Consider the following 115,343-nt stretch of genomic DNA (forward strand, 5'->3'; position numbering starts at 1 on the left):
TTTGATATCTGCCGGGGCCAGGTGCTATACCTATGAAAACGGGTTTCTCCATTCCAAGGGGGTCATGACCGACGGAAAGGTCAGCTCTTATGGCACTGCCAATATGGATATCCGAAGCTTTGAGTTAAATTTTGAAGTAAATGCGGTAATCTATGACGAGGAGACGACCCGCAGGCTGGAAGCTCTGTTCCTGGAGGACCTAAAGGTGTGCAAAGAGATCACAAGAGAGGTGTATGGAGAGAGGAGTCTTTTCATCCGGATCAAGGAACAGGGGAGCAGATTGTTGTCTCCTCTATTATAGAATTCTTTAACATAAGAACATAATATCCCATTAACCGGCGCATAATGAAGGGTATGAAAACACTATCACAATTAAACTTAAAACAACTGCCACTTAATTTTTGCAAATGCGGGGTGACAGGTTGGTGCCTGGAGGTTATCTTTACCTCCACGGAATCCATTTTGCGCCAAGACTGGCGGCTTATGGGGCAGACGTCCCTATTAATGTTTCCTATTTATGGCTGCGGAGCACTTTTAGGTCCCATTGGAGATCTTATTGACCGGTGGGTGAATCCCGGTTCAGGATTTACGGCAAAGAAAGCGGATCTTGCTATCCGCCATGGATTTCTTTACATGGTTCTCATTTTTGTGGCGGAATATTTTGCCGGCTCCCTTTTGCGGGGCAGAGGGATGTGCCCGTGGGATTATACGGGGCGAAACTCCAACATAGACGGGCTGATCCGTCTGGACTTTGCACCGTTGTGGTTTGCCACAGGACTGTTGTTTGAACAAATTACAAAAAAGAAAGGCGGGTAGTATTGTAATTAAAGTCACCATTTTATATAATAGATGAAATGGAGGGCTAGACCAATGATACGTTTTATTCTTGTAGCAGCAACAGTCATCATATTTTTGATTTTAAGCATTCCGGTCATTATTTTCGAATGGCTGACCGGTAAAAAGGACCGCCGCCAGCGGGATATCCAGAGCCTGGCGGTGGTCCAATGGATTTTCCGGATCATTCTTCATATGGCAGGCGTGAGCATCACGGTTAAGGGTAAGGAGAATATACCTTCAGACCGGGCCGTTTTGTACGTTGGAAATCACAGGAGCTATTTTGATATTCTTGTAGGTTATGTCACGGTTCCCGACCTTATGGGATTTGTGGCAAAAAAAGAAATGGAGAAGATTCCTCTGCTTTCCACCTGGATGAAGTATGTAAACTGTCTGTTTCTAGACAGGAAGAATTTAAAAGAAGGCTTAAAGACCATACTCACAGGAATCGATCAGGTAAAACGAGGTGTTTCTGTCTGGATCTTCCCGGAAGGTACCAGGAACCGGGAGGAGAGTCCCTTAGATCTCATTCCTTTTAAGGAAGGAAGCCTTAAAATTGCGGAAAAAAGCGGCTGTCCGGTAGTACCGGTTGCAATTACCGGAACTGCGGAGGTGTTTGAGCGGCAATTTCCCCGCATGCTTCCCTCTCAAGTGACGATTGAATTTGGCAAGCCCTTTTATACAAAGGAATTGGAACCGGAATTTCGGAAATTCCCAGGCGCTTATGTAGAGAATCAGATAAAGGCCATGCTGGAAGCAGAACTGAAAAGCCAGGGAAAGATTTCTGACAGGGCTTAAGCACATATCAGATAAGAAAAAGGAATGATAAGACCCATGAAGACATTGGATTTACAGGAAATCAGAAAACAGCTTGACGGGATTGACCGTGAGATTGTATCGTTATTTGAAAAGCGGATGGCGCTTAGCGGCCAGGTGGCTGAATATAAGATTGAAACAGGTAAGCAGGTTTATGACAAGGAAAGGGAGCAGCAGAAGATCGAGGCTGTGACCGGTATGGTGGAAGATGAATTCCATAAACAGGCGGTAAGGGAGCTGTTCACTCAGATGATGACCATTAGCCGCCATTTCCAGTACAAGCTTATGGCGGAACACGGACTTAAGGCGGAATATGATTTCCGGCCGGTAAAGAGTATTTCAGTCAATCATGCACGGGTGGTGTATCAGGGAGTGGAAGGCGCCTACACCCACGAGGCGGCACTAAAATATTTTGGAGCCGATGCAGATATTTACCATGTGGACTCCTGGGAAGATGCCATGAAAGAGGTGGAGGCAGGAGCAGCTGATTATGCGGTTCTGCCCATTGAGAATTCCTCTGCAGGGGCGGTTACCCATAATTATGACTTACTTATAAAATATCACAATTACATTGTGGCGGAAACCTTCCTTTCCGTAGACCATGCGCTGCTTGGGCTTTCGGAGGCAAAGGAGGGGGACATCCAAACGGTGTTTTCCCACCCACAGGCCCTTATGCAGTGCTCTGAATTTTTAAATGCCAACAGGGACTGGAGGCAGATCAGCGTGGAGAATACTGCCATAGCTGCCAAAAAGGTCTTTGAGGATGGTGATCCGTCCCAGGCGGCGGTGGCCAGTGAGATCGCAGGGGAAATTTACGGGCTGAAGGTTTTAAAATCTTCCATCAACCATAATAAAAACAATACGACCCGGTTCATCATCCTGTCAAAGGAGCCGGTATACCGGGAAGATGCGGGAAAAATAAGCATAAGCTTTGAACTGCCCCATAAGAGCGGTTCTCTTTATAATATGCTGAGCAATTTTATCTATAACGGGGTCAACATGATGATGATCGAGTCCAGGCCCATTCTTGGAAGGAACTGGGAATACCGGTTTTTTATAGATATTGAGGGGAATTTAAGTGATGCCTCCATTCAGAATGCCTTAAAGGGAATCTCTGAAGAGGGAAGCAATATGAGGGTTTTGGGAAATTATTAGAGGCTGTGTGACTTATTATTCTACAGAAGGAAAAAGGTTGAAAGAACAGCATCTTTCAACCTTAAATTTGTGAATCAGCTGGATGTGTCCGCATATCTGCCTGATTCATTTAGGAGGCAAATTATGAAATCCCAGGAATTGATTTTGTACCGTAATTTGAATCATCGTGAACTTTTTGACAAGATCGCCGGGCTCCTGAGCCTGGAATCGGGGTCGGAAAGAGAAACAATGCCGGATTCCTATGCCTGCGCCGGTCAGCTCATTGAGCTGGCGGCTTCCTATGGCTTTGAGGGGAATCTCTGGCATTGTTTTTTAGCATTCTGCCTTGCAAACAATGAAAATGCCTATAGTACCTCCTGTGAGATCGTAGGCCCCATCGAAGGGACTTTAAATGAACTGGCTGCTCATGATTTCCGGGTCATAAAGGATTTGTTTGATCATGACATCCGAAAACTGGACCGTTTAAACCGGGGAGAGGGGATATGGACCGCCCTTTCCGATTACCAGACGGCAGATGGCAGCAGTAAGATCTATAATAAGAGGATCAGGGACCAGATCGTTGCCCTGGCCGTTGCCTTGGAAGAAGCTGAGGATGAGGCTGTTTTTGCTTCTGAGATAACAGAGTTTTACCGCAGGTTCGGAGTAGGGAAGTTCGGCCTTAATAAAGCCTTCCGCATCGAGGAGGCAATCGGCGAGCCTCAGATCCTTCCTATCACCAGCATTGAACATGTCCATTTAGATGACATCATCGGCTACCAGCTCCAAAAGCAGAAGCTGATCGAAAATACGGAGGCTTTCTTAAACGGGCGGGCTGCCAATAACGTCCTGCTGTTCGGTGACAGCGGAACCGGAAAATCCTCCAGCATTAAGGCCATGCTCAATGAATATTATGACAGAGGGCTTCGGATCATCGAGGTCTATAAGCATCAATTCAAATCCCTTTCAAAGGTCCAGGAACAGGTGAAGGATCGGAATTACAAATTTATTATTTACATGGATGACCTATCCTTTGAGGATTCTGAATTGGAGTATAAGTATTTAAAGGCGATCATTGAAGGCGGCCTTGGGAAAAAGCCGGGTAATGTGCTGATTTATGCCACTTCCAACCGCAGGCATCTCATACGGGAAAAATTCAGTGACAAAAGGGAGCTGGATGATGACTTACATAATAATGACACCGTCCAGGAAAAGCTTTCCCTGGTGGCCCGCTTTGGTGTGACCATCTATTACGGCTCGCCGGACAGAAGAGAGTTCCAGGAGATCGTAGGGGCGCTGGCCGCCCGCAGCGATATAAACATGTCTCTGGAAGAATTGTATGCAAAAGCAAATATATGGGAACTAAACCACGGAGGCTTATCAGGCAGAACGGCAAGCCAGTTTATTACACACCTTTTGGGAACAACTGAAAAGAAAGATGATATTTAAAAAGCTGATGACGAATGGGCAGTAAGGAGGAAAGGTATGGCAATACGATTATTTGCCGCCATTGATGTTGGATCGTTTGAACTGGAGCTTGGTATCTATGAGATTTCTGCTAAGACAGGAATCCGTAAGGTGGACCATGTCCGTCATGTCATTGCTCTTGGAAGGGACACCTATAATGATGGAAAGATCAGCTATGAGCTGGTGGAGGAGATGTGTCAGGTCATAAAGGATTTTGCGGATATCATGCAGTCTTATAAGGTGATCGGGTACCGGGCCTACGCAACCAGTGCTCTGCGGGAAGCGAAAAACAGCCGGATCGTGCTGGATCAGATCCGGGTGAGGACCGGTATCGAAGTGCGGGTCATCAGCAACTCCGAGCAGCGATTTATCAGTTATAAGGCCATCGCCTCAAAGGATGCGGAATTCCATAAGATCATACAAAAAGGTACAGCCATTGTGGATGTGGGCTTTGGAAGCATGCAGGTTTCCCTTTTCGACAGGGATGCCCTGGTTTCCACCCATAACCTGATGTTAGGTGTCTTAAGGATCCGTGAAATGATGGGGACCGTACAAGTCGATAACCAGATGCAGAATACCCTGATCGAGGAAATGGTGGATAATGAACTATATACATTCCGCAAGGTTTACTTAAAGGACAGGGAGATCAAAAATCTGATCGGGATAGGAGAAAGCATCCTATATCTGTCCCGGGGCAGCCGCGGCGGAAAGCCAGTGGAGCGGGTCACTGCAGAGGAATTCGCGTTTTTTTATGAAAAAATTGTAGAAATGTCCTTAGACCAGATTCAGGAACGGTTTGGAGTTAATTCGGAATACGCATCCCTCCTGGTTCCGGCGGCTATCATCTTTAAACGAGTTTTGGAACTGACCAAGGCAGAGCTTTTCTGGATTCCGGGAATCCGCTTATGCGACAGCATTGCCGCCGAATTTGCAGAGGAGACAAAGGCAGTGAAATTCAACCATGATTTTTCCGAGGACATTCTTGCGGCCTCCCGCAATATGGCAAAGCGCTATAAATGCCATGGTCCTCATACGGTGAATATGGAAAAATTCGTGGTAGATATCTTTGACAGCATGAAGAAATATCACGGAATGGGAAAGAGAGAGAGGCTTCTTTTGCAGATTGCCGCCATCCTTCACGCCTGCGGCAAATTTATCAGCATGAGAAACCCCAGCGAATCTGCCTACCATATCATCATGTCAACAGAGATCATCGGTCTGTCCCATATGGAGCGGGAGATCATCGCCAATGCGGTCCGCTACAATGGGGTGGAATTTGATTATAACAGGATCCATTTAAGCGAAGAGGTGTTCCGGAATACAAAAGGAGAATTTTCTCATGAGGACAGCATCATACTTGTGGGAAAGCTGACAGCCATTTTAAGGCTTGCCAATTCCCTGGACCGCAGCCACAAGCAGAAGCTGTCAGACACCCATATGAGCGTAAAGAACGGACAGTTGGTGGTGACCGTCTCTTATGAGGGCGATATTACCCTGGAATCCATGGCATTCCGGCAAAAAGCAGATTTTTTTGAAGAAATATTCGGTATAAGGCCCATATTAAAACAGAAGAGGAGGTTATCCTGATGACAGGCACCGATGAAATATACAACAATCCTGAGAATTATGTAAACCGGGAACTGAGCTGGATCGAATTCAATTACCGCGTGCTCAGTGAAGCGAGAGATAAAAACCTTCCTCTTTTTGAACGGCTGAAGTTTTTAAGCATCACAGCCTCAAACTTGGATGAATTCTATATGGTCCGGGTGGCTTCCTTAAAGGATATGGTCCATGCTAAATATACAAAGCCGGATATTGCAGGCCTAAAACCGTCGGAACAGCTTGAAAAGATCAGCGTGCGGACTCATGAGCTGGTTGCTTTGCAGTATTCTACTTATAACCGTTCTCTTCTGCCTGCATTAAAACAGAATGGACTCCGGGTGGTTCAGGTCCATGAGGACCTAAGCGAAAAAGAGGGAAGCTATGCGGACAGCTATTTTGAAAGAAATGTATATCCGGTGCTCACTCCCATGGCTGTGGATTCATCCAGGCCATTTCCGCTGGTCCGAAACAAATCCTTAAACATCGCGGCTCTCCTTCAGAAAAAAAGCGGGGAAGATGAACTGGAATTTGCCATGGTCCAGGTACCTAGCGTTCTTCCGAGGATCGTTGAGCTTCCCACCGGAAAAAAGGATGAACGGGCGGTCATTTTATTGGAACAGATCATTGAACGGAATATCGGCAGCCTGTTTTTAAATTACAACGTCATTACCGCCCATCCCTTCCGCATCATGAGAAATGCAGATCTTACCATAGATGAGGAAGAAGCGGAGGACCTTCTGGAGGAGATCCAGAAACAGCTTAAGAAACGGCAGTGGGGCGAGGCTATCCGTCTGGAAGTGGAAGAAAAGATGGATAAACGACTGTTAAAAATACTGAAACGGGAATTAAGCATCAGCTCCGCCGATATCTTTGAGATCGCAGGTCCTCTGGATCTGACCTTTCTCATGAAGATGTACGGAATGAAAGGCTTTAACCATCTAAAGGCAGTTCCCTATATTCCCCAGCAGGTTCCAAGGCTTATGAACGAGGACGACATATTTACCAACATCCGCGGAGGCGACATTTTGCTTCATCATCCTTATGAGACCTTTGACCCTGTGGTAAATTTTGTAAAAACCGCAGCCAGTGACCCTGAAGTCCTGGCGATCAAGCAGACCCTTTACAGGGTCAGCGGAAATTCCTCCATCATTGCCGCTTTGGCAGAGGCCGCCGACAATGGCAAGCAGGTATCGGTGCTGGTGGAACTAAAGGCCCGCTTTGATGAGGAAAATAATATCAACTGGGCAAAAAAGCTGGAGAAGTCCGGCTGTCATGTCATCTATGGACTGGTAGGTTTAAAGACTCACAGCAAGATCACTCTGGTGGTACGCAGAGAAGAGGATGGCATCCGCCGTTATGTTCATTTAGGCACCGGAAACTATAACGATTCCACAGCAAAGCTTTATACGGATCTTGGCCTTATGACCTGCAACCCTCAGATCGGGGAAGATGCCACCGCCGTATTCAACATGCTGTCAGGCTATTCCGAGCCGCTTCACTGGAATAAGCTGGTGATGGCTCCTATCTGGCTGCGGGCCAGATTCTTAAGGCTGATCCGCAGGGAGACGAAAAATGCAGAAAACGGGAAAACGGCTCATATCATGGCCAAGATGAACTCCCTTTGCGATAAGGAAATCATAGCGGCCCTTTATGAGGCCTCCTGCGCAGGAGTGAAGATCGAATTGATCGTCCGCGGGATATGCAGCTTAAAGGCGGGAGTTCCGGGCTTAAGTGAAACAATTAAGGTCCATTCCATTGTTGGTAATTTCCTGGAGCATTCCCGGATCTTCTATTTTGAAAATGACAACAGTCCGGAGCTGTATATGGGAAGCGCCGACTGGATGCCAAGAAACTTAGACCGAAGGGTGGAGATCATGTTCCCTGTAGAAGATGAAATGCTGCAGGAGCAGATCATCCATCTCCTTAAGGTGCAGTTTCAGGATAATGTGAAGGCTCATATCTTAAAAGCCGACGGAACCTATGAGAAACCTGATAAAAGGGGCAAGGTCCTGGTCAACAGCCAGGAGATGTTCTGTGAAGAGGCCATCCAGAATGTGAAAGCGGAGCTTGGCAAGTTGGATCCGGTAGGCAGCCGGGTGTTTATTCCTACGGAAAGTCAGGAGTAAGCCAATGGAAGTGTGCCCCATAGTTACCGAATTATAGCTTTTTTGTAAGAAAATAGTAAGGCAAAGATACCTTTCTTGTGGTAAAATGGATGCAGGATTTTTCTCATAAAAAGAGAAAAGCCGCTTACATAACGACAAGGGAGGTATTTTCATGTCCGAGACAATAAGCATTTTGGTTGTGGATGATGAGAAAGAGATTGCAGACCTGGTGGAGATCTATCTGGTCAGTGATGGCTATAAAGTATATAAAGCGAATAATGCGGAAGAAGGACTGGGAGTTCTGGAAAAGACCCAGATCCATCTGGTACTTTTAGACATCATGATGCCAGGAATGGATGGCCTGCAAATGTGTAAAAAAATACGGGAGACCAATAACATTCCCATCATCATGCTCAGCGCCAAGTCCACGGATCTGGACAAAATACTGGGACTTGGAACCGGGGCAGATGACTACGTGACAAAACCCTTTAACCCTCTGGAGCTGACGGCACGGGTAAAATCCCAGCTTCGCCGTTATACCCAGTTAAACCCCAACAGTGCGGTAAATGAAGCTGCTAAGAATGAAATCGCAATAAGAGGACTGACCATTAACAAGGATAACCATAAGGTGACTGTTTATGGGGAAGAGATTAAGCTCACCCCCATTGAGTTTGACATCCTTTACTTACTGGCCTCTAATCCCGGAAGAGTGTTCAGCACCGATGAGATCTTTGAAAAGGTGTGGAATGAAAAGGTTTATGAGGCAAACAACACAGTTATGGTACATATCAGACGGCTGCGGGGAAAGATGAAAGAGGATACCAGACAGAACAAGATCATCACCACTGTTTGGGGGGTAGGATACAAAATTGAAAAGTGATCTTAACCGTCGTTTTCATACCCGGGTCATTGCCAATATTTTTTACAGTGCAGTCGTCACGGTCCTGATCGAGATATTTCTGGTAACCAATGTATCTTTGGTAGCCTCCTACATGAGAAACACACAAAAGGATAATGCATTTGTTGAGATGCTCACATCCTTTGATGTAGTAGTGATCCTGATTTATGTGATTTTCGGGATCGGAATATTCACGGTCACCTTTCTCCTTCTCCAGGAAAAGTCCATGCGTTACATCAGCCGGATTTCTGATGCCATGCAGAGCATTTCTGAGGGAGATTTAAATATTACGGTTGACATTGAAGGGGATGATGAATTCTCTGTCATGGCTGCCAGTTTAAATAAGATGGTGGAAGATTTAAGAGGCCTCATGGATAAGGAACGGGAAGCGGAGCGTACCAAGAACGAGCTTATTACCAATATTGCTCATGACTTAAGGACACCCTTAACCTCCATCATCGGGTATCTGGAACTTTTGTCCGGAGAAACTAAGCTTGATCCGGAAGTCCAGAAAAAGTACATAGGGATTGCATACGTAAAGACAAAGCGGCTGGAAAAGCTGATTGAGGACTTATTCGGATTTACAAAGCTGAACTATGGGAAGATCTCCATGCACGTAGCCAAGGTGGACGTGGTGAAGCTCTTAAGTCAGCTGTTGGAAGAATTTTATCCCAGTTTTGTGGATAAGAACCTATCTTATGAGCTTCAAAGCAATGTTCCCGCCCAGATGATCTCGGCGGATGGCAACCTTCTGGCCCGTCTGTTTGACAATCTGATCAACAATGCCATCAAATACGGAGCGGATGGAAAGCGCATCCTGGTAAAGGTCCATGGCAGCGAAGAACTGGTTACCATTCAGGTGATCAATTACGGTTACGTGATCCCGGAGGAAGAGCTGCCTCTTATCTTCAATAAGTTTTACCGCGTGGAACAGTCCCGGTCTACCAATACAGGGGGAACGGGGCTGGGGCTTGCCATTGCAAAGAATATTGTGGATATGCACGGCGGAACCATTCATGTGACCAGTGATTTATCCGGAACGGTATTTACGATTAAGCTGCAGGTGGATTTTGATATTAATAAAGAGAACTTTGGAAAGATAGGGTGACAGAGAATGAAATTCAGAAAGATATCCCTGATTTGTGCCATGGTTGTCACCATAGCAGGCAGCGTTACGCTGCCTGCTTTCGGTATGGCAAATGAAACACCGGCCGGAATGGATACAGGGAATTCCTTTGCAGACGGAAATTATGCGGCTACGAATTCCGGGGTTTCCATGGATGTTTCCTATGGATATGAGGGAAATGCAAAAAGCGGACGTTACGTACCGGTAAATTTTTCATTAAAAAACCAGCTGGATTCCGAATTTCAGGGAACGGTACAGGCGATTGCCATGGAATCGGATTATGACATTTACCAATACGAGTACCCGGTTACCTTAAAGGCTTTTGAAGCCTCGGAGGAATCCTTGGATATTCCGGTGGGAAGGGCAGATGTTCTTTATGTGAAGCTTCTGGACTCCCAGGGAAAAGAGCTGATACGCAAACGCTTAAAAATGAATGTTACGGCAGATATTGCAGAACTGTTTGTGGGGGTTTTATCTGATGAGCCGGATACTCTTTCCTATATGGATGGGGTGGGGGTGAATTACAGCTCTGTCAGGATCAAGACCTTTGAGATGGATACAGAAAAGATGCCGGATAATGTCATCGGTCTGGACCTTTTAGATGTGCTGGTCATTACGGATTACGATACAAAAAGGCTGTCCACAGACCAGGTGTCTGCAATTTGGGAATGGGTGAAAGGAGGAGGGATCCTTCTTCTGGGAACCGGCAGCCGGGTGGATGATACCCTTTATGCCTTCCGATCTGATATCCTTGAAGATGATTATGCACCTCCATCGGAAAAATCCGTGGACATGGGAGTGGAATATTCCTCCAATGGTCCTGGAGATTCCTTCATGAAACTGGTTTGTGCAGACGTTTCCTTAAAAGGTGGAGCAGGAGTGCTTTCCAATGATGAATTCCCGGTCCTTACTTCTGTATCAAAGGGAAAAGGAAAGGTAGGCGTTGCTGCCTATGATTTTGTGGATATCGCTTCCTTTTGCCAGGTCCAGCGTTCCTATGTAGATAAGCTTTTTACGGCGCTTTTGGGAGAAACCAAGTTAAATGATTTGTCCTCCTACCTATACAGCGGAAATTCCGGCCAGTTCTGGTCCGTGCAGAATATGTTAAATACCGGAAACTTAGATAAGCTGCCGAACCTGGTGGTTTATGCTGCAGTGATCCTGGGATATATTGTGCTGGTGGGCCCGGGGCTGTACCTGTTTTTGAAAAAGCAGGAGCGGAGAAGGTATTACCGGACCGCGGTTGCAGCAGTTTCCCTGGCCTTTGCGGCAATCGTATACTTAATGGGAGTAGGAACCAGGTTTAAGGATACCTTTTTTACCTATGCGACCATACTGGATACTAGGTCGGACTATGTAGACGAATATACTTATATCAACATGAGGACGCCTTATAATAAGGCATATACCATTGCCCTGGATCCGTCATATGATCTGCTTCCCATCACCAGAAGCAGTTCCTATGAGATGAAGCCGGTTCCCAGATTTATGGGAAATGAGGACTATAAGGTGAATATATCCTATGGGGAAACGGACACCAGGGTTTCGGTCCAGAACGCAGCAGCATTTACCCCCAAGTATTATTCCTTAAGGAAACGGACTTCCAATACAGAGCATAAGGGCCTTATCGGTGACATCACCTTGTTCGAGGGGAACATATATGGCACTGTGACCAATGAATATCCTTTCCAGGTAGAAAAGGTTGGAATCCTGATGTACGGGAAAATGGTGGTCATTGAAGAGTTAAAGCCAGGAGAGACCATGAATTTAAACGGGCTTCCTGTCATCAATTATCCCATTAACAATTCCTTCCTGGTATCTGCCCGGGTAACGGGAAGCTATCAGTATCCCAAAGCGGACATCGAGGATCCGGCTTACATGCTGGCTTTATCAAGGACCAACATTTTAAGCTTTTATCTTGATAAATATTCCTCATTCTATAATCCGGAGGCCAGAATCGTGGCTTTCAGCAAGGACCAGTCAGACAGCCAGTTCCTTGCCGGAGGGAATTATGAAACTTTCGGCATGTCCATGTTTACATCTACCATTAATGTAAAGACAAAGAACAATGGAGAGACCTCCCGGTCCGCCCTCATGAAAACACCTACGGTGGTAAGCGGGCAGTATTATGCGGATTCCAACGCCATTTACGGCGTAGACCCGGTAGCTCTGGAGTATTTTCTTGGAAATGATCTGGAGGTGGAAACGCTGACCTTTGAAAACCTCTCTGACGAGTTTTTAAACAGCGAAAGCTTTTACTACGCCACCATCTTTAAAGGAAATATTTATTTCTACAATCACGACACTGGAAATTACGATGCCATGGACCCCAATAAATCGGTTTATAAAGCCTGGGAACTGACCCCTTATCTGTCTCCCGGCAACACGCTGACTGTAAAGTATGTATGTGACAATACATCTGAGAATAATTGGTATGTGACTCTGCCAATGCTGACAGTGGCAGGAAGGGATAAATGATGTTAGAGATTAAGGATTTGCGGAAAAAGTTTGGAAAATTCCATGCCTTAAACGGCCTGGATCTTCGTATCCCCCAGGGATCTCTTTATGGCTTCGTAGGACCTAACGGAGCAGGAAAGACCACCACCATCAAGATCATGACAGGGCTTCTTTTTGCCGACAGCGGCCAGGTGATGATCGATGGCGTGGATGTGTCCGGGGGATTAGATAAATTAAAAATGAAAATCGGCTATGTGCCGGATTTTTTCGGCGTATATGACAATTTAAAAGTCAACGAATATATGGAGTTTTTTGCTTCCTGCTATGGAATCGACGGGCTTAAGGGCAGGACCCGGTATATGACCCTTTTAGAGCAGGTAGGGCTGGAGGATAAGGTGAATTTTTACGTAGACAGCTTATCGAGAGGTATGAAGCAGCGGCTCTGCCTGGCAAGGGCTCTGATCCACGATCCCCTTTTGCTGGTCCTTGATGAACCGACCTCAGGGCTGGACCCAAGAACCAGGTTTGAATTTAAGGAGATCTTAAAGGAATTAAAGGAACAGGGGAAGACCATATTCATCAGTTCCCATGTACTTTCCGAGCTTTCCGAGCTGTGTACGGACATTGGGGTCATTGACCAGGGAAAGATGATCTTAAGCGGCAGCATGGAGGAGATTCTACGCAGGGTCAATGCTACCAACCCTCTGATCATTTCTGTTCTTGGAAATAAGGATAAGGCGCTGACCATCTTAAAAAGCCAGCCCTGTGTCCAGACCATAGCGGTGAAAGACGAGGACATCCGGGTGAATTTCATTGGAGATAACCAGGATGAGGCTCTTCTTTTGCAACAGCTGGTGGATGCCGAGGTGCTGGTACATGGTTTCTACAGGGAGCAGGGAAGCTTGGAATCCCTGTTTATGCAGATCACGGATCATGATAAAGAAAAGGCGGTGCTTGTACATGAAATTGAATCCGGTTTATAAGCGGGAGACAACGGTCAGCTCCAGAAGCTTCCGTCTTGCGCTGATCCTGGCGATTTTTAATACGATTCTGGCTTTGGTAGTTTTGCTTAATATGTACTCCGTAGTGGAGCGGGTAAAGCTGACTGCGGAGATCCAGTATTCTTCATTTACCAATTTGTACATATTCGTGGCTGCAGTGGAATTTGTAATGCTGATGTTCATCATGCCGGCGCTGACCGCAGGAAGCATCAGCGGAGAGAGGGAACGCCAGACTCTTGACCTTCTTCTTACCACGACCTTAAAGCCATGGGAGATCATATGGGGAAAGTTTACCTCATCCTTTAGCACCATGTTCCTCATGATCATGTCCAGTTTTCCTCTTCTGGCCGTATCCTTTGTATATGGGGGAGTGATGATTTATGACGTAGTACTCTTGCTTTTTTGCTACCTGGCAGTGGCCCTTCTCTGCGGAAGCATGGGAATCTGTTTTTCCACCCTGTTCAAGCGGTCGACCATCGCCACAGTAGTAAGCTATGGAGTTCTGGTCCTCATTGGCGCAGGTACCTATGCGGTCAATGTCTTTGCCCTTTCCATGGCCCGGATGAACATAAGCAGCACCTATGCCATGACTGTGGGAGGTATGGCGGATCAGACCAGTTCCGGTGCATGCTTGTATCTGCTTCTGCTAAACCCGGTAGCTACCTTCTATGCAATGATCAATGGTCAGACAGGGGATAGTCAGGTGGTAAGAAGTTTAAACAGCTGGTTCGGCCCTCATCCGGATAACTTTATCATGGAAAACTGGGTGGTCTTAAGCATTTTTATCCAGCTGGCCCTGGCTGCAATATTCATGTTCATCGCCGTAAAGGCCATTAGTCCGTCTAAAGGAAAAAAGATAAGAAAAATAAAATGACAGGAGGTTTTTATGCTTACGATCGGATGTCACCTGTCTTCCTCAAAAGGCTATTTTACCATGGGGAAGGAGGCTATAAAGATTGATGCCAACACCTTTCAGTTTTTTACAAGGAATCCCAGGGGAACCAAGGCCAAGGCCATGAACCCTGATGATGTGAATCGTTTCCTGGCCTTTGCCATGGAACATGGAATAACCCGGATCCTGGCCCATGCGCCTTACACTTTAAATGCCTGCTCCGCGGATGAAGGGCTTCGGACCCTTGCCAGGGATACCATGAAGGATGATTTAGACCGTATGGAATACACTCCCGGAAACTGCTACAATTTCCACCCGGGAAGCCACGTGGGACAGGGAACAGAGGACGGGATCCGTTATATTTCAGACATGCTGAATCAGGTTCTGACACCCAAACTTCATACCACCGTCCTTTTAGAGACCATGTCCGGCAAGGGCAGCGAGGTAGGACGGGAATTTGAAGAGTTACGGGAGATCCTGGACCGTGTGGAGCAAAAGGATCATATGGGCATCTGCCTGGATACGTGCCACGTATGGGATGCAGGCTATGATATTGCCGGTGATCTGGACGGAGTCTTAAACCGGTTTGACCGGATTATCGGCCTGGACAGATTAAAGGCGATCCATTTAAATGACAGCCAGAACCCTCTTGGGGCTCACAAGGACCGTCATGCAAAAATCGGAGAAGGCTTTATTGGTTATGAGGCTCTGAAGCGGATGACGGTTCACCCGGCTTTAAAGGGCCTTCCTTTTTATCTGGAAACGCCCAATGACCTTTCCGGGTACGCAAAAGAAATTTCCATGATGAGAGGAACAGTATAGCCAACCGATTAATGGTGTAGTATAATGAGCGAAAGAGAGTGAAGATGAGTTTACTCATCGGCACGAACGGCGAATGACGATCAGGAACCGCAGGTTCATGATATAATGAGCGAAAGAGAGTGAAGATGAGTTCACTCATCGAATAAAAACCGTTAAGGAGGAAATGACATGGGAATTGTTAAGGCACTTACTACCGCAGTAGGAGGTTCACTGGCAGACCAGTGGCTTGAAGTGATAGAAGCAGGCAATATGGGAGATCAGACCGTATTCACCAGCGGAGTGAAAATCCGGAAGGGATCCAATACAAAGAGCACAGAATATACGGTATCTGATGGTTCCGTCATTCATGTTTACCCCAATCAGTTCATGATTTTGGTCGATGGCGGAAAGGTGATTGATTACACCGGAGAACCAGGTTATTTTACCGTGAAAAATTCTTCCCTTCCATCCCTCTTTAACGGTCAGTTCGATGAGGCCATAAAGGAATCCTTTGACCGGATCCGTTTCGGCGGCCAGACACCCACTTCCCAGAGGGTGTATTTCATCAACTTACAGGAGATTAAAGGGATTAAGTTCGGTACTCCCAATCCCATCAACTATTTCGATCAGTTTTATAATGCGGAATTGTTTTTGCGGGCCCACGGTACGTATTCCATCAAGGTAACAGACCCTCTGTTGTTCTATGGGGAAGCCATACCGAAAAATGCTTCCCGGGTCGAGGTAGATGACATCAATGCCCAGTATTTATCTGAATTTTTAGAGGCTCTTCAGTCATCGATCAACCAGATGTCCGCCGATGGCATCCGGATCTCCTATGTAGCTTCAAAAGGAAGAGAGTTGGGACAGTATATGGCGGGTGTCCTTGACGACCAGTGGAAGGATCAGAGAGGAATCGAGATCCAGTCCGTGGGAATCGCCAGTATTTCCTATGATGAGGAATCAAAGAAGCTGATCCAGATGCGCAACCAGGGCGCCATGCTAAGCGATCCCGGGGTCAGGGAGGGCTATGTGCAGGGAGCAGTGGCCAGAGGCCTTGAAGCGGCAGGAAGCAATGCCAATGGTTCCATGGCAGGATTTATGGGTATGAACATGGGTATGAATACTGGCGGCGGCTTTATGGGAGCAGCCTCAAATGCCAATTATCAGCAGATGCAGATGAACCGGGCCCAGCAGGAAAATTCCATGGAACGGACCCCGGCAGGCGGAGCGGGTAAGGCCGAAAGCCCTTCGGAAAGCCAATGGACCTGCGGCTGCGGAAGTGTGAATACAGGAAAATTCTGTCCGGAATGCGGAAACCCAAAGCCGGCAGGAACATGGACCTGTGAATGTAAAACTGTAAACAATGGCAGATTTTGTTCGGAGTGTGGAAAACCAAGACCATGAGTGAGATCATAAGCTATAAATGTCCAAATTGCGGCGGGCCGCTTATCTTTGATCCGAAAAAGCAGAAGTATGCTTGTGAATACTGCTTATCAGAATTCAACCAGAAGGAAACAGAGAGCGGGGAGCCGCAGGAGCCTAAGGCAGAAAAGAAAAGCAGGGAGCCTGAGGCTCCCAAGGCAAAGAAACAGGACGGAGAGCCTGTCCTTTATACCTGCCCAAGCTGCGGTGCCGAGATCGTAACGGATGAGACCACTGCAGCCACCTTCTGCTACTATTGCCATAACCCGGTGATCTTATCGGGCAGGCTGACCGGGGAATTCCATCCGGATTATGTGGTTCCATTTGCAATGGAAAAGAAGCGGGCCGTGGAAATCTTTGAGCAATGGATGAAAAAGAAACGGTTTGTTCCAAAAGCTTTTTACAGTGAAAACCAGATCGAGAAGATTTCCGGTGTATATTTTCCTTACATGCTTTACAGCTGCCGGGCGGAGGGAAGCCTGAATGCAAAAGCAGACCGTCTGCGGGTCTGGGTAAGCGGTGACCGCCGTTATACGGAAACTCAGACCTATGATGTCCGCAGGGAGGGCTCTATGCCCGTAAAATTCGTGCCACGTAATGCCCTCAAGAAGTCCAACCGGGAGCTGGTGGAGGGCGTTCTGCCGTTTGAAACGGAGAAGATGAAGCCCTTTTCCATGGGGTATCTATCCGGCTTTGTGGCAGAACGGCGGGACATGGGAGAGCAGGAATTCTCTGAGGATGTAAAGTCAGAGGTACGCCTGTTTGCCGAGCAGTCCTTAAAAAACAGCATTACCTCCTATGATTCTGTGAGGGTTCAGAATCAATCCGTCCGCCTGGAGGACGAACGATGGGAGTATGCACTTTTGCCGGTGTGGACTCTAACCTACCACGACGGGGCAAAGGACCAGATGTATTATTTTACAGTGAATGGGCAGACCGGTAAGGTATGCGGTAAGCTTCCTGTGGACCGGAACAAACTGATGCTTCTGTTTATGGAAATATTCCTGCCCGTATTTCTTGCTATGCTGATTGTGGGGTATCTGATATGATGAAAACAAACGGACTGTTCCTTCGGATAAGCAAGGTAACCGTTTTACTGTTCATGGTTCTTCTGTTTCTGATCATTCTTTCCGGTGGCATGAAAGCTTTTGCCGAAAGCCAAAGCCCGGGAGGTGCATCAGGGGAAAAGCGGGTATATGATGAAGCCGGACTATTTTCCCAGGAAGAAATAGAGACATTTGAAACTCAGATCCAGGCGATGAGAAAAGAAATGAACATGGATGTGGTGATCACAACCACAGACCAGGCAGGTGGAAAGTCGGCCGGACAATATGCGGAGGATTTCTACATAAGAGGAGCCTACGGGGTTGGAAAGGATTACAGCGGGGTATTGTTCCTGATCGACATGGATAACAGGGAGCTTTACATCCTTCCGGTAGGAAAGATGAACCGCTTCTTAACGGATAAGCGCTGGAATTCCATTCTGGATTCCGCTTATGACGAGATAAGTAATCAGAATTACGGAGCTTGTGCCGGGAGCTTTCTGGACGGTGTGACCAAATATTACAAGGCCGGAATTCCCGGAGGACAGTATAATTATGATAAAGAGACAGGAAAAATAAGTGTTTACCGCAGCATCCGGTGGTATGAGGCAGCCCTGGCGGCCCTTATCGGGCTTATTGCAGCGGCCTCAGCCTGTAGGGGAGTAACCAGCCGGTATTCCATGAAAAAGGAGAGAGGCGGGGCTAAGAACTCGCTGATGGCCTATCGTGCAAACTGTCAGTTCCGGTATTCGGACCAGTTCGACCATTTGGTGAACAAAACCGTGACCTATATGATCATTCCACGGAATCAGGGGAATACAGGCGGGGGCGGCGGCGGTTTTTCCTCCGGCGGCAGGAGTACTACCCATACCTCCTCTGGACGTACTATGGGAGGCGGAGGGCGGAAATTTTAATTTAACCTCATCAAATAGCGAAGCGGATTGCGAATATCCGATTGACTTATCGCACTGAATATATAAATAAAAACCTGCCGGGAAAAGCAAGGACTTTTCCCGGCAGGTTTTTTATATGATGGCTGTTATTCCATTGTGCAGACGGCTGCTGCAGATTCGCTATACGATGTTTGTTCTTCCTTTTGAAAAGCTTCCTCACTTATCACGTCAGATAGACCGGTATAGGCATGTCCAGGGAGAGGGAATCCTCCGTAACGACACAATCATATGCTAAAATATGTACCCCGGCCTCCTTCGCCCTTTTTAACGCATCCGCAAATTCCGGATGCGTTTTTTTATTAGGCGTAAATGCTTCCATCTCTTTCATCTGGATGACAAACAGGATATAAGCCTCATACCCTTCCCTGTGGGCATTAATAAGCTCCTCCATGTGTTTTACTCCCCGCACCGTCGGCGCATCAGGAAACATGGCAAGGCCGTTTTCCTCCAGGGTGACTCCCTTTACTTCCATGAATGCAGGGATTTCCTCTCCATGCGTTTCCTTTTTTCCCGGCAGCACCGCCTGAAAAGCCAGATCGAACCGTGACTGGTCGTAGGTGACTTCCCGCCTGATATCCTTTATGGCCGGGCTGAAAAGGGAAGGTGTATCCTCCGTCTGATGAAAAGGCAGGGGAGAATTTTCCCGGATGGATTGCAGCCATTCGTACGCCGCCTGATTGGGGGCCTGGGAATCCATATTGATGAGGAGCGGCCCGCCATTTTCCCGTTCTTTCCATACCCCGATCAAAGAGTATTCTGTTTTTCTTCCAAGAGCCGCGGCCTCCGGATGAAACTGCACCAGCACCTTAACACCGGGGATAAGTAGCTCCCGGCAGCGCCCTGTATTTTTAACGTGACAGATCACTTCCGCTTCTCCATACCCCTCTTTTGAGATCAGGACGTGGGCAATAAAACGGTTGGGCCGGCTTACAAAGATCCCTGTCAGCATGTGTTCGTATCTCAATGAAGCTGTCTCTCCTTTCTGTATCCATGGTTGTATCTTACCATATAGAGAATAAAAATGGAACCCTAGTGTCTTTGGAGTAGATACAATCGTCCGTTGAGTGAAAACTTTTTTGCCCTTTTTTCTTGCACCGTTAAAGAAAGTGTGCTACAATGCTGGCAAGGTTTTTGATCCATCGACATTATAAGAGAGCAGGAAAGGAATAAAATACCATGGAAATATCCTATCAAAGTACCAGGGGCGGCGAAGCCGGTGTGACGGCTTCCCAGGCAATCTTAAAGGGTCTGGCAGCAGACGGCGGCCTGTTTATGCCATGTTTTATCCCAAAGCTTGACAAATCCATGAAAGAGTTGTCGGCGTTAACATACCAGGAAACAGCCTATGAGGTCATGAAGCTGTACCTTACGGATTACAGTTCCCAGGAGTTAAAGAGCTGTATTGAACAGGCTTATGACAGCAAATTCGATACAGAGGAGATCGCTCCTCTTGCCAAGGCTGATGGAGCCTATTATCTGGAATTATACCATGGAAGCACCATTGCATTTAAGGATATGGCTCTTTCCATTCTTCCTCATCTGATGACCGTTGCGGCAAAAAAGAATCAGGTAAAAAATAAAATCGTGATCCTTACCGCTACCTCCGGCGACACAGGAAAGGCTGCTATGGCCGGTTTTGCCGATGTGGAAGGAACGGAAATCATCGTATTTTATCCAAAGGATGGCGTAAGCCGCGTTCAGGAGCTTCAGATGGTAACCCAGAAAGGGGAAAATACCCATGTGGCCGCCATTCATGGAAACTTTGATGACGCTCAGACAGGGGTCAAAAAGATATTCGGAGATAAGGAATTTGCCCGCATGCTTGATGAAAAGGGCTTTCAGCTGTCTTCCGCCAACTCCATTAACATCGGCAGGCTGGTTCCCCAGGTGGTCTATTATGTTTACGCCTATGCAAAGCTCCTTGCCTGTGAAGAGATTTCTGACGGTGAAGAAATCAATGTTACCGTGCCTACGGGAAACTTTGGAAACATTCTGGCTGCCTATTTGGCAAAGCAGATGGGAGTTCCCATTAAGACCCTTATCTGTGCCTCCAATGAAAATAAGGTTCTTTATGATTTCTTTCAGACCGGGACCTATGACAGGAACCGGGACTTTATCCTCACCAGTTCTCCGTCCATGGATATTTTAATATCCAGCAATTTAGAGCGCCTGATTTATTTAAGTGCCGGATGTGATACAGGAGCCAATGCGGCTCTTATGAAGGAACTGGGCGATAAAGGCAGCTATACGGTAACCGCCGGTATGAAGCACTTTATGGTAGATTTTATGGGAGGTTTTGCAGGAGAAGAGGAAACCAAGGCAGCCATTAAGAAGGTTTTTGAGGATACCGGCTATTTAATCGATCCCCATACCGGTGTTGCAGCATGCGTATATGACCAATACAAGGCAGAGACAAAGGATCAGGCAAAGAATATCATTGCCTCCACGGCAAGCCCATATAAGTTTGCAGGAAGCGTTCTGGAAGCCATTGAAGGAGTACAGGAGGAGCCGGATGAATTCCGGATCATCGATCATCTGGCAGAGATATCTAAGGTTCCCGTTCCCCAGGCAGTAGAAGAAATCCGCACCGCACCTGTACATCATGATACAGTGTGCGATGCGGATAAGATGAAAGAAGCAGTTATAAGTTTTTTAAGCTAACGGATGTTCCGGTTGGCATACCGGCACCATTTTCCGCTTAAGACGCGGGTGGAGAAGAAGATGGCGCGAACCAGCCAGTCGATGGTCATGGCGATCCAGATTCCCATAAGTCCAAGGCCAAAATAAAGGCTTAATACGTAGGCCATGACAATACGGCAGATCCACATGGAACAGATGGAAACAGTCATGGTAAAACGGACGTCATTGGCGGCCCGCAGTCCGTTGGTCAGGCAGAAGGACAGGGGATGGATTATCATACAGCAGATGCTGTGGTAAAGCATCAGCTTATAAGCCAGGGCGCTGGTCTCGCCCGATAGATGAAACAGGCTGCATATGGGATTTAAAAACGGTATGATGGCAAGGTTTAATATCCACAGACAGATATATGCTGTTTTTAAAAGCTTTCCCATATATTTGCGGGCCTGTTTCAGTTCTCCGGCCCCTACACACTGTCCCACAACCGTTACCAGGGCTATACCTATGGCGCTTGCAGGGATAGTTTCCAGGCCGCAGATGGTGCTTGCTACCGCATTTGCAGCAATGGCCATGGTACCGAAGCTGGCGGTCAGACTGGATAGCAAAAGCTTTCCCAGCTGGAATATGCTGTTTTCCAGGCCGTTTGGTATGCCGATGTAGAGGATCTGGCGCAGCATCCTCTTGTCCGGGCGCAGACGGAACTCAATAGGGAAATTGCTCTGCTTTTTAAGAAGGGCAAACATAACCACTGCGGAAAGGATCCTGGAAAACAGGGTGGAAAGCCCGGCGCCTGCCACGCCCATTTGAAATACATAAATTAACAGGACGTTTCCTGCGATGTTGCAGAGGTTGGCACCCAGGGAGACCTGCATGGATACCTTGGAGTTTCCGGCTGTCCTGAAAAGGGCTGCACTGCTGTTATAAAATGCCAGAAATGGATAAGAGAGGGAGGATAAATAGAAATAAATTCTCCCGTTACGCATGACCTCCTGGCCGATCTCACCGTATATGAGCCTTAGAAGCTGCCCATTAAAGATCAGGGTCACTGCCATAATGGCCATGGAAAGCCCGCCCACAGCCAGGAATAGCTGGCCTGAGGCTTTGGCGACATTTTTTTCATCCTTCCGGCCGATGTACTGGGCCGTTACCACAGACCCACCAGCGGCCATTGCCCCGAATAATCCGATCAGAAGGACGTTTATGGTATCCACGATGGATATGCCGGACACGGCTTCTTCGCCGCAGGAGGCTACCATGATGATATCAGCCATTCCCATAAATACAGCCAGTATCTGTTCTATGACTAAGGGGAAAATCAACTGGCGCAGCTGTTTTCTGGAGAAGAGATCCATCCCTTCCTGGCGTTCCTGCATTTCTGTGGTTTCAGAGTCCTGTCGGCGGAAAATGCCTTGCCACATCTTTCGTTTCATAAAAAATCTCCTATTATGTATTTAGAACCTGCCCCCATTATAAGGCATAGAGGAAATAAAAGCAAAATGTAACTTTGTTATAAAAAAGACAATCTGGAAAAATTATTCTTTCCAAATAGGGTAAGATGGTATATAATAATATAGAGCAAGAGAAAAAAACAAATGGAGGTTTGTGATATGTTAGTTTCAGCAAAAGATATGCTTGAAAAAGCAAGAGACGGAAAGTACGCAGTTGGACAGTTCAACATCAACAACCTTGAGTGGACGAAAGCTGTTTTACAGACAGCCGAAGAACTGAAATCCCCGGTTATCCTGGGTGTTTCCGAAGGCGCTGGTAAATACATGACAGGCTATAAGACCGTATCAGCTATGGTGAAAGCCATGATCGAAGAATTAAACATTACAGTTCCCGTAGCACTTCATCTGGATCATGGTTCCTATGACGGCTGCTATAAGTGCATTGAAGCGGGATTTTCTTCCATTATGTTTGACGGTTCCCATTATCCTATCGCTGAGAATGTAGAAAAGACGACTGAGCTTGTGAAAGTCTGTGCAGAAAAAGGAATTTCCATTGAAGCAGAGGTTGGTTCTATCGGCGGAGAGGAAGACGGCGTAGTGGGTATGGGCGAATGTGCAGATCCTGATGAGTGCAAGCAGGTTGCAGACTTAGGCGTAACCATGCTGGCTGCAGGTATCGGCAACATTCACGGAAAATATCCGGATAACTGGGCTGGCTTAAGCTTTGAGACCCTGGCTGCCATCAAGGAGAAAGTAGGCGATATGCCTTTAGTACTTCACGGTGGGACAGGCATTCCGGAAGTCCAGATCAAGAAGGCTATCAGCCTTGGCGTTGCAAAGATCAATGTGAATACAGAGTGCCAGCTTACCTTTGCAGAAGCTACCCGTAAGTACATTGAGGCAGGCAAGGATTTAGAAGGCAAAGGCTTTGATCCACGTAAGCTTCTCGCCCCCGGTACAGAGGCTATTAAAGCAACTGTAAAAGAGAAGATGGAATTATTTGGCTCCGTTGGAAAAGCTTAAGGAAAATATTTTTCAAAAAAGTACTTGATTTTTTGGGAAAAATGGTTTAATTTAATTTAAGAACGATGGCGTTCTCCTTATACCGGGAGGACGCCTTTTCTGATTTATGCGCATATTCAGATCGCGAGGAGACTATAAAGGCAGTTTGACTTATCATAATATGGGAGGATGGAAAATTTATGAGCGAAGTTGTAAACGTAGCTGAGCTGTTTGGTAAGAATGTATTTAACGAAACCGTAATGAGAGAGCGCTTGCCAAAATCTGTTTTCAAAAAATTAAAGAAAACCATTGAGGATGGTGCAGTGCTGGATCCATCGATTGCAGACGTCGTTTCACATGCCATGAAAGACTGGGCCATTGAAAGAGGTGCAACTCACTATACCCATTGGTTTCAGCCTCTTACCGGAATTACCGCTGAAAAACATGATTCCTTCATTTCCGCCCCCACACCGGAAGGAAAGGTAATTATGGAGTTTTCCGGGAAGGAACTGGTAAAGGGAGAGCCGGATGCTTCTTCTTTCCCGTCCGGAGGCTTAAGGGCGACTTTTGAAGCAAGAGGCTATACCGCCTGGGATTGCACTTCCCCTGCATTCTTAAGAGAAGATGCCATCGGTGTTACTCTCTGCATTCCCACCGCTTTCTGTTCTTATACAGGAGAAGCTCTTGACAAAAAGACACCTCTCTTAAGATCTATGGAAGCCGTCGACGAGCAGGCTTTAAGAATCTTAAGATTATTCGGAAATACCACCTCAAAAAGGGTTACTCCTTCCGTTGGTGCCGAGCAGGAATATTTCCTGGTTGATCATGAAAAATATTTACAGAGAAAAGATTTAATCTATGCCGGACGCACTCTGTTCGGTGCGATGCCCCCGAAGGGACAGGAGCTGGAGGACCATTACTTCGGTTCCATCCGCGAGAGGATCGCGGCTTATATGAAGGAAGTGAATGAAGAGCTATGGAAGTTAGGTGTGCCTGCAAAGACCCAGCATAACGAAGTTGCTCCCGCACAGCATGAGCTGGCCCCTATCTATGAGCAGGCAAATGTGGCCGTTGATCATAACCAATTAGTTATGGAAACCTTAAAAAAGGTGGCTGGCCGTCATGGATTAAACTGTCTGCTTCATGAAAAACCGTTTGCAGGGGTCAATGGTTCCGGTAAGCATAACAACTGGTCTTTAACCACTGACGATGGAATCAACCTGTTAAATCCAGGGGAAACACCCCATGAGAACATCCAGTTCCTGCTGGTGCTTTCCTGTATCTTAAAGGCGGTTGACCGTCATGCGGATCTGCTTCGGGAATCTGCGGCTGATGTTGGAAATGATCACAGACTTGGGGCAAATGAAGCACCGCCGGCCATTATCTCCATATTCATCGGTGAACAGCTTGAGGATGTAGTGGATCAGCTTTGCAGCACCGGAGAGGCTACCCGTTCCAAGGCGGGCGGCACCTTAAAAACGGGTGTCAGAACCTTGCCTGATTTATTTAAGGATGCTACGGACAGAAACAGAACCTCCCCATTTGCATTTACCGGCAATAAGTTCGAATTCCGAATGGTTGGTTCCTCTGATTCCATTTCTTCGCCCAATGTGGTTTTAAACACCATTGCTGCTGAGGCTTTTAAAGAATCGGCAGATGTTCTTGAAAAGGCGGCTGATTTTGATACGGCAGTCCATGATATGATTAAAGAGCAGCTGGCAGCTCATAGAAGGATTATTTTTAACGGCAACGGCTATTCCCAGGCATGGGTAGATGAAGCTGAAAGAAGAGGTCTTCCAAACCTTAAGTCAATGGTTGAGGCGATTCCTGCTCTTACTACAGACGCGTCGGTAAAGATGTTTGAGGAGTTTAAAGTATTCACAAAGGCTGAGCTGGAATCCCGGGTTGAGATCGAATATGAGGCATACAGCAAAGCCATTAACATCGAGGCAAGAGCCATGATCGACATGGCCGGAAAACAGATCATCCCGGCAGCTGTGAAGTATGCATCTCTGCTTGCAGATTCCCTGGGGAAGGTAAAGGCAGCGTGTCCGGCAGCCGATACCAGTGTTCAGGAAGAGCTTCTCATAGAGGTAAGTGCTTATCTTTCCGATATGAAGGTAGCCCTGGCCGCTCTGTCAGATGCTGATGCAAAATGTACGGCAATCGAAGGGAACAAGGAACGGGCAAAAGCTTTCCGGGATGAGGTAGTACCTGTCATGGCAGCTCTCCGTGATCCTGCTGATAAGCTGGAAATGATCGTAGATAAAGAATTTTGGCCAATGCCAAGTTATGGAGACTTGATTTTCGAAGTATAATGGCAGAGGATATGAATAAAGGTGCCGTCCTGGCTGCAGGACAGCACCTTTTCTCATAGCTCCCAATATATGGGCTGCATGCGTTCAAAGGTACAGAATTGCTTGAATCCAATGTCTTTTAAGATTTTCTTTACTTCCCCAATATCAAGTCCCATAAGTATTGCCCTTTGTACGATTTCCTCCATAGGACACTGGGAATCATCACTGAAATAAGTGTGTATATGATAATCTGACAGCATATTCTGTTCCTCCAGCCTCATCTATGTATATGAATAAATTTTTTTGACCTTCTTTGCCGGTTTAAGATTTATATGATATAATGATAATGCACTGAGACCCACTTATCTAACACAATTATTTTTATTTATTATAACAATCGTATTTAGAGAAGGTGAGGAAAATTTGATGATAGATACCTATGTCATGCAGGATGCCTCAGAAATCCTCCGTTATGACCAGATGGGGATTCCGCTTTATATCAAAGGGATAAATTGTCAGATTATCCAGATTGGAAAGCCCTTTGCCACTGGCATGAAGACTTAGAATTTATCCGCATTTTAAAAGGTCAGATGAATTACCACGTAAATGGAAAACGGGTCTTATTGAAAAAGGATGACTGCCTCATGGTCAATACCAGACAGATGCACTACGGCTATTCCTACAATCGGCAGGATTGTGATTTTATCTGCGTTCTGTTCCACCCCCAGTTATTTACCGGGAATAAATTGCTTTTCCAAAGGTACATAGCTCTGATTATGGAAAATCAGGGCATGGAATATATTTATTTTGACGGTTTAAGCTGCTGGGGAAGAGAAACGGCAGCTTTACTTGATCAAATTTATTCATTATAAGAGCAGGCGGAGCTATTACTCCAAGCTGTTCTTACGAAGCTATGGATGTACTCCCAGCCAATTCAGGAATTTACATTTGCAGTAAATACCATAAAAAGAAAAGAGAAAGAAGAAGGTAGATCACCATGGAAACAATGTCATACGTCACATCAATTTTGGAAAAAATCGTAAATATCCCAAGCCCCAGCGGCTACACCAGGGAAGTCATGAATGCGATCCAGGAAGAGGCAGCAAAATTCGGTTTTACCTCTGTTTATAACAAGAAAGGCGGCCTCATCATTAAGGTTCCCGGACAGAAACAGGAGGTTTTAGGCTTATCCGCCCATGTGGATACTCTGGGAGCCATGGTCCGTTCCATTACCAAAACAGGGATGCTCACCATTGTGCCTGTGGGAGGTTTTATGATGGAGACCATCGAAGGCATGTACTGCAAGGTACATACCAGAACCGGTAAAACCTACACCGGGACCATTCTCACAAAAGAGCCGTCCGTCCACACCTATGACAATGCCAGAACTCTGGAGAGGAAGGTGAAAAATATGGAGATACGCCTGGACGAGTTGGTAGAAAACATCGATGATGTAAAGAAGCTTGAAATATCCCCTGGGGATTACATCAGCTTTGATCCCATGTTCGTCCATACGGAAAATGGATTTATCAAATCCCGCCATTTAGATGATAAAGCTTCTGTGGCAGTCCTTATGGGAGTTTTAAAGGATTTATGGGAGTCCGGGCATAAGCCGGAAAGGACCCTAAAATTAGTGATCAGCAATTACGAAGAGGTGGGATATGGCGCAAGCTGGATTCCGGAAGATATCGAGGAGTTTATTGCGGTAGACATGGGAGCTTTGGGGGATGACTTGACCGGGGATGAAAAAAAGGTATCCATCTGTGCCCAGGATTCCACCGGGCCTTATGACTATGAAATGACAAACCGCCTCATTGCCGTTGCAAAGGAGAGGGGCCTTGATTTTGCGGTTGATGTATTCCCTCACTACGGTTCTGATGTAGGAAGCGCCATCCGTGGCGGCCATGACATCTGCGGCGCTTTGATCGGCCCTGGAGTACACGCTTCCCATGGGACGGAACGGACTCATGAGAAAGGCCTGGAACAGACTCTGAAGCTGATTGAAGGGTATATTGGTCTTCCATTTTCCGGCAGGCCTTAAAAAAATATTTTCTCTTCTCTTTTTACTTTCTCTTGCAAAAAAAAGATGCTTGTGCTAGTATATAGAAAAATTTGACATAGGGGAGGAGTATACCATGGATGAGAATTATGCTGTAGCATTTCAGCTCATTATGAACGCAGGAAATTCAAAATCGCTTTCCATGATGGCGATGGAGTCTGCCAGGGAATTTAACTTTGAGGAGGCCGAAAAATACTTAAAAGAGGCGGAGCTAGAGATGAGGTCCGCTCATCAGTCCCAGATCGATTTGATCCAGCAGGAAGCCCAGGGGAATCCTGTTGATGTAAACATTATTCTGGTACATGCCCAGGATCATCTGACCATGGCAATGATGGCCAAGGATCAGGCGGCAGAGATTTTAAACCTTTATCGGATGATCAAGGATTTAAAGGATGCCATTGTAAAGTAAAAATAAATAAACATTTGCCTAATAACAGCCTTCTTGCACACTGACATAATCTCAGGAGTAAGAAGGCTTATTACAATCCAGGAAAAGGAGAGAGATTATGGAAGGAATCAAAATCGTTACCATTGGAGGCGGCTCCTCTTATACACCGGAACTGGTGGAAGGGTTTATCAAACGTTATGAAAAACTGCCTGTAAGAGAGCTTTGGCTGGTGGATATTGAAGCAGGAAGAGAAAAGCTGGAGACCGTAGGTGCCCTTGCACAGCGCATGGTTAAAAAAGCGGGACTTCCCATGAAGGTGATTCTGTCTTATGACAGGCGGGAGGCCTTAAAGGATGCAGATTATGTGACCACACAGATGAGAGTGGGGCTATTGGATGCCAGAATCAAGGATGAACGGATCCCCTTAAGCCACGGCATGATCGGCCAGGAGACAAACGGGGCGGCAGGTATGTTCAAGGCATTCCGGACCATTCCGGTAATTCTGGATATTGTAAAGGACATGAAAGAGCTTTGTCCGGAGGCATGGATGATTAACTTCACCAATCCTGCTGGAATGATCACAGAGGCAGTGTTAAGATATACGGATTATAAAAAGGTGATCGGCCTTTGCAACGTGCCGGTCAATATGGTAAATGGTTTTGCCAGACTTTTAGATGTGGAGCCGGAGCGGGTGACGATGGAGCTGTCCGGCTTAAACCACCATATTTTTGCAACCGATGTATTTGTGGATGGCCAGTCAAGGCTGGAAGAGATTCTGGAAATCTATCAGCACATCAGTTCCGAAGATGCAATTTCCATGAAGAATTTCTCTACCCTGCCATTTTCACCGGAGTTTATCCGGGGGCTTCACTGTATCCCCTGCCCCTATCACAACTATTATTACTTTACCAAAGAACAGCTGGAAGAGGAGTTAAAGGAATACAAGGAAGGCCGGGTCCGGGGCGAAGTGGTAAAAAAGGTGGAGGAGGAACTGTTTGAGCTGTACAAGGATGAGAACCTGGATGTAAAGCCAAAGCAGCTGGAGATGAGAGGTGGTGCCAGGTACAGCGATGCTGCCTGCAACTTAATCTGCTCCCTGCACAATAATACCGGTGATATCCAGTATGTAGACGTACGGAACAACGGGACGATCACAAACCTACCGGCAGACAGTGCGGTGGAAGCAGCCTGCATCATCACAAGCGGCGGTCCAAAGCCCATTGCCGTAGGCGAGTTAAAGCCCCAGATTAACGGAACCATACAAACCATAAAGACCTTTGAGCGCCTGGTCTGCGAAGCGGCTGTCACCGGAAACCGGGATCTGGCAGTGACGGCTCTCAACATGAATCCTCTTTGTGCAAGCGATCACGATGCCAATGCAGTCATTCATGAATTGTTGGAGGCCCATAAAGAATACCTCCCTCAATTCTTTAAAAACGAAAGTCAAGAATAGAAAAAAGCTGTGAAAATGACTGAAAAAGTCTATTTCACAGCTTTTTTTATAGCGTAATAACGAATAATGTTTATGTTGAAAGGGGAAATTATAAATTATTAAATAAAAAGTTTATTTTTATTTTAGAATTTGCTTGTGTTTTTGCATATGATATAGTATTATATGGGTAACGAGAAGTGGTCTAGACCACAGAAAGGGGTGCGAGGATGTATCATATTTTATTAGTTTGCTCAGCAGGAATGTCAACAAGCATGCTTGTAAAGAAAATGCAGGATGCAGCATCAGAAAAAGGCGTGGAGGCCACCATTTGGGCAGTGGGAGATTCTGAATCCGTTGAGGAAGTGAAGAAGGCAGATATAATTTTATTGGGGCCTCAGGTTCGTTATCTTGAGAAGAAGATGAACGAGAGAGTAAAAAATGAGAAACCTGTGCTTGTCATCGATATGATGGCATACGGCACGATGAATGGCGCCAAGGTACTTGATCAGGCGCTGGGGAAATTAAACGGGTAAGTATGAAAAAGTAACTCCCCGTTCCAATCGTTTAGGGGAGGAGAAAAAGGGAGAAAAAGTATGGGTGCATTTAATTCATTCATGGAAGCAAAATTTATGCCAATCGCAGCTAAAATTGGCTCCCAGAAACATCTGGTTGCCATTCGTGATGCCTTTATTGCCATCATGCCAATTACCATGGTTGGTTCCATAGCAGTTTTACTTAATGTATTTTTAAGAGATCTTCCAAACCAGGCAGGTATGACCGGCTTTGTCCAGGCAATGTCTCCAATCATCAGTGTTAACGGCAACGTATATTTTGGCTCTATTGTAATTCTTGCTCTGGCATTTGTTTTTGCCCTGGGCTACAATCTTTCTAAAACCTACGATGTAAACGCCATTGCAGGCGGAGTCATCGCATTTGCAAGCTTAGTCACCTGTATGGGACAAAGCGCTACCTTCAACTATGAACTTCCAGGTGTTGCAGCGGCGGCTGCCGACCAGCTGAAAGGTCTGGGACTTGATGTAACTGCCACAGCAGGCGGCGGTGTTGCATTAAACGGAGTCAGCGGCTGGGGATACTTAGGTTCCGGATACACCGGTTCCGGTGGTCTGTTTACCGCTCTGATTATGGGCTTTATCTGTACCATGATTTACATAAAGCTGATGCAGAAAAAGGTTACCATTAACCTTCCTGATTCTGTACCGCCAGCAGTAAGCAAAGCATTTGCGGCAATTGTACCAGGTGTAATCGCCATTTATGTTGCAGGTATCTTAACCCAGATCTGCATAACCGCAACAGGCTCCACCATTAATGATATGGTTCTCAGATATATCCAGAGACCGCTCCTCAGCTTGTCACAGGGCTTCTTCAGCGTAATCTTCATGGTATTCCTGATCCAGCTGTTATGGTTCTTTGGTCTCCATGGACACAACGTACTTGCTCCTATCATGGACGGAATCTACTTAACGGCACTGAACCAGAACATTGAGGCATTTACCTCCAGCCAGAGCGCTGCGAATCTTCCATACTTATGGACCCGCGGTTCCTTTGATGCCTATTGCCAGATGGGCGGCTCCGGAATCACCTTAGGACTTATTATAGCAATCTTCCTGTTTTCTAAAAGGGATGACCAGAAAGCCATTGCCAAGCTGTCCTGGCCCATGGGTGTATTTAATATCAATGAGCCGATCATCTTTGGTATGCCGATCGTATTGAACCCTGTATATTTGATTCCATGGCTGATCGTTCCTCCGGTATGTGCGGCCATCGCATACGGCGCAACTGCTATAGGCCTGATCCCGCCGGTATTCGTAGCTGTACCTTGGGTAATGCCTGCAGGCATCTACGCCTTCCTTGCAACAGGCGGAAGCATAATGGCAGCGATAGTATCACTGTTTAATCTGTTTATATCTTTTGCTATCTGGACACCATTTGTAATGATGGCAAATAAGATGAAAAGCGAATAGTAACTTAGTTTAAGAAGGAGCTGCCAGACCAGTTCACAGGGGTTGTCCTGACAGAACTGATTTGGCAGTTCTTAAGTTTAGCAGAGAAAGAAGGGGAGAGAGCTCCATGAAAAGTTGGACCATATTTTTAATTGCCATTGGCTGCCTGTTCATTACTGTATCACCCCAGCTTCCATCCCCTGCCATGTATATGACCGTTGGTCTGATATTTGTACTGTTGGGTGCAGTCATGCTGATAAAGAAAAGGAAATAAGGGGGTATAAGATATGAGACTTAAGTTTCCGGAAGGGTTTTACTTTGGAAGTGCAACCAGCGCCACCCAGTGTGAGGGAGGTGCAGAAGATGACGGGAGAGGCAAAAATATCTGGGATTTGTGGTATGAGGAGGAAAGCTTTAAATTTCATGGAACCATTGGCCCGGCCATTACCTCTTCCTTTTACCAGAATTACAAAGAAGATATTCAGCTGATGAAGCAGACGGGCCATAATTCTTTTCGGACATCCATCAGCTGGTCCCGCCTGTTTCCGGAAGGGTTTGGTGAGGTGAACGAAAAAGCGGTTGATTTTTACCGCAGCCTGTTTCTGGAATTAAGGGAAAACGGGATCGAACCATTTGTAAATCTTTACCACTTTGATATGCCGGTAAAGCTGCAGGAGCAGGGAGGCTGGGAAAACAGGAAGGTCGTGGATTATTATAAGGATTATGCCTGGATCTGCTTTAACTTATTCGGAGATCTGGTGAAGCACTGGTTTACCTTTAATGAGCCTATCGTTCATGTAGAATGCGGATATCTGCAATGCTATCACTATCCCTGCAAGGTGGATCCCAAAGCGGCAGTTACGGTGGCTTATCATACGGCCCTTGCCAGCGCTTTAGCGGTGAAGGAATATCACAGTATGAAGCAGGGAGGAAAGATCGGGATTGTCTTAAACCTGACCCCGGCTTATCCCAGAAGTTCCCACCCGGAGGATGAGAAGGCGGCAAAGATAGCCGAGCTGTTCCAGAATAAGAGTTTTCTGGATCCTGCCGTTAAGGGAACTTATGATCCGGAGCTGGTAGCTCTCATAGAAAAGCATGGATTACTGCCGGAGGCTTCTAAGGAGGACCTGGAGATCATCCGTCAAAATACAGTGGATTTTCTGGGAGTAAACTACTATCATCCGTTCCGTGTCTGCGCAAAGGCCAGCCTGCCTAATCCATCAGCTCCATTTACGCCGGAATATTATTTTGATATCTATGATATGCCTGGTAAACGGATGAATCCATACAGGGGTTGGGAAATCTATCCCAGAGGCCTATATGACATCGCTCTTAACATCCGTGACAACTATGGAAACATTGAATGGATGGTCACGGAAAATGGTATGGGCGTGGAACATGAAGGACGTTTTAAGACAGATGGTATGATACAGGATGACTACCGCATTGAGTTCTATGAGGAGCATTTGACCTGGCTTCATAAGGGGATAGAAGAAGGAAGCAATTGCATTGGATATCATGTGTGGACCTTTGTGGACTGCTGGTCATGGCTCAATGCTTATAAAAACCGTTACGGGCTTGTGGAGCTGGATTTGGAAACACAGAAACGAACCATAAAAAAGTCGGGTTATTGGTATCAGGAGCTGCTTAAAAACAACGGTTTTGAAACGGGCAAATAGGAGAGGCATATGGAAGTAAATCAAAAACTGAATGTAGAGGCAAAGGAATTCTTCAATGCCCTGGCAACCTCGGTTGCTTATGATATCAGCCAGGCTACAGGGAAAAAGGTAAATCCAGACCAGGTTTATTCCGGTTTTCGCTATAAAAAAAAGATGAAAAATAAGATGGGGCAGGAAAACCATGTGGATGTGATGATCAAGCAGTTTTTATCTCCCAGCTGCTATGAGGCAAGCTTCCGTACTTCCCATGGGACGAATGTAATATTTTACGAGATCGAAGATAGTAAAGACGGAAACATTATGGTACACTACAGGGAGGTATTTGAGGGGGAGAGTACTTCCTACTCCTTAAACTATAAAATTGTCTCCTGGTTCTATCAAAAAGGTTCCAGAAAGAGGGTTACCAGGATGCTGTCATCCATGGAAAGCTTCATTAAGGGACAGAGGATAAAAGAGAATTAAATGTGATAAGAGGTGATACAATGGGGGCTCCGAAATATCAGAAAATAAAACAGGACCTTATGGAAGAAATTAAGGATGCGTCTGTCAATACCCCTATTGCATCAGAACGGGAACTGGCCAGCCGGTATAATGCAAGCCGGATGACTGTGCGCAATGCTTTAAATGAACTGGTGGAAGAGGGAGTATTATACAGAGATAAAAATAAAGGCACTTTTGTTGCAGACCAGAGGCTGATGAAAAAAAATACGTCTGCAGAGACTTTAAATAAGCCCATGGATGATACTTATGATTATAATGTGATCTATTTCAGCTCCTGCTTTTCCGATGAAAAGGTCGCTGCCTGTCTGGAAATCGGATCTGAGGACCGGATGATCCGGATCGTGCGCTTAAACCGGAAGAATGGAAAGCCTGTAAGTGTTGAAGAAATCTATCTGATCCAAAGCCTGATCAATGACAATGATTACAACAACTTAAATAAGCTTTTGGATCTGAAGGGGTATATTGATGAAGGATCGGTTACACAGAAGTTTCTTCCTATTATAGTGCCTGTAAAATATATAAATCTGCTTCACGTAAAGCTGGATACTCCGATTATTATGGTTGAGAGCACCATTGTAAGCAAAAGCGGCAGCCCGGTCGTGTATATCAGAGAATTTAACAACCCGACTGAAAAAATAATTGAGATAACCACATAACAGAAATACCCTGCGGGTATACCATTATGCCCTAAAAGCTGGGCAGGAAAGTGGAAAGGTGTTTAATTATGGGAAGACTTGGTATCTCCCTGTATCCGGAGCATTCCACTCCGGAACGGGATAAGGAATATATCCGACTGGCGGGCAAATACGGGTTTCAGCGGATTTTTACCTGTTTATTGAGCGTGGGGAATAAAAATAAAGATGAGATGATCCTAGAATTTCGGGATATGATTGATACGGCCCATGAATCCGGTATGGAAGTGATACTGGATGTGGCGCCTCCTGTTTTTGAAGCACTGGGAGCTTCCTATGACAATCTGGCTCCCTTTAAAGAAATGCATGCAGACGGGATCCGGCTGGATGTAGGCTTTGACGGCATGAAAGAAGCTGCAATGAGCTATAACAGCGAGGGACTGAAGATCGAGCTGAACGCCAGCACCGATCCAAGCTATGTGGCAAATATCATGAATCATCATCCGGTGCCGGAAAGGATCATTACCTGCCACAACTTTTATCCTCAGAAATATACGGGAATCAGTCTGGAGCATTTTGATTACTGTAACCGGGAAATGAAAAAGCACGGACTTAAGGTTGCGGCCTTTGTATCCAGCAACAATGAAAATACCTTTGGACCCTGGCCAGTGAATGAGGGATTGTGTACTCTGGAGATGCACCGGGGCCTGCCTGTGGATGCACAGGTACGGCATCTGCTTGCAACCCGTATGGTAGATGATGTGATCATCGCCAATGCCTATGCTTCTGAAGAGGAGTTAAAGGCCTGTGCCTCAGTGACTCCTGGAAAGCTGATGTTTGGTCTTTGCCTGGAAAAGGAACTGACGGAAACAGAGCGGGAGATTCTTTACTTTGGACGGCAGCATGCGATCAGAGGCGATATCAGCGAATATATGATACGGTCCACTTGGCCGAGAGTAGTCTTTGCTGACAAGTCTATTCTTCCTGCCAATACCCGGGATTTAAAACGGGGGGATGTTGTGATTTTAAATGACGGATATTCCCGTTATAAGGGAGAGCTGCATGTTGTTTTAAAGGATATGCCTAATGACGGAAGAAAGAATGTAATCGGCCATATACCTGACTATGAACTGGTACTGCTTGATTACATTAAACCCTGGAAATTGTTTGGTTTTACTGAAGTATGATTTGCATGATTCATGCAGGCATATAACAACAGCCTTTTCACGGTCTCTGGAGAGAGACGTTAAACATAACTACTACATAACTATAAGGAGGTATATATGATTACCATTTCCAGTCCCATGCAGCAGGATAATATTAAAGAACTATTATCTAATTACAGGGAAGGTGATGTAACATTTACTTTCAGTAAAAAAGAGGGCATAAAACTCTTTTTTGAAGTGACCGGTAATCCGGCGGAGGCTGCAATAAAAGCAAAGGAATTAATTAAAAATACAACTTGGGGCAAGGTTCTTTATTTTCAAGCACAGGCTGTATAGTGGTTATGAAATCTGGTAAATTAAATACTTATAGATAGCAGGAGGACTTTCATGAATACAATTGTAAAATTTATAGAAAGAAAATTTTTACCTGTAGCTGTCGTAATAGGTTCTCAAAAGCATTTACTTGCTCTTAGAGATGCATTCATCAATTTGATGCCCCTGACTATGGCTGGTTCTATGGCTGTTCTTTTAAATGCGCTGTTGCGCGATATACCCAATACATATCTGGGCACCGGTAACGGTGTTACTACTTTTCCCCTTGTTTCATGGATTATTTCTTTAAACGGAATTGTCTGGGGGGGAACCCTGGCGGTTATGGGCATCATGCTTTCAATTACCCTGGGTTATACGATAGCAAAATCTTATGATGTTAATAAGGTAGCTGGTGCTATTGTTTCACTTGCTGCATATCTTATGGGATTGCCTCAAAGCGCCAGTACATCCACCACCCTTACTTTAAGTGATGTGCTGCCTGCTAATATTGCAGACATGATTCAGGCTTCAGGTGCAACAATCGCTACAGCCGATGGTGTGTCCACTATAACAGTTACAGGTAGTGCCTGGGGATTTTTTAACTTTTCAGGCTACTTTGGAGCTGCGGGAATGTTTACTGTTATATTATTCTCTTTTTTATCGGTGATAATTTTTGCGAAACTGATGAGGAAAAATATTACAATAAAACTTCCTGAATCTGTTCCGCCTGCAGTGTCTCGTGCTTTTTCTGCCATCATACCAGGTGTTATATCACTTTATGGATCGGCTATCATCTATTTCGTACTTAAACAGAGCTGGGCGTTAGGTACCCAACCTGTCAGTGACTGGATAACAGAACATATACAACAGCCATTGCTGGGCATATCACAAGGCTATGGTTCGGTATTTATAATTGTATTGCTTGTGCACTTACTGTGGTTCTTCGGATTACATGGCACAAATATAATGGGAGCTGTTTTGAACAGTACTTATGGTGTTGCCCAGCTGCAAAATTTAGCTGCTTACGAGTCTGGCGCTGAGATTCCTTATAAATGGGTTTCAGGTTCTTTCGAGGCATTTGTGTGGCCTGGCGGTGCTGGTGTTACAATTGCTCTTATTGCTTCAATTTTAATTTTGTCAAAACGAGCAGATTATAAAATGGTGGGCAAGTTAGGTCTGGGACCGGGATTATTTAATATCAACGAGCCAATCATGTTCGGTATACCTGTAGTTCTTAATCCTTTGCTGATTGTGCCGTTTATTCTGGCTCCGCTTGCAACAGCAACCATTTCATATTTTGCTACGATCTGGGGTCTGGTAAGCCCGGTTGTTATCAGTGTTCCATGGGTGATGCCTGTCTTCTTGAGCGGATTCCTCGCTACAGCAGGCGACTGGCGTTCGCTCGTACTTACTGCTGTCAATATGGTTGTTGCCTTTGCAATATGGGCGCCATTTATTATTGCTGCAAATGGAGTAGACTCTCCATCAGAAAACTAAAAACCTGTTGATTAAAAAAACGGCGTACATCTGATATGATTCAGATGTGCGCCGTTTTTAAAATTTATCATTAAAGATCAGTAAGAATGCTTATATTCTTAATAGTAAGTACTTCAGCTGTTTTCCTGAAACACAAGCTTGCGAATGGCCCAGGCAACCCCATCCTCTGTATTGGATTTGGTGTGATATTTTGCTGCATCCCGGATACAGGGCATGGCATTTTCCATGGCGACAGTCCATCCGAATTCCGGAGTGAACATGGACAGATCATTGTCGCTGTCTCCGATCACCATCACATCCTTAAGAGAGATTCCTTTTTGTTCTGCGTATGCTTTCAGAATCAGCCCTTTCTGAGCAGCCTGATTGGTCAGCTCTATATTGTCAGGGAAAGAGGAGGCCGCAGCCAGATCCGGATAGTCTGAGAAAATTTCTTTTAATTCTGCAGCCTTTTGAACAGGAAGTCCGTTGCTGCATATCTTAAATACATCACTGCCCTCAGGAAGCTCTTCAAGAGAGGAAATAAAGGTCGTGGATTCCATCCGGTTTTGTACGGCATCTTCCAGCTCTTGGGAAATGTAATCAGGAGAGGGGCTGAATTTCTTTTTTAAGAAGGAGTATATCTCGTTTAACTTCCGCTCTTTCGGGGTAGTGGTATACCGCCCCAAGGAAGTAAGAATATCCATATCTGCCTGCTGCTCTGTAAGGATCCGATCTATATCTACAAGGTTCTGAGGGGTAAGAGGAATCTCACTCAGTATTTCACCATCCTGACTGTATACGGCAGCCCCGCTTAAGCAGATGTAGCTGCATGTGATATCACAGGCATCCATAACGGCTTTTGCTTCTTGATAATCCCGTCCGCTGCAGATTAAAAACTCTATGCCCGCGCGCTCAAGCCTGCGGATCGCATCTACATTGGCTTTTGAGATATTGGTCTGAGGGTTTAAAAGGGTGCCATCCATATCGGAGGCGATCAGTCGGATGCTCATAGCAAGTAATCTCCTTTGTCTAGTTATGTATTCTTGTTCTCATACTTAGCTTATCCTAAATTTGACTGTTCGTCAATGAAGAGGGGCCAGAGAACCCTAATTTCATCAGTTTTCCTATCTTTTATCAGATTTCCTCCCCTCCTTTTTACAAACCCCACATATAGCTTTTAACAATGAGGTCTTTTTATTTTCTCCCGTCACCGAGGCGGAATGTTTTGGGTATTGTATGGTTCAAGGGGATGGCACCCGCCCCTCTTTCAGAAGTTGGATAAGGGAGTTTGTCACATTGTTTCTGATGTTAATCCAATTAATGCAATGATTTGCACAATTATTCTAAGGATATTCATTCTCTATATCTAAAAGATACCCATTAAAATTTAAGACATTTGTCTTTTTTTGTATATTTTGCACTTAAAAAAACCAATTTTGAAAGAAAACATATTGACAACTTGGCAGCCAAGTGATATTCTAATGCCAACAACTTGGCTGCCAAGTTAAAAACGATAAAAATACCAGAAGAGGAGGAGAATATGGAAAAATTGAAAATGATGCATATTGGTATCTCAAAAGGCGATGTTGGAAGGTATGTTTTTTTACCGGGGAGCCCGGAGAGGGCAGAAAAGATAGCCGCTCATTTTGACAATCCAAGGGAAATTGCATACAACCGTGAGTTCAGGACCTTTGTGGGAGAACTTGATGGAACGAGAGTGGCTGTTACCAGTACCGGAATCGGAGGACCTTCTGCCGCCATTGCAATGGAGGAGCTTTACCAGTGCGGAGCGGATACCATGCTTCGCATCGGTTCCGGCGCTTCAACTTCAGAAAAGGTGAAGACAGGGGACATCGTGATTCCCAATGGAGCAATCCGGATGGAAGGCGTCAGCAATCATTATTTGCCGATGGAATTCCCTGCGGTTCCGGACTTTTCCATGATAAAAGAGCTGGAGGCCGCGTCTGGACGGCTGAATATGCCCTATAATGTGGGGGTTACCATTACAAAAGCTTCCTTTTACAGTCAGACTCAGCCCGAGAAAAAGCCGGTAAAGGATGAGATCCTTCATAAATGGAGTGCCTACGAGGCAGGCGGTGCCACCTCTACAAGCATGGAATGTTCCACCCTGTTTCTGGTAGCGGCTAGCTTAGGGATTCGGGCAGCTTCCGTTTTAGTAAGTGCCACGGATTATAAGAATTCCCCGGAAAAGGACAGGGTACCCCTTACGGAATTGGAAAACAGAGTGATTCTGGTTGGCATTGAGGCGATGAGAGCCATAATAAAAAATGATTTGGTGGGGTGATTGGTATGATGGATTACAATAAGTTACCGCTTCTGGAGGAAGATATTTCAGAGAACCTGGTGATTCCGAACTATGTAAAAATTTATGATATTATTTTTAATTTAATAGTCGAAGGAGTGATCAAAGCAGGAGATGTTGTTCCAAGTGAAAATAAGCTGGCTAATTACTGGAAGGTCAGCCGCGGTACGGTCAGAATGGCCATGAGAAAGCTGGAAGAGGATGGATACATAAATAAGACCCAGGGGAAACAGGCGGTAGTCTCGACACATGCGCTGCAATATAAGGATGGATTCCAGTGGTTGTTTAACCCGTGTATTGAGAACTGTGTGGATACCATTGATGAGATTAAGATTTCCGCCCAGTACCAGCCCTGCGGTGTCTACGTTGCTCATGAGCTGGGGTATAAAAAGCCGGGAGATTTAATGGTTTTTACCAGTACGGACTATTTTTCCAATGGACGCCAGGTGGCAAACACGGTCACGATTTTCGATGCGGAATACATGGAGAAATTCCAGCTGGATATGAATGACACAGAAAAGATGAGGGAGTTCAGCACTTATGGACTGTATCGGCTGGCAAAGCATGCCAAGACGGTATTCAATGTGCTGAATGCGGATGCGGATTCTTATATTGCAGGCATTAATAAAAATGAGCCGGTCATCATTGTGGAAGAGATCCTGGTAGAAGAGGGGGATAAGCAGCTCAGCTATGCCAAGCACCAGCTACTTGGAAGTATGTACCGTTTCTCTATGGAGCGCAAGTCTCATATGTAATTGAAAAAGGGCAGACCGGTTCAAAGGTCTTTTAAAAGTACGGAAAGCTCTTTTCAAATATACTGAAAAACAAACACAAGCAACGCAGCAACAGAAAGGAGAAAGGAATGAAAAAAACGTTTCAATTGATTCTTACAGGGGTACTTGCCTGTGCTATGCTCACTGCATGCGGCAAAACAAATGACAGCGTACAGACGACTGCCGGAAAACAGGAGCAAACAGAAGGGGCGGATACAGCAAGCGGAGAGAAGACTCCGGAAAAGCCGTTAAAGGCCGTATATCTGGTAAACGGAAACCTGGGGGACAAAGGCTTTTATGACTCAGCGGCCAGCGGCCTTACCCGTATGAGAGATGAACTGGGGGCCGACATCAAGGTGGTTGAAATGGGACGGGACGAAACCAGCTATGAAGGACATTTCACAGACGTATCCGAGCAGGACTGGGATGTGATCATCGCAGGTACCTGGTCTGTGAAAGAAGTGGCACAAAATACGGCCGCACAGTATCCTGACAAAAAGTATGTTTTCTTTGACAGCGATGTGGACCGGACGATTGTTGCTGACGGAAATATGATGGGCATTACATACAATTCCAACCAGGGCTCTTTCTTAGCCGGTGTCCTGGCTGCCCAGATGCTTGATTCCGGAGACGCAAAGATCGATGCATCCAAGAGAACCTTGGGCTTTATCGGTTCCATGGATGTGGCAAATATCAATGACTTCCTGGTAGGATATCTGGAAGGCGTGAAATACGTAGATCCAAGCATCAAGGTGATCCCTTCCTATGTGGGTTCCTTTGAAGATGTGCCCAAATGTCTTGAAATGACCACCCAGTTATACAATCAGGGTGCCCAGATCGTATATGCGCCGGCGTCACAAAGTATACTCGGCGCAGCAACTGCGGCAAACAACGTAGACAAATACTTAATCGCCTGTGACCAGGATCTGTATACCCAGTTAAAGGATACGAATCCTGACATCGCAAAGAATATTTTGACCTCAACCCTGAAAAATGTGGGAGATTCTCTTGTAACAGCAGTCAAAGGCCTTATGGACAACTCCATGACCTGTGACGAGACATATGCTCTTGGCCTTGACAGCGGTGCAGTGGGTCTGGCTCAGAATGATAATTTTAACACCATTGTTCCAGAAGATATCAAGAAGAATCTTGATGCGGTAAAGGACAAGATCATTAAGGGTGATATTACGGTCGGAAGCGCGATGAAGATGACGACGGAAGAAGTCGCAGCATTGCGTGACAGCATGAAATAAGCCTGATATTAAAACCATAGGGCACCGGTAATCCATGGGGCAGCAGCAAACTATATGGTCGCCTTTGCTGCTGCCCTTTCCAAAAGGATTTTTAAGGAGTAATAAGGATGGAAGAGAAAAAAGAAGTATTGCGGATGGAAAATATCGTTAAAGTATACTCCAATGGCGTAATGGCGAATAAGGGGATCAATTTCTCTGTTCTAGCCGGAGAAATCCATGCTTTGTCCGGAGAAAACGGAGCGGGTAAATCCACTTTAATGAAAATCATTTTTGGCGAAGAGCAGCCGACCTCAGGGGATATCTACGTCAATGGCGAAAAAACCATCATTTCTTCTCCTCAATTAGCGATCAGTCTGGGGATCGGAATGGTACACCAGCATTTCATGCTGGTTCCATCGCTTACGGTTGCGGAGAATGTCATTCTGGGCGTTGAACCCAGAAAAGGCTTGCTGATCAACAGGAAGAATGCCCACAGACAGGTAGAAGAGATGGCGGAAAAATTCAACATGCAGGTGAGCCCAAGGGCAAGAATTGAAGATTTAACCGTAGGCCAAAAGCAGAAGGTGGAGATTCTGAAGGCATTGTTCCGTGGAGCGAAGATACTGATTTTAGATGAGCCTACCGCAGTCTTGACCCCACAGGAAACCACCGAATTATTTGAGGAATTAAAGAGGCTTAAAAGCAATGGCTATACCATAATTTTCATTTCCCATAAGCTGAACGAAGTAAAAGAACTGTGTGACAGGATTTCCATTATACGCCAGGGAAGGTCCATGGGCCTGTATGATATGAAGGATGTAACAGAGCAGGACATCTCCAACCTTATGGTGGGAAGGGACGTTATACTGAACATAGAGAAAAAACTGCCTGACTTGGGAGAACCCACTATCCATGTAAAGGATTTAAGCATCTCCGGTGAGAATGGGAAAACTTATGTAAACAACGTATCTTTTCTTTTAAGAGAAGGGGAGATCCTTGGAATTGCAGGGGTAGAAGGCAACGGCCAGTCTGAGCTGGCGGAAGCTTTAACTGGGCTTCGAACGTATAATTCCGGTTCCATCGAGATGTGCGGCAAGGAGATATCCGGCTGCAGCATTAAAGATATCCGGGCACTTTCTGTCTCCCATATTCCGGAGGACCGCATGACCACCGGCGTGGCCCCTGCGTTGTCCATCACGGAAAATACCCTTTCAGATAAAATATCCAAGAAAAGGTTTTCAAAGCATGGGATCATCGACAAACGAAAGATAAAGCAATACGGGCTTGATATGGCAAAGGATTATCAGGTACTGTGCAAAAATCCTGATGTCAGGATTGACAGCCTCTCCGGCGGTAATATCCAAAAGGCAGTCCTTGCCCGGGAACTATCAAACGATCCCAAGGTCATTATTGCCAACCAGCCTACCAGGGGCGTGGATGTAGGTGCAACCGAATTCATCCGCAAACGGCTGATCAAAATGAGAGACAGTAAAAAATCTGTATTGCTCATCAGCTCAGATTTAAATGAAGTGCTGGGATTATCCGACAGCATCATTGTCATGCATGAAGGACAGATTGTGGCGTATTTCCCGGATGCAGGAAAGATCAGCGAGCTTGAGCTTGGAAAATATATGCTTGGTATTGAAAAGCAGTCTGAAGCAGAGATAAAGGAGGCTTGTCATGGACAGTAATAAACGGATTCACCTGATCGTGGATATGGCAAAACTGATGATAGCAATTTTGGTGTCCTGCGGTCTTGTCACAGCGATTGTACTAGGAACCAGTTCTGAACCGATGAACGCCTTTTTCAGCTTTTTCATCGGTCCCTTTACCTCCTTCCGCCGCATCGGCAATATTGTGGAGGCAGCTTCCCCGCTAATGTTTACGGCACTGGCCGTTATCCTGATTTTCGGAGCAGGACAGTTTTCCATGATCGCAGAGGGCGCTTTTTTCATCGGAACCCTTGGTGCAATGATGGTTGCGACCTCTGTCCCCCTTCCGACCGGCATTCATTCAGCCGTGGCATTGCTGGCAGCGGCAGCTATGGGCGCTGCCGTAGCCCTGATTCCTGCGTTGTTAAAAATGAAATGGCAGGTTTCAGAAGTGGTGACTTCACTGATGCTAAACTATATCGTCCAGTTTTTTGCCATTTATATGGTAAGCTACTATTTCCGTGAGATCAGCAGTTCAAGCCTTGCTTCCATCGCATTTCTGGATACCTCCCTGTTACCGGTAATCATAGGAGGCACCAGGATCCACACCGGAATTATCCTTGGAGTTGTTCTCTGCCTGCTCATTTATTTTCTGCTCTTCCGTACGACCTTTGGAATGAAGCTAAGAATAGTGGGAAACAATCCGAAGTTTGCAAACTATTCGGGGATAAAGGTCACCGGCATTATGGTAGCCTCCCAGGTAATTGCCGGTGCACTGGCAGGAATTGGCGGAGGTGCGGAGCTTTTGGGCATGTATACCCGTTTTAAATGGACCTCGAGTCCGGGCTACGGGTGGACCGGTATTGCCGTCGCCTTACTTGCCAGAAACAATCCCCTCCTGGTGCCCCTTGCGGCTCTTTTTATGGGGTATCTGAATGTGGGAGCAAACATTATGGCAAGAAACAGCGATGTCAGCAGTGAGGTGGTAAAGATCATCCAGGGAGTCATGATCCTTATGATCGCAGCCGAGGCTCTGCTTAAAAAATGGAAGCAGAGAATGATCGTAGAGGCTGCAAAGGCAGAAACTGGAATGAAAGGAGATGTAGTAAATGATTGATTATTCATTTATCGTTGATTTCCTTTTTATGTGGATTCGTGTGGCAACTCCTATTTTACTTACATCTTTGGGTGCAGTGATCTGTGAAAGAACAGGAGTAGTCAATCTTGGATTAGATGGGATCATGCTCATTTCGGCCCTCTTCGGAGTTCTGGGTAGTGCATGGGGAGGCAATCTGTTTTGGGGGCTTGTGGCAGGTGTTGGCGCGGCCTTAATTGTAAGCGGGGTTTTCGCATACTTCCATCTGATGCTAAAGGCCAACGCTGTGTTATGCGGTACGGCAGTTAACACCATAGCCGGCGGGCTTACGGTCTTTGTGCTCCAGCTTGCAACAGGGGAAAAAGGGTCCAGTTCATCCTTAAAAAGCTTTAGCTTTCCAGCGGTTAACATACCTATTATAAAGGACATTCCGGTCCTTGGAGATATTTTATCCGGCCACAATGTGATCACCTACTTTGCCTTTTTTATGGTGATTATGATCTCAGTCTTTTTATACCGTACTCCGATGGGACTTCGTATGAGGGCCGTAGGGGAAAATCCCAGTGCAGCTTCCAGCGTAGGGCAGAATGTAGTTAAGATCCGGTTTCTGGCTATTTTATTATGCGGTGTTATGGCGGGAATGGGAGGAATGTATTTATCCATGGGTTACTTATCCATGTTTACCAGGGACATGGTAGCCGGACGCGGGTTTATCGCTCTTGCAGCCTGCGCCATGGGACAGGCAAGCCCGGTAGGAGCCTTAATCTCTTCCATGGTATTTTCATTCTTTGACGGCCTTTCCAATATCCTGCAGCTTTTACAGATTCCATCAGAATTTGTACAGATGCTGCCTTACGGGGCGACCATTTTAGGCCTGACCGTTTACTCTATTCAAAAGCAACGGCAGAAAAATAAGAAAAATAAGGAGATACAGCAAAATGTCATTAAATAAAGATGAAAAAACCCTTGGTAAAAGACAGTACCACATCCATTTGAATCCCGGAGATATCGGCGACTATGTTTTGCTTCCCGGCGATCCGGCCCGTTCCGACCGAGTGGCAAAATATCTGGAAGATGCCCGGCTGGTGGCCAATAACAGAGAGCACCGCACCTTTACAGGATACTATAAGGGGGTAAAGGTTTCTGTTACATCAACGGGAATGGGCTGCCCGTCAGCTGCCATTGCAGCGGAAGAGTTGATCAATATCGGCGCAAAATGCTTAATCCGCATCGGCAGCAGCGCAGCCTTACAGGAAGGGATCAAGATCGGCGATTTAATGATTTCCACCGCTTCCATGAAAAATGAAGGAACCTCCAGATTTTACGTGCCGGATTGCTTCCCTGCGGTCCCGGATTTTGACCTTACAAGAGTACTGGTCGACACGGCAAAGGATATGAAGGATGAGATTTCCGGCAGTCTCTATTATGGAATCAATGCCAGCGACGATGCGTTTTATGGTGAAACAGAGGAATGGATCGGGAAATTATCAAAGCTTGGCTGCTTAAATGTTGAGATGGAAAGCTCCGCCCTTTATACGGTCTGCCACAGACGGAAGGTAAGAGGAGCCATGATCAGTGCCGTATCAGGCAATATTGTTACAGGCGATGTGATTTATGAAACTGAGAATACGGGATTGGCAGCAGGCTGGGATGATGAGATCCGGGTTGTTTTAGAGGCGATTTACCGCTTTGAACGGGAGAGCCGGTAAGGGTATCCCTCCATGCCCAAACAGCATGGGCATAAAATAGGAAAAGACAGGAGAAAACAGGACATGAAGGAAAAAAAGATGATGCATTTGAACATTACCAAAGATCAGGTAGGACAATATGTATTCTTGCCGGGAAGTGTGGAGCGGGCAGCCAAAATAGCAGCCTATTTTGATAATCCCGTTAAAATAGCCCATCACAGAGAGTACCTTACATATACGGGAACCCTGGCAGGAGTACCTGTTTCCGTCACCAGCACAGGAATCGGCGGACCTTCGGCGGCCATCGCGGTAGAGGAATTGTATGAATGCGGCGCCCACACCATGATGAGGATCGGCTCCTGCGCTTCCACTTCCCCAAAGGTTAAGGTGGGAGATGTAGTCATCCCCAATGGAGCAGTAAGGATGGAGGGAACAGGGATTCATTATCTGCCTGAGGAATTCCCCGCTGTTCCGGATTATGAGATGGTAAAAGAACTGGAAGCTGCAGCAAAGAAGCTTGACATTCCTTATAATATCGGAGTGACAATCTCTAAGGACTCCTTTTACACGGAAGTTTCCCCTGAGACAAAGCCGGTGTATTATGAGTTAAAGAACAAATGGGAAGCTTATGAAAAGGGTGGAGCCACCAATTCAAGCATGGAGTGCGCAACGCTGTTTCTGGTAGCCGCATCCCTTGACATCAGAATGTCATCTGTCATGATCAGTGCGACCAATTACAAAAGTTATAGCAATGACGATAAGGATTATCCCAGGGAATGGGAAGACAGAGCGATCCAGGTGGGAATAGAAGCAATGACGCAGATTATTAAAAAGGACAAGGCAGACCGTTAAGATGATGCTGTAAGCGGCTGCACCGGTTTACTGAACCTGGATTATATGTATGATACAGACCTTTTTGTAAGGCAGGGAGCGGGTCAGCCGATCCCTGTCATGATAGAAGTAATTCATTTGATTTTGTAAGCAATCGGAAAGGAAACATAACGGATGAAACATATTATAGTGGATTGCGATACAGGTATCGATGATTCAATAGCCATATTATATGCCTTAAAAAATAAAAAACTTCATGTGGAGGGATTTACCACTGTGTATGGAAACACATCGTCCATGCAGGCGGCGGAAAATACACTGCGGTTAATAAAACTGGCTGAATGCAGCTATGACGTTCCTGTAATCGTGGGCGCAAACACGAGCATGACCGGTGTCAAAGAGCCTTACCCTGTTCATATTCATGGAGACAATGGGATCGGCAACGTTGATTTGCCGGAATCAGACCAAAAGCCTTTGAACGAGGATGCCGCGGACTTTATTATAAGAAAGGCGGAGGAACTTTGTGGGGATTTAACCATTGTTGCCTTGGGACGTCTGACTAATATAGCCGCAGCTTTGGAAAAGGATCCAAGGCTTCCATATAAAATTAAGCATTTGGTAATCATGGGAGGAACCTTTCATAAGCCCGGCAATATCAGCGCATATGCGGAAGCGAATATATACGGGGATGCGAAAGCCGCAGATTTAATATTTCGGGCAGGCTTTCCCATGACTGTGGTTGGTCTTGATGTTACAATGGAGACATTTATATCCGCTCAGGATATTTCCCTGCTGGGCAAGTATTGCAGGGAGGAGAACCGCAAGATTGTACAGTACATGCAGTCCGCGCTGGAATACTATTTCCAGTTCAGTTTCCAATCCATGGGGTGTCAGGACCGCTGCGTGGTTCATGATCCGCTGGCCATGGTGATAGCCGGGGATCCGTCCATCGGGGAATTCCGTATGGTAAGGGCCGCAGTAGAGTATGAAAATGAAGAATTCCGCGGCATGATTAAGAAAGATGAAGATTTTATTCCGGTCTATGATCATGATGAAATTCAGTATTGTGTCCGGGTTGATTCCGATCTGGCGGTCAGGAAGCTGCTGTCAGTGTTTTAAGGGTCAAAGGTATCTGCCTTCAAATCTTTACCGGGATCCCGGTCTTTCACTAAAAGAGTGAGAGCGGGGATCCCGGATATTCTAATCTTACAAGATTCTTTCTTCTTTCTGCAAGATCCTGCAAAATTTCAAGTTTTTAGCCTGATAGACAAATTCTTTCAAAATAATGAATATGGTGGAATGTTTTGCGGTATTTATGGTATAATCATAGCCAGATAATAATAAGCCCATTTGAGGTGCAAGGTTAAAAGGAAAGCGTCTTTCAACCTTGAGTATGTGAATCAACTGGATATGCGAGTATATCCCCTTGATTCATTAGGAGACAAAATATGAAACCACATGCATTTGCGGTCTGTGCATATAAGGATTCGCCATATCTTGAAGCCTGCCTTCGTTCCCTTTTAAAACAAAGCGTTAAATCGGAGGTCATAATTTGCACATCAACGCCCAGCCCTTATATCGAAAAAATGGCGGACAAGTACGGAGTCCAGCTGTTTGTTCGGTATGGGAAAAGCAATATACGGGAAGATTGGAATTTTGCCTATAACCAGGCTTCTGCCCGTTTTGTTACCATCGCCCACCAGGATGATTTATACCGGAAGGATTATGTGAAGAAACTTCTGGAATGTTATGAAAAATACCCGGATATGACACTGTTTACAGGTGGATATACGGTAATCAGGGGGAACCAGCCCGCTGTTTTTGAAAAGGTGGAGTTTATCAAACGCTTTCTCAGGCTTCCTTTGCGTTACCGGCGTATCAGCCACTTAACCTGGGTTAAAAAAAGTGTTTTGATGTTCGGCAATTCCATCTGCTGTCCTGCGTGTGCATATAATAAGGAAAGATTAGGTGAGTCTCTTTTTAACTCTCCCTATCAGTTTGCCCTGGATTGGGACACGCTTTATCAGTTAGCCGGACTGCCGGGACGTTTTATTAGCGTAGAAAAACCGATCCTGTATTACAGGGTTCACGGGGAGGCCACGACAAAGGCCTGTATAGCGGATAACAGCCGTCTCCGGGAAGAAGCTCATATGTTTTCAAAGATGTGGCCGGGACCGGTCGTAAAGGTGCTGATGCACTTTTACCGGAAGGCTTATAAAGAGTATGAATAAAAGAACATTTGGAGGATGAAGTGATGAAGGTAGTATTATTAGCGGGAGGTTTTGGCAGCAGGATCAGTGAGCAGAGCCATTTAAAACCGAAGCCGATGATTGAGATCGGGGAAAAGCCTATTCTGTGGCATATCATGAAGTATTATTCCCAGTATGGCTTTCACGATTTTGTTATTTGTCTTGGATATAAGCAGTATGTTGTAAAGGAATTTTTTGCGGATTATTTTCTGCATACATCAGATGTGACCTTTGATCTTGCCAATAATAAGATGGAGGTACATAACAATTATGCGGAGCCATGGAAGGTGACCCTGGTGGATACGGGGTTAAATACCATGACCGGCGGACGAATTAAGCGCATCCAGCCTTATATCGGCAATGAGCCCTTTATGATGACCTATGGTGACGGAGTCTGTGACGTGGATTTAAAAGGTTTGTTAAAATTCCATCAGGACCATGGTAAGACTGCTACCATGACTACCGTCAATATCGCCCAGCTAAAAGGGGTTCTGGATATTGACGAAGGCGATGTGGTCCGTTCCTTCCGGGAAAAGGATGAAGCGGATAACAGCCTGATCAACGGGGGATTCATGGTCTTGAATCCTGAGATCTTTTCTTATTTAAAGGATGATTCCACCGTATTTGAAAAAGAACCATTGCAAGGCCTGGCGGCAGAAGGGCAGCTTATGAGCTACCATCACAATGGCTTCTGGCAGTGCATGGATACTCAGCGGGAAATGAAGAAGCTGGAAGATTTGTGGCAGTCCGGACAGGCGCCATGGAAAATTTGGGAGAAATAACATGACAAGCTGGACAAGTATTAAGTGGATCGAATTTTGCGACTTTTATAAAGGAAAAAAGGTTCTGATCACAGGGCATACAGGCTTTAAGGGAAGCTGGCTCAGCCGGCTCCTTGTAAGGGCGGGTGCATCGGTAACGGGGTATTCCCTCATGCCTTCCACTGACCCAAACCTGTTTGAAGTAATCGGACTTTCTGATACCGTAAATTCCATAATCGGGGACATCCGGGATTTGGAGCATTTAAAAAAGGTGTTTTTACAGGAGGAGCCGGAAGTCGTGTTTCACCTGGCCGCCCAGCCGATTGTCAGGGACTCCTATAAGGATCCGGTCTACACCTATGAGACTAACGTTATGGGTACGGTCAATGTGCTGGAATGCATTCGCCTGACCCCTTCGGTCAAATCCTTTTTAAATGTTACAACGGATAAAGTGTATGAAAATAAGGAATGGGAGTACGGATACCGGGAAAACGATCCATTAGATGGCTATGATCCTTATTCCAACAGCAAATCATGTTCTGAACTGGTGACCCACAGCTATGCCAAGTCCTTTTTTTCCGACGGACGTGTGGCTATATCCACATCCCGTGCCGGCAATGTGATCGGAGGTGGAGATTTTGCCAATGACAGAATCATTCCGGACTGCATTCGGGCAGCAGAGGCAGGGCAAGACATCATCGTGAGAAATCCCCATTCAACAAGGCCGTATCAGCATGTGCTGGAGCCTCTGGCCATTTATATGACGATTGCCATGAAGCAGTATAAGGATTCCAAGTTCCAGGGATATTATAACGTAGGACCGGATGACAGAGACTGCGTGACCACAGGTGAGCTGGCGGATCTGTTCTGTGAGGCCTGGGGCCAGGGGATAAAGTGGATAGACAAGTTTGAAGGAGGCCCTCATGAAGCCAACTTTTTAAAGCTGGACTGTTCCAAGATCAAGAGAGTTTTCGACTGGCGTCCCAGATATGAGGTAAAGGAAGCAGTGGAAAAGACCGTGGAATGGACTAAGGCCTATTTGGAAGAGGCAGATATGCTTACGTTCATGGACTTGCAGATAAAAGAATTTTTCAATTAATATTCCAAAAAACATTGGTAAGAAAGAGGAAAAAATAGAATGTTTGAAAACAAGACAGAAAAAGTGGCGCGGGAGGAGATCCTTTCTCTGGTAAAGGAATACTGCAGCACCTACCATAATCAAAAAGATCCTTTTAAGGAAGGAGACCGCATTTCATATGCATCCCGTGTGTATGATCATCAGGAAATGGTGAACCTGGTAGACAGCTCTCTGGAGTTCTGGCTTACATCCGGGCGGTATACCGATGAATTCGAGAAAAAGCTGGCGGAATATTTAAAAGTCAGGTTCTGCTCCCTTGTGAATTCCGGTTCATCGGCGAATCTGCTGGCATTTATGACCCTTACATCACCGCTTTTAAAGGAACGCCAGATAAAGCGCGGTGATGAAGTGATCACGGTGGCAGCCGGATTTCCAACTACTGTGACTCCTATGATCCAGTATGGTGCGGTTCCCGTATTTGTGGACGTTACCATCCCCCAATATAACATTGATGTGAACATGCTTGAGGCTGCGCGCTCAGAAAAGACTAAGGCTGTCATGATCGCTCATACCCTGGGAAATCCCTTTGACCTTTCTGCGGTTAAGGCATTTTGCGACAAGCATCAGCTGTGGCTCGTAGAGGATAATTGCGATGCCCTTGGAACAACTTACACCATAAATGGGGAAGAGCGTTTCTCCGGAACCATCGGTGATATTGGAACCTCAAGCTTTTACCCGCCTCACCATATGACAATGGGAGAGGGCGGTGCGGTTTATACGAACAACTCACTGTTAAATAAAATAATCCGTTCATTCCGTGATTGGGGCCGTGACTGTGTGTGTCCTTCCGGACGTGACAATTTATGCGGACACCGGTTTGACCGCCAGTACGGGGAGCTTCCCGTGGGCTATGATCATAAATATGTTTATTCCCATTTTGGCTACAATTTAAAAGCCACTGACATGCAGGCGGCCATCGGTTGTGCCCAGATTGATAAGTTTCCATCCTTTGTAGAGAGGCGGCGCCATAATTTCGATCGTCTTCATAAGGGCCTGGAAGAGGTTTCTCACAAGCTGATCCTTCCGGAGGCATGCCCGGACTCCAAGCCAAGCTGGTTCGGCTTTTTAATAACCTGCAAAGAAGGCGTAAGCCGGAATCAGGTGGTACAGTATGTGGAATCGAGAGGCGTTCAGACAAGGATGCTCTTTGCCGGTAATTTAACGAAACATCCATGCTTTGATCAGATGAGAGCGTCCGGAGAAGGATACCGGATCGTAGGGCAGTTAACCAATACCGACCGGATCATGGAAGATACCTTCTGGGTAGGAGTATATCCGGGAATGACTGATGAGATGATCGATTACATGGCAAAGATCATTAAGGAGGCGCTGAGCCAATAAGGGTTTTATACCTCTGCGCCCCAAAAGCAAGGGCAGGAAAGAGGAAACACTCTGCAAGTATACCTTTATGCCCAGAAAACACGGGCAGGAAAGAGGAAACATGAAGGAATACGATTTAACGGAGGTACATCAGGCGAACCTGGCTATTTTAAAAGAAATTGACCGTATCTGCCGGAAATACAAGATCAAATATCTTCTGGATGCAGGAACGCTTTTAGGCGCGGTAAGGCACAAAGGCTTCATTCCCTGGGATGATGATGCGGATGTGGCGTTTACTCGTTCCAATTATGATGCCTTTTTAAAGGTAGTGCGCCGGGAACTTCCGGAAGAGATGGAACTTCTTGAACCAAAGGATTTAAGAGGCGGGACGGCTTTTTATGATTTTACAACGAGAATCATCTATAAAAACAGCCGGACTCATGAGGACTCAGATGAGATGCGGTTTTATGAAGGGAAATTAAACCATCTGTGGGTGGACTTATTTACCATTGATGAACTTCCAGAAGGCAAGGCAGCTTCTGCCTGTATCCGCCTACTTCATACTGTGATCTACGGTATGGCCATGGGCCACCGTTACCGGTTGGACTATAAAAAGTACAGCCTGATCAATAAAATCGTTATAGGCACGCTGGCTTCTTTAGGGAAAATGATTCCAATGAAAACCTTGAGTAAGCTGCAGCATATGATTGCGGTCAAAGATCATAAGGGAAAGAGCCGCCTTAGGTATTACAGCAACTACCAGCCCGATTATCTCTATGTGACGCTTAAGAAGGAATGGTGTGAAGAAACTGTGGATCTGGAATTTGAAGATACCAGGCTGATGGCGCCAAAAGGCTGGCATGAGGTCCTCACCTGGATTTACGGTGATTATAAGAAGCTTCCGCCGGAGGAACAACGGGTACCATCTCATTCCAGTACGGAAATTAAAATATATCATTAGAATGCAGTTATTACCGGATAAGCTGGTAATTATGATTGTATGGGATACAATGACAGGGCGGGATTCATAAGAATCCCGCCCTTGTTTTTCATTTTATAAATTTCCCACATCGGACAACGGTACTTTGTACCGGGCCTCAATATGGGAATCTGGCATTATTTTTTCTTTGAGTGAACAATCTGAAAAAGTTGAATTTATTTGATATCTCAAGCTTTCTGTATATGCTTTGTATATAGTTATCCACCGTATCCTTCTGACAAGCTGCGGTAGCTGCTATGAGGTTATGAGCAAGGAAAATCCGCATTGATCAGGCTTTTTATAAGCCATTTCAATGCGGATCTTCATGTCTACGGAGCTTAACTCCTATTGCTGGTTTAAATATTCCTTTGCGTCTTTAAAGAAACTGAAAATAATGAGAAGTATGATAATTCCTATAGGAAATGCTGCGATGATGGAGACCGTCTGCAGATTGGCCATGGAATTCTTGGAAAATATAAGAGCGATGGGAAACAGCATTAAAAGCACGGACCAGAACAGCTTTACACGTTTATCCGGTTCGACGTCCTCGGGAAGCTCCTTATATGAGTAGGTGGCAGCAACCAGTGCCAGGGCATCAAAGCTGGTTGCGTAAAAAGCCACCATGGTAACTGCCAGAAGGATCAGCCCCAGCTTTGCAAACGGCAAGGTCTCAAGGATTGCCATGATCGTCTGGTACAAGTCTCCTGTGGACGCATAAATGCCCATCACATCCAGTACTCCCTTTGTCTGAAGTGCAAGGCTGTAATTTCCCAATATAATAAAGGAAGTAAAAGTTCCTGAGATTCCAAAGACATATCCCCCGAGGATGGTCTGCTTTATGGTGCGCCCTTTGCTGATGGCTCCGATAAAGAAAGGAGTGGCTACGCACCAAACCATCCAGTAAGCCCAGTAAAAGATGGTCCAGTTCTGAGGGAAGGAGGAGGTCCGCAGGGCATCAGTCCAGGTGGACAGGCTAATAAAGTTCTGCGTCAGGTTTCCTACTGCCGTGATCCCTGTTTCAATGGTATATCTGGCTTCCTTACCACCGATCAGCACATAGAGAAGCAGGCCGAAAAACAGATATGTACAGGAAGCAGCCAGCTTTGCAATGCCCTTCATGCCGAAATAAACCGTAATGGTGTATACGATACATATAATGACCAGGATTGCAATGGTCAATAATCTGGAATCCGGCAGACCGGTTACCCTGCTGATCGCCATGGAAAGAAGGGGAGTTGCAAGAGAAAATGTGGTTGCAGTACCGGCAAGTAAGGCAAATACGGCAATTAAATCAATAAGTTTTCCGCAAAGGCCGTCTACATGCTTTCCCAAAAGAGGACGGCAGGCTTCCGAATATTTTTGCTTCGTACGTTTTTTAACATGGAGCATGAAGCCGAATGCTGCAGCCAATATCATATAAAAGCTCCAGGGGATAGGGCCCCAGTGAAACAGCGGATAGGTGGAGGCCCAGTCCTGCATGGCTCCCAGATCCGCGATATGTGGTTCCCCTGCATAGAGAATCCATTCACAAAGGGAATAGAAGAGGATATCAGCGGCCAGACCGGCTGTAAACATCATAGTTCCCCATTTAAAGTTTGAATATTGGGGTTTTTCCAAGTTCCCAAGGTTTATGGTACCGTATTTGGAAAATGCAATATACAGGGAGCAAAGGAAGGTAAAAAGCCCGATGATAAGATAATAACTCCCCAGCTCATCTCCTAAAAATGACCGGATAGCAGCCAGCGTATCCGCAGACTTGCTGGGATATATGGTAAAAACAAGGCATAAAAATATGATACTTATAAAAGGAATCAGGGTCGTTATCCAATCCAGCTTTTTAAACAAAGCCTTTTTCTCATTGTGGTCCATGTACATAGCCTCCTAAAGTGTTCAAAAAAATAAATTTAATATTGATATTGAACATGATACCATGGATAACCAGAAAATGCAAGAATTAAATAAGTGTATTTAGAAAATGTATGGTATTTATTCCTGTAAAAACACTAACGTATTTGTGAAGAATTTCTGACATTTTGCTAAAACCACTACAAAAAAAGTATTACATCAGATATAATGTTAGATGTTCAATAAGGAGGAGATTATGATGAAGAACAAAGCTCTATTGATATGTGCAATGTCGGTAATGTTGTTGACCGGATGCACGGAAAGTAACATTCTTAAATCCACAGCTCCGGCAGAGCCTGTTTTTGAAACTCAGCAGGGGATTGTTCTGGATTGGGATCAGATTGGAAATGATATGGATGAAGAGTTTGTGGACAACGAAGAATATCCTATGGCGTTAAGCGTTAATTACAAGGTAGAACGGGAGAAGAATAGCATTGATTTGACATTGCTTGTTAAGGATGGGACCACACCCGAGGAAGCAGTCGTATTTGCAAATGCAGCAGTTCGGTTTATCGGTGACGAGGCTGCTATGCAGGATTTTTCTTATGAAAAATCAAGCGATACCTCTTATGGAGGATTTTTCAAGGATTATGATGTGCACCTTATTGTTATGCCGGATTATAAGATGAATGAACAACAGTATTGGCTGGTAGATATGGACATCCCTAAGGGATCTGATGAAAAGATTATTCCAAAGGAAGGTGCTGTTATCACGGAGGCCACCGCTGAGGATGAGGAGACGGATACTGAAAGCTCGGAGTCGGATCAATAAATTTTTTATGCAGGTATTAAAAAACATGGATGAGGAATTGAGTTGTCAATCACTCCTCAGCCATGTTTTTTTGTCCCTTTTTGTATGTTCGTTATGGATCTACTGCCAATCCGCTGTGGTAGGAATAATTACCAAGCTCCTTTAAAAGCTTATTGTGATCCAGGCTATCCAGCGGGACCGGCGAGGTAAGTTCCTCGTTCAGCAGAAAAAACACATCATTGCATTTTACCATGGACTGATGGAAGAGCTCGGGAAATGAGGCCTGGGATGCAAGGCGGCGGTTCCAGGGATTACACCAGGTTTCATGGTTTAAATTCATGGTGACGACGGGATCCGGCGGGATGTCCGTAACCAGCTTCCGGGAGGCAAGGTGTGTGCGCAAAAAAAGTGATTCCATAAATTCAATGCTGTTTTTCTTGCGGCTGGACGGATCGGCAAGAGTCCTGCATCCTAAGCGCATAGCCAGGATGGAACGGGATACCATCTGGGATGTTACACGGAAATTATTCCGGTAGTTTAAAGGATAATAGGCTTCATTGATGCATACGGACAAAAAGCCGGAGATGAACTGCAGTTCCTGGCCGTTTAAACATATGGTGGCCGCCTGGTTGAACTGAGATGGTTTTTTCTTTTTGTATTTCATCAATAGTAATGCATCTATATCATTTTCCAGCATAGCATGAAGCCCATGATGATAGTTGCTGGAGTTTTTTACATCATATTCGATTCGGCCGTACACGTAAGGGTGGCAGATGGAGTCCCCGATGTAATGGCAGAAGTAACCGCTCATATAAGAAATGGCCTGCTCTCTCTGCTGTTTGGACTCGATCTGGGATAAGTGGTTTAAGCAGGAAACAAAAAAATCATGTACATGGTTTTCGTGCATATAGGAACCTACATTACGGTAATCCCGGTGGCGTAGAATGGGTATATTATAAAAAAATATATCCGGTCCCTGGAGGCCAAGCTGGTAAAGCCAGCGGTACTTGGAGATTATGCGTTTTAAAGGAGTGTTAGGCATATCATTGAAAACTTTGACTCCCAGCAGATAGTGAGTGGTAAAACCAGGCATATTGTTCACCTCGCATTTATTTGCAGCTCGCGAAATATGTAGTGCGGTCCGCGAGTCCGCAGTGCAGCTCGCGAATCCTGCGGATTCGTTCGCTCACGGGCTTTCGCCCTATGAATTAGAACACAAAAAAAATTTCTTACGAGCGAGCACGACGAAAGTTTTTTTGTGTTCTAATTCGCACTGCTCATTGCTTATATGGAGATTATACCATATCAGATTTTATTTTGTGTAAAAATCATTGGAAATTTTCATACTAGCCGGGTAGGTCGAATAAGTGTTAAGGAGAGCGTTCAGGAGCTGATCCGATGATACATCGTATACATGAAATGGTATGGGGACCGTGGCTTTTGGTTTTGTTTTTGGGGACCGGAATCTTTTTTACGGTAAAGTCAGGTTTTTTTCAGATTAGAAAATTCCCATTTTGGTGGAAGCATACCATTGGAAGCATACAGGAGGATGAGGGAGAAGAAAAAGGGGAAGTTACAAAATTCCAGACAGCCTGTACGGCTTTGGCAGCTACCATTGGGACTGGTAATATAGCCGGTGTGGCCACCGCACTTACAGCCGGCGGACCTGGTGCTATATTCTGGATGTGGGTTTCTGCCGGAATCGGCATGATGACAGGCTATGCGGAGACCATGCTGGGGATCCGTTACCGTTACCGGGATCGGAACGGCGCCTGGATCTGCGGGCCTATGGTTTATTTGGAGAGGGGGCTTAAGCTTCCCGTACTAGGCATGATTTACAGCTTTCTTTGTATCATGGTTTCTCTTGGAATGGGAAGCATGGTGCAGTCCAATTCCATTGCGGAAACTCTTGAATATTCCTTTGGCATACCGCCGGTTCCCATCGGGATCGTGCTGACTGGAACCGTATTATTGGTGGTACTGGGAGGGATTGCAAGAATCGCCTTTGTCTCCGAACGGCTCATTCCTATCTCGGCCGGCGCCTATATGCTGTTTTCCATGGTTGTGATCATGTCCTGTTACGATCAGATCCCATATATTTTTCAATGCATTTTTCAGGATGCCTTTCGCCCGGTTTCTGCCTTTTCAGGAGTTGCAGGCTATCAAATCAGCAAAAGCCTGCAATATGGCATATCCAGAGGTGTATTTTCCAATGAAGCAGGACTTGGGAGCATGGCAGTCCTTCATGGCGCGGCAGAGGATACGACTCCAGAGCAGCAGGGAATGTGGGCCATGTTTGAGGTGTTTTTTGATACCATTTTGATCTGCACCATGACCGCATTTGTGATCCTGTGCATGACGGAAGGAGATGCTGCCGGCTCAGGATATGACGGAGCGGCTCTCACCGCCTTTTGTTTTTCAAAACGCTTAGGATTACTTGGGGAATATGTGGTATCAGGAGCTATGCTGATATTTGCTTTTGCTACCATTATTGCATGGTATTATCTGGGACGTCAGGCCGCCATATATCTGGCGGAGCGTTTAAAAGAACGCAGATCTCTTTACATACTGCAGCGCATTTTAAGGGGAAAGGTTTATACCATGCTTTATCTGGGGGCCGTGTTCCTTGGGTGTCTGGCAAAGCTTGAGACAGTGTGGGAATTTTCTGATATCTGGAATGGACTGATGGCGCTTCCTAACATCATTGCCATTATTTTCCTGATGAAGGAGGTAACGGTTCCGGAAAACGCAGAAGAATGGGCACTGAAATACACCCGCCGGTGAATGGGGAAGGGGCCTGACCCAAATAGCGGTCAGACCCCTTTATGATGAATTAGTTGCAAGCAAATGGTCAGCAATCTCCTGTATAGTAGGAGATAATGCTCATATAATCCTTTGGAGCCGGAATATCCAGTGAAAGACTCAGGAAGTTTTTATTTTCTCTGTACTGATGAAGCAGCTCGTTCTGGAGTCCATAGTGTTTGTTGATATTTTCTTTACTACCGTCAGGGTACAGTAAATTAACCGCATCACTGCACGCATTTACTGTTTGTAAAAAGTTATCCATATTCAAGATATTTAATTTTATCATTACAAACCCTCCATTAAAAAGACAGTGATACTTAAGTTCAGCAATAATTTTATAATAAAAAGATTGCCCTATTACCTTTACAGGTATCATTATAGTGCAATCTTTTTTTAATAAATATATTATTTCTGCCTTTATATATCATTTTCCTGCCATTTGCGGCGATATTCCAGGGGTGTGCAGCCGGTATACTCCCGAAAGACCTTTCCAAAGTAACTGCTGCTTCCCAATCCACAGGCATGGCTGATATAGGTAATTGTTTCCCTGCTGTCTGTCAGCATACGACAGGCCGTTTGTAAACGGTAGTTCTTGATATATTCCACCGGTGTCATGTGCAGGAAGTCGTGGAATACCCGGAAGCATTCACGTTCGCTGGAATAAGCGGCGGCAGCAATCTCTGGAATAGAAATTTTTTCTGCATAATGCTCATGGACATATACCATCATCGATTTTATTTTATCATTTGTTTTGTCGGAATGCCCTTTTTCTTCCAATAGAGGACGCGCTATGTCGAAAAGCCGGATCCATATGTCAGATAACGTCTCCCTCAGTTTTATCTCATATCCGAAATTATTTTCAGAAAGGTGAAAAGATTCCCGAATGATATCTAAAACTTTTGCCTGTTCCGGAACATCAGGATATAAGGCAATAATTTCTGCCTGCGGGGCTGTAGTAATAGGCGTAACGTATTTTTGCTCTATCCGGCTGCCGTGTTGGCCGGCTATGAAAGAGGGGTCAAAAAGATGGAGAAACTGGATGTTTTTTTCTGATTCCGCTTGCGGCCTTGTCATGTGGAGTACATTGGAATTGACCAGACCGCCGGTACCTGCTGGAAATATCATGGTTCCTTTAGGCGTACAATATTCCATTCTCCCGCTCTCCATATAAAATAACTCCACAGCTTTGTGCCAATGCCATGGAACAAAACGCCCTATAAATTTGTCCAATTGGGAGCAGGAGGCAATGTATGGAAAGTCTTTCGCATAATCAGGTAATAATTCTTCTTTGCTTCCTGTATGGAATTCTATTCTATAAATGTTCCTCAATGATCGTATCCCCCTTTCTCTGTTATAGAAACTTGTGACAATATGAAAACATTTACAAAGTTTTAGTAAAATAGTAACGTTTTCCTGTCACAGGATATTCTTCCAGTGCAAACACGCTCTTATATCCGTGCTTTTCATAGAAGGCAGGCGCCTGAAAGCTGAAAGTATCCAGAAATGCGTATCTGCATCCCCGTTCCTTGGCTGTTTCTTCTGCCTGATTTAAAAGCTTACTGCCAATATTTTGTCCTCGTAAGTCTTCCCTGACCCATAAATATTTGACAAACAACCAGTTGCCGTGTGTATTTCCGATCAGTCCTCCGACTTTTTCTCCTGTATCGTCCTGCAAATAGATTCCTAAATCTCTTGGGTTCTTGTCCTCAATTCTGGATAAGTTATAATTCAATAAGCCCTGGTAAATGATTTCCTCATCTTGTTCTTTAATTTTATCAGTTATTTCAAAGTTCATTTTAATCGATTCTCCTTATTGGCTTATATGAGTTTACGGTTGTATTTATCATACCATATCCCGCAGCACAATTCCACAGTCCATATCAGGCCTTAATAGAAACAAATCGATGGGAAAAGTCCAGACCTGATTTAAGCAAAAATTATCAAGAATTAATTTCCAAAAGAGTATATAATGATAATATGTTTTTGGAAAGGAGCAGGTATATGGATTATCATTCAAAAGTGGGGGACTCGCTTAAATATATCGAGGAAAACTTAAATGGTAAGATTGATCTTGATGATCTTGCAAAAAGAGCCTATCTGTCAAAATATCACTATCATAGAATTTTTCACAAAGTATCAGGAGAATCCGTTACCAGATACATCACCAGAAGGCGGATGGAAAAGGCAGCGGGAGAGCTTGCCAGGACAGACAGGCCGATCATCGATATCGCCCTGGAATATCAATATGCTTCTCAGGAATCCTTTTCAAGGGCCTTTTTAAAGATTTATGGACTGACGCCGGGAAAATACCGGAAAAGGTATAGCGTCAATTCCAATCATGTGATTGATTTAGGCTGCCGTTCCGGCAAAATCATGAACATGGCCGCATAATAATCCAGGAGGTTTCTATGAACAATCTTATCCCAATGGTTATTGAACAGACATCCCGGGGAGAGCGGTCGTACGACATATTTTCCAGGCTGCTGAACGACCGTATTATCATGCTGAATGGCACAGTGACCAATGACACAGCAAGCCTGATAATAGCACAGATGCTTTTTCTGGAATCCGCTGACCCTAATAAGGATATTCACTTGTATATCAACAGCCCCGGAGGCTCTGTAACAGATGGGTTCGCTATTATGGATACCATGAATAACATTAAATGTGATGTTTCCACCATTAGTATAGGCCAATCGGGAAGCGCGGCTTCCCTGCTTCTGGCATCAGGGAAGAAGGGAAAGCGCTTTGCCCTTAAAAACAGCGAGATTCTGATCCATCAACCGTCAATATCCGGCGGGCTGCAGGGGCAGGCTACGGATATTAAAATCCATAGTGATTGGCTTGAAAGAACAAAGAAAAAGCTCAATGAGATATACAGCGAACTGACTGGCCAGCCGATTAAAAAAATTGAGGAAGATATGGAACGGGATCGTTATATGACGGCTGAGGAGGCAAAGGAGTATGGCTTAATTGATGAAATTCTATTATGCCGCAGGTGATACCGGAATATTAACACAAAAACCCGCTAACGGAAGGTCTGACAAGGCAGCCGTAAGCGGGTTTTTCTCAGTGGGAATCTGTATATGCATCGATCATTTTTACTTTTTCATTCCGTCCCATCAATTCATAGTAATTACGCCATTCATCAACGGACTGCAAGGGAATCTTAATTCCATGAACTTCAGTGAAATCTTTAATATTTTCCTTTTTTAATGGAAAATAATATTCCTTATCTTGGTTCACAATAACAAATCCGGCCATTGCATCGATATCTACACCATCAACATGAAACTCCAAAAAACTTTTTGTTTTGTATTTTGCATTTGGATTAGGCTGTTGAATATCACCGAAATGTAATAAGATATCTTTAACTGTTTCTGCATCCTCTTCCCCAATCATAATATCTATATCATGAAACTCAGATGTAATTCCTTTGAAGTATAGCAGCAAGGAGGCTCCAATGGCCCATGTAACATCTTTGTGATTAAATTCTTCTGCAATACGCGCTAATACCGTCAGCTTGTGTTTTATATCGTCCATTCCGTCACCCCTTTAATTTTATAGATGCATTAACTCATCCATTGTCTATTGTTTCAACCTTCGATCTTACATATCAGAATTGAAATTATGATATAGGAAAATACTGGAATATCATGATATAATATCAAAATATGAAGGAAAAAGCAAATTATTAAAAATTATGCCGGAAGCCAAATGTTCTCTGTCTAATGCCTGTATTATTTCTACTGCTATAATAGGAGATACTTTTATCACAAGCTTTTAGCAGAATAAAAGTGGTATAAGTATAAAAATTTACTTTAAGCGAAACCTATGTATCAATGGTAAAATAATAGAAACCGACAGAAGTTTACAGACTTCATAAGGATTGTTATAATTTTAACCAAGTTATTAAAATATAGAAAAATAAAGGAGGTGATGCCATATGTCAAACGTTGATAGAGTACCCAATAGATTAATCAATGAAAAATCCCCCTATTTACTACAGCATGCATATAACCCGGTGAAATGGTTTCCTTGGGGAGAAGAGGCTTTTTCCAAGGCGAAAGCAGAAGATAAGCCCATCTTTTTATCTATTGGGTATAGCTAACTCCGGTTGAATATGTGCACTTGTCACTGGTGTCATGTCATGGCTCATGAGTCTTTTGAAGACCAGGAGGCGGCGGATGTTCTTAACGAGTTTTATGTGGCAATAAAGGTGGACAGGGAAGAGCGGCCGGATATTGATTCCGTATATATGTCAGTCTGCCAGGCTCTCACCGGTTCCGGCGGGTGGCCATTAACGATCATTATGACACCGGATCAAAAGCCTTTTTATGCCGGAACCTATCTGCCTAAATTTTCAAGATGGGGATCTGCCGGTCTTCTGGATGTTTTAACCTCTATCCGGAAGCTTTGGGAAAATGAGAAACATAAGCTTCTGGAAGCGGGAGATGAGATAACCGGATATTTAGTCAAGGAAGAGACATCTGTTAATAATGAGGGCAGGGAACCGGATAAAGACTTATTTCTGTCAGCTTCAAGCCTGTTAAAGAGGTCTTTTGATAAGAAATGGGGAGGTTTTGGAAGGGCGCCCAAATTTCCAATGCCTCATAATCTGCTTTTCCTTTTAAGGCATTACTTTTATGAAAAAGATAAAGATGCTCTTCTTGCTGCGGAAACGACCCTCAGGCAGATGTACCGGGGCGGAATATACGACCACATCGGTGGCGGTTTTTCCCGTTATTCCACAGATGAAAAATGGCTGGTGCCCCATTTTGAAAAAATGCTGTACGATAATGCGCTTTTGCTGTATGCCTACACGGAAGCCTTTGCCATGACAGGAGACAGCCTTTATGCCAAGGTATCCCGGGGAATTCTTCGTTATGTAAGGGATGTGCTGACTGATGAGCAGGGCGGGTTTTACTGTGGTCAGGACGCTGACAGCGAAGGGGTGGAAGGAAAGTTTTATACGTTTCAGAAGGAAGAGATCGAACAGATTCTTAACGGCGATGCAGATGAATTCTGCGAATGGTTTGGAATTTCAGAACAAGGTAATTTTGAGGGAAAGAATATTCCAAATCTTATAGAAAATGATAATTACGGCTCTAGCAGTGATAAATTAGAGGATCTGTGTAAAAAGCTTTATGATTACCGGATCACAAGGACAGCCCTTCATACGGATGATAAGATATTGACTTCCTGGAACGGACTTATGATTGGGGCACTTGCAAAATCATATGAGGTACTGGGAGATGCCTGGTGCCTTGATGCGGCAAAGAATGCGCAGGCGTTTATAGAGAAGAATTTGACCTCTGAACAGGGAAGACTCTTTATCCGTTACCGGGAGGGGCAGGCTGTTCACGACGGACAGCTTGACGATTACGCGTTTTATGCCTTTGGCCTGCTGGAGTTATATGAGGCTTCCTTTGATATCAAATATCTTCATATTGCCGCTGAAATATCTGAAAAGATGCTTGAACTGTTTTATGATGAAGTTCAGGGAGGGTTTTATATGTATGCGCATGACAGGGATAAACTGATAAGCCGTCCCAAGGAGCTTTACGATGGTGCGCTTCCTTCAGGAAATTCCGTTGCCGCATATGTAATAAGCAGGCTCTATCACCTGACCGGGAAGATCAAATGGCAGAACGTTCTGGAAAAGCAGATATCTTACCTGACGCAAGAGGTGGAAAAAAGCCCTGCAAACTACTGCTTTTCTCTGCTTGCATTTCAAAGCATCCTTTATCCATCTACGGAAATTGTTTGTGTTTCCGCTGGTGATTCTATATTAACAGAGCTTCAGAGCTTACAAAGAAGCCCGAAGCCTGATATCAGCGTGATCTTAAAAACTCCTCTGAACAAGGAGGCCCTGTCAGAGGCAGCACCGTTCACGGCAGATTATCCGGTTCCTTCTGAAGGAAGCAAATATTATGTCTGCCGTAATGGAGCGTGCATGAAGCCTGTAGAAGGCATGGATGAGTTAAAAGGAGTTCTGAAATCCCTGTAGCCTGTATATGGGCTGCAATTAATTGCAATGGCAGCTATATATTAAAATAGCGTTTTGGGTAGAAGATGAGCTTTGAAAATGGATTAAATCCAATCAAAGCTCATTTTTGCATATTATTTTAAGTGATACTATTTTTTGTCAGCCCCTTTGTCTTATCCCCTATATTACATACATAAAAACCACAGGCCCCCATATAAATAAATAAACAATTTACAATAAGGGAGGTAGTTTGTATGTGCACAGCATTTACCTTAAGAACCCGGCAAGGGGAAACCTTTTTTGGAAGGAATATGGATTTTTCTTATGATATTAAGCCTCATCTTTACATAATTCCAAAGAATTATGAATGGGATAATTTATTAAATATGGAGAAAATCCAGGATATTTACTGCTTTATCGGCATTGGGCAGGAACTGGATGGGGACCTGGGATTTTTTGACGGGGTTAATGAGATGGGTTTTGCTGCTGCTGCACTTTATTTTGCAGGCTATGCCCAATATGATACCATTCAGGATTTAAAGCACAGGAAACAAATCGCATCCATTGATTTCCTTCATTATATTTTAGGAAGATGCGCAGATGTCGATGATTTACGGCAATTACTTATGAATCTCTCAATCGTAGGAGTTGAGGATCCGGTGACACAGACTGTGGCCCCATTGCACTGGATGGCGGTAGACCGCAGCGGGGAATGTGTTGTCATAGAGCAGACGGAAAGAGGGATGGAGGTAATGTCGAATTCCATTGGCGTTATGGCAAATAGCCCCGATTATCAGTGGCATAAGACGAACCTGAGAAATTATATGGAGGCTTCTCCCTATCAGTCCGAGGAGGATACCTGGGGGAATGTCCGGCTGATTCCGTTTGGACAGGCGGGAGGTACCCAGACTCTGCCGGGAGGGTATACCTCCCCGGAACGCTTTGTCAGGACCGCTTATTTAAAATCATTTATTCCGACACCTCAAAGCCGTATGGAAGCGGTAGTTTCATGCTTTCATGTCATGGAGAGCGTTACCATTCCGAAAGGAGCAGTCGTAACAAGCCGGAATTCTTATGATTACACCAAATATACGGCCTTTATCAATACAGCCACATGTGAATATTTTTTCAAGACTTATGACAATATACAGGTAAGAATGGCAAGTCTTTTTGAGAATTGCGCCCGATCCCCGGAGCTTGTGAATCTGGGGGGATTATAAGAGCAAGCCGGGGCGGCGGCCTCACTGTTATAAATCCATATGAAACAAATTCTAAATAAAATAGCATGACCAAACAAAAAAGCGTATTACATGGCTGATCCTGAAACCAGTCATGCAATACGCTTTTCAAAAAGTTATTTCAAAAAGGGAGGAGAGCTGATAATAAATTATCAGCTCGAGTATTATGAAAAAAATCTTATAAGCAATTTGTATTTTATGTTTTAAGTATATCCATGAAACATGAAGAAATCATGTTGTTTGTGTAAAAGGTTTTTGAATGAAATTTAAACAAAGTATGAACGATAGGATATATATAGGACTGTATTCAAATGGGACTATACAAATATAAGAGTATTTGATAAAATATAGCCATATGCGGAATCTGACGCAATAAATACCTTATTGGTATACCTTTATGCCCAAAGAACATGGGCAGGAAAGCAGAAAGGGAGAAAACATGAAAAATCCGGTTATTACGATTACAATGGATAACGGTGATGTGATGAAAGCAGAGCTTTATCCGGAGATTGCACCAAACACAGTAAATAATTTTATCAGTTTAATTAAAAAAGGTTTTTATGACGGACTGATCTTCCACAGAGTTATCAATGGGTTCATGATTCAGGGAGGATGTCCGGAAGGAAGCGGAATGGGAGGCCCAGGCTATTCCATTAAAGGAGAGTTCAGCCAGAACGGCGTAACCAATGCATTTAAGCATTCAGAGGGAGTGCTTTCCATGGCAAGAGCCATGAACCCCAATTCTGCCGGTTCCCAGTTTTTCATTATGCACAAGGCATCTCCCCATTTGGATGGTTCCTATGCTGCATTCGGTAAGATCACGGAAGGCATGGATATTGTGAACAAAATTGCTGATGTGAAGACCGATTACAATGACCGCCCCATGAAAGAGCAGAAGATCCAGTCCATGACAGTGGAAACCTTTGGGGAAGAATATCCGGAACCGGAGACCTGCTAAGTCAATGATCTGGAATCGGGATATTATAGTAGAAGGAAAGATTTTCCAGGTTACCATATCCGATGATCATGAGGCCCTGCGTTCTGCTTTTGCGGAAGGCAGGGCCGTTGTTGGTTTATGGGACCGGGAACGAACGGATCAGAACCTTGCCCCTGCCGCTTATGTTGTAGAGGATCTTGATGACATTGATGATGCATTTTTAGAGCGGGTCATCAGGAGAAAAGAGGGACTTCCGTGGAATATAGTTAAAACCCGGCGCCTTACAATCCGGGAATTCGTTCCTCAGGACTATGTCTCTATACCAGATGAGCCTGAGGCTGGGAAGTCGGGCTTCCTGTTTTTAACGAAAGAAGCCCTGAAGGATTACATCAGCCATCAATACGGATTTTATGAGTACGGTATTTGGGCCGTAGTTGACCATGACAAAGGAAAGCTTGTGGGAAAGGCGGGGATATCAAACTTAGAGATTACCGGGCAGGAGGAGTTTTTGGATGCAATAAAAAAGAATGATACCCCAGTGGAACTGGGATATCACATTTTTTCCCCATACAGGCAGCAGGGATATGGTAAGGAAGCCTGTAAGGCCATTCTTTCCTACACTGCCCTGGCTGTTTCAGAGAAGATTTATGCAAGGATCGACGAACGGAACTCAGCGTCAATAAAGCTGGCAGAGGATCTTGGGTTCCGTCTTATTGCCCGAACACATAGCGGATCAGTTCCGCGGCTGTGTCTGTATGAGTGGAATTGCTCATGACGGTAAGAATCGGCTCATCAATGATAAGGCCGGTTTTATCGCAGAAATCCGTGTTGCCGATGAGAAGACCGCAGGCCGTGTTTTCGCCGGTTTCCTGATTGGTTACAAAATAGAGGTACTCCTTTAACTTGTCGTAAACGTCTGCAGGGAGGATTTCCTTTAAGTCAACAAATCCGCCCATTTCACCGAAGTGGTCTATGGTTTCCGGATTTCCGATCATAACATCCAGACTCTTACTGGATATCATGGCGGTGATTTTGGCTAGCTGGGCATAGGTAAATTCATTCATGGAGGATTCGTCAAAGGTCGGGGACATGGAGTAGTCCACCTCGATCTTTGCATCCTCATTAAGATCAATGTACTGACGGAAGCCCTGGTTAAAGTAATCATCAACAGAATCGGTTTCACCGGCGGGGCTGCTGTTAAAAATAACGCAGGAAAGAGCAGTTTCAAACCGGTTGTTATATATGGCTGAACCGATGGAAGAGATAAAAATCACGGCCACAACGGCAATGATGATGGGAATCTTGTAATATTCCCAGACGTACCAGAGCCTGTCTTTCACACTCATATTTTTTAGCTTGTCCCGTTCCTCCCGCATGGAGTCTTTTAGGGTTTTGTCTTCGTATGGGGTCATGTTTTACTCCTCTTTCTTTATTATTAAAGGTACTTTTTTAATTATATCACACAACCATGGATTTTCATTAAAATAAAAATAAAATTTTGGTGAAATAAGAAAGAATGTTTGCTTTTTAAGGGCAAATCCTATATAATATCTTTTAATGCCACTATGAAAAGGGGAAGAACGTATGTTTTCTGGTTTTTTTAATTATGATAACCCGGTATGGCGGTTTATCGGTAAATTTGGTGATCTGATTATTTTGAATATCTTATGGCTGATATGCAGCATTCCAATTTTTACCATAGGAGCTTCTACCACAGCTGTATATTATGTAACCTTAAAGCTTGCAAGAGATGACGATGGCTATACCATCCGTTCTTTTTTTAAGTCATTTAAAGAAAACTTTAAGCAGTCCACGATCATCTGGCTGATCCTTCTGGTTGTAGGATTGATCCTTGGAGTTGACTTATACTTCTTTACCAGATTGTTTACAGGATCCGGGTCCTTTCGGACGGTGATGCTTACCGTGTTCCTGGCAATGGTTCTAATCTATGCGGCTGTTCTTACGTATATTTTCCCACTTCAGGCCAGATTTTTCAATACGGTAAAGCGTACCTTTTTCAACGCCTTTTTTATGTCCCTGCGCCATTTGTTCCGTACCATTGGAATGATTGCCATTGACGGGGCTTTGTTGGCGGCTGCATTCCTGCTTATGGTACCTCCGATGCTGATGATATTCATGCTGTTTGGCTTTCCGCTTTTAGCATTTATTAACTCCTATATCCTTGCTCCCGTGTTTAATCAGTATATTCCAAAAGAGGATGAGGAGAAAGGGGACGAGCTTAAGCCGCTGTTTGCAGATGAGGAAGAGCCTGTAAACAGCATTCTGATGGCAAAAGGGGACGAGCATCAGGAAGATATGCCTGAGAACGAAGGGATAGAAAATAAAGAAACAAAAGACGGGCAGGAATAATTCCTGCTGGCAGCCGGACAGGGATCGTCATGTATCCCTTCCGGCTGTTTTTTTGTATATCAGTATGGATTCTTTTATGAGGAGTTCATACTATGGACACCATATGGACACAAAAAAACGGTATACTTAATAATTGTGACAAGGAAATGCCTGGGAGGTGGAATATGACTGAAGAAGAGTATCTCTGTTTTATCCAGCCCTATGAGGATGCGCTTAAAAACATTCGTGTTAGAGTGGATGTGCTGAATAATGATTATAGGAGAAAAAACCAGAATTACCCCATCCATCATATCCAGTACAGAATTAAGCAAAAGGAAAGCATTGAAAACAAGCTGGATAAGAATGGACATGAGGCCAGCGCGGATTCGGCCAGAAACTATCTGACGGATGTTGCCGGTATCCGCGTCATCTGCTATTTTATCACGGATATCTATGCCATTGTCAGCCTGTTAAAAAAGCAGTCGGATATTGAAATTATAAAGGAAAGTGATTATATTGCCAATCCAAAGCCCAATGGATATAGAAGTTTCCACATTGTTTTTGGAGTTCCGGTCTATCACACCGATGGTATGGAATATTACCCGGTGGAAATACAGCTGCGCACCATGTCCATGGATTTATGGGCCAGTATGGAGCACAGGATCTGCTATAAGGGGGAAGAGAGAGAACAGGCAGCAGAGGAATTTAAAAAGTATGCCATTGCCTTAAGGCAGATGGAGGATGAGATGGAGGAATTTCTCTGAGGTGAAAATAAGAGAAGGCATGTTCCAGAGCTATGAGTTTTCATGCATAGCTTTGGAACATGCCTTTTTATTTTCTGTCTCAATGAATGACCAGTGTGGGCATTAAACATATTTCCGTTTGGTTTGTTTCTTCTTTCTTATCCGGTCTTGCAGCTTTTTTCATGATGTTCCAGGCCTTTATTCCAAGCTCTTCCACATCCTGGTTCACACTTGATATTTCTATTCCGAATAAATAATCAGACAGCAGATTGTCATAGCTTACAATGGCATAATCTTCGGGTACATGGATACCCTGCTCCGAAAAGTATCTTAATATACCAAGGGTCATCATGTCATTGCATACAAATATGGCGGTGCAGTCCGTATCAAGGACTTGCTTCGCGGCTTCGTATCCGCCTTCTATGCGGTAGTTTGCAGGAATGATATACTCCTTGGGCACCTTGATTCCATATTCCGTCATTGCATTCCGGTATCCGTGTATACGGGAAAGAGAGTTATGGGAAATGAAAGTATTGCAGATACAGGCAATCTTTCTATGGCCTTTCTCCAGAAGGTACCTCGTTGCAATATAAGAACCTTCTACATTATCAAAATATATTTTATTACAGGAAAATGAATCAAATATGCGGTCAACCATTACAAATGGAAGGTTAAGCTGTGATAATTTCTGCTCGATAATATCCTGATGAAGATAGGATTCATTGGAAATTACCACAAATATTCCATCGATTCCTTTTGCCGCAAGAAGGTCAATTAATATCATGTCTCCTTCAAATGTATCGTTGGAGTTAACGATGATCAATGAATATCCTTCCGCTCTGAGCTGCAATTCTAAAGTTTTTGATAATTTGGAAAAGAAAGGGTTTTCTATATCAGGGATCAGAAGCCCAAATGTATTGTTTTTTCTGGTTACCAGACTGCGCGCAGCTGCATTTGGTATATATTGGTTATTTTCAGCAATCTGCAGGATAAGATTTTTCTTTTGTTCAGAAATTCTATTTGGTCTGTCATTTAGAACCAGGGATACACTGCTTGGAGAAACTCCCGCTAATCTGGCTATTTCTTTTATTGTTATGGACATAGTATTTGACCTCTGGTGTATTGATATGAACAATAATACCGTATTTTGCATAAAAAAGCAACTTATATTGATAAAACGATTTATCAATCATAATTTTCATATTGACATCAATAAAAAATAATGATAATATGAATTTACAAAATTGATAAAACGTTTTATCAACCACAAATCCGCATTACAAACAAAACTAGATAATTTAGATTTCGGAAAGGTGAGGCAGAAATGAAAATCGGAGTTGTAGGCAGCATTAATATGGATATGACTGTTACAGCACAGCGGATACCGGGAAAAGGCGAAACAATTACAGGCGATGCCATTTCCTATATCCCGGGAGGAAAAGGCGCAAATCAGGCAGTTGCGGCAGCGAGATTAGGTGCGGATGTAACGATGTTTGGCTGTGTGGGAAGCGATGACCATGGAAAAGCTCTGATTGAGAACCTGAAAAATGAAGGTATTCATACAGAATATATAAAAGTAGTTGATGATCAGGTGACAGGGCTGGCTGTGATAACGGTAGCGGAAAGCGATAACTGTATTATAGTTTTAGCGGGTGCTAATAATACGGTAGATATTGAGTACATTGACGGCATCAAAGAAAAGTTATTAACCTGCGACATTGTATTATTGCAGCAGGAGATTTTACAGGAAACCGTGGAATATGTCATTGGCTTATGTGCGAATCATGGAGTAAAGGTCATATTAAACCCAGCACCGGCCAGAGAGATAAAAAGAGAACTGGTAGAACTGGTGGATTATATTACTCCTAATGAACATGAAGCCAGGATCATATTTGGAGATATGGCTGATACTAAGTCTTTATTAAAACAATATCCGGAAAAACTCATTATTACCCAGGGGGAAAAAGGAGTCATTTACATCAATCATGAAAAAGAAGCAGTGACTTTGCCGGCAAGAACATCTAATGTAGTTGATACTACGGGAGCAGGGGATACATTTAACGGCGCATTTGCCGTAGCACTTGGATTATACGATAACATTGAAATGGCGCTGACGTTTGCAGTCCTGGCTTCCGGTTTGTCGGTGGAGCGGTTTGGTGCTCAGGGCGGTATGCCGAAACTTAAAGATGTGATCAGAGAGCTGGAAAGCCGGTCTGACGGTTGTAATGCAGGTGACAGTTGCGGGATTGGAGGAAAACCATGAAGAGAAATGGAATTTTAAACAGCAGCATATCAAGCGTACTTTCTTCCATGGGGCATACGAATTCAATTTGCATCGGAGATTGCGGACTGCCTATACCAGATGAGACAAAACGGATTGATTTAGCTTTGCGTTTTAATATTCCTTCCTTCCTGGAAACTTTAGATGCGGTTACTGACGATATGGCAGTAGAATCTTACATTTTGGCAGAGGAAATGAAAGATCATAATCCGGAAATGGTGGTAAACATACGAAGCATGATGAAAAAAAAGTTTCCGGATGCAGTGGAATGCTTTACATCCCATGAAAATCTGAAAGAACAGACAAAAACGTGTAAGGCAGTCATAAGGACCGGTGAAATAACTGCGTTTGCAAACATTATATTGGTTTCAGCCTGCATTTTTGCAGCCCAGGGTTAAGGATAGGGAGAAGAGCTATGCAAATTGAGATGAAAGGAATCTGTAAATCATTTAGTGAACATGCAGTACTGTCTGATGCCGGTTTCAGCCTGGAAAGCGGCGAGGTCCATGCATTGATGGGAGAAAACGGGGCTGGAAAATCCACTCTCATGAAGATACTGACAGGTATCTATGAGAAAGATTCCGGAACGGTTTTGATTGATGGGGAAGAGGTTGTATATAAAACGCCGAAAGAAGCGGAGCATGCAGGAATTATCCTGATCCATCAGGAGCTGAATGTACTTTTTGACCTGACAGTAGAAGAAAATCTCTTCCTGGGGAAGGAAATAACCACTCGTGGAGGAATCTGCAATAAAAAAGAAATGCAAAAACAGGCAGAAACTATTCTGGATAAATTAGGGGTTAGAATACCAGTGAAGAAAAGGATGGCAGAGCTGGCGGTAGGGCAGCAGCAGATGATAGAAATCTGCAGGGCGCTTATGAGCGAGGCAAAGGTGATCATCATGGATGAGCCTACGGCGGCGCTTACGGCAAGTGAAACGGAAATTCTTTTTAAGGTAATAAAGAAGCTGCAGAAAGACGGAGTTTCCATCATCTATATTTCCCATCGCATGGAGGAGATATTTGAGCTGTGTGACAGGATTACAGTCTTAAGAGACGGGCAGTATGTGGGAACAAAGGAAACAAAAGATACCAATGAAAAAGAAATCGTAAAAATGATGATTGGACGTGAGATTGGGGAACGGTATCCGGAAAGAAAGAGTTCTATTGGAAAAGAAATATTAAAGGTATCAGGTCTTACAAAAAAAGGAATATATGAAAATATTAGTTTTTCAGTAAAAGAAGGCGAAGTATTGGGGGTGTCCGGCCTCATGGGAGCAGGGCGCACGGAAATCATGAGGTCCATATTTGGAAACATGCAGCATGATGGAGGCGATATCTTTATTGAAGGCACCAAATGTACCATAGACAATCCGGCTGCAGCCATAAAATATGGAATCGGCTTTATCACGGAAGACAGAAAAACCGAGGGGCTTATGTTGGAAGACAGCATAAAAAACAACATTTCCCTGACAAATCTGGCCTCTATATCTGACCGGTATCATGTAATCAATAAAGGAAAAGAAAAAAGTTTAGCCGCAAATGCAATCAATGAATTGAAAATACGCTGTTTCCATCAGACTCAGGAATGTGGAAAGTTAAGCGGTGGTAACCAGCAGAAGGTCGTGTTTGCCAAATGGGTATATACCAATCCCAGAATATTGATCCTTGATGAGCCGACAAGGGGAGTAGATGTAGGCGCAAAGAAAGAGATCTATAACATTATTAATGAACTGGCAGCAAAAGGAGTTGCAATCATTATGGTTTCTTCTGAACTTCCGGAAATTTTGGGAATGAGTGACCGGATAATGATAATCAGAGAAGGCACAGTCCGCGGTATCCTTAATAAGGGAGAAGCGAATCAGGAAAAAATCATGACTCTTGCAACAGGAGGGAAACTGTGATGAAAGAAAAGAGACAAAAATGGTTCAATATTATGGGAGATTATGGCGCACTGATTTCTCTGGTTCTTATTGTGGCACTGATCAGTATTATAAGCCCGGAATTTCGAACGTCCGGCAATTTTCTCTCACTTTTAAGACAGTCTTCCATAAATGGTTTTATCGCTTTTGGTATGACCTTTGTCATACTTACAGGTGCCATAGATTTATCAGTTGGTTCCGTTCTGGCGTTGTCCACTGCACTTTGTGCGGGAATGATAACTTCAGGAGTGCCGGCAGGTGTTGCCATGCTGGCCTCTCTGCTGATCGGAGCACTTCTTGGACTGATAAGCGGTGTGCTGGTGACCAGAGGAAGATTACAGCCGTTTATAGCTACGCTGATAACAATGACGGCATACCGGGGGCTGACAATGATTTACACCAATGGAAAGCCCATATCCAGGCTGGGTGAGAGCATGCTTTTAAAATCAATTGGAAAAGGCGATGTTTTTGGAATTCCGGTTCCGGTTATATTATTGATACTTATGTTCGCATTTTTCTGGTTCCTGCTTACAAAAACCACGTTTGGACGCCATATCTATGCTACCGGAAGTAACTGGAAGGCAGCCGAGCTGGCTGGCGTCAATATACGTAAAACAAAGATTATAGCTTATGTCATATCAGGCGTCATGGCCGCATTGTCAGGTCTTATTCTTTTATCCCGTCTTAATTCGGCTCAGCCTACCCTGGGTTCCGGTTATGAATTGGATGCCATTGCTTCTGCCGCTCTCGGCGGAACCAGTATGAGTGGCGGCAGGGGTAAGATATATGGAACATTTATCGGAGTACTCATAATAGCAGTATTAAACAACAGTCTTAACATACTTGGCGTATCCTCGTATTACCAGGATGTGATCAAAGGATTGGTGATTCTGACAGCCGTTCTGTCAGACAGAAAACGGTAAAAATAAAAGGAGGGAATATAAAATGAAAAAATTTAAAAAAGTGGCAGCATTGGTAACTGTTATGGCCTTAGGGGCAAGTGCGTTAGTTGGATGCAGCGTGGGCGGCGGTGAGAAGAAAGAAGGAGGCAGTTCTGCAGGCAGCGCCCAGACGGTCGGATTTTCTGTTTCAACGCTTAATAATCCATTTTTCGTGACGTTATCAGACGGAGCAAAAAATGCTGCGAAAGAGAAAGGAATCCAGCTTACAGTGGTAGACGCAGGTGATGACAGCGCAAAGCAGATCAGCGATATTGAAGATTTAATATCAAAAAATATCAAGGTACTGATTGTCAATCCGGTGGATTCCGATGCGGTAGCATCAGCTGTCGAATCAGCCACAAAGAAGGGAATTAAAGTCATCGCGGTTGACCGTGCGGTTAATGGAGCCGAGGTAGAGTGCCAGATTGCCTCTGATAATGTGGCCGGTGCAAGAATGGCGGCAGAATATTTAAAAGAGCTGGTTGGCGATGGAGCTAAAGTTGCTGAACTGGAAGGCGTGCCGGGAGCATCTGCTGCCATAGACCGCGGACAGGGATTCCATGAAGTGGCAGACAAGGATTTAAAAGTGGTTTCCAGCCAGACAGCCAATTTTAATAGAGCGGAAGGCTTATCTGTTATGGAAAATATCCTTCAGGCTGATGGTGATATAAAAGGAGTGTTTGCACACAATGATGAGATGGCATTAGGCGCTGTTGAAGCAATTGCATCAACCGGAAAAGATATCAAGGTAGTTGGCTTTGACGCTACGGATGATGCCAGAAAAGCGGTGGAAGACGGTACAATGGCAGCGACAGTCGCACAGCAGCCGGATCTGATGGGTAAAACAGCTGTTGAAACTGCTATTTCAATCATGGAAGGAAAAAGTGTTGAGAAGTCCATACCGGTGGAAGTAACACTGATCAAGAAATAATAACTTTAATCCAGCCAGATTATATAAATAAGATAATCTAGCTGGATTTTATTGTGCAGCAAACCACAGATCTCCAAGCTATTAGATGGCAAGTGCAGCTGCAGTCGTCATATCAAACATAAATATAATTTTTACATAGCCGTTTGTTCCAACAGGAGCAAACGGCTATTCCCATTGTTTATGAAAATTTAACAATGAAGAAGGCAGAATAGGGAATAAACCTCTTGTACTTTTTCCTGTTTCGTTATATACTAAATACTGTATACAAAAAAATAAAAAAATACAATCCTAAGAGATAAAAAGTGAGGGATGTTTGCCTATGATAAGACATCTGGGATTAAAAGCATATGGTAAGGTTAATCTGGGACTTGATGTTTTAAGAAAACGAGAAGACGGATACCATGAGGTACGAATGATCATGCAGACCGTAGGCCTTTATGATAAGATTGATATTTACTTAAAAGAGACCCCGGGAATTGAGGTAGTGACAAATCTCTATTATCTTCCAGTGAATGAAAACAACCTGGTTTATAAAGCAGCCAGGCTTTTGATGGAGGAGTTTCATATTATTCACGGAATCCGCATTCATTTAAATAAATTCATACCGGTTTCTGCAGGCATGGCCGGCGGCAGCAGCGATGCGGCAACGGTACTGTTCGGAGTGAACAAGATGTTCCAGCTGGGTCTGACAAGAGAAGAATTGATGGAACGGGGGGTGAAGATCGGAGCAGACGTTCCCTATTGTTTGATGAGAGGAACCGCACTGAGTGAAGGAATCGGGGAAATTTTAACGCCTCTTCCCGATATGCCCCAGTGTCAGGTGCTCATAGCAAAGCCTGGGGTCAGCGTATCCACGAAGTTCGTTTATGAGCATCTGGATTTGCCCGTCTTACGAAAAGAAGACCATCCGGATATTGATGGCATGATCGAAGCCATTGGGAACCGCAACATATACCAGGTGTCGGAACGCCTGGGAAATGTGCTTGAAACAGTTACGATTCCGGAATATCCGGTGATTGCACAGATTAAAGACAAAATGAAAGAATTGGGAGCTGTGAACGCCTTGATGAGCGGAAGCGGCCCTACGGTTTTTGGCATATTCACAAGCCCCAGAGCCGCAGAAAGGGCTTATGAGGAATTGAGGTACGGCGAGGCCAAGAGCCTTGCAAAGCAGGTTTATCTAACGAATTTTTACAATACCAGGGAGGTTACAAATGAGCAATGATTTAAAGGTTAATATGAATGAATATCTGCCCCTTCGGGATGTAGTCTTTAACACGCTGCGTCAGGCGATTTTAAAAGGGGAACTGGCACCGGGAGAGCGCCTTATGGAGATCCAGCTTGCGGAACGTCTTGGAGTCAGCCGTACGCCTATCCGGGAAGCCATCCGGAAACTGGAACTGGAAGGGCTTGTACTAATGATACCCAGAAAGGGAGCCGAGGTTGCTAAGATTTCGGAGAAAAGCTTAAGGGACGTATTGGAGGTCCGCAGATCCTTAGAGGAACTGGCGATTGAACTGGCCTGCCAGCGTATGACCCCGGAGGCCGTAGAGGAGCTTGAAAAAAAGCAGGAAGAATTTAAAGAGGCCGTGGAACAAGGAAATCCCATGGAGATTGCAGAGACGGATGAAGCTTATCATGATGTGATTTATAAAGGCACATGCAATGACAGGCTGGTGCAGATGATCAACAATTTAAGAGAGCAGATGTACCGTTACCGTTTGGAATACATTAAGGATGAGGATAAACGCCAGATTCTTTTGCTGGAACATGACAACATATTGAAGGCGGTCAGACAGCGGAAGGTTCAGGAAGCAAAAGAAGCAATGCGGGAGCATATTGATAACCAGGAGATCACCGTATCAAAGAATATCAAGGAACAGGAATAAGAAGAGAGGTATATTATGACGTTTAAGGAAAAGTATCTGGCCGGTGAGATAGAATTTGAAGCCATTGATGATTTTATTGAAGAATGGAATAACAGCGATGCGCCCGAAACCCTTGCCCAGTTTCTCGGCCTTAATGAAGAGGAAGAGGATGTATGGATCGAAGAGAGCGATGAAGCCTTAAAGGAGCTTCTGGACAGGAGATAGGAGCGTCCGGCTGTCATACTATTTTGCCCAAAAACGAGGGCGTAAGATTGCAAAAGATAAACAAAACTGGAAAAATTAATTAAAAAAATATAACCTTTCTTGACAAGGTGACAACGTGTCATTATAATAAGTGGCATGTTGTCACCTTTTCGTGTGGTCGGAGGATTCACATGGGAAAAGAGAAGGGAGAGATGAAAATTGCCAACGGAACGGTTTTATAATCTTCCGGCAGGAAAAAAGAAAACCATCTGCGATGCAGCGGTGGAAGAATTTACAAGGGTGCCGTTTGAAAAGGCTTCTATTAATAAGATAATCCAGGCTGCAGGAATATCAAGAGGTAGCTTTTATACTTATTTTGAAGACAAACGTGATGTTCTTGGATATATTTTTGAAGATGCTACTGAAAATTTTCAGAATAGCTGGGTGAGATGCGCTGAAAAAAATAATGGTGATCTTTGGAAGATCGCAGAAACTTTTTTGCATTACGGCCTGGCCAATGCAAAGGAAAATGTACTGCAGCTGATTAAGAACATCGCCGTCAGCGAAACAATGTTTGGTGTGACCCATCAGCTTTGCGAAGAAAACTCCAAAAGCCAGCAAGAGCTGCAGGAGACGATGTACCGTGTCATCGATACCTCTAATTTTAAAGATCAGAGTATAGAATTCTTTGGGAAACTGGTATCCATGATTTTCCTGGAACTAGCTCATTGTATGGGCTGGTACTACCATCATCGGGAAGATGAAGAAAAAATTAAGAAAATTTTTCTGGAAAAATTAGAAATTCTGCAATATGGAGTTTGTAGACATCAATTATAATCTTAATATGATTAAATAAGGAGCTTGTCATGACAAAGAAAAAAGTCTTTATTATTGCAGGTGCAATCGTTATTATTGCAGCCCTGGCGGGATTAATCATTCCCAAGGTGTTAGGAGGAAATAAGGAGGAGTTTGTGGCCGATGTCCCTCCTGTTGTAACTGTGGAGAATCCCCAGATCCGTTCCATAGAGCTGACCAGTGATCTGATCGGTACCATAGAGCCTTCCAGTATCGTCCATATCACGCCTCTAGGGGCAGGAGAAGTCACTGCTGTAAATGTTCAGACAGGTGACATGGTTACGGCCGGCCAGCTGCTTTGTGTCATTGATACGAAACAGGTAGAGAGTTCCAGAATCATGGTGGAAACGGCCAGGATTACATACGAAGATGCAAGAAAGAATTTAGACCGGATGACGATTCTTTATACAGCAGGTGATGTGGCGGAGGCCGATTACCAGTCACTTAAGGATAATGTGGAGATGGCAAGGCTTCAATATGAGAATGCCAAAATCGCATACAATATCCAGATGGAAAGCAGCCAGGTGACGGCTCCCATTGGAGGCAAGGTAGAAAGCCTTAACATCAGCGTTCACGATATGGTTTCACCTCAGTCCGTACTCTGTGTTATATCAGGAGAAGGGGGAAAAGCGGTGACCTTTTATGCTTCCGAGCGCATTGTAAGCGGGTTAAAGGCCGGAGACAGCATTAATGTGGAGAAGAATGGAACCGGTTATGAGGCGGCTATAACCGAAGTGAACACCATGGTGGATGAAGCAAGCGGATTATTCAAGGTGAAGGCATCAATTCCGGAGGGAGATCGGCTTGCTACAGGAACATCGGTAAAGCTTACCGTGATTTCCCAGAAGGTGGCAGATGTGCTTACGGTTCCTGTGGAAAGTGTTTATTATGAAGGAGGAGATCCCTTTATTTATACATATGCCGATGGAGCCCTTAAAAGGAATGCAGTGACCGTAGGACTGGCAGACGTGGATTATGCGGAAATTCAGGCTGGTATCTCAGCTGAGGATCAGGTGATCACCACATGGACCAGCGAATTGTATGATGGTTCAAAAGTCACCCTTGCAGATGCGTCAGGAGAAGAAACCCAGGCAGCAGACGGCGCTTCGGAAGCAGAAGAAGCAGGGGCGGAAACTTCCGGTTCCAAGCAGTAAGGGGGCGGTAGAATGGGAATTGTAAAAGGCATTTTAAAGCGACCTGTAACCTTTGTTTTAGCAATTTTGTGTCTGCTTGTATTTGGTCTGTCCTCTGTTTTTAACGCTAAGATGGAATTGACCCCGGAAATGAAATTTCCTATGTTTTTGATTACCAGCACATATCCCGGTGCCAATCCGGGGGATGTCAATGACCTGGTCACCAAGCCCTTGGAAGAATCCGTGGGAATTTTGTCCGGTGTCAAAAATATTCAGTCCATTTCCCAGGAGAATGTCTCCATTCTGGTTCTGGAGTATGAGTACGGAACCAACATGGATAAGGCGTATTCTGAACTAAAGAAAAAGATGGACAGTGTAAAACTTCCCGATGATGTGGAAGTACCAACGATCATGGAATTCAACATGAATGAAATGCCCTCCGTCACGTTGGCAGTCAAGGATCCCACTCAAAGCAATTTATATAACTATGTCAATGATAAGATTGTTCCGGAATTTGAAAAAATTCCTTCCGTTGCCAGGGTGGATGTCAGCGGAGGCGAAGAAAACTATGTCAGCATTCGCCTGATTCCGGAAAAGATGGCCCAGTACCATTTGACCATGGATTCCATTAGTCAGGCCATTCAGGCAGCAGACTTTACCTATCCGGCAGGAAGTACGGGAGTGGGAAAACGGGATTTATCGGTCAGTACGGCTGTAGAAATAAAGACCGTTGACAGCCTTAAGAAGGTTCCTTTAGCGGCTGGAAGCGGAAAAACCATTTACCTGGAAGATGTCGCCGATATTTCACAATCCTCGAAAGATCAGAAAGCCATTGGGCGGTACAATGGAGATGATACCATTACCTTGTCCATCAACAAGCAGCAAAAGAACAGTGCGGTGGATGTTTCAAAGGGTGTCAAAAAGACCATTGAAAATTTAAAGCACGAATATCCCAATGTAGATTTTATAACCATTGACGATTCCAGTGACCAGATTTTATCGGCATTGGGTAGTGTGAAAGATGCAATGGTAGCAGCCGTTGTTATTTCCATGGTCATTATCTTCCTGTTTTTCGGTGATTTGAAAGCTTCTCTTATTGTGGGAAGCTCCATCCCGGCATCAATGCTCATTTCTCTGATTTTAATGTCAGCTATGGGATTTTCCATGAACCTGGTTACCATGAGCAGTATTGTACTGGCCGTGGGAAACATGGTGGATGATTCTATCGTCGTACTGGACAATTGCTTCCGCGCCCAAAAGGGAAAGGGCTTCCGGGAATATATGGAAGCAGCGGTAAGTGGAACCGGAGAGGTGTTTTCGGCCATTTTAGGCGGTGCTGTGACAAACAGCGTGGTATTTATTCCTCTGGCTATGCTTCAGGGAATGTCGGGCCAGCTGTTCATGCCGCTGGGATTTACTCTTATATTCGCGTCCCTGGCTTCCGCGATTTCCGGATTGACCATTGTGCCCATGTGCTATACCAGACTACGGCCTGTTGAAAAAAAGAATTCCCCTATAGGAGGAATTATGAGGTTCCTCCAGGAGGGCTATAGCCGGCTTGTTTCTAAACTGTTAAACAGAAAGGCTCTGGTAATGACCATATCAGTGCTTTTGCTGGTTGTTTCTTTTATTCTGGCGGGAAGACTGGGATTTGAACTCATGCCTGATGTGGATGAGGGAACTGTCTCTGTTTCCGTAGAAGTAAAGCCTGGACTTAAAATTGAAGAGGCAAATCAGATTCTTAAAAAGGTAGAAGCAATTGTGACCAAGGAAGAGGACTTAAAGTCCTATATGATAAGCTACGGAGGTGGAGGCTTAAGCTTAAACGGCAGCAACGTAGGTACTTTGACAGGATATTTAAAGTCTGACAGAAAACTTTCTACCCAACAAGTGGTTAATAAGTGGAAAAAAGAAATGAACCAGCTTCCTGACTGCAACATAACCGTAAAGTCCGCTTCCATGATGGATATGGGCGGGTCAGGCAGCAACGATTTTGAAGTGATCCTGCAAAGCGCCCAGTTAGATAAGCTGAAAGAAACCTCAGACCAGATGGTGACAGAGCTTTCCGGCCATTCCGGATTGATCAAGGTCCATTCCGATCTGGAAAATGCAGCGCCTGTCATTAAGATCCATGTAGATCCCATAAAGGCGGCGGCAGAAGGTGTGGCTCCGGCCAGTGTAGGCGGAATATTGAGCAATATGCTCAGCGGTAAAGAAGCCACCACACTCGACGTGGCAGGAGAAGAACTTTCCGTAAGGGTGGAATATCCAAAGGATTCCTATGACACCCTTGACAAAGTTCAGGGAATTCTAATTCCCAATGCGTTCGGAGGCACGGCCGCACTGACCGATATTGCTGATATTGATTATGAAGACAGCCCTTCTGCTATTAACAGAAAGAATAAACAGTATATTGCTACTATTACCGGTTCCTTTACTGAGGCTGTCAAGTCAGAAAAAGATAAAGAGGCGTTGAAAAAGTCCATTGACCAGGAAATTGTAAATCCATACCTGGATTCCACGGTTACAAGGGCAAAAAACAGCGAGGATGAGGCCATGGTTGAAGAGTTCACCAATCTGGCCATGGCGATTGTAACGGCTATTTTCCTGCTTTTTGTGGTAATGGCAGCACAATTTGAGTCGCCTAAATTATCCCTGATGGTTATGACGGCCATTCCGTTCAGCTTGATCGGTGCGTTTGGACTCATGGTAGCGGTAGGAATCAAGATAAACCTGCCCTCCCTGTTAGGCTTTTTGATGCTGGTAGGTACGGTAGTAAAATCCGGTATTCTCTATGTGGAGACTGTAGGCCAGTACCGCCTGACCATGGAAAAACGGGAGGCTGTGATAAAGGCAGGTGTCAACAGATTCCGTTCTATCTCCATGACAACCCTGATTGCCATTGTTTCTATAATACCTCTGGCGTTGGGAATCGGTGATGATGGAGAAATCATGCAGGGTCTGTCACTGGTTAACGTAGGCGGTCTTACCGCTTCTACGGTTTTGACCCTTCTGTTGCTGCCGGTATATTATTCCATTATGACCGGAAAGTCAGATAAGATCGCAGAACCGGAGGATTAAACTGCAGTCTGTTAAACCTCATCAAGCAGTGAAGCAGATTGCGATTAACCGATTGATTTTTCAGTGGAAAAAAGTGGTTATTAAATAATAAAAAAGGTGTGATAGAATTAATTCCAAATAAGGAGGATTTAGGATGAGAAAATGGAAACAGATCAGTGCTTTCTGCCTTGCGGCAGCACTTACTGTCTCCGGACCGGCGGCCACAGTTTGGGCCGGAAGCCCGGAGTTTGCAAGAACCCCAGAGGAGTGGGCAAAGCTCCGTGACAATGTGATGGAATACGATGAACTGGCAGGCCTGATCCGTGAATATAATGTAACGGTTCAGAAAAACCAGCTGGATATTAATGATAAGAAAAAGGATGACAGGATTACCAGTGATCAGAATGCCCAGTATTACCGGGATGCGGCAAACGATTACAGGAACATGATTACCGGAGATGATCCGGTGTCTGATGCAAGCGGTGCGGCCAGCGCCAACCGTGCGGAAGTCATGGCAGATAACAATGTAGAGGATTTGCAGGTATATCAGCTTACCTATGAGCAGGAGGAGGCCAATCTGGTAGCAACGGCCCAGTCTTCCATGATCACCTATTTTCAGCAGAGATATGAGCTGGAAACTGCAAAGAGCAGCCTGGAGTTTTTAGAGGCTGCGTACCAGTCCGCACTGGTAAAGCAAAGTGCAGGAATGGCAACCCAGACCGATGTACTGGGTGCCTTAGAGAGTGTTCAGAGCACCCAGGCCTCCATTGATAAGCTGACATCTTCCGTAGAGGAGACCAGACAGAAGCTTTGTGTTATGCTGGGCTGGAAATACAACGACACACCGGATATTTTGGAAATTCCAGCTGTGAATATGGAACGCATTGCAGCCATGAACCCGGATACAGATAAGGAATCTGCCCTGGGCAACAGCTATACCTTAAAAATCAATAAGAGGAAGCTGGAAAATGCCGTAGGGGATATTACAAAGCAGACCTTGAACCGGACGATTTCAAACAATGAGCAGAATATTGGTTCCGATCTGACAAAGCGCTACCGGGCGGTTCTTCAGGCAAAGGCAGCGTATGACCAGGCTGGAGCTGAGCTTGCTCTGGAAAGCAAAAATATGGATACTGCCCAGAGGAAATATGACCTGGGAGCTTTAAGCAAACTGGATTATCTAAAGCAGAAAAATGCATATGACACGAAGAATCTCGCTATAAAGACAGCAGAGCTTGCCCTGTTCCAGGCGGTTCAAAATTATGATAATGCGTTAAACGGACTGGCTTCGGCAGGAGGTTTATAAGATATGAGAAAGAAAGGCTATTTATCTGCCTGTATGGCAGTGACGCTCGCCCTTACCGCTGCCCTGCCGGTTTATGGGGCAGCAGGACCCGGCAGTACGGGAACGGCCATTCCTGATGGGATGACAGAGGAAACTTGGAACAGGCTTAACGATCAGACCATAGAATTTGATGAGCTTTCCAATTTAGTGAGGTATTTTAATCCTGATGTTCAGAACATAGCCGATTCGGCTGGTAATGAGTTAAGCAACCAGCAGTATGTCTATGACGAAATGAGACAGTATATCCGGGATCTCAATGACGATGCCCAGGCGATGAAAGATTCAGGGGCCACAGGCAGCGATGAAGGGATGATGATATACTTGGCCTTAAAAGGCACGGCAAAGGGCCTGAGCAGTAATGCGGAGAAACTGAATAACGGACTCAAACGAATTGACTTGGGAGTCAAGAAAAATGTTGACCGCTATTCAAAGACCTTCTCATCTGCCGCAGATCAGATCATGATTGGCTATAATAGCGCCCTAGCCAATCGGGCCATGGTTCAAAAGGCACTGGATTTAAGTATATCAGGCTATGAAGCCCAGTCAATAAGCCTTAAACAGGGCTTGGCGACGGAAGCTGATGTGCTGGCAGCCAATAAAGGGGTCCTGGCAGCACAGGCCGCTCTTGACCAGCTTGACAACACCATCGACGGTTTGAAGCGATCTCTTTGCCTGATGACCGGCTATCCGGCGGATGGATCAGTTCAGATCGGTGAGATCCCCCAACTGGACCTTTCCGTTATCGGGGCCCTGGACTTAGCAGCGGATACAGCAAAGGCGATTGGTAATAATTACGACCTGATTGATAGCCGTCGCGGGGCGTCCAACAAGACTACTACCGGCATGAAAAACAAGGAAGCCAGTATCTCAGAGGGAGAGCAGAACCTCACGGTTACCATGCAGTCCTATTACCAGGAGATCCTTCAGTCTAAAGCCGCCTATGACGCCGCCTCCACCGCTTATGAAAAGGCGGTGCTGGAAAAGCAGAAGGCTGACCGTTCCTATCAGCTGGGCATGCTGAGTAAGATAAACTATTTGCAGGCCCAGATGGCATTTTCACAGGCAGAGGGAGAAAAGCAAACCGCTTATAACACCTTATATCAGGCCTATAGTACCTACCAGTGGGCAGTTAACGGGATTGTAACGGCTTCTGAACAATAGGCTCCGCTTTCTTGGAAAGCAGATCAACCAGCTTGAAACGGATATGGATCTTTGGAGCTTCCCGGCTGATTATCTGATAATCAGATTCATCTATGGAACTTTTTAATATTGCTTTGGAAGCTTCCGGTACAACCGCATACGAAGAATCTGTGAAACATAGCGGAGGATAAAGGACGCACCACCAGTTGCGTCCTTTTCCTTCGCCTATTTTTACCCGGACGGCCTCATAATTGCCGCAGGGAAATACCATGTCTCCATAGGTTTTGGTGGGAAAGTAACAATTGGTCAGTTCCATATGTGCGGGATAATTATATCCCAGTTTTTTCATGTAGTGTTCCGCTTTTCTTTCCAGGCTGTCTGTGTGAGTTAGAACAAAGTCTTTTGTTTCCTCAAGGGATGCATTTTCTCCAAGGTCCTCATATATTGAATTGAGCAGCATGGTGCGAACTTTTAATTTGAGGGTTTGGTCTTCTGTGCTGTCGCTGTTTGCTAATACGTGAAAACGCAGGATTTCCGGGGCGATCCGTGCAGCCAGCGCTTCATCCTTTTGCCTTCCGTCTGACACGGTAAGCAAAAATGCGATCAGAAGACAGGTAATACATAAAAATAAATCGTGTCTCTGTTTCATAGGGGTTCCTCCTTTTTTCTGGAATCTATTTGTAATTGTAACCATATGTGCTATAATATAAACACTGTAAAATTGAGAAATTAATGAGGAGAGTAAAATGGATAGAAAAACTGCGGTTATACTATTCGGCGGCCAGTCATCAGAGCATATTGTATCCTGTATGTCAGTGGTCAATGTTATTAACCATATTAATAGAGAGAAATACGATGTAGTTTTAATTGGGATCACAGAAGAAGGCCGTTGGATAAAAACGGATTCTGTAGAAGATATAGAAAAAGGCACATGGAAAGATGGTCCGGTTTCAGCCGTGATCTCTCCTGATGCAACCATGAGCGGTGTTATTCTGATGGACGGGGAAAAGACAGAGATCGTCAGGGTTGATGTGGTATTCCCAGTGCTCCATGGATTGTTCGGGGAGGATGGAACCGTTCAAGGGCTTTTGGAGCTGGCGGGAATTCCATATGTTGGCTGCGGGGTGCTGGCTTCTGCTATTTCCATGGATAAATTATATACAAAGATCGTAGCAGATGATCTGGGAATCACTCAGGCAGCCTATGTGCCGGTGATGCGCCATGATTTAAAGGACATAGAGGCGGTTGCAGGAAGGGTAGAGGAGAAGTTCTCTTACCCAGTGTTTGTAAAGCCCTCCAATGCAGGCTCTTCCAAGGGAGTAAGCCGTGCGGGTGACAGGAAAGAACTTATGGAGGCTTTGGCAGAAGCTGCAAATCATGACCGCAAGATTCTGGTAGAAGAGATGATTGTCGGACGGGAAATCGAATGCGCCGTATTCGGAGGCGGAAACGTACCGGCAGAAGCTTCCGGAGTAGGAGAGATCCTTGCGGCAGCGGAGTTCTATGATTTTGATGCGAAGTATAACAACTCTGATTCCAGAACGGTTGTAGACCCGGTTCTGCCAGAGGGAGCTACAGAGCGGGTAAGAGAAGCTGCTATGGCCATTTTCCGGGCAGTAGACGGCTATGGCCTGGCAAGAGTCGACTTTTTTGTGAAAAAGGATGGCAGTGTAGTATTCAATGAGATCAATACCATGCCCGGATTTACGGCGATCAGCATGTATCCCATGCTCTGGGAATCGACTGGAATGAATAAGGATCAATTGATTGACCGGCTGCTGGAGCATGCAATGGACCGTTACAGGATATAGGAGGAACGCCCTGCAGGCAGACATTTATGTAAAAAGCAGGGCGGGAAAGAGGAAAATTAATGGCAGACAGAAATTCACCTATAGGAGTATTTGATTCAGGTGTAGGCGGGCTGACAGTTGCACGGGAGATCATGCGGCAGATGCCGGATGAAAGAATCGTATATTTTGGAGATACTGCAAGGGTGCCTTATGGCAGTAAATCCTGCAGCACAGTGATTCGTTTTACCAGACAGATCATCCGCTTTCTCATGACCCAGGATGTGAAGGCTATCGTGATTGCCTGTAATACCGCCACTGCCTGCGCCCTTGAGGCGGTAGAAAAGGAAGTGGACATTCCTGTTGTAGGCGTGATCCATGCAGGAGCAAGAACCGCCATAGAGTCAACGAAAAACGGGAAGATCGGCATCATTGGAACAGAAGGGACCATACGAAGCGGAGTATATACCAGAGTGATGAAGGAAATGCGAGAAGATATTGAAGTGACCGGAAAACCATGCCCTCTCTTGGTTCCGCTGGTGGAGGAAGGGCTTTTACATGATTCTGTTACCGATGAAATCGCTTCCAGATACTTAAGTGAATTAAAAGGAAAATATATTGACACACTGGTACTGGGCTGTACCCATTATCCCCTTCTCCGTTCTACCGTGGGAAGGCTTATGGGACCAGAGGTGACTTTGGTAAACCCTGCATATGAAACTGCATTGGAATTAAAACAGATTCTGGACGAAAATGGCCTATTATGCGGACAGGACAGCAGTGATCTGGAAAAATACCGTTTCTATGTCAGTGACCTGGCAGAGAAGTTCACCAGCTTTGCCGCCTCCATCCTTCCGGGACAGGTAAAAGAGACAAAACAAATCAATATTGAGGAGTACTAAAGGAGTTTTATTATGACAAGAGATGTTCTCATCAGCATCAGCGGGATGCAGATTGCAGAAGACGACAGCAATTCAGTCGAGATGATCACAGCCGGCGATTATTTTTTAAAAAACGGCAAGCACTACATTCTGTATGACGAGATCCAGGAAGATACAGGGGGAGTGACTAAAAACACCATTAAGATCCATCAGTCCGGGCTGGATATCATCAAACGCGGAAGCTCCAGCGTTCATATGACATTTGAAAAGGATAAAAAAAATATGTCCTGCTATGCCACCCCCATTGGAGAACTGATGATCGGGATCAACACAAAGGATATTCAGATCCATGAGGAAGAGGACAGCTTAAAGGTGCGGGTGGCCTATTCCCTTGATATCAATTATCAGCATGTTTCGGAATGCAACATTGTGCTTGATATTCACTCCAAATCCACAGTAGATTTTCGTCTCTTAAATTAAAAAAGACATCTGCCAATTGGCAGTATGCCTTTTTCAGTCGTTCTAGTGAATGGATTCTTTAAGAAGCGGGATCGCTCCATATTTGCCTAAAAGATAGTCCTTGGAGAAGCTGGCGTCAGACCGGACCTTTATGTCTGCTAAGGTGTAGAGCCTGGATTCATGATATTCGTTCATATCCACAAAAGCCACTTCATCCCGTCGGAACTGCTGGTTATTTAAGATAGAAATATCGTAGGTCGTGAAAAGAATCTGTATGTTTAAATTTTTGTCCTTCTGAAAAGTATCAATAAAAAACTTTGTAACAGACGGATGGAATTCATTTGATATGTTATCAATGATCAGAACACCGCCCTCCTGGGACAGATGATAAACCTGAATGAATAATTGAAGGTATTTCATAGTGCCCAGGGAAACCTTTGTGTAGTCCATATATTGTATTTGGTATTCCCCGGTTTCCCGGGATTTCACCCGGTATCCAAGCTTGGGGATTCCCTTTTCAATAATAAGTTCTTCTGCCGGGATTCCCAGCTTTCTTAGCTGCCCTAAGGCATAATTAAGGGCCTCCGGATTTTCAAGGGCTTTGTATGCCCTTCCATCCATGATCAGATGGCCCGCAAGCTGGAATGGTTCAAGAAAATCACAATAATATGTGATCCGCTTCGAAAAAAAGGACTCAAAAGGCTCCATGAATGCCGTGATCTCGGGAATATCCAGGCATGTTAAAATAGAACAGAATAACCGGTCCTCGTGAGGACGGATTCCTGTCTTCTGTCGTAATACTTTTTCATACTGGCGTCCGATGGTGATTTCGTCGGCATTCCGTGTAAATACCACATGGTTATCCACGGCCAGGTTTTCCGTGAGAACTCTCTTATTCAGGACAGAGAAGCCATATTCATAGACCCGCTCTCCGCTGATAAAGGTAAGCTCCATTTCCGTTGGCTGGGTGTTGATTTTCTCATCCAGAAATGGAAGAATTCTATCCAAAGAGCTGATCTGTAAGAGCGACATAAAATGTTTTCTGGGAATGTCCTCCATTGAAAAAAGCTGCCAGAAGATAAAAGAGTGAAAGCTGGTAAAAGCGAGAAAAATATTGGTTTTTCCGCTGGAATTTGCTCCATATATAGCCAGAGTTTTAAGCAGTTTCTTGTTACCGGCCATTACCAGATGATTTGGATGTTCCTTGTAATTAACCGCTTTCATATCAATAAAAGTTTCATCCAGAAAGGAACGAAAGTTTTTAAAACGAAAAGAAATTATCATGGTATATTATCCTCCTTTCCGAAATTATACTGTAAAAATGTGGAAAAATAAACAAGATTACAAAAAAGTTGTTTACCATGTGATAATTTCGTCCAGAATCTGCTGCTGCTCCTGGCTGGAACGGGTGAGATAAATCCTGGTAGTCTCAATGCTTTCATGTCCCATTAAATCCGCCAAAAGAGAAATATCGTTAAAACAGGCCAAAAAGTTTTTGGCAAAACGGTGGCGGAAGGAATGAGGATAAACCGTGTCAGGATCTATTCCATAGCGCCTGGCCAGATGCTTCAGCTGAAAATTGATTCCCCGCGGGGTGATCAGACGTCCTTCTTTGTTTAAAAAGAGGAAACCGCTTCGTTTGCCCTGGCTGTGGCACCATTCCAGCGCCTCTTCACATAGGGAATCCGGAAAATAGATTCGGCGCACCTTTCCTCCTTTGGAATAAAGGTCCAGATAGCCCAGGTTTAAATGTTCCACCTTGATTTGGATCAATTCACTGACCCTGGCGCCTGTGGCTGCCAGAAAGCGGACAATAAAATACCAGAAATAATTCTTCTCTTCTTTTAACTTCTCTTTAAAAATCTCGTAATCTTCATTAGAAATAACGGTATCCAGGAACGTTTTTTGCTGGACTTTTACCGAAGGCAGATGGTAAGAGGCGACTAAAATATATTCCTCTCCATTGGTATCTGCCAGAAAACGGGAAAAGTGATTCATGGCATAGATCCGCTGGTTGATGGTTGCCGGCCGGTAGCGGGTGATCAGGTAGCTTTTATAAAGCTGAAGGCTTTCCGGTGTGATTTCCTTATACATACTGTAAAAAAGCCGGACACTGCCCGCATAGGCCGTAATGGTATTATTTGATAAATTCTTTTTCTTCAGAAATTTCTTAAAATCATTCAATAATTCTTCATTTAACATATTATCCTACCAATTCACAATTTGATTGACGATCTGCTTTTGTTCCGTACTGCTCCGGTGAAGATAGATCCTTGTAGTTTCAATGCTTTCATGTCCTAAAATATCCGAAAGCATGGAAATGTCCCCACAGCATTCAATGAAATTCTTGGCAAAGCGGTGACGGAAGGAATGGGGATAAACCACTTTGGGATCCAAATCATAGAGGACGGTAAATTTTTTCAGCTGGCCCCGGATTCCGGCAGGCGTGATCGGATCTCCGTAACGGTTTAAGAATACGTATCCGCTTACACGGTCAATCTGGCGCAGCCATTTTAAAGCATCGTCCCGGAGACTTTTGGGTATGTAGATTCTTCTTATTTTATTATCCTTAGAGTAAATATCCATATAACCGCGTTTTACATGCTCTACTTTAATCTGGACCAGCTCGCTGACCCGGACGCCTGTGGCTGCCATAAAACGTATGACAAAATAATACAGCATGTTTCCGGAACGTATCAGACATTTTTTTAAATACTCATAATCAGCCTGGCTGATAACATTTTCCAGAAATGTTTTCTGCTGAACCCGAATCATCAGCATTTTCGATGAGGACAGCTGCAAAGACTCCGTGTAACAATTAAGAGCCCTGATTCTTAAGTTGACTGTCTGAGGTTTGTAATGTTCCATTAGATAACATTTATAAAGCATGAGATTGTCATGGCTGATCACATGATATAACCCAAGAAATTGTTTTACTGCAAATAAATATACGTGAACGGTATTGGAGGACATGTTGTTGAACTCCAGGTAGTCACGAAAATCATCAAGGCTTTGCTCGACGACACTTTTGTTTTCAGCTTCTGAACTAGTTACGGCGTATTCTTTTACCATGTCTTTATTCTCCTTTTAGTTTGATGCAAAAACAGTTTAACATAAGTATATAGGTGTTTCGAAAAATAATCAAGAAAAATTCGAAAAAACTGTAATAAATATTGAATAAATGCGCTTAAATGGCCTGTTGCTTACGATAATTTCCAATATTAGAAGTATAATTACCTCGTAATGCAATTGGGAATTTCGAAAAATATTTCAAAAAGAAAAAAGGAGAGTGCATTAATTATGAGAAAGCAGACCAAATTAGTTGCTGTATTATCAACAGCAGCGCTGCTGGCTTTAGGTGCTTCTATGTCCTCTTTCGCAGCAACCGGCTGGCAGGAAGAGAATGGAACATGGGTGTACTATGACAAGAGCGGAGATTTAGAGACTGAGAAGTGGGAAAAATCAGGAGATAACTGGTTCTACTTAAACGAAGACGGCGAGATGGCTACCGATGTTGTTGTTGAATACAGTGACAACTACTATTATGTAGATGAGAACGGTGCTATGGTAACCAATCAGTGGGTTTCCGTAGAAAATGATGATTATGACGGCGGTGATGATGACGATGAAGAACCAATGAATCACTGGTACTACTTCGGATCTAACGGTAAAGCCTTTAAGAGCTCCAGTAATGGAAACAATGCTTCTTTCAAGACCGTCAACGGAAAGAAATACATTTTTGATGATGAAGGCAAAATGTTGTATGGCTGGATTGACGACAGCGGCGAAAGAGTAACTGGTGATGACAAGTGGCGTGACGGTATTTACTATTGCGGAGATGAGAATGATGGTGCTCAGAAAGTTGGCGAATGGGCGTATCTGGATATCGTGGATAATAGCTACGACAGCGCTGTAGATCCTGGTGTATCCAGCGACAACTTGTTTGATGATGAAGATCAGACCCGTTATTTCTATTTCAAGACTAACGGTAAAAAGATGACCGACGAAAAAGGTAAGACAATTAATGGCAAGAAATACAGCTTTGATGAATATGGCCGTATGAATGCTGAATGGGTTAACTGGGAAGCTACACCTACCGAGGCAAAAGCAACAAACAGCACTGCTACTGACTCACAGGGAAATGCTAATTACACCAGAGGATTCAGATATTACGGAAGCCCTGAAGATGGCGCCAGAGTAACCAAGGGCTGGTTCCAGGTTGTGCCTGATTCTTATCTGAATAAAGATGATTATGATGATGATGAGACTAACTGGTACTATTCTGATAAAGATGGTAAATTAGTTGCATCTGAAATCAAGACCATTAATGGCAAGAAATATGCGTTTGATTCCTATGGCGTCATGAAGGATGGCCTGGTTGCTATTAAGTTTGTTGGCAACAGTACAACTAACATTGATGATGTTGCAGGTGATGACGACTTAGCAAATTACAACTTTGATACAGAAGATGAATTCAAAGATAATGTATCTGGTTTGTATACGGATGCAAATTACAGAATGTACTATTTTGGAAGCGACAATGACGGTGCTATGAAGACTGGCAAGCAGAATGTCAGCATTGACGGAGATTCTTTCCAGTTCTTATTTAATAAGTCCGGAAGCTCCAAGGGACAGGGTAAATTTGGTGTTGATAGTGACAAATATTACCTTGGAGGCATGCTGTTAAAGGCTGATAAGGACGACAAGTACTCTGTAGTTAAGGCTACAACTGTTGATGGAGAATATACAGAAATCAAACTTCTGACAACAGAGAAGTTCTTGGATGATGTAACTTATGATAAAGTAAGCAAAAACGGATATTCCGAGTATTATGAGGTTGATGCTGCAGATAAAAAAGATGGTAATAAGACTGTAACATATAGACTGGTTAATACCTCTGGTAGTGTTCAGAAGAGCAAGAGCAAGGCAAAAGACGGCGATGATCGTTGCTACAAAGTAGAAAGCAATAAAGTGATCACAGCTGTATTTGTAGAGGATTAATTCATCATTGAATGAAGTGATTTCAGTTGCTTTTCAGGGGCCGCTGTACCATAGTTGAGAAATCAACCTGGGGCAGCGGCCCCGTATTTATGTGGTATTCAATATAAAAATGCCGCTTCCTGACGAAATCACTGTCAGGAAGCGGCATTTCCAGGTTTATAGTGGTTTAATTAGCTGATATACGACTTCAACATCCACAAAAGTTTCTGATATTCGGCCAGATATCCATTAAATTGATCTGCGGTTGCTCCATCGTCATCGTCTTCGGCCAGCTTGACGATTTCCTTTGTATCCCGGATCCAGTATTCTACATCCGAAATCAGGCTTTTAATGGTTTCGTCTGAGGAGATTGGAACGTCCTCCAGCTCTTTTACGGAAGAGAGAGCCAGTGCCTTCTTTAAGCTGGCTACTGGGGAACCGCCCAAAGCCAGCAGCCGCTCCGCTACATCATCCATAATCTGGGCGGTCTGGTCGTACAGCTCTTCCAGCTTTGCATGAAGTGTGAAGAAGCTGCGGCCTTTTACATACCAGTGAAGGTTATGAAGCTTGATATACATGACCTGCTGGTTGGCCAGATACTCATTAAGTTTCTCAAATAAATTCTTGCTCATTACAATCCTCCTTTTCTTAGCCGTTTATAATGTTTTCATAGTTGGAAGCAACCGCCTTCCAATCAACTACATTGAAAAAAGCTTTTATATAGTCAACTCTGAGATTCTTATATTTTAAGTAGTAGGCGTGTTCCCAAACGTCAATGCCAAGAATTGGTACAAAGCCTCCGCCTTCCATGAGGGGGTTATCCTGATTGGCACTGGCGGAAAGGATCAGCTTACCATCCCGGTTTGCCGACAGCCAGCCCCAACCGGATCCAAACTGGCCGGCAGCCAGGCCGCTTAACTGATTCTGAAAGTCAGAAAAACTGCCAAAAGTCTTTTCAAGCGCCTCCTTAAGAGGACCAACAGGCTGCCCACCACCGTTAGGGCTCATGGTGGAAAAATACAGGTTATGATTGTAAAAACCACCGCCATTGTTTCGTATGGCTTTTCTGAGAGCCTCGTCGGAAATGCTGTCAAGGGAGGAGAGGAGGGCGGTAATTTCTTTGTCTTCCACACCGGCCTTCTGAGCAGCGTCATTTAAATTTTTGGTATATGCTGCGTGATGCTTGGAATAATGGGTCTCCATTGTGAGGGCGTCAATATGGGGTTCTAAAGCGTCATATGCGTATGGTAATTGTATTTGATTAAACATAATAATCTCCTTTCGTTTCTAATTATGTTATATTGGAATAGATTCTCTTATCGGCTGGTTAGTTTTAACTAACTACCTTGTAGCTTGATTGTATCTTATGCCTGCAGTTTTGTCAATAGATTTTTTGAAATTAAATTGAAAACAACCATAATATTAATATTTGCAAAGAAATGCTTAAAGATTGAGATTAATATAAGATTCAAACTAAATTAAAAAACAATTGCAATTAATATTTATACATCAAAAACAGGCCGATTTTGATAAAAATTTTCAAATAGGATTAAATATATCTGTTTTTAAATACTGTAAAGCGATTGGTATTCCTTCCTAATATATAGGAAGCAGGACAAATTATTTTCATGACTCCATTTTCTGCGAAGAACCGACCAGATATTACTTTATGGCTGGAGAATTAACATTTATCTACAAAAAACGCCGGAGTACGACTTCAGCCGCGCTCCAGCGTTCTACAGATCTTTTATGATACAGATCACTTTCTAAAAAACGAGTATTAATGTATTTACAAATACAGAAACCAGATATCTTACTTTCCGCTCTTTTTAAACCTGTCCAAGAATTTTTTCTTTTTCGGTGCCGGTGGAACCGCTTTGCCCCGAAGGCTCTTGATCTCGGTTATGTAGATACCGCTTACCACAACCTTAGCTTCTGTTTTGACCGGAAGCACTTCGAATACTTTGGCGTCAGCGATCAGTGTCATGACCTTTGGGCCAACCTTTGCTTTTACAATGGGCAGCTTTGTGCGGCGCATATACCATGGGGTTTGTTCATACACGATCTTAGGAAGCCCTGCATCTTTTAGCTTCATTTTCTTTTTATCGATTACCAGCATGGATACGGACTGTGCCGCAGCTTCCAGTGCCTGCTGCTGCTCCACCTGACGCTTTTCCAGCTTTCTTCCGAGAAAATAAAGGACTACCATAGCCACGGCTGCGATAAAAAGAATCACTAATAATACGTTTAAAAATGTGCTCACCGGGAATACCTCCAATAGTTCATTTTGTAAATTGGGCCTATCTGCAATAGTATAACACATTTTATTGAAGAATACAAGTAAAAAATGCTTGACACCTTGACAATGCCATGTTATTATGGAATGTGCACTATTGTGGATTTGTGTGCCTTAACGGCATATTTATGCCCAAAAACAGAAACGATTAGAAAGAAAACAGGGGTGAAACGTCAATGGAGAAAAGCAGAATGCGTCCGGTCCCAGCCGGTAAGAGCCTGAGAATGAGCTTCTCAAGACAAAAAGAAGTGCTTGAGATGCCAAACCTGATTGAGATTCAAAAGAATTCCTATCAGTGGTTCCTTGATGAAGGATTAAAGGAAGTCTTTGAAGACATCTCTCCGATTGCAGACTTTGCAGGACACTTAAGTCTTGAGTTTGTCAACTTTACATTATGTAAGGATGACCTCAAGTACACAATAGAAGAATGCAAGGAAAGAGATGCAACTTATGCGGCTCCTTTAAAGGTAAAGGTAAGGCTTTGCAATAAAGATAAAGATGAGATTAATGAACATGAGATCTTCATGGGTGATCTTCCGCTTATGACAGATACCGGTTCCTTTGTGATCAACGGTGCCGAGCGAGTTATTGTTAGCCAGTTGGTACGTTCCCCAGGTATATATTATGGTATAGAACATGACAAGGTAGGGAAAGAGCTTTATGCCTGTACGGTAATCCCAAACAGGGGTGCATGGCTGGAGTATGAAACAGACTCCAATGACATTTTCTACGTTCGTGTGGACAGAACCAGAAAGGTTCCGGTTACCGTGCTGATCCGTGCCCTGGGCTTTGGCACCAACGCGGAAATTATTGAACTGTTCGGTGAAGAGCCAAAATTATTAGCCAGCTTTGGTAAGGATACGTCCGATAACTACCAGGATGGCTTATTGGAGTTATATAAGAAGATCCGCCCAGGTGAACCTTTATCTGTTGATAGTGCTGAAAGTTTGTTAAATAGTATGTTCTTTGACCCCAGAAGATACGATCTCGCAAAGGTCGGAAGATATAAATTCAATAAAAAGCTTCATTTTAAAAACCGTATTGCAGGCCATGTCCTTGCTGAGGATGTGGTTGACACCACAACCGGCGAAATTTTAGCTGAGGCTGGAAGCACAGTAGACAAGCAGCTTGCAACCGATATTCAGAATGCGGCTGTTCCTTTCGTATGGCTGGAGGGAGTGGAGCGTAAGCAAAAGGTCCTTTCCAACTTAATGGTTGATCTAACTTCTTTTGTAAACTTTGATCCAAAGGAAGCGGGTATTACAGAGTTAGTATTCTATCCTGCTCTTGAAAAAATTCTGGCAGAAGCTGGAAGCGACGATGATGAGGCTCTTAAAAAAGCCCTTCACAGAAATATAAACGAACTGATTCCTAAGCATATCACGAAGGAAGATATTTTAGCTTCCATCAATTACAACATGCACTTAGAAGAAGAAGTGGGAATGGCTGATGATATCGACCATTTGGGAAATCGTAGAATCCGTGCAGTCGGTGAGCTTTTACAGAACCAGTACCGCATCGGTCTTTCCAGAATGGAGCGTGTGGTCAGGGAACGTATGACAACACAGGATATGGATGGCATTACACCTCAGTCATTGATTAACATCAAGCCTGTCACAGCAGCAGTAAAGGAGTTCTTTGGAAGTTCCCAGCTGTCACAGTTCATGGATCAGAACAACCCGCTGGCAGAGCTGACCCATAAGAGACGTTTATCCGCATTGGGACCTGGAGGTCTTTCCAGAGACCGTGCCGGATTTGAGGTTCGGGACGTTCACTATACCCATTATGGACGTATGTGCCCGATTGAGACCCCGGAAGGTCCTAACATCGGTCTGATCAACTCCCTCGCTACTTATGCAAGGGTAAACCAGTACGGATTTGTAGAGGCTCCTTACCGCGTAGTGGATAAGACCAATGCCCAGAATCCGGTGGTTACTGATGAGGTTGTTTACCTGACTGCTGACGAAGAAGATAATTTCGTGGTTGCACAGGCGAATGAGCCCCTTGATGATGATGGCCATTTCATTCATAAGAATATTTCCGGACGTTTCCGTGAAGAAACTTCCGAATTCCAGAGGAAAAACATTGATCTTATGGACGTTTCTCCGAAGATGGTATTTTCCGTTGCAACTGCCATGATTCCTTTCCTTGAAAACGACGATGCAAACCGTGCCCTCATGGGATCAAACATGCAGCGTCAGGCCGTGCCTCTGCTCACAACAGAGACCCCAGTCGTAGGAACCGGTATGGAATCCAAGGCAGCGGTAGACTCCGGCGTTTGTGTTGTTGCCAGAAATACCGGCGTTGTGGAGCGTTCCGCTTCCAATGAAATTATCATTAAGAGAGATTCCGACGGCGGAAAAGATGTTTACCGCCTGACTAAATTTAAAAGAAGCAACCAGTCTAACTGTTATAACCAGAAGCCAATTGTATATAAGGGCAACCACGTGGTAAAGGGAGAAGTAATTGCAGACGGCCCATCCACTCAGAATGGTGAGATTGCTCTTGGTAAGAACCCTTTGATCGGCTTCATGACCTGGGAGGGCTACAATTACGAGGATGCGGTTCTCTTAAGTGAGAAGCTGGTACAGGAAGATGTTTATACCTCTGTTCATATCGAGGAATATGAGGCCGAAGCCCGTGACACCAAGTTAGGGCCGGAAGAGATCACAAGGGATGTTCCCGGAGTTGGTGAGGATGCCTTAAAGGATCTTGATGAGAGAGGAATCATAAGAATCGGTGCAGAAGTTCGTGCCGGTGATATTCTGGTTGGTAAGGTTACTCCTAAGGGTGAGACCGAGCTGACCGCAGAGGAGCGTCTGCTGCGTGCCATCTTTGGTGAAAAAGCAAGGGAAGTCCGGGATACTTCCTTAAAGGTACCTCACGGCGCTTACGGTATTATTGTAGATGCAAAAGTGTTTACAAGAGAAAACGGTGATGAACTTTCTCCAGGCGTGAACCAGACTGTCCGCATTTACATTGCCCAGAAGAGAAAAATCTCTGTTGGTGATAAGATGGCCGGCCGTCACGGTAACAAGGGTGTTGTTTCCCGCGTGCTCCCTGTAGAAGATATGCCGTTCCTTCCCAATGGCCGTCCGTTAGATATCGTATTAAACCCTCTGGGCGTACCGTCCCGTATGAACATCGGACAGGTGCTTGAGATCCATTTAAGCCTTGCAGCAAGGGCTCTTGGATTTAATGTATCCACTCCGGTATTTGACGGTGCAAACGAGATTGACATTATGGATACCCTGGATGTAGCCAATGACTACGTAAACATGGAGTGGGATGATTTCCAGGATAAATATGAAGATACCTTAAAACCTGAGGTTATTGAATATCTGGGTGATCACCTGGAACACAAGGAATTGTGGAAGGGTGTTCCGATTAACCGTGATGGTAAGGTCCGCCTTCGTGACGGACGTACCGGCGAGTTCTTTGACAGCCCGGTTACTATCGGCCACATGCATTATCTGAAGCTTCACCATCTGGTTGACGATAAGATCCATGCCCGTTCCACGGGTCCTTACTCTCTGGTTACCCAGCAGCCTCTCGGCGGTAAAGCCCAGTTCGGCGGCCAGCGTTTCGGAGAGATGGAGGTTTGGGCCCTGGAGGCTTATGGCGCTTCCTACACGCTGCAGGAGATCATGACTGTGAAATCCGATGACGTGGTAGGCCGTGTAAAGACCTACGAGGCCATCATTAAGGGTGATAATATTCCTGAACCGGGAATTCCGGAATCCTTCAAGGTATTGTTAAAAGAGCTTCAGTCACTGGCGCTGGATGTAAGAGTGCTGCGTGATGATAATACGGAGGTCCAGATTGCGGAAAGCACCGACTATGAAGAAACAGATTTAAGGTCGATCATTGAGGGCGACAGACGTTACCGGGATGAAGAGTCCTTTGGCAACTTCGGTTACCAGAAGCAGGAATTTAAGGATGCAGAACTGGTAACCGTGGAAGAAGAGGAATATGAGGATACAGAAGCAGACGGTATCGACGATTCTTTAGAGGAGTTCGATGACGCAGAATTTGAAGATTCAGACGAAGAATAATTGAAGGGAGAACCGCTCATGCCTGAAAACAATGAAACTTACCACCCAATGACATTCGATGCCATAAAGATCGGTTTGGCATCTCCGGAGAAGATTCTGGAATGGTCCCATGGTGAGGTAAAAAAGCCTGAGACAATCAACTACAGAACCTTAAAGCCGGAAAAAGACGGTTTGTTCTGTGAACGGATCTTCGGACCCAGCAAGGACTGGGAATGCCATTGTGGTAAATATAAGAAAATCCGGTACAAAGGCGTTATCTGTGACCGATGCGGCGTTGAAGTAACCAAGGCCAGTGTCCGCAGAGAGCGTATGGGCCATATACAGCTTGCGGCTCCTGTTTCCCATATCTGGTATTTTAAGGGAATCCCCAGCCGTATGGGTCTGATCCTGGACATTTCCCCAAGAACCTTGGAAAAGGTGCTGTATTTCGCATCTTATGTGGTTCTTGATGCCGGCAATACAGGACTGCAGTATAAGCAGGTCTTATCGGAAAAAGAATACCGGGAAGAAATAGAAAAATACGGCTACGGCGCCTTCCGCGTAGGAATGGGAGCTGAAGCTATTCTGGAGCTGTTGCATTCCATTGACCTTGAAAAGGACTCTGAGGAGTTAAAGAAAGGGTTAAAGGAAGCGACCGGACAGAAACGTGCAAGAATTATCAAAAGGCTGGAGGTTGTGGAAGCATTCCGCAATTCCGGCAACTTGCCTGAGTGGATGATCATGACAGTGGTTCCGGTAATTCCTCCGGATATCCGTCCTATGGTTCAGCTTGACGGCGGCCGTTTTGCTACCTCCGACTTAAATGATTTATACAGAAGAATCATAAACCGTAACAACCGTCTTGCCCGTCTTCTGGAGCTTGGAGCTCCGGACATCATTGTCCGCAATGAAAAGCGTATGCTTCAGGAAGCGGTGGATGCCCTTATCGACAACGGCAGAAGGGGAAGGCCAGTAACCGGACCGGGAAACCGTGCCTTAAAGTCTCTTTCCGATATGTTAAAGGGAAAACAGGGCCGTTTCCGTCAGAACCTTTTAGGAAAGCGTGTTGACTATTCCGGCCGTTCTGTTATCGTAGTTGGACCGGAACTTAAGATATACCAGTGCGGTCTGCCAAAAGAAATGGCCATCGAGCTGTTTAAGCCTTTTGTTATGAAGGAGCTGGTTTCCAACGGAACCGCTCATAATATAAAGAATGCCAAAAAGATGGTAGAGCGTCTTCAGACAGAGGTCTGGGATGTCCTGGAAGATGTAATCAAGGAACATCCGGTTATGCTAAACCGTGCGCCTACCCTTCACAGACTTGGTATCCAGGCATTTGAGCCGATTCTGGTAGAAGGTAAAGCTATTAAGCTTCATCCCCTGGTTTGTACCGCGTTCAATGCCGACTTTGACGGAGACCAGATGGCAGTCCATCTGCCTCTTTCCGTAGAGGCCCAGGCAGAATGCCGGTTCCTCCTGTTGTCGCCTAACAACTTATTAAAGCCGTCAGACGGTGGTCCTGTGGCAGTTCCTTCTCAGGATATGGTTCTGGGTATTTACTACCTGACCCAGGAAAGACCGGGAGCCAAGGGCGAAGGAATGGTATTTAAGAGCGTGAATGAAGCCATTCTCGCTTACGAAAACCAGGCAGTTACCCTTCATTCCAGAATTAAAGCCAGAGTAAGCAAAAAAATGGCAGATGGTACCGTAAAGACCGGAGCCGTAGAATCAACCGTAGGCCGTTTCATCTTCAATGAGATCGTTCCTCAGGACCTTGGATTCGTTGACCGGTCTGTTCCTGGCAACGAGCTTTTGATGGAAGTTGACTTCCATGTAGGCAAGAAGCAGTTAAAGCAGATCCTTGAAAAGGTTATTAACGTTCATGGAGCAGTTCAGACTGCAGAAACCCTGGATGACATCAAGGCTATCGGTTATAAGTACTCTACCAAAGCCGCTATGACCGTATCCATTTCCGACATGACAGTGCCGGAGAGCAAACCGAAGCTGATTGCTGATGCACAGGCAACGGTTGACCAGATTGCAAAGAACTTCCGCCGCGGACTTATTACGGAGGAAGAACGTTATAAAGAAGTAATTGACACATGGAAAGTGACTGATGACCAGTTGACCCATGACCTGCTGACCGGACTTGATAAATACAACAACATCTACATGATGGCCGATTCCGGAGCCCGTGGTTCTGATAAACAGATCAAACAGCTTGCAGGTATGCGTGGACTTATGGCCGATACCACAGGTCACACCATTGAACTTCCTATCAAGTCCAACTTCCGTGAAGGGCTTGACGTACTGGAGTACTTTATCTCCGCTCACGGTGCACGTAAAGGACTTTCCGATACGGCTCTCCGTACGGCTGACTCCGGTTACTTGACCAGACGTCTTGTAGACGTTTCCCAGGATATGATTATCCGTGAGATCGACTGCTGCGAAGGCAAAGATATTCCGTTTATGGAAATCAAAGCATTTACAGATGGCCAGGAAACCATTGAGGGCTTACAGGAGCGTCTCACAGGACGGTTCATTGCGGAAACCATTACAGATCCGGATACCGGAGAAGTGATCGTGAAGGCAAACCACATGTGTACACCGAAGCGTGCAGCTGCGGTTATGAACGTGTTAAAGAAGCTTAACCGTGATTCCGTGAAGATCCGTACCGTATTAACCTGTAAATCCCATCTGGGTGTCTGCGCAAAATGTTACGGCGCCAACATGGCAACCGGACAGCCGGTTCAGGTAGGCGAAGCAGTCGGTATCATCGCTGCCCAGTCCATCGGTGAGCCGGGAACACAGCTGACCATGCGTACCTTCCATACCGGCGGTGTTGCCGGTGGCGATATCACACAGGGTCTTCCCCGTGTCGAGGAGCTTTTTGAGGCTCGTAAGCCAAAGGGTCTTGCTATCATAGCAGAATTCGGCGGCGTAGTGGCCATTAAGGATACTAAGAAAAAGCGGGAGATCATTGTTACGGAGAACGAAACAGGCAATTCCAAGACCTACCTGATCCCTTACGGATCCAGAATCAAGGTTTCAGATGGCCAGGTGCTCGAGGCCGGTGATGAGCTGACGGAAGGTAGTGTGAACCCGCACGATATCTTAAAGATCAAAGGCGTCCGCGCTGTCCAGGATTATATGATCCAGGAAGTACAGCGTGTATACCGCTTACAGGGTGTTGAGATCAATGATAAGCACGTTGAGATGATCGTAAGACAGATGCTTAAGAAGATAAAAATTGAGGAGAGCGGAGACAGTGATGTGCTTCCGGGAACCTCTATGGATGTTCTGGATTATAATGATTTAAATGAAGCTCTTCTTGCAGAAGGAAAGAATCCGGCAGAAGGAAAGCAGGTTATGCTTGGTATTACAAAAGCATCTTTAGCGACTGATTCCTTCTTATCCGCGGCTTCCTTCCAGGAGACCACGAAGGTTCTGACAGAAGCTGCGATTAACGGCAAGGTCGATCACTTAATTGGTCTGAAGGAGAACGTAATCATCGGAAAGCCGATTCCGGCAGGTACCGGTATGAAGCGTTACCGCACCATCGGACTGAATACAGATTCTGCTTTCGAAGGAGAGGATGAGATCAAGCTGTCAGAGGGAGAAGATGAGATCCTGCTGGCAGAAGATGGATTCAATGAAGCGGAAGAGGTTCTGGATATTGATGAGAACGAGATTGTTGAATAAGCAATGAGATAGTCCTTAAATTGCAAAACCCGGAGCTGGAATTTCCAAGAAAATTCTAGCTCCGGGTTTCAACCATTGAATGTTCTTGTTTTTATGACATTTTGCCTTTTTTATTGGCTGGATGTGCATATTTAAAAAAAATCCTTGACAGAAAAATACAAAATGTATATAATAATTAGGCGTGCATTAACGCGTCATGTTTTTGTGCGTAAATTAAGCTGAAGATAACAGCAACCACAGACAATATCACAGGAGGTGAATGGAATGCCAACATTTAACCAGTTAGTAAGAAAGGGTAGACAGACAAGCGCAAAGAAATCTCAGGCACCAGCTCTGCAGAAGGGTTACAACTCTTTACAGAAGAGAGCAACTGATATTTCTGCTCCACAGAAGAGGGGTGTCTGCACGGCAGTTAAAACTGCTACACCTAAAAAGCCTAACTCAGCTCTTAGAAAGATCGCCAGAGTACGTCTTTCTAATGGTATCGAAGTAACAAGTTACATCCCAGGTGAAGGTCATAACCTTCAGGAGCATAGCGTTGTTTTAATCCGTGGCGGTAGAGTAAAAGACTTGCCAGGTACCAGATACCATATCGTTAGAGGTACACTTGATACCGCAGGAGTAGCTAACAGAAGACAGGCTCGTTCCAAATATGGTGCAAAGAGACCGAAAGAGAAAAAATAATTAGACCACACATTTGAATTTCTAGTGCCGGACTTTAGATATTGAACCTGTAGGTTGCAGGGTTATATATTATAGAAACCGAGCGCGAACGCAACTTGAATGTTTGTGAGTACCTAGGATCTAATGAATAGCCGATTAGTCGGTAAAGGCTGAACGGCCATATTAAGGAGGGAAGTAACGTGCCACGTAAAGGACATACACAAAAAAGAGACGTATTAGTGGATCCGCTTTATAATAACAAAGTTGTTACAAAGCTGATCAACAACATCATGTATGATGGTAAAAAGGGTGTTGCTCAGAAGATCGTATACGGTGCATTTACCCGTGTAGAAGAAAAGACCGGCAAACCAGCCGTTGAAGTATTCGAAGAGGCGATGAACAACATTATGCCTGTACTTGAAGTAAAGGCAAAACGTATCGGCGGAGCTACCTATCAGGTGCCGATCGAAGTAAGACCGGAGAGAAGACAGACTTTAGCCTTAAGATGGATTACTCTGTTCTCTCGTAAGAGAGGCGAAAAGACTCAGGAAGAAAGACTTGCTAATGAGATAATGGATGCTGCCAACAACACCGGTGCTGCTGTAAAGAAGAAAGAAGATATGCACAAGATGGCTGAGGCAAACAAGGCATTCTCTCACTACAGATTCTAATAGGAGGAAAAAGCTTTGGCTGGAAGAGAATATCCATTGGAAAGAACCAGAAATATTGGTATTATGGCCCACATCGATGCAGGTAAAACTACATTGACCGAGCGTATCCTCTATTATACTGGTGTAAACTACAAAATCGGTGATACTCATGAAGGTACTGCCACCATGGACTGGATGGAGCAGGAGCAGGAAAGAGGTATCACAATTACTTCAGCTGCTACAACCTGCCACTGGACCATGCATGAAAATTGCCAGGTGAAGCCGGGCGCTCCTGAGTATCGTATCAACATCATTGATACTCCAGGACACGTTGACTTTACAGTAGAGGTTGAGCGTTCCTTACGTGTACTGGATGGCGCTGTAGGCGTATTCTGTGCAAAGGGCGGTGTTGAACCACAGTCCGAGAACGTATGGCGTCAGGCTGATACCTACAACGTACCCCGTATGGCATTCATTAACAAGATGGATATCATGGGTGCAAACTTTTACGGCGCTGTTGAACAGATCAAGACCCGTCTGGGCAAGAATGCAATCTGCATTCAGCTGCCTATCGGTGCAGAAGATGAATTCAAGGGAATCATCGATTTGTTCGAAATGAAGGCTTATATCTTTAATGGTGACAAGGGCGATGATGTTTCCGTCGTTGATATCCCAGAGGATTTGCAGGATGATGCAGAGCTTTATCGTGCCGAATTAGTTGAAAAAATCTGCGAGTTAGATGATGACTTAATGATGATATACCTGGAAGGGGAAGAGCCTTCCGTAGAAGAATTAAAGAAAGCATTAAGAACTGCAACCTGCAATTGCACGGCCATTCCGGTATGCTGCGGAAGCGCATATAGAAACAAGGGTGTTCAGAAGCTCCTTGATGCAGTTCTTGAATATATGCCTGCTCCTACTGACATTCCTTCTATTAAGGGTGTTGATATGGACGGCAATGAAATCGAGCGTCATTCTTCTGATGAAGAGCCATTTTCCGCTCTGGCATTTAAGATCATGACAGACCCGTTCGTTGGAAAGCTGGCATTCTTCCGCGTATATTCCGGTATTATGAATTCCGGTTCCTACGTACTGAATGCAACCAAGGGCAAAAAAGAGCGTGTTGGACGTATCCTTCAGATGCATGCCAACAAGAGATCTGAGCTGGATAAGGTATATTCCGGTGATATCGCTGCTGCTGTTGGTTTTAAGATTACAACAACAGGTGACACGATCTGTGACGATCAGCATCCGGTAATTCTGGAATCCATGGAATTCCCAGAGCCGGTTATCGATATCGCTATCGAGCCAAAGACCAAAGCTGGTCAGGGCAAGATGGGCGAAGCTTTAGCAAAGCTTGCAGAAGAAGATCCTACCTTCCGTGCAAAGACCAACCAGGAAACTGGCCAGGTTATCATTTCCGGTATGGGAGAGCTTCATCTGGAGATCATTGTAGACCGTCTGCTTCGCGAGTTCAACGTAGAAGCCAATGTAGGTGCTCCTCAGGTTGCTTATAAGGAAACATTTACAAAATTGGTTGAAGTTGACAGCAAGTATGCGAAACAGTCTGGTGGACGTGGTCAGTACGGACACTGTAAGGTTCGCTTTGAGCCGATGGATCCTAACGGCGAAGAAACCTTTAAATTCGAGTCTTCCGTTGTCGGTGGTGCGATTCCGAAGGAATACATTCCGGCAGTTGGCCAAGGTATCGAGGAAGCAACTAAGTCCGGTATTCTGGGCGGATTCCCGGTACTGGGTGTTAAGGCAAACGTATACGACGGTTCCTACCATGAGGTAGACTCCAGTGAAATGGCATTCCACATCGCTGGTTCCATGGCGTTTAAGGATGCTATGAACAAGGGCGGCGCCATTCTTCTTGAGCCGATCATGAAAGTAGAAGTAACCATGCCAGAGGATTATATGGGCGATGTTATCGGTGATATCAACTCCCGTCGTGGCCGTATCGAAGGTATGGAAGACATCGGCGGCGGAAAGATGGTAAAAGCATATGTTCCGTTAGCAGAGATGTTCGGTTATTCTACAGATTTACGTTCCAAAACACAGGGACGCGGTAACTACTCTATGTTCTTTGAGAAATATGAGCAGGTACCGAAGAGTGTTCAGGAAAAAGTTCTTGCAGAGAAAAAGGGCAAATAATTCCTAACAGGTTCCACTGGGTTTCAGGCAGCTTTGTCTGCCTGGAATCCGTCAAATAGGCTTGAAAATAGTGCACAAATAGCATATAATAAAAAACAGCCTAACATAAAAATTAAAGCTCAAATAGAGCATAAATTAAGGAGGACGTTATAAAATGGCTAAAGCTAAGTTTGAAAGAAACAAAACCCATTGTAACATCGGTACCATTGGTCACGTTGACCACGGCAAAACTACTTTAACAGCTGCAATCACAAAAACTCTTCATGACAGATTAGGTACTGGACAATCAGTAGCTTTCGAGAATATCGATAAGGCTCCAGAAGAGAGAGAGCGTGGTATCACAATTTCTACTTCTCACGTTGAGTATGAGACAGAGAAGAGACACTATGCACACGTTGACTGCCCAGGACATGCTGACTACGTTAAGAACATGATCACTGGTGCTGCTCAGATGGACGGCGCTATCTTAGTTGTAGCTGCTACCGATGGTGTTATGGCTCAGACCAGAGAGCACATCCTGCTTTCCCGTCAGGTAGGCGTTCCTTACATCGTTGTATTCATGAACAAGTGCGATATGGTTGACGATGCAGAATTACTTGAATTAGTAGACATGGAAATCCGTGAGCTGTTAAACGAGTATGAATTCCCAGGCGATGATACACCTATCATCCAGGGTTCTGCTTTAAAGGCTCTTGAAGATCCTACCAGCTCTTGGGGCGACAAGGTTCTTGAATTAATGACCGCAGTAGATGAGTGGATCCCAGATCCTATGCGTGAAACAGATAAGCCATTCTTAATGCCAGTTGAGGACGTTTTCTCCATCACAGGCCGTGGTACCGTTGCTACTGGTAGAGTAGAGCGTGGTACATTACACGTATCTGATGAAGTTGAAATCGTTGGTATCCATGAAGAGACTCGTAAGGTTGTTGTAACCGGTATCGAGATGTTCCGTAAGCTGCTTGACGAAGCTCAGGCTGGTGATAACATCGGTGCATTACTTCGTGGTGTTCAGAGAACTGATATCGAAAGAGGTCAGTGTCTGGTTAAACCAGGTACTGTAAAGTGCCACAAGAAGTTTACCGCTCAGGTTTACGTTTTAACAAAAGATGAAGGTGGACGTCATACTCCTTTCTTCAACAACTACAGACCTCAGTTCTACTTCAGAACAACTGACGTTACTGGTGTTTGCGATTTACCAGCTGGCACAGAGATGTGTATGCCTGGTGATAACGTAGAAATGTCTGTAGAGCTGATTCATCCGGTAGCTATGGAGCAGGGTCTTCGTTTCGCTATCCGTGAAGGCGGCCGTACAGTAGGTTCCGGTAGAGTTGCTACTATCGTTGAATAATTAAAAAATAAAGCCGAGCCCTTTGTTTATAAGGGGTTCGGCTTTTTCTTTTTGTCTTGCGGTACTAAAATGGTACTATTTTAATGAATCGAACTTTTGGAAACTTCATTTTAATACTAACCATGTAAGCTGACATGACTGTGCTGAAGTTGTGTATACTGATTTGTTTTATACAGCCGGAGCATTTTTTTATTAGAATACGTATTTTCTATGCGTATAATTCATTCACAAGAGAGCCGGAAACTGGGGGAATTCCAGCCGCTGGCAAAATAATTTACTGTTTTAAGCAGCGCCTTATCTTACCAGGACGAGGGCGCTACTTTTTGTGTTTAAAAAGAGTGATAATTATTACCTTTTTTGCGTTCGAGGTGGAACTATATGACAATTATAGCTTTTAATCATACAAATATTTTACTGCAGAATGCATAAATCCACTCAATGTTTGTTGTATTTTTTACTAAAATTCTATATGTAAAAATGTTACTAATGTACAAATCGTATTATATTTACTCGAAAAAGGACATAAGTCCTTTAGATAGTGAAAAGTTATTGCTATAATGTGAATATTTCAGGGGTATCAGAGATATAAGTCCTTTTATGATGGATAAGACTTGAAATGAAAGAGGTAGGATGGATGAATAAAATTTTAGACATTGTAACATCAAAGAACCTGACTTATGAGCAGAAAGTTGTGGCTCTGGCCCATGCGGCGGAAAATAGTCTGGAGGTGCTTTCCATACCGGAAGCAACCCGTCATTACATGGACACCGGTGCGATTTGTGATCTGGATGAAGGGCACGCGCCTTACCGTCCCAGATATGTGATGCCGGACTACGAAAAAGCAGTAAAAAACGGCTGTGAATTTTTACAGCTTGAGGCGCCTAAGGACCTGGACGAAGTATTGCAGTTTCTGATGATTCTGTACCGCCATGTTCCCTCTATTACCAGCTATCCCGTTTATCTTGGTGATATTGATAAACTGATAGAGCCGTTTCTTGAAGGGGTTACGGATGAGGAAGCGGAAAAAAAGCTGAGGCTTTTCCTCGTTTATTTGGACCGGACCATAACCGATGGCTTCTGCCATGCTAATTTGGGACCGGAAGAGACAAGAGCAGGCCGCCTGATTTTAAAACTTGAAAAAGAACTTCAAAATGCGGTTCCTAATTTAACGCTGAAATATGATAAGGACATTACGCCTGATTCTTATGCAGAGCTTGCCCTTTATACCTCTCTGTACTGTGCAAACCCGGCGATCTGCAATCACAAGATGCACAAAGACACTTACGGTGATTACGGAATATCAAGTTGTTATAATATCCTTCCCATTGGCGGAGGTTCCTACACATTATCGAGAATCGTCCTTCCCAGGCTTGCTGCGGAAGCAAGGAACAGGGAACAGTTTTTAACAGAGCTATTGCCTGATTGTCTTTCCCGCATGGGGGACTATATGAATGAAAGAATCCGTTTCCTAGTAGAAGAATCCAATTTCTTTGAGACCTCTTTTCTCTCTAAGGAAGGCTTTATTTCCAGGGAAAAGTTCCTTGCCATGTTCGGAGTCGTTGGGCTGGCGGAATGCACCAACATGCTGATGGAAGATCCGGAGAAAACGTATGGTCACAATGCAGAAGCAGATGACTTAGCAGAGCAGATCATGAAGGTGATTGCGGATTATGCTGGTACTGCAAATGCCTTATATTCAGAGGTTTTTGACAATCATTTTGCTCTTCACGCCCAGGTCGGCATCGATTCGGACCATGGCATTACCTCAGGCGTGCGGATCCCGGTAGGGATGGAGCCGGAACTCATGTATGATCACCTTCGTCACAGTGCCAGGTTCCACAAGTTTTTCCCGACTGGCTGCGCGGATATCTTCTCCTTTGATCCCACAGGAAGAAACAATCCGGCCGCCATGCTGGATATCGTAAAAGGAGCGTTTTCTCTGGGAGACAAATATATAAGCTTCTATGCTTCTGACAGCGATCTGGTACGGATCACGGGATATCTGGTCAAACGGAGCGAAATGGAAAAATATTATGAAGGCGAAGCCGTACTCCAGAATACGGTGCATCTGGGCGGTGACAATTACCGCAATGCCCATCTTGAGAACCGGAAGGTAAGGGGGCTGCAGTGAGAGCCGCGATCAACAAAATGATTCCCTTAAGTGTAGTAGACGGGCCGGGCTGCCGGACTGCGGTGTTTGTCCAGGGCTGCAATATCGCCTGCGCTTACTGCCATAACCCGGAGACACAGCGGCTGTGCAATGGCTGCGGCGTTTGTGTCAGCCAGTGTCCGTCAGGCGCCTTATCCCTATCAGGGAAACAGGTCATATGGGATGAGGCAGTCTGTACCCAGTGCGATCATTGCATAATGGTCTGTCCCAATTATGCATCTCCAAAGGTGCGGTGGATGGAGGCTATGGACGTATGGGAACAGATTTCAAAGAATATACCGTTTATTCAGGGGATCACAGTATCCGGCGGCGAATGCGGCCTGTATCCGGAATTTCTCACAGAATTGTTCACACTTGCAGGGAAAGCCGGGTTATCCTGTTTTCTGGACAGCAATGGCTGCGTGGATTTCACAAAGCATCCGGAGCTCATGGCTGTGACGGATAAAGTCATGCTGGATGTGAAAGCGTGGGACTCCCAGGTGTTTCACAAGCTGACAGGCGGAGATAATGGGATTGTTAAAAAAAATCTGAACTATCTGGCCCAGGCAGGTAAATTATATGAGGTAAGGCTTGTATGTCTGGAGGGAGAATTTTCTTCCGGTCTGGCAGAAGATAAAGATGTGGACATGGAGGAGGTCATCAAAGGCATGGCCGCCGAAGTAACCCCTTATCTGGAGGATTTCAGATTAAAGCTTATTACATTCCGCAATTATGGGGTAAGAGGCAAAATGGAACATAGAAAAAGCCCTACTCAGGACCAAATGGAGAAATTAAAGGAACTGGCGGTTCAATGTGGGTTTAAAGAAATACAAATTGTATAGAATGAAAAATGGAGGAATCAGGTTATGATGAGAAAAGGTATTGTATTTGGTTTAACAGCGGCAATGGTGCTGTCACTTACGGCTTGCGGAGGCGGAAAAACGGAGACCACAAAAGCCCAGGAGGAAACTTCCGGAGGAAAGAGCAGCTTTTCCGTTGCAATGATTACGGATACAGGCGGAATCAATGACCAGTCCTTTAACCAGTCCGCATGGGAAGGCCTTACTGAGTTAAAGAACAAGACCGGTGCAGATGTTAACTACATCGAGTCAAAGCAGGCATCGGATTTCGTAACGAATTTAGAAAGGCTGGGAGACAGCGGTGCCAATCTGTTATGGGGCGTAGGCTACGCCTGTGCCGATGCAGTGCTGGAGGCAGCCGGCAGCAATCCTGATATCCAGTATGCGATCATTGACAATGCTTATGAGGATACACCTTCCAATGTGACTGGAGTTATGTTCCGTGCCCAGGAACCATCCTTCCTGGTTGGATATGTGGCAGGACGGACCACACAGACCGGAAAGGTTGGTTTTGTAGGCGGAATCTCCTCAGGCTTAATCGACCAGTTCCAGTACGGTTATGAAGCCGGCGTAAAGTATGCGGCAAAAGAGCTTGGTAAAGATATTGAAATTTCTGTTCAGTATGCAGAAAGCTTTAGTGATGCAGCCAAGGGAAAGGCCATTGCTGCCAGAATGTATTCTGATGGATGTGATGTGATCTATCACGCGGCCGGCGGCACAGGAACCGGTGTTATCGAGGCTGCCAAGGAAGCGGACAAGTGGGTAATCGGTGTAGACCGTGATCAGGCATATCTGGCACCGGAAAACGTATTGACATCTGCCCTTAAATTAGTTGGTAAAGCAGTACAGGAAGTATCGGAAGAAGCAATGAACGGACAGGAAATTGGTGGTAAAACCCTTACCTTTGGCTTACAGGAAGACTGTGTGGGAATTCCTGAAGAACATGGCAACATGCCGGAAGGTGTTTATGAGGATACCTTAAAGGTGAAGGATAAAATTAAGAACGGAGAACTGACACCGCCGACCACAAAAGATGAATACGAAGCGTTTATCGCTAAATAGAAGAGAAAAAATTTTACACCGCAGGAATCGAAAGAGCCTGCGGTGTAAAACCGAAAGGAGAAAGTATTGACATGGTCACGGGAAACAGCGATTATGCGGTCCAGATGCACGGAATCACAAAACGGTTCGGGGCATTTTACGCTTTGAAGGATATGAGTCTGGATGTTAAGAAGGGCAGCATTCATTCTCTTCTGGGTGAAAACGGTGCGGGGAAGTCGACGCTGATGAATGTACTGTACGGATTGTATCAGGCCGATGAGGGAGAAATCTTTATCAATGGGAAAAAGGTAGACATAAAAAATCCTAATGTGGCCATAGCAAACGGCATCGGTATGGTTCATCAGCATTTTATGCTGGTGGAGGATTTCACGGTCACACAGAATATTATTTTAGGAAATGAAACTACCTCCCGCGCAGGTATTGTAGATATGAAGAAGGCCAGGAAACAAATTTTAGATATCGTGGAAAAATATGGGCTGGAGGTAGACCCGGATGCCAGAATTTGTGATATTTCTGTTGGTATGCAGCAGAGGGTGGAAATATTAAAGGCGTTGTATCGGGGAGCAGAACTGTTAATCCTTGATGAGCCTACCGCTGTTTTGACTCCTCAGGAAATTGAAGATCTTCTCTCCATCATGCACAATCTGGTAGATGACGGAAAGGCAATCATCATCATCACTCATAAATTAAAGGAAATAAAGGCATCTTCCGATACCTGTACCATCATCCGCCGCGGCGAATACATTGATACGGTTCCGGTAGAGAATGTTTCCGGACAAGAACTGGCTGCGCTTATGGTGGGCCATGAAGTAAAGCTGGTGGTGGATAAGACTCCTGCAAAGCCGGGAGAAACGGTATTGGAAATCAAAGACCTTGTTGTGAAAAACGAGAGAAAGCTTGAAGCGGTAAAGGGTTTAAACTTAACCGTCCGCAAGGGAGAAATCGTGGGGATCGCCGGTATTGACGGAAACGGGCAGAAGGAACTGGTGGAAGCGATCAGCAGCCTGGTACCTGCAGAAAAGGGAAGCATAACGGTCTGTGGGAAACCGATCATTAACACAAACCCAAGGACGGTCATAGACAGCGGTGTCAGCATCATTCCTGAGGACCGGCAGAAAAGGGGCCTTGTCCTTGACTTCACTGTAAATGAGAACGCGGTATTGGAGCGTTGCCGCAAAGAGCCATTTTCCAGAAAAGGGATCTTAAATAAAAAGAAAATGGAAGAGTTTACCCAAACCCTCATTGAAGCATATGATGTCCGGCCGGATGACTGCGGATCCAGACGGGTGGGGGAACTTTCAGGCGGAAACCAGCAGAAGGTTATTATCGGACGTGAAGTCGCCATGAATCCGGATATACTGATTGCGGTACAGCCGACCAGAGGACTTGACGTAGGAGCCATTGAAACCGTGCATAAGACTCTGATCCGTGAAAGGGATAAAGGAAAAGCGGTGCTTTTGATCTCTTTTGAGCTGGACGAGGTCATGAATGTTTCCGATACCATAGCGGTCATATACGACGGAAAAATTCAAGATACGTTTCAACAGGGAACCGTAGATGAAAATACGATTGGTCTGTTAATGGCAGGAGGAAAGAACCATGGATAAAGCGATAAAGATTTTAAAAAAACCATTAACAATGACTTTGATCGCTGTCTTCTTCGGATTTATCGTAGCGGGGATCATACTCGCGGCGGCGGGATATCCGCCGGTTCATTCACTAGCCGTCTTGTTTGACGGAGTCTTTTCCAGTCCGAAACACATTTCCAATGTAATCATTAAAAGTACGCCTATCATTCTCACGGGAATCGGCGTTGCATTTGCGTTTAAGACCGGACTTTTTAACATTGGAGCCGAAGGACAGTTTATTATGGGGTGTGTGGCATCTACCGTAGTCGGCATTCTGTTTGATTTTCCTCCGGTGATCCAGATTCCTCTCGTTGTCCTTGCCGGTGTGGCAGCTGGGGCAGTGTATGGCGGGATTGCCGGTTTCTTAAAGGCGAGGTTCGGCATCCATGAGGTTCTTACCAGTATTATGCTGAACTGGATAGCACTTTATTTCTCCAATTATGTATGTTCCTTACCCCGGTTCCATAAACCGGATACCATTGGAACGTACCCGATCAACCGTTCCGGCTACACGATGATTCTGGGAAATTACAAGACGACGGAGGCGGGAAAGGCGGCACTTGCCCAGAACGAATTTCTTCGCAGCACCGTTTTGAAAACAGATGTAAACGTTGGAATTATTATTGCAGTCATTCTGGCTGTGTTTATCTGGTTCCTTCTATATAAAACGGCTAAGGGATTTGAACTGAGAGCAGTAGGCTTTAATAAGAG

Annotated in this window: 103 protein-coding genes and 1 pseudogene (2 of these 104 only partly in view); 85 read left to right on the plus strand and 19 right to left on the minus strand. The window is 44.8% G+C overall.

The window, feature by feature from the left end; all coding sequences use genetic code 11:
• The 16 genes from cls to BMX69_RS22295 all read left to right on the plus strand — a co-directional run.
• Window positions 1-301 carry the end of a cardiolipin synthase gene (gene cls, locus BMX69_RS22220; RefSeq protein WP_054790808.1) on the plus strand. Its footprint begins 1,211 nt before the window's first position, so only the last 301 of its 1,512 coding nucleotides appear in the window; its start codon lies off the left edge, out of view; it ends in the stop codon at window positions 299-301.
• 44 nt (window positions 302-345) lie between these two features.
• Entirely contained in the window at window positions 346-816 is a 471-nt protein-coding gene (locus BMX69_RS22225; protein WP_100043554.1) for a putative ABC transporter permease, read from the plus strand.
• Between the two features lie 54 nt (window positions 817-870).
• Window positions 871-1,632 (plus strand): lysophospholipid acyltransferase family protein, encoded by a 762-nt coding sequence (locus tag BMX69_RS22230; RefSeq protein WP_100043555.1) that lies wholly within the window; start codon window positions 871-873, stop codon window positions 1,630-1,632.
• A 36-nt stretch (window positions 1,633-1,668) separates the two neighbouring features.
• Window positions 1,669-2,805, plus strand: a complete 1,137-nt coding sequence (gene pheA, locus BMX69_RS22235; RefSeq protein ID WP_100043556.1) for a prephenate dehydratase — start codon at window positions 1,669-1,671, stop codon at window positions 2,803-2,805.
• A 123-nt stretch (window positions 2,806-2,928) separates the two neighbouring features.
• Window positions 2,929-4,230 carry an ATP-binding protein gene (locus BMX69_RS22240; RefSeq protein WP_100043557.1) on the plus strand — a complete coding sequence of 434 codons (1,302 nt, stop codon included), beginning with the start codon at window positions 2,929-2,931 and terminating at the stop codon, window positions 4,228-4,230.
• A gap of 36 nt (window positions 4,231-4,266) precedes the next feature.
• Entirely contained in the window at window positions 4,267-5,835 is a 1,569-nt protein-coding gene (locus BMX69_RS22245) for a Ppx/GppA phosphatase family protein (protein WP_100043558.1), read from the plus strand.
• Complete coding sequence (locus BMX69_RS22250; RefSeq protein WP_100043559.1) at window positions 5,835-7,976, plus strand: RNA degradosome polyphosphate kinase; 2,142 nt, start codon at window positions 5,835-5,837, stop codon at window positions 7,974-7,976. Before BMX69_RS22245 ends, BMX69_RS22250 begins: the two co-directional genes overlap by 1 nt.
• Window positions 7,977-8,127: 151 nt before the next feature.
• Window positions 8,128-8,835, plus strand: coding sequence for a response regulator transcription factor (locus BMX69_RS22255; protein ID WP_100043560.1), 708 nt, complete (start codon window positions 8,128-8,130; stop codon window positions 8,833-8,835).
• Window positions 8,825-9,961 carry a sensor histidine kinase gene (locus BMX69_RS22260; RefSeq protein WP_025231215.1) on the plus strand — a complete coding sequence of 379 codons (1,137 nt, stop codon included), beginning with the start codon at window positions 8,825-8,827 and terminating at the stop codon, window positions 9,959-9,961. Before BMX69_RS22255 ends, BMX69_RS22260 begins: the two co-directional genes overlap by 11 nt.
• A gap of 6 nt (window positions 9,962-9,967) precedes the next feature.
• Window positions 9,968-12,457: a hypothetical protein gene (locus tag BMX69_RS22265; protein WP_100043561.1), complete on the plus strand. Its 2,490-nt coding sequence runs from the start codon at window positions 9,968-9,970 to the stop codon at window positions 12,455-12,457.
• Window positions 12,457-13,419: an ABC transporter ATP-binding protein gene (locus BMX69_RS22270; protein WP_025231217.1), complete on the plus strand. Its 963-nt coding sequence runs from the start codon at window positions 12,457-12,459 to the stop codon at window positions 13,417-13,419. The genes BMX69_RS22265 and BMX69_RS22270 overlap by 1 nt, the downstream gene beginning before the upstream one ends.
• Window positions 13,397-14,311: an ABC transporter permease gene (locus BMX69_RS22275; RefSeq protein WP_100043562.1), complete on the plus strand. Its 915-nt coding sequence runs from the start codon at window positions 13,397-13,399 to the stop codon at window positions 14,309-14,311. The genes BMX69_RS22270 and BMX69_RS22275 overlap by 23 nt, the downstream gene beginning before the upstream one ends.
• Before the next feature lie 12 nt (window positions 14,312-14,323).
• Window positions 14,324-15,151: a deoxyribonuclease IV gene (locus BMX69_RS22280; RefSeq protein WP_100043563.1), complete on the plus strand. Its 828-nt coding sequence runs from the start codon at window positions 14,324-14,326 to the stop codon at window positions 15,149-15,151.
• Window positions 15,152-15,319: 168 nt separating this feature from the next.
• A complete protein-coding gene (locus BMX69_RS22285; RefSeq protein ID WP_100043564.1) occupies window positions 15,320-16,534 on the plus strand; it encodes an SPFH domain-containing protein in 1,215 nt (404 codons plus the stop codon).
• Window positions 16,531-17,601, plus strand: coding sequence for a TFIIB-type zinc ribbon-containing protein (locus BMX69_RS22290; protein ID WP_100043565.1), 1,071 nt, complete (start codon window positions 16,531-16,533; stop codon window positions 17,599-17,601). The genes BMX69_RS22285 and BMX69_RS22290 overlap by 4 nt, the downstream gene beginning before the upstream one ends.
• Window positions 17,598-18,509, plus strand: a complete 912-nt coding sequence (locus tag BMX69_RS22295) for a TPM domain-containing protein (protein ID WP_100043566.1) — start codon at window positions 17,598-17,600, stop codon at window positions 18,507-18,509. The genes BMX69_RS22290 and BMX69_RS22295 overlap by 4 nt, the downstream gene beginning before the upstream one ends.
• A 202-nt stretch (window positions 18,510-18,711) precedes the next feature.
• On the opposite strand, the gene sfsA is transcribed toward BMX69_RS22295, so the two are convergent.
• Window positions 18,712-19,512: a DNA/RNA nuclease SfsA gene (sfsA, locus tag BMX69_RS22300; protein ID WP_100043567.1), complete on the minus strand. Its 801-nt coding sequence runs from the start codon at window positions 19,510-19,512 to the stop codon at window positions 18,712-18,714.
• A gap of 212 nt (window positions 19,513-19,724) precedes the next feature.
• Between sfsA and thrC the strand changes: the two genes are divergently transcribed.
• Window positions 19,725-21,209: a threonine synthase gene (gene thrC, locus BMX69_RS22305; RefSeq protein WP_100043568.1), complete on the plus strand. Its 1,485-nt coding sequence runs from the start codon at window positions 19,725-19,727 to the stop codon at window positions 21,207-21,209.
• Here thrC and BMX69_RS22310 read toward each other — a convergent pair.
• Window positions 21,206-22,615, minus strand: coding sequence for an MATE family efflux transporter (locus BMX69_RS22310; protein WP_100043569.1), 1,410 nt, complete (start codon window positions 22,613-22,615; stop codon window positions 21,206-21,208). The genes thrC and BMX69_RS22310 overlap by 4 nt on opposite strands.
• 177 nt (window positions 22,616-22,792) lie before the next feature.
• On the opposite strand from BMX69_RS22310, the gene fba reads away from it, so the two are divergent.
• Window positions 22,793-23,656: a class II fructose-1,6-bisphosphate aldolase gene (fba, locus tag BMX69_RS22315; RefSeq protein WP_100043570.1), complete on the plus strand. Its 864-nt coding sequence runs from the start codon at window positions 22,793-22,795 to the stop codon at window positions 23,654-23,656.
• 179 nt (window positions 23,657-23,835) lie between these two features.
• Window positions 23,836-25,953: a glutamine synthetase III family protein gene (locus BMX69_RS22320; protein ID WP_100043571.1), complete on the plus strand. Its 2,118-nt coding sequence runs from the start codon at window positions 23,836-23,838 to the stop codon at window positions 25,951-25,953.
• A gap of 53 nt (window positions 25,954-26,006) precedes the next feature.
• Here the strand turns inward: BMX69_RS22320 and BMX69_RS24600 are convergent, their stop codons facing one another.
• Window positions 26,007-26,192 carry a PHP domain-containing protein gene (locus tag BMX69_RS24600; RefSeq protein ID WP_054790811.1) on the minus strand — a complete coding sequence of 62 codons (186 nt, stop codon included), beginning with the start codon at window positions 26,190-26,192 and terminating at the stop codon, window positions 26,007-26,009.
• Window positions 26,193-26,358: 166 nt separating this feature from the next.
• Here BMX69_RS24600 and BMX69_RS24855 point away from each other — a divergent pair, with 166 nt between their 5' ends.
• The 14 genes from BMX69_RS24855 (at window position 26,359) to BMX69_RS22385 (ending at window position 37,559) form a co-directional block, all read left to right on the plus strand.
• Entirely contained in the window at window positions 26,359-26,496 is a 138-nt protein-coding gene (locus BMX69_RS24855; RefSeq protein WP_242941318.1) for a hypothetical protein, read from the plus strand.
• Window positions 26,445-26,804 (plus strand): AraC family ligand binding domain-containing protein, encoded by a 360-nt coding sequence (locus BMX69_RS22330; RefSeq protein WP_242941319.1) that lies wholly within the window; start codon window positions 26,445-26,447, stop codon window positions 26,802-26,804. Before BMX69_RS24855 ends, BMX69_RS22330 begins: the two co-directional genes overlap by 52 nt.
• Window positions 26,805-26,929: 125 nt before the next feature.
• A complete protein-coding gene (locus BMX69_RS22335) occupies window positions 26,930-27,973 on the plus strand; it encodes a M42 family metallopeptidase (protein ID WP_100043572.1) in 1,044 nt (347 codons plus the stop codon).
• A 94-nt stretch (window positions 27,974-28,067) separates the two neighbouring features.
• Window positions 28,068-28,400, plus strand: a complete 333-nt coding sequence (locus BMX69_RS22340; RefSeq protein ID WP_054790813.1) for a PTS sugar transporter subunit IIA — start codon at window positions 28,068-28,070, stop codon at window positions 28,398-28,400.
• Window positions 28,401-28,497: 97 nt separating this feature from the next.
• The gene (locus BMX69_RS22345; RefSeq protein WP_100043573.1) at window positions 28,498-29,832 is read left to right on the plus strand and encodes a 6-phospho-beta-glucosidase; all 1,335 of its coding nucleotides are present in this window, start codon (window positions 28,498-28,500) and stop codon (window positions 29,830-29,832) included.
• Between the two features lie 206 nt (window positions 29,833-30,038).
• The gene (locus BMX69_RS22350) at window positions 30,039-30,344 is read left to right on the plus strand and encodes a PTS sugar transporter subunit IIB (RefSeq protein ID WP_025231232.1); all 306 of its coding nucleotides are present in this window, start codon (window positions 30,039-30,041) and stop codon (window positions 30,342-30,344) included.
• 60 nt (window positions 30,345-30,404) lie between these two features.
• Window positions 30,405-31,793, plus strand: coding sequence for a PTS sugar transporter subunit IIC (locus BMX69_RS22355; protein ID WP_025231233.1), 1,389 nt, complete (start codon window positions 30,405-30,407; stop codon window positions 31,791-31,793).
• A 106-nt stretch (window positions 31,794-31,899) separates the two neighbouring features.
• A complete protein-coding gene (locus BMX69_RS24270; protein WP_115639883.1) occupies window positions 31,900-32,046 on the plus strand; it encodes a multidrug transporter in 147 nt (48 codons plus the stop codon).
• A gap of 13 nt (window positions 32,047-32,059) precedes the next feature.
• Window positions 32,060-33,451, plus strand: coding sequence for a glycoside hydrolase family 1 protein (locus tag BMX69_RS22360; RefSeq protein ID WP_054790814.1), 1,392 nt, complete (start codon window positions 32,060-32,062; stop codon window positions 33,449-33,451).
• Between the two features lie 9 nt (window positions 33,452-33,460).
• Window positions 33,461-33,913, plus strand: a complete 453-nt coding sequence (locus BMX69_RS22365; RefSeq protein WP_054790815.1) for a DUF3284 domain-containing protein — start codon at window positions 33,461-33,463, stop codon at window positions 33,911-33,913.
• Window positions 33,914-33,933: 20 nt separating this feature from the next.
• Complete coding sequence (locus tag BMX69_RS22370) at window positions 33,934-34,608, plus strand: GntR family transcriptional regulator (protein WP_025231236.1); 675 nt, start codon at window positions 33,934-33,936, stop codon at window positions 34,606-34,608.
• A 68-nt stretch (window positions 34,609-34,676) separates the two neighbouring features.
• Entirely contained in the window at window positions 34,677-35,771 is a 1,095-nt protein-coding gene (locus BMX69_RS22375) for a DUF871 domain-containing protein (RefSeq protein WP_100043574.1), read from the plus strand.
• 96 nt (window positions 35,772-35,867) lie between these two features.
• Complete coding sequence (locus BMX69_RS22380; protein WP_054790816.1) at window positions 35,868-36,086, plus strand: hypothetical protein; 219 nt, start codon at window positions 35,868-35,870, stop codon at window positions 36,084-36,086.
• A gap of 51 nt (window positions 36,087-36,137) precedes the next feature.
• The gene (locus tag BMX69_RS22385) at window positions 36,138-37,559 is read left to right on the plus strand and encodes a PTS sugar transporter subunit IIC (protein WP_100043575.1); all 1,422 of its coding nucleotides are present in this window, start codon (window positions 36,138-36,140) and stop codon (window positions 37,557-37,559) included.
• Window positions 37,560-37,672: 113 nt separating this feature from the next.
• Here BMX69_RS22385 and BMX69_RS22390 read toward each other — a convergent pair whose 3' ends face one another.
• On the minus strand, window positions 37,673-38,548 hold the full coding sequence (locus BMX69_RS22390; RefSeq protein WP_100043576.1) for a Cof-type HAD-IIB family hydrolase: 876 nt from the start codon (window positions 38,546-38,548) through the stop codon (window positions 37,673-37,675).
• A gap of 530 nt (window positions 38,549-39,078) precedes the next feature.
• On the opposite strand from BMX69_RS22390, the gene BMX69_RS22395 reads away from it, so the two are divergent.
• From BMX69_RS22395 to BMX69_RS22465, 14 genes are all read left to right on the plus strand, one after another.
• The gene (locus tag BMX69_RS22395; protein ID WP_100043577.1) at window positions 39,079-39,843 is read left to right on the plus strand and encodes a nucleoside phosphorylase; all 765 of its coding nucleotides are present in this window, start codon (window positions 39,079-39,081) and stop codon (window positions 39,841-39,843) included.
• A 5-nt stretch (window positions 39,844-39,848) separates the two neighbouring features.
• A complete protein-coding gene (locus BMX69_RS22400) occupies window positions 39,849-40,616 on the plus strand; it encodes a GntR family transcriptional regulator (RefSeq protein ID WP_025231242.1) in 768 nt (255 codons plus the stop codon).
• 107 nt (window positions 40,617-40,723) lie between these two features.
• Entirely contained in the window at window positions 40,724-41,887 is a 1,164-nt protein-coding gene (locus tag BMX69_RS22405) for a BMP family ABC transporter substrate-binding protein (RefSeq protein ID WP_054790819.1), read from the plus strand.
• A 107-nt stretch (window positions 41,888-41,994) separates the two neighbouring features.
• Window positions 41,995-43,557 carry an ABC transporter ATP-binding protein gene (locus BMX69_RS22410; RefSeq protein WP_100043578.1) on the plus strand — a complete coding sequence of 521 codons (1,563 nt, stop codon included), beginning with the start codon at window positions 41,995-41,997 and terminating at the stop codon, window positions 43,555-43,557.
• Window positions 43,547-44,635 (plus strand): ABC transporter permease, encoded by a 1,089-nt coding sequence (locus BMX69_RS22415; RefSeq protein WP_100043579.1) that lies wholly within the window; start codon window positions 43,547-43,549, stop codon window positions 44,633-44,635. The genes BMX69_RS22410 and BMX69_RS22415 overlap by 11 nt, the downstream gene beginning before the upstream one ends.
• Window positions 44,628-45,566, plus strand: a complete 939-nt coding sequence (locus BMX69_RS22420; protein WP_100043580.1) for an ABC transporter permease — start codon at window positions 44,628-44,630, stop codon at window positions 45,564-45,566. Before BMX69_RS22415 ends, BMX69_RS22420 begins: the two co-directional genes overlap by 8 nt.
• A complete protein-coding gene (locus BMX69_RS22425; RefSeq protein ID WP_100043581.1) occupies window positions 45,553-46,323 on the plus strand; it encodes a nucleoside phosphorylase in 771 nt (256 codons plus the stop codon). The genes BMX69_RS22420 and BMX69_RS22425 overlap by 14 nt, the downstream gene beginning before the upstream one ends.
• Before the next feature lie 63 nt (window positions 46,324-46,386).
• The gene (locus BMX69_RS22430; protein WP_054790847.1) at window positions 46,387-47,154 is read left to right on the plus strand and encodes a nucleoside phosphorylase; all 768 of its coding nucleotides are present in this window, start codon (window positions 46,387-46,389) and stop codon (window positions 47,152-47,154) included.
• 153 nt (window positions 47,155-47,307) lie between these two features.
• Window positions 47,308-48,252: a nucleoside hydrolase gene (locus BMX69_RS22435; protein WP_100043582.1), complete on the plus strand. Its 945-nt coding sequence runs from the start codon at window positions 47,308-47,310 to the stop codon at window positions 48,250-48,252.
• Between the two features lie 329 nt (window positions 48,253-48,581).
• Window positions 48,582-49,364, plus strand: coding sequence for a glycosyltransferase family A protein (locus BMX69_RS22445; RefSeq protein ID WP_100043583.1), 783 nt, complete (start codon window positions 48,582-48,584; stop codon window positions 49,362-49,364).
• Between the two features lie 23 nt (window positions 49,365-49,387).
• On the plus strand, window positions 49,388-50,164 hold the full coding sequence (gene rfbF / locus BMX69_RS22450; protein WP_100043584.1) for a glucose-1-phosphate cytidylyltransferase: 777 nt from the start codon (window positions 49,388-49,390) through the stop codon (window positions 50,162-50,164).
• A gap of 1 nt (window position 50,165) precedes the next feature.
• A complete protein-coding gene (rfbG, locus tag BMX69_RS22455) occupies window positions 50,166-51,242 on the plus strand; it encodes a CDP-glucose 4,6-dehydratase (RefSeq protein ID WP_100043585.1) in 1,077 nt (358 codons plus the stop codon).
• 39 nt (window positions 51,243-51,281) lie between these two features.
• Window positions 51,282-52,622: a lipopolysaccharide biosynthesis protein RfbH gene (gene rfbH / locus BMX69_RS22460; RefSeq protein WP_100043586.1), complete on the plus strand. Its 1,341-nt coding sequence runs from the start codon at window positions 51,282-51,284 to the stop codon at window positions 52,620-52,622.
• A 100-nt stretch (window positions 52,623-52,722) separates the two neighbouring features.
• Window positions 52,723-53,562, plus strand: a complete 840-nt coding sequence (locus BMX69_RS22465; protein WP_054790848.1) for a LicD family protein — start codon at window positions 52,723-52,725, stop codon at window positions 53,560-53,562.
• A gap of 363 nt (window positions 53,563-53,925) precedes the next feature.
• Here BMX69_RS22465 and BMX69_RS22470 read toward each other — a convergent pair whose 3' ends face one another.
• Entirely contained in the window at window positions 53,926-55,449 is a 1,524-nt protein-coding gene (locus tag BMX69_RS22470) for a BCCT family transporter (protein ID WP_054790821.1), read from the minus strand.
• Window positions 55,450-55,681: 232 nt separating this feature from the next.
• Between BMX69_RS22470 and BMX69_RS22475 the strand changes: the two genes are divergently transcribed.
• Complete coding sequence (locus tag BMX69_RS22475; protein ID WP_054790822.1) at window positions 55,682-56,257, plus strand: hypothetical protein; 576 nt, start codon at window positions 55,682-55,684, stop codon at window positions 56,255-56,257.
• A 91-nt stretch (window positions 56,258-56,348) separates the two neighbouring features.
• Here BMX69_RS22475 and BMX69_RS22480 read toward each other — a convergent pair whose 3' ends face one another.
• Complete coding sequence (locus BMX69_RS22480; protein ID WP_100043587.1) at window positions 56,349-57,329, minus strand: zinc dependent phospholipase C family protein; 981 nt, start codon at window positions 57,327-57,329, stop codon at window positions 56,349-56,351.
• Window positions 57,330-57,634: 305 nt separating this feature from the next.
• Between BMX69_RS22480 and BMX69_RS22485 the strand changes: the two genes are divergently transcribed.
• On the plus strand, window positions 57,635-59,020 hold the full coding sequence (locus BMX69_RS22485; RefSeq protein ID WP_100043588.1) for an alanine/glycine:cation symporter family protein: 1,386 nt from the start codon (window positions 57,635-57,637) through the stop codon (window positions 59,018-59,020).
• Between the two features lie 67 nt (window positions 59,021-59,087).
• Here the strand turns inward: BMX69_RS22485 and BMX69_RS22490 are convergent, their stop codons facing one another.
• The 3 genes from BMX69_RS22490 to BMX69_RS22500 form a co-directional block, all read right to left on the minus strand.
• A complete protein-coding gene (locus BMX69_RS22490) occupies window positions 59,088-59,327 on the minus strand; it encodes a hypothetical protein (protein WP_054790823.1) in 240 nt (79 codons plus the stop codon).
• A 131-nt stretch (window positions 59,328-59,458) separates the two neighbouring features.
• Window positions 59,459-60,370, minus strand: coding sequence for an AraC family transcriptional regulator (locus BMX69_RS22495; protein ID WP_100043589.1), 912 nt, complete (start codon window positions 60,368-60,370; stop codon window positions 59,459-59,461).
• Between the two features lie 52 nt (window positions 60,371-60,422).
• Window positions 60,423-60,836 (minus strand): GNAT family N-acetyltransferase, encoded by a 414-nt coding sequence (locus BMX69_RS22500; protein ID WP_054790824.1) that lies wholly within the window; start codon window positions 60,834-60,836, stop codon window positions 60,423-60,425.
• A gap of 206 nt (window positions 60,837-61,042) precedes the next feature.
• Between BMX69_RS22500 and BMX69_RS22505 the strand changes: the two genes are divergently transcribed.
• Both BMX69_RS22505 and BMX69_RS22510 read left to right on the plus strand, forming a co-directional pair.
• On the plus strand, window positions 61,043-61,432 hold the full coding sequence (locus tag BMX69_RS22505; protein ID WP_054790825.1) for a helix-turn-helix transcriptional regulator: 390 nt from the start codon (window positions 61,043-61,045) through the stop codon (window positions 61,430-61,432).
• Window positions 61,433-61,449: 17 nt separating this feature from the next.
• Window positions 61,450-62,043, plus strand: a complete 594-nt coding sequence (locus BMX69_RS22510; protein ID WP_054790826.1) for an ATP-dependent Clp protease proteolytic subunit — start codon at window positions 61,450-61,452, stop codon at window positions 62,041-62,043.
• A gap of 67 nt (window positions 62,044-62,110) precedes the next feature.
• Here the strand turns inward: BMX69_RS22510 and BMX69_RS22515 are convergent, their stop codons facing one another.
• Window positions 62,111-62,584: a nucleotidyltransferase domain-containing protein gene (locus BMX69_RS22515; protein ID WP_100043590.1), complete on the minus strand. Its 474-nt coding sequence runs from the start codon at window positions 62,582-62,584 to the stop codon at window positions 62,111-62,113.
• Between the two features lie 403 nt (window positions 62,585-62,987).
• Here BMX69_RS22515 and BMX69_RS22525 point away from each other — a divergent pair.
• The 4 genes and pseudogenes from BMX69_RS22525 to BMX69_RS22540 all read left to right on the plus strand — a co-directional run bounded on the left by BMX69_RS22525 (window position 62,988) and on the right by BMX69_RS22540 (window position 67,980).
• A pseudogene (locus BMX69_RS22525) lies at window positions 62,988-65,051 on the plus strand (thioredoxin domain-containing protein).
• Window positions 65,052-65,284: 233 nt separating this feature from the next.
• Complete coding sequence (locus BMX69_RS22530; protein WP_100043592.1) at window positions 65,285-66,250, plus strand: choloylglycine hydrolase family protein; 966 nt, start codon at window positions 65,285-65,287, stop codon at window positions 66,248-66,250.
• 457 nt (window positions 66,251-66,707) lie between these two features.
• Window positions 66,708-67,226, plus strand: coding sequence for a peptidylprolyl isomerase (locus BMX69_RS22535; protein WP_025231267.1), 519 nt, complete (start codon window positions 66,708-66,710; stop codon window positions 67,224-67,226).
• Window positions 67,192-67,980, plus strand: coding sequence for a GNAT family N-acetyltransferase (locus tag BMX69_RS22540; RefSeq protein ID WP_242941320.1), 789 nt, complete (start codon window positions 67,192-67,194; stop codon window positions 67,978-67,980). Before BMX69_RS22535 ends, BMX69_RS22540 begins: the two co-directional genes overlap by 35 nt.
• Here the strand turns inward: BMX69_RS22540 and BMX69_RS22545 are convergent.
• Complete coding sequence (locus tag BMX69_RS22545) at window positions 67,916-68,617, minus strand: hypothetical protein (RefSeq protein ID WP_100043594.1); 702 nt, start codon at window positions 68,615-68,617, stop codon at window positions 67,916-67,918. The two genes, BMX69_RS22540 and BMX69_RS22545, sit on opposite strands and share 65 nt — an antisense overlap.
• 172 nt (window positions 68,618-68,789) lie before the next feature.
• Here BMX69_RS22545 and BMX69_RS22550 point away from each other — a divergent pair, with 172 nt between their 5' ends.
• Window positions 68,790-69,575: a YesL family protein gene (locus tag BMX69_RS22550; RefSeq protein WP_100043595.1), complete on the plus strand. Its 786-nt coding sequence runs from the start codon at window positions 68,790-68,792 to the stop codon at window positions 69,573-69,575.
• Between the two features lie 164 nt (window positions 69,576-69,739).
• Complete coding sequence (locus tag BMX69_RS22555) at window positions 69,740-70,318, plus strand: GTP pyrophosphokinase (protein ID WP_100043596.1); 579 nt, start codon at window positions 69,740-69,742, stop codon at window positions 70,316-70,318.
• A gap of 79 nt (window positions 70,319-70,397) precedes the next feature.
• On the opposite strand, the gene BMX69_RS22560 is transcribed toward BMX69_RS22555, so the two are convergent.
• A complete protein-coding gene (locus BMX69_RS22560) occupies window positions 70,398-71,399 on the minus strand; it encodes a LacI family DNA-binding transcriptional regulator (RefSeq protein WP_160117897.1) in 1,002 nt (333 codons plus the stop codon).
• A gap of 222 nt (window positions 71,400-71,621) precedes the next feature.
• Here BMX69_RS22560 and rbsK point away from each other — a divergent pair, with 222 nt between their 5' ends.
• The 13 genes from rbsK to BMX69_RS22625 all read left to right on the plus strand — a co-directional run bounded on the left by rbsK (window position 71,622) and on the right by BMX69_RS22625 (window position 85,997).
• Window positions 71,622-72,560, plus strand: coding sequence for a ribokinase (rbsK, locus tag BMX69_RS22565; RefSeq protein WP_054790832.1), 939 nt, complete (start codon window positions 71,622-71,624; stop codon window positions 72,558-72,560).
• On the plus strand, window positions 72,557-72,976 hold the full coding sequence (gene rbsD / locus BMX69_RS22570) for a D-ribose pyranase (protein WP_054790833.1): 420 nt from the start codon (window positions 72,557-72,559) through the stop codon (window positions 72,974-72,976). Before rbsK ends, rbsD begins: the two co-directional genes overlap by 4 nt.
• A 17-nt stretch (window positions 72,977-72,993) precedes the next feature.
• Window positions 72,994-74,481, plus strand: coding sequence for a sugar ABC transporter ATP-binding protein (locus BMX69_RS22575; protein WP_100043598.1), 1,488 nt, complete (start codon window positions 72,994-72,996; stop codon window positions 74,479-74,481).
• The gene (locus BMX69_RS22580) at window positions 74,481-75,422 is read left to right on the plus strand and encodes an ABC transporter permease (protein WP_100043599.1); all 942 of its coding nucleotides are present in this window, start codon (window positions 74,481-74,483) and stop codon (window positions 75,420-75,422) included. Before BMX69_RS22575 ends, BMX69_RS22580 begins: the two co-directional genes overlap by 1 nt.
• 22 nt (window positions 75,423-75,444) lie before the next feature.
• Window positions 75,445-76,371 (plus strand): D-ribose ABC transporter substrate-binding protein, encoded by a 927-nt coding sequence (locus tag BMX69_RS22585; protein WP_100043600.1) that lies wholly within the window; start codon window positions 75,445-75,447, stop codon window positions 76,369-76,371.
• Between the two features lie 319 nt (window positions 76,372-76,690).
• Window positions 76,691-77,596, plus strand: coding sequence for a 4-(cytidine 5'-diphospho)-2-C-methyl-D-erythritol kinase (gene ispE, locus BMX69_RS22590; RefSeq protein ID WP_054790834.1), 906 nt, complete (start codon window positions 76,691-76,693; stop codon window positions 77,594-77,596).
• Window positions 77,586-78,260 (plus strand): GntR family transcriptional regulator, encoded by a 675-nt coding sequence (locus BMX69_RS22595; RefSeq protein ID WP_025231279.1) that lies wholly within the window; start codon window positions 77,586-77,588, stop codon window positions 78,258-78,260. Before ispE ends, BMX69_RS22595 begins: the two co-directional genes overlap by 11 nt.
• A 15-nt stretch (window positions 78,261-78,275) precedes the next feature.
• Window positions 78,276-78,464: a hypothetical protein gene (locus tag BMX69_RS22600; RefSeq protein WP_025231280.1), complete on the plus strand. Its 189-nt coding sequence runs from the start codon at window positions 78,276-78,278 to the stop codon at window positions 78,462-78,464.
• 198 nt (window positions 78,465-78,662) lie between these two features.
• Complete coding sequence (locus BMX69_RS22605) at window positions 78,663-79,280, plus strand: TetR/AcrR family transcriptional regulator (protein WP_100043602.1); 618 nt, start codon at window positions 78,663-78,665, stop codon at window positions 79,278-79,280.
• Window positions 79,281-79,309: 29 nt separating this feature from the next.
• The gene (locus tag BMX69_RS22610; RefSeq protein ID WP_100043603.1) at window positions 79,310-80,452 is read left to right on the plus strand and encodes an efflux RND transporter periplasmic adaptor subunit; all 1,143 of its coding nucleotides are present in this window, start codon (window positions 79,310-79,312) and stop codon (window positions 80,450-80,452) included.
• Window positions 80,453-80,464: 12 nt separating this feature from the next.
• Window positions 80,465-83,512: an efflux RND transporter permease subunit gene (locus BMX69_RS22615; RefSeq protein ID WP_100043604.1), complete on the plus strand. Its 3,048-nt coding sequence runs from the start codon at window positions 80,465-80,467 to the stop codon at window positions 83,510-83,512.
• A 133-nt stretch (window positions 83,513-83,645) separates the two neighbouring features.
• The gene (locus BMX69_RS22620) at window positions 83,646-84,797 is read left to right on the plus strand and encodes a TolC family protein (RefSeq protein WP_054790838.1); all 1,152 of its coding nucleotides are present in this window, start codon (window positions 83,646-83,648) and stop codon (window positions 84,795-84,797) included.
• 3 nt (window positions 84,798-84,800) lie between these two features.
• Window positions 84,801-85,997 (plus strand): TolC family protein, encoded by a 1,197-nt coding sequence (locus BMX69_RS22625; RefSeq protein WP_054790839.1) that lies wholly within the window; start codon window positions 84,801-84,803, stop codon window positions 85,995-85,997.
• On the opposite strand, the gene spoIIR is transcribed toward BMX69_RS22625, so the two are convergent.
• On the minus strand, window positions 85,966-86,625 hold the full coding sequence (spoIIR, locus tag BMX69_RS22630) for a stage II sporulation protein R (RefSeq protein ID WP_100043605.1): 660 nt from the start codon (window positions 86,623-86,625) through the stop codon (window positions 85,966-85,968). The two genes, BMX69_RS22625 and spoIIR, sit on opposite strands and share 32 nt — an antisense overlap.
• 97 nt (window positions 86,626-86,722) lie before the next feature.
• Between spoIIR and BMX69_RS22635 the strand changes: the two genes are divergently transcribed.
• From BMX69_RS22635 to BMX69_RS22645, 3 genes are read left to right on the plus strand one after another with little or no spacing between them, the layout of a single operon-like run.
• Window positions 86,723-87,787: a D-alanine--D-alanine ligase family protein gene (locus tag BMX69_RS22635; protein WP_100043606.1), complete on the plus strand. Its 1,065-nt coding sequence runs from the start codon at window positions 86,723-86,725 to the stop codon at window positions 87,785-87,787.
• A 59-nt stretch (window positions 87,788-87,846) separates the two neighbouring features.
• A complete protein-coding gene (gene murI / locus BMX69_RS22640) occupies window positions 87,847-88,665 on the plus strand; it encodes a glutamate racemase (RefSeq protein WP_025231288.1) in 819 nt (272 codons plus the stop codon).
• Between the two features lie 12 nt (window positions 88,666-88,677).
• Window positions 88,678-89,124: a YwiB family protein gene (locus BMX69_RS22645; protein ID WP_100043607.1), complete on the plus strand. Its 447-nt coding sequence runs from the start codon at window positions 88,678-88,680 to the stop codon at window positions 89,122-89,124.
• A gap of 42 nt (window positions 89,125-89,166) precedes the next feature.
• Here the strand turns inward: BMX69_RS22645 and BMX69_RS22650 are convergent, their stop codons facing one another.
• From BMX69_RS22650 to BMX69_RS22660, 3 genes are all read right to left on the minus strand, one after another.
• A complete protein-coding gene (locus BMX69_RS22650) occupies window positions 89,167-90,387 on the minus strand; it encodes an AAA family ATPase (RefSeq protein WP_100043608.1) in 1,221 nt (406 codons plus the stop codon).
• A gap of 72 nt (window positions 90,388-90,459) precedes the next feature.
• The gene (locus tag BMX69_RS22655; protein WP_100043609.1) at window positions 90,460-91,305 is read right to left on the minus strand and encodes a tyrosine-type recombinase/integrase; all 846 of its coding nucleotides are present in this window, start codon (window positions 91,303-91,305) and stop codon (window positions 90,460-90,462) included.
• A gap of 6 nt (window positions 91,306-91,311) precedes the next feature.
• A complete protein-coding gene (locus BMX69_RS22660; protein WP_025231292.1) occupies window positions 91,312-92,175 on the minus strand; it encodes a tyrosine-type recombinase/integrase in 864 nt (287 codons plus the stop codon).
• Between the two features lie 228 nt (window positions 92,176-92,403).
• Between BMX69_RS22660 and BMX69_RS22665 the strand changes: the two genes are divergently transcribed.
• Window positions 92,404-94,104: a cell wall-binding protein gene (locus BMX69_RS22665; protein WP_100043610.1), complete on the plus strand. Its 1,701-nt coding sequence runs from the start codon at window positions 92,404-92,406 to the stop codon at window positions 94,102-94,104.
• Window positions 94,105-94,274: 170 nt separating this feature from the next.
• Here BMX69_RS22665 and BMX69_RS22670 read toward each other — a convergent pair whose 3' ends face one another.
• The 3 genes from BMX69_RS22670 to BMX69_RS22680 form a co-directional block, all read right to left on the minus strand.
• Window positions 94,275-94,715: a Dps family protein gene (locus BMX69_RS22670; RefSeq protein ID WP_054790843.1), complete on the minus strand. Its 441-nt coding sequence runs from the start codon at window positions 94,713-94,715 to the stop codon at window positions 94,275-94,277.
• A 16-nt stretch (window positions 94,716-94,731) separates the two neighbouring features.
• Window positions 94,732-95,352 (minus strand): superoxide dismutase, encoded by a 621-nt coding sequence (locus BMX69_RS22675; protein WP_100043611.1) that lies wholly within the window; start codon window positions 95,350-95,352, stop codon window positions 94,732-94,734.
• Between the two features lie 544 nt (window positions 95,353-95,896).
• The gene (locus BMX69_RS22680) at window positions 95,897-96,292 is read right to left on the minus strand and encodes a hypothetical protein (protein ID WP_051515324.1); all 396 of its coding nucleotides are present in this window, start codon (window positions 96,290-96,292) and stop codon (window positions 95,897-95,899) included.
• A 263-nt stretch (window positions 96,293-96,555) separates the two neighbouring features.
• Here BMX69_RS22680 and rpoB point away from each other — a divergent pair, with 263 nt between their 5' ends.
• From rpoB to BMX69_RS22735, 11 genes are all read left to right on the plus strand, one after another.
• Entirely contained in the window at window positions 96,556-100,434 is a 3,879-nt protein-coding gene (gene rpoB / locus BMX69_RS22685; protein ID WP_174715193.1) for a DNA-directed RNA polymerase subunit beta, read from the plus strand.
• Between the two features lie 18 nt (window positions 100,435-100,452).
• Window positions 100,453-104,115, plus strand: coding sequence for a DNA-directed RNA polymerase subunit beta' (gene rpoC, locus BMX69_RS22690; RefSeq protein WP_100043613.1), 3,663 nt, complete (start codon window positions 100,453-100,455; stop codon window positions 104,113-104,115).
• A 264-nt stretch (window positions 104,116-104,379) separates the two neighbouring features.
• Window positions 104,380-104,799 carry a 30S ribosomal protein S12 gene (gene rpsL / locus BMX69_RS22695; RefSeq protein WP_025231299.1) on the plus strand — a complete coding sequence of 140 codons (420 nt, stop codon included), beginning with the start codon at window positions 104,380-104,382 and terminating at the stop codon, window positions 104,797-104,799.
• 179 nt (window positions 104,800-104,978) lie between these two features.
• The gene (gene rpsG, locus BMX69_RS22700; RefSeq protein ID WP_013274355.1) at window positions 104,979-105,449 is read left to right on the plus strand and encodes a 30S ribosomal protein S7; all 471 of its coding nucleotides are present in this window, start codon (window positions 104,979-104,981) and stop codon (window positions 105,447-105,449) included.
• Window positions 105,450-105,464: 15 nt separating this feature from the next.
• Entirely contained in the window at window positions 105,465-107,585 is a 2,121-nt protein-coding gene (fusA, locus tag BMX69_RS22705) for an elongation factor G (RefSeq protein WP_100043614.1), read from the plus strand.
• A gap of 154 nt (window positions 107,586-107,739) precedes the next feature.
• Window positions 107,740-108,933 (plus strand): elongation factor Tu, encoded by a 1,194-nt coding sequence (gene tuf, locus BMX69_RS22710; protein WP_054792061.1) that lies wholly within the window; start codon window positions 107,740-107,742, stop codon window positions 108,931-108,933.
• Window positions 108,934-109,567: 634 nt separating this feature from the next.
• Window positions 109,568-111,064: a YjjI family glycine radical enzyme gene (locus BMX69_RS22715; protein WP_100043615.1), complete on the plus strand. Its 1,497-nt coding sequence runs from the start codon at window positions 109,568-109,570 to the stop codon at window positions 111,062-111,064.
• On the plus strand, window positions 111,061-111,924 hold the full coding sequence (locus BMX69_RS22720; protein ID WP_242941321.1) for a YjjW family glycine radical enzyme activase: 864 nt from the start codon (window positions 111,061-111,063) through the stop codon (window positions 111,922-111,924). Before BMX69_RS22715 ends, BMX69_RS22720 begins: the two co-directional genes overlap by 4 nt.
• Window positions 111,925-111,948: 24 nt before the next feature.
• Entirely contained in the window at window positions 111,949-113,004 is a 1,056-nt protein-coding gene (locus BMX69_RS22725) for a BMP family lipoprotein (RefSeq protein ID WP_330387543.1), read from the plus strand.
• Window positions 113,005-113,075: 71 nt separating this feature from the next.
• The gene (locus tag BMX69_RS22730; protein WP_025231306.1) at window positions 113,076-114,611 is read left to right on the plus strand and encodes an ABC transporter ATP-binding protein; all 1,536 of its coding nucleotides are present in this window, start codon (window positions 113,076-113,078) and stop codon (window positions 114,609-114,611) included.
• Window positions 114,604-115,343, plus strand: the 5' portion of a protein-coding gene (locus BMX69_RS22735) for an ABC transporter permease (protein ID WP_100043616.1). The gene runs 385 nt beyond the window's last position; only the first 740 of its 1,125 coding nucleotides appear in the window; the start codon lies at window positions 114,604-114,606; the stop codon falls past the right edge of the window. The genes BMX69_RS22730 and BMX69_RS22735 overlap by 8 nt, the downstream gene beginning before the upstream one ends.

The organism is Lacrimispora sphenoides JCM 1415 (assembly GCF_900105615.1).
In the GTDB taxonomy this organism is placed as follows: domain Bacteria; phylum Bacillota; class Clostridia; order Lachnospirales; family Lachnospiraceae; genus Lacrimispora; species Lacrimispora sphenoides.

What these genes read in the sequence shown, in the direction of transcription:
- BMX69_RS22370 (WP_025231236.1), top strand. Translation starts at nt 33,934, where the DNA reads ATGGGGGCTCCGAAATATCAGAAAATAAAACAGGACCTTATGGAAGAA.
- BMX69_RS22665 (WP_100043610.1), top strand. Translation starts at nt 92,404, where the DNA reads ATGAGAAAGCAGACCAAATTAGTTGCTGTATTATCAACAGCAGCGCTG.
- BMX69_RS22645 (WP_100043607.1), top strand. Translation starts at nt 88,678, where the DNA reads ATGACAAGAGATGTTCTCATCAGCATCAGCGGGATGCAGATTGCAGAA.
- BMX69_RS22245 (WP_100043558.1), top strand. Translation starts at nt 4,267, where the DNA reads ATGGCAATACGATTATTTGCCGCCATTGATGTTGGATCGTTTGAACTG.
- BMX69_RS22345 (WP_100043573.1), top strand. Translation starts at nt 28,498, where the DNA reads ATGGAAGGAATCAAAATCGTTACCATTGGAGGCGGCTCCTCTTATACA.
- BMX69_RS22650 (WP_100043608.1), bottom strand. Translation starts at nt 90,387, where the DNA reads ATGATAATTTCTTTTCGTTTTAAAAACTTTCGTTCCTTTCTGGATGAA.
- BMX69_RS22435 (WP_100043582.1), top strand. Translation starts at nt 47,308, where the DNA reads ATGAAACATATTATAGTGGATTGCGATACAGGTATCGATGATTCAATA.
- BMX69_RS22335 (WP_100043572.1), top strand. Translation starts at nt 26,930, where the DNA reads ATGGAAACAATGTCATACGTCACATCAATTTTGGAAAAAATCGTAAAT.
- BMX69_RS22405 (WP_054790819.1), top strand. Translation starts at nt 40,724, where the DNA reads ATGAAAAAAACGTTTCAATTGATTCTTACAGGGGTACTTGCCTGTGCT.
- BMX69_RS22240 (WP_100043557.1), top strand. Translation starts at nt 2,929, where the DNA reads ATGAAATCCCAGGAATTGATTTTGTACCGTAATTTGAATCATCGTGAA.
- BMX69_RS22340 (WP_054790813.1), top strand. Translation starts at nt 28,068, where the DNA reads ATGGATGAGAATTATGCTGTAGCATTTCAGCTCATTATGAACGCAGGA.
- BMX69_RS24270 (WP_115639883.1), top strand. Translation starts at nt 31,900, where the DNA reads ATGAAAAGTTGGACCATATTTTTAATTGCCATTGGCTGCCTGTTCATT.
- BMX69_RS22270 (WP_025231217.1), top strand. Translation starts at nt 12,457, where the DNA reads ATGTTAGAGATTAAGGATTTGCGGAAAAAGTTTGGAAAATTCCATGCC.
- BMX69_RS22375 (WP_100043574.1), top strand. Translation starts at nt 34,677, where the DNA reads ATGGGAAGACTTGGTATCTCCCTGTATCCGGAGCATTCCACTCCGGAA.
- BMX69_RS22715 (WP_100043615.1), top strand. Translation starts at nt 109,568, where the DNA reads ATGAATAAAATTTTAGACATTGTAACATCAAAGAACCTGACTTATGAG.
- BMX69_RS22385 (WP_100043575.1), top strand. Translation starts at nt 36,138, where the DNA reads ATGAATACAATTGTAAAATTTATAGAAAGAAAATTTTTACCTGTAGCT.
- BMX69_RS22620 (WP_054790838.1), top strand. Translation starts at nt 83,646, where the DNA reads ATGAGAAAATGGAAACAGATCAGTGCTTTCTGCCTTGCGGCAGCACTT.
- BMX69_RS22490 (WP_054790823.1), bottom strand. Translation starts at nt 59,327, where the DNA reads ATGATAAAATTAAATATCTTGAATATGGATAACTTTTTACAAACAGTA.
- rpoC (WP_100043613.1), top strand. Translation starts at nt 100,453, where the DNA reads ATGCCTGAAAACAATGAAACTTACCACCCAATGACATTCGATGCCATA.
- BMX69_RS22530 (WP_100043592.1), top strand. Translation starts at nt 65,285, where the DNA reads ATGTGCACAGCATTTACCTTAAGAACCCGGCAAGGGGAAACCTTTTTT.
- BMX69_RS22615 (WP_100043604.1), top strand. Translation starts at nt 80,465, where the DNA reads ATGGGAATTGTAAAAGGCATTTTAAAGCGACCTGTAACCTTTGTTTTA.
- rfbG (WP_100043585.1), top strand. Translation starts at nt 50,166, where the DNA reads ATGACAAGCTGGACAAGTATTAAGTGGATCGAATTTTGCGACTTTTAT.
- BMX69_RS22290 (WP_100043565.1), top strand. Translation starts at nt 16,531, where the DNA reads ATGAGTGAGATCATAAGCTATAAATGTCCAAATTGCGGCGGGCCGCTT.
- BMX69_RS22505 (WP_054790825.1), top strand. Translation starts at nt 61,043, where the DNA reads ATGGATTATCATTCAAAAGTGGGGGACTCGCTTAAATATATCGAGGAA.
- BMX69_RS22265 (WP_100043561.1), top strand. Translation starts at nt 9,968, where the DNA reads ATGAAATTCAGAAAGATATCCCTGATTTGTGCCATGGTTGTCACCATA.
- BMX69_RS22415 (WP_100043579.1), top strand. Translation starts at nt 43,547, where the DNA reads ATGGACAGTAATAAACGGATTCACCTGATCGTGGATATGGCAAAACTG.
- BMX69_RS22730 (WP_025231306.1), top strand. Translation starts at nt 113,076, where the DNA reads ATGGTCACGGGAAACAGCGATTATGCGGTCCAGATGCACGGAATCACA.
- thrC (WP_100043568.1), top strand. Translation starts at nt 19,725, where the DNA reads ATGGAAATATCCTATCAAAGTACCAGGGGCGGCGAAGCCGGTGTGACG.
- BMX69_RS22320 (WP_100043571.1), top strand. Translation starts at nt 23,836, where the DNA reads ATGAGCGAAGTTGTAAACGTAGCTGAGCTGTTTGGTAAGAATGTATTT.
- BMX69_RS22400 (WP_025231242.1), top strand. Translation starts at nt 39,849, where the DNA reads ATGATGGATTACAATAAGTTACCGCTTCTGGAGGAAGATATTTCAGAG.
- BMX69_RS22555 (WP_100043596.1), top strand. Translation starts at nt 69,740, where the DNA reads ATGACTGAAGAAGAGTATCTCTGTTTTATCCAGCCCTATGAGGATGCG.
- BMX69_RS22310 (WP_100043569.1), bottom strand. Translation starts at nt 22,615, where the DNA reads ATGAAACGAAAGATGTGGCAAGGCATTTTCCGCCGACAGGACTCTGAA.
- BMX69_RS22380 (WP_054790816.1), top strand. Translation starts at nt 35,868, where the DNA reads ATGATTACCATTTCCAGTCCCATGCAGCAGGATAATATTAAAGAACTA.
- BMX69_RS22285 (WP_100043564.1), top strand. Translation starts at nt 15,320, where the DNA reads ATGGGAATTGTTAAGGCACTTACTACCGCAGTAGGAGGTTCACTGGCA.
- BMX69_RS22545 (WP_100043594.1), bottom strand. Translation starts at nt 68,617, where the DNA reads ATGACCCCATACGAAGACAAAACCCTAAAAGACTCCATGCGGGAGGAA.
- BMX69_RS22655 (WP_100043609.1), bottom strand. Translation starts at nt 91,305, where the DNA reads ATGTTAAATGAAGAATTATTGAATGATTTTAAGAAATTTCTGAAGAAA.
- BMX69_RS22420 (WP_100043580.1), top strand. Translation starts at nt 44,628, where the DNA reads ATGATTGATTATTCATTTATCGTTGATTTCCTTTTTATGTGGATTCGT.
- BMX69_RS22255 (WP_100043560.1), top strand. Translation starts at nt 8,128, where the DNA reads ATGTCCGAGACAATAAGCATTTTGGTTGTGGATGATGAGAAAGAGATT.
- BMX69_RS22225 (WP_100043554.1), top strand. Translation starts at nt 346, where the DNA reads ATGAAGGGTATGAAAACACTATCACAATTAAACTTAAAACAACTGCCA.
- BMX69_RS22550 (WP_100043595.1), top strand. Translation starts at nt 68,790, where the DNA reads ATGTTTTCTGGTTTTTTTAATTATGATAACCCGGTATGGCGGTTTATC.
- BMX69_RS22670 (WP_054790843.1), bottom strand. Translation starts at nt 94,715, where the DNA reads ATGAGCAAGAATTTATTTGAGAAACTTAATGAGTATCTGGCCAACCAG.
- BMX69_RS22625 (WP_054790839.1), top strand. Translation starts at nt 84,801, where the DNA reads ATGAGAAAGAAAGGCTATTTATCTGCCTGTATGGCAGTGACGCTCGCC.
- BMX69_RS22575 (WP_100043598.1), top strand. Translation starts at nt 72,994, where the DNA reads ATGCAAATTGAGATGAAAGGAATCTGTAAATCATTTAGTGAACATGCA.
- ispE (WP_054790834.1), top strand. Translation starts at nt 76,691, where the DNA reads ATGATAAGACATCTGGGATTAAAAGCATATGGTAAGGTTAATCTGGGA.
- BMX69_RS22355 (WP_025231233.1), top strand. Translation starts at nt 30,405, where the DNA reads ATGGGTGCATTTAATTCATTCATGGAAGCAAAATTTATGCCAATCGCA.
- BMX69_RS22595 (WP_025231279.1), top strand. Translation starts at nt 77,586, where the DNA reads ATGAGCAATGATTTAAAGGTTAATATGAATGAATATCTGCCCCTTCGG.
- BMX69_RS22515 (WP_100043590.1), bottom strand. Translation starts at nt 62,584, where the DNA reads ATGGACGATATAAAACACAAGCTGACGGTATTAGCGCGTATTGCAGAA.
- BMX69_RS22445 (WP_100043583.1), top strand. Translation starts at nt 48,582, where the DNA reads ATGAAACCACATGCATTTGCGGTCTGTGCATATAAGGATTCGCCATAT.
- BMX69_RS24600 (WP_054790811.1), bottom strand. Translation starts at nt 26,192, where the DNA reads ATGCTGTCAGATTATCATATACACACTTATTTCAGTGATGATTCCCAG.
- BMX69_RS22430 (WP_054790847.1), top strand. Translation starts at nt 46,387, where the DNA reads ATGAAGGAAAAAAAGATGATGCATTTGAACATTACCAAAGATCAGGTA.
- fba (WP_100043570.1), top strand. Translation starts at nt 22,793, where the DNA reads ATGTTAGTTTCAGCAAAAGATATGCTTGAAAAAGCAAGAGACGGAAAG.
- BMX69_RS22465 (WP_054790848.1), top strand. Translation starts at nt 52,723, where the DNA reads ATGAAGGAATACGATTTAACGGAGGTACATCAGGCGAACCTGGCTATT.
- BMX69_RS22560 (WP_160117897.1), bottom strand. Translation starts at nt 71,399, where the DNA reads ATGTCCATAACAATAAAAGAAATAGCCAGATTAGCGGGAGTTTCTCCA.
- BMX69_RS22295 (WP_100043566.1), top strand. Translation starts at nt 17,598, where the DNA reads ATGATGAAAACAAACGGACTGTTCCTTCGGATAAGCAAGGTAACCGTT.
- BMX69_RS22350 (WP_025231232.1), top strand. Translation starts at nt 30,039, where the DNA reads ATGTATCATATTTTATTAGTTTGCTCAGCAGGAATGTCAACAAGCATG.
- BMX69_RS22395 (WP_100043577.1), top strand. Translation starts at nt 39,079, where the DNA reads ATGGAAAAATTGAAAATGATGCATATTGGTATCTCAAAAGGCGATGTT.
- rfbF (WP_100043584.1), top strand. Translation starts at nt 49,388, where the DNA reads ATGAAGGTAGTATTATTAGCGGGAGGTTTTGGCAGCAGGATCAGTGAG.
- rbsD (WP_054790833.1), top strand. Translation starts at nt 72,557, where the DNA reads ATGAAGAGAAATGGAATTTTAAACAGCAGCATATCAAGCGTACTTTCT.
- BMX69_RS22610 (WP_100043603.1), top strand. Translation starts at nt 79,310, where the DNA reads ATGACAAAGAAAAAAGTCTTTATTATTGCAGGTGCAATCGTTATTATT.
- BMX69_RS22275 (WP_100043562.1), top strand. Translation starts at nt 13,397, where the DNA reads ATGAAATTGAATCCGGTTTATAAGCGGGAGACAACGGTCAGCTCCAGA.
- BMX69_RS22410 (WP_100043578.1), top strand. Translation starts at nt 41,995, where the DNA reads ATGGAAGAGAAAAAAGAAGTATTGCGGATGGAAAATATCGTTAAAGTA.
- BMX69_RS24855 (WP_242941318.1), top strand. Translation starts at nt 26,359, where the DNA reads ATGATAGATACCTATGTCATGCAGGATGCCTCAGAAATCCTCCGTTAT.
- BMX69_RS22425 (WP_100043581.1), top strand. Translation starts at nt 45,553, where the DNA reads ATGTCATTAAATAAAGATGAAAAAACCCTTGGTAAAAGACAGTACCAC.
- BMX69_RS22280 (WP_100043563.1), top strand. Translation starts at nt 14,324, where the DNA reads ATGCTTACGATCGGATGTCACCTGTCTTCCTCAAAAGGCTATTTTACC.
- rbsK (WP_054790832.1), top strand. Translation starts at nt 71,622, where the DNA reads ATGAAAATCGGAGTTGTAGGCAGCATTAATATGGATATGACTGTTACA.
- BMX69_RS22230 (WP_100043555.1), top strand. Translation starts at nt 871, where the DNA reads ATGATACGTTTTATTCTTGTAGCAGCAACAGTCATCATATTTTTGATT.
- BMX69_RS22250 (WP_100043559.1), top strand. Translation starts at nt 5,835, where the DNA reads ATGACAGGCACCGATGAAATATACAACAATCCTGAGAATTATGTAAAC.
- BMX69_RS22535 (WP_025231267.1), top strand. Translation starts at nt 66,708, where the DNA reads ATGAAAAATCCGGTTATTACGATTACAATGGATAACGGTGATGTGATG.
- murI (WP_025231288.1), top strand. Translation starts at nt 87,847, where the DNA reads ATGGCAGACAGAAATTCACCTATAGGAGTATTTGATTCAGGTGTAGGC.
- BMX69_RS22470 (WP_054790821.1), bottom strand. Translation starts at nt 55,449, where the DNA reads ATGGACCACAATGAGAAAAAGGCTTTGTTTAAAAAGCTGGATTGGATA.
- BMX69_RS22585 (WP_100043600.1), top strand. Translation starts at nt 75,445, where the DNA reads ATGAAAAAATTTAAAAAAGTGGCAGCATTGGTAACTGTTATGGCCTTA.
- tuf (WP_054792061.1), top strand. Translation starts at nt 107,740, where the DNA reads ATGGCTAAAGCTAAGTTTGAAAGAAACAAAACCCATTGTAACATCGGT.
- rpoB (WP_174715193.1), top strand. Translation starts at nt 96,556, where the DNA reads ATGGAGAAAAGCAGAATGCGTCCGGTCCCAGCCGGTAAGAGCCTGAGA.
- BMX69_RS22485 (WP_100043588.1), top strand. Translation starts at nt 57,635, where the DNA reads ATGATACATCGTATACATGAAATGGTATGGGGACCGTGGCTTTTGGTT.
- BMX69_RS22725 (WP_330387543.1), top strand. Translation starts at nt 111,949, where the DNA reads ATGATGAGAAAAGGTATTGTATTTGGTTTAACAGCGGCAATGGTGCTG.
- BMX69_RS22360 (WP_054790814.1), top strand. Translation starts at nt 32,060, where the DNA reads ATGAGACTTAAGTTTCCGGAAGGGTTTTACTTTGGAAGTGCAACCAGC.
- rpsL (WP_025231299.1), top strand. Translation starts at nt 104,380, where the DNA reads ATGCCAACATTTAACCAGTTAGTAAGAAAGGGTAGACAGACAAGCGCA.
- BMX69_RS22580 (WP_100043599.1), top strand. Translation starts at nt 74,481, where the DNA reads ATGAAAGAAAAGAGACAAAAATGGTTCAATATTATGGGAGATTATGGC.
- BMX69_RS22475 (WP_054790822.1), top strand. Translation starts at nt 55,682, where the DNA reads ATGATGAAGAACAAAGCTCTATTGATATGTGCAATGTCGGTAATGTTG.
- BMX69_RS22500 (WP_054790824.1), bottom strand. Translation starts at nt 60,836, where the DNA reads ATGAACTTTGAAATAACTGATAAAATTAAAGAACAAGATGAGGAAATC.
- BMX69_RS22365 (WP_054790815.1), top strand. Translation starts at nt 33,461, where the DNA reads ATGGAAGTAAATCAAAAACTGAATGTAGAGGCAAAGGAATTCTTCAAT.
- pheA (WP_100043556.1), top strand. Translation starts at nt 1,669, where the DNA reads ATGAAGACATTGGATTTACAGGAAATCAGAAAACAGCTTGACGGGATT.
- BMX69_RS22680 (WP_051515324.1), bottom strand. Translation starts at nt 96,292, where the DNA reads ATGGTAGTCCTTTATTTTCTCGGAAGAAAGCTGGAAAAGCGTCAGGTG.
- rfbH (WP_100043586.1), top strand. Translation starts at nt 51,282, where the DNA reads ATGTTTGAAAACAAGACAGAAAAAGTGGCGCGGGAGGAGATCCTTTCT.
- BMX69_RS22660 (WP_025231292.1), bottom strand. Translation starts at nt 92,175, where the DNA reads ATGGTAAAAGAATACGCCGTAACTAGTTCAGAAGCTGAAAACAAAAGT.
- BMX69_RS22510 (WP_054790826.1), top strand. Translation starts at nt 61,450, where the DNA reads ATGAACAATCTTATCCCAATGGTTATTGAACAGACATCCCGGGGAGAG.
- BMX69_RS22635 (WP_100043606.1), top strand. Translation starts at nt 86,723, where the DNA reads ATGGATAGAAAAACTGCGGTTATACTATTCGGCGGCCAGTCATCAGAG.
- spoIIR (WP_100043605.1), bottom strand. Translation starts at nt 86,625, where the DNA reads ATGAAACAGAGACACGATTTATTTTTATGTATTACCTGTCTTCTGATC.
- BMX69_RS22675 (WP_100043611.1), bottom strand. Translation starts at nt 95,352, where the DNA reads ATGTTTAATCAAATACAATTACCATACGCATATGACGCTTTAGAACCC.
- BMX69_RS22390 (WP_100043576.1), bottom strand. Translation starts at nt 38,548, where the DNA reads ATGAGCATCCGACTGATCGCCTCCGATATGGATGGCACCCTTTTAAAC.
- BMX69_RS22480 (WP_100043587.1), bottom strand. Translation starts at nt 57,329, where the DNA reads ATGCCTGGTTTTACCACTCACTATCTGCTGGGAGTCAAAGTTTTCAAT.
- BMX69_RS22600 (WP_025231280.1), top strand. Translation starts at nt 78,276, where the DNA reads ATGACGTTTAAGGAAAAGTATCTGGCCGGTGAGATAGAATTTGAAGCC.